Here is a 106,902-nt window from a genome sequence, read left to right as displayed (position 1 = left end):
TCGCCACAGCACATCGATGCGCTCACCAACCTACTTTCGGCGGCATTTGACCGCGCGGCGCTTGAGATCGCCTATGGCGGTGATCGGGAGACCTACACCGAAGCTATGCTTCACTTGGTCAGCAAAGTACTTGATGGCAGCTAGAAGAACAACTTGATCTCCGTGTGCGATGGAACGGCCGACGCCACGAATGCTTAACCGGATGCGATGCCACCCTGCTTCAACAACGGCCCTTTGCTGACCTTGGCCATTCAATACCGTCGCTGCGTTGCGGCCCGGCAGACCTGCCATCCGCTGCATTTGCAAAAGCTCGGATGCGGTGAACTGGTGGTTTGCGGGACAAAGCCGACATCTCCTTTGATCGCTGGCCGGCCTCCTGTTACGTAGGGTCTTATGGCAGATGTAGACCATAATGACAGATGTGTGGGATGTGGATCGGCGCTGAAACGTATCGATGGCCCTACTCACAAGTACATGATGTCTTCGCCCGCATGCTTCGCTCTCTTCAATAGACTTCTGGCCTGCGAGTACAGCGACAGTTCACTTCAGATGACACACCGGTTGACGGTTGACACATTTGCAGTTCAGCATCCTGGTCGAGGCCAACAGCGCAGGGAAATACAGTCCGTTGGTCTTCATCTGGCAAGGATTTACCTTCAGCTAAATCGCCTCAGGTCACCAGAGCAAGCCAACGACATCATGCTTGGCCTTGGGAAACACAAGGCAACTCTAGTCTATCTGGAACCTCCAACAGTGTTCTCGATGACCGTGGCAGAAGTCGCCGATTTCGCAGGCACACCACTTCACGCACGTAGGGTGACCGAATGGGCGGCGGCTGCCTGGAAAGACTGGTCCGCGCACCATGACTACATCACCCGTTGGACCGACAAATGGATGTCCGACTAGGGCTCGGAGCCGCCGTCGGAGCAATCGCAGCATCTTGTTGATGGCGCTTCGCAGAGTGGATGAAGTCGGCCCAAACCGGTCACTCAACCATGTATTGGATTGCTGCAGTCGCAGCCCGCTTTCCGGACATTCGCTGCAAGCCGGCAGTGAAAGGTGTCCCTTAGTTCAATAGTTGAGGCACCTGCGCGGCATTGCTCCATTGCCGGGGCGACTGGCCGTACATCCGTTTGAACTCACGGCTGAATTGAGAGGAGCTTTGATAACCCACGTCCCAGGCTGCTTCCGACACGGTCTTCCCTTCGGCGATCTTCATCGCGGCGTGGTTCAGCCGCATGGATTTCACGAACTGTATCGGGGACATGGTCGTCGCTTCCTTAAAGCGCCGATGGAAGACTGCCCGACTCATACCGACGTGGTCGGCCATGTCGTCGATGGTGACCTGTTCGTTCAGGTGGTTCGAGAGATAATCGATGGTGCGCGCGATTTCGTTGCCAACGCCAAAAGCCCGTCTTGCCGCGGCCCCGGCCTCACCCCTGAGCACTGCATAATATAATTCGCGCAGTCGCCCCTGTCCGAGCACCTCCAGATCAACTGGATTATCGAGCAACTCAAGGAGCCGTAACAAAGCCTGCGTGAAGCCCGTATCCCAAGCCGCCAATGCTAAAGCCGATGGCACGCCATCCCGCGATTGTCTGTTGCCACCGGCGGCGGTCTCAACCTCCATGGTCAGCTCGAGCATCTTCCGTGGCTCCAGCGCAATCACCACGCCAAGCAGAGGATCGTCCTTGGACGCCAAAGGCGTGCCTGCCTCCACCGGTAAAGTCATGGGGCACAGCAAGTATTTATCGCTGCCATAGACGTGGTGCTCACCGTCCAGAACAGCTTCCTTGGTGCCACTGAGAATAGCCACCACCGTGGGCTCGTACACAGCAGGCACGCAGGGCATGGCCTCGGTCACCCGGAATAGCTGGACGCCTTTCAACGCGGTATCGACGAGGCCTGCCTCTGGCAGACGGCGCTCGATAAGGTTTTTGATCTGGTCTTTGCTCATGCACTCTAGCTGGCAGAGGACTTTCATCTTTGCAATGGGGTTGAGACGATTGGGCAAGTAATCGAGAGGATATCGCCTGTTTTTGTGCCCAGCCAAGTTCTATCTGTGCCTTCAATCAACAACACCTCAAACCGCCAGTTTGGGCTGGCAGGAGACAGAACATGGCAGATACGACATTTGGACCCAAAGGCTGGACACCCGAGCGCCTCGGCGACCAGTCAGGCAAGACCTACATCATCACCGGTGCCAACGCCGGAGCAGGCTTTCAAGCCGCGCGCATCTTGCTGAAGAAGAACGCCAAGGTGGTGATGCTGAACCGCTCGGTCGAGAAATCCGAGGCGGCAATCGCGGACCTGAAACAGGAATTCGGCGGACAGGCCGACGTGAGCTTCATTCGCATGGACCTGTCCGTTTTGGATAGCGTGCGCGAAGCTGCCGAAGAAGTTTTGAAAACGGTGCCTCGGATCGACGCGCTGATCAACAACGCGGCCATCGCTCAGGTACCAACGCGCAAGCTGACTGTCGATGGGTTCGAAAGCCAGCTTGGCACCAACCACTACGGGCATTTTCTGCTCAATGGTCTGCTCTTTGACCGCATCGCCGAAAGCAAAGGCAGGATCGTGGTCGTCGCGAGCCTCGGCTACAACATGGGTCTCAAGACCATCAAGTTCGACGATATGAATTGGGATGATGGCTACGGCGCGAACACTGCCTATTCGCAAAGCAAGCTGGCGCAGATGATGTTTGCCTATGAATTGCAGGACCGGCTGGCTGCAGCAGGGCGCAAAGATGTCGAGGTTTACGTTTGTCATCCGGGCTCGTCGGCTACATCGCTGATCTCCACCAGCGGCAGCCGCACGATGCGTTTCATCTGGTGGCTGATGACCAAGACGCCGATTGTCCAGACTGCGGAACAAGGCTCATACCCCGAGGTCATGTGTGCAACCGAAGAGGCTCTGACTGAGCAACGCGCCCTCTACGGTCCGACGGGCCGCATGGAAGCGGTCGGCCCGGTCGGCAAGGGTACACTGAACGCCCACGCCCATGACAAAGCTGTCATGACAAGGCTTTGGAATGAGTCTGAAAAAGCTGTCGGATTCGAGTGGAAACTCTGATCCCATTGCCACGGTCACCGGCACCGGCAAGGCAAATGCACACCGGTTGAGCCTAGAGGATGCGGCAATGAAATTGCAGCGCGCAGTAAGGGTCGCTCTTCGAAGCGGCCCAAACCCGACATCCAACGCGCTGTCTCTATTCTGCAACCGCATCCCGCTTTCCGGACTTTCGCTGCGCTTGCAAGAACTCCGGATCGAAGTACCTGGTTACCAAGTCATCTCCAGAGCTTGGACGATCCCTCAATCTCGTACAGGCTTTGGCAGATCCGCCATTTCGGGTGGAAGATGGACAACAAGCCCAGCTTTCTTCCAGCCGTCGAATGCCTTTCGCACCAACGGTCCCGTGAAGTAGTTGAACACCATTTCCTTTGGGATATCGGCCTCAAAGTTGGGAAGGATTTGAAGGAGAGTCACCCGCGCATGCTCAGCGGCCTCGAGGTTTCCCAACTCTGCATGAAACCAGACCTGATGCGCGTGGTACCAAGGGAAACCCGGCATCGGGACTTTCTCGATCTCCAGAAGTGCTGCCTGCCAGAAGTCACCAAGCGCAAACCGCCAAGCGTGGGCGTAGTGATACCAGCCCGGGTGAATAGGGCTTAGGTCAATCGCCTTATCCAGAAGCGGTATTGCGCGGTCAAACTCACCTAGAAAAGCATGACAATGGCCGATCTCGGCCAGTATGTCGGCATGGCCCTGGTTGAGTTGAAGCGCGACCTTCGCAGTCTCCCGGAACCCGGGCAAATCTCCTGTGTGGAATTGACACAGCGCCAGCGCCATGCGGGCAAATCCGCTTTGCCGATCACATTCTACGCCCCGTCGTGCCGCATCTAACCCAAGTTGTACTGCATTCACATCGGAACGCTCGTTCAAGTGATAACGCTTTTCTTCTAGAAGAATGAGGGCGTAAGCTGCCCACCCATCTGAGGCTTCGGGGTCGGCTTCCAGCAGGACGGGCAAACGCTCTCGCAATTCAAAATGGAGCTTGGGGTCGTAGGTCTTGTAAAACTCGTAGAACTGCGCGACTGCGGCGTAAACATCCCAGGTTTGGGTCTGTCCGCTGGCAGCGCGCCGTCGGACGCGCGACCCGATATCGCCATGCTGGGAGGCGATGCGCCCGGCGGTCAGGAGACCAATCTCATTCTGGATATCGAAGATCTCTTGAAGATCGCCGGACCGGTCGAATTGTTCCATCAACGCGATCTCGCCTGTCGAAACCTCACTGACCTGCACCGTAACGCGCAAGCGTTCGGGTGAGCGGCGCAAACTGCCTTCTATTAGAAAATCTACGCCGTAGGTCTTCGCAATCTCGGCCTGGTCGATGCCATTTGTCTGAATGTGCAGAGCCGTCATGTGAGATAGGACCCGCAGGTTTCGGAAACGCGTGAGGTGCGACGTGATCTCTTCGCTGAAACCGTCTGCGATCCAGCTGTCGTCCGCCGAACTGAGGCTGCGGAAGGGCAGAACCAGAATGACCGGGGGTTTCCTTTGTGCGCCTGCGACGGTCGATCCGTGGTTAACAGGTACCGCCAAACGAAACCCGACGCCATGAACCGTTTCAATGATGCGTTGCTCTGATCCTGTATCGCCCACCGCGCGACGGGCTTCCTTCAGGGCCGTCGAAAGTGTTGCATCCGTGATGATCCGCCCCTCCCAGACATCGGTGATCAGATCGTCTTTTGTGACAACATCCCCATCGGCTGAAACCAGTGCTTTCAGGATGCCTGCCGACTGACGCGTCAGTCGCCGGGTCTCGTCCCCATGGACGGCGATCATTCGGTCGAAGTCGACCGTGATATCAGAAAGCAAAACGTGCATGGCCCAAAGCTACCTTTTTCCGGCTCTTGGTGAAAGCTCGGCAAAATCTCAGATTCTTCTCATACCATCCTCAAGCTCGGCGTCCCATTACCGCATAGGTCCTTGTCCAACAGAAAGGACAGACCATGAAATACCGCAACGCACTGCCGCAGCTGGCAGGAAAGAAAATGATCACAGATGGCGGGTTGGAGACGACCCTGATCTTCCACGACGGGATCGACCTGCCGCTCTTTGCCGCCTTCAAGGCGCTCGAAACCGATGCGGGGATCGCCGCGATGGACGCCTATATGGAGCGTTTCGCCCGGATCGCTGTCGAGGCCAAGCGCGGTTTCATCATGGATACGCCTACATGGCGGGCAAGCGCCCGGTGGGCGGCGGAACTCGGTCTGTCGCAGGATGCATTGCGCGCCGTCCATCGCGAGGCCATTTGCACATTGAACCGCTTGCGAGATCGTTTCGAAACCGGCGAAAGCCCCTTTGTCGTGAACGGAGTGATCGGCCCACAGGATGACGGCTATGCGCCGGCACGGGTTCTGACGGCAGAGGCGGCCGAGACCTATCACGCCGCACAGGTTGGTTGGTTCAATGAATTTGGCGCAGACATGGCGTCAGCGATCACAATGACCTACGCGGATGAGGCCATTGGCATTGCCAGCGCTGCCAAGACATTTGGGCTCCCGGTTGCAATTGCATTTACGGTCGAGACCGACGGGCGTCTGCCTTCAGGCGAAGCTCTTGGTGACGCGATCCGCGCGGTGGATGAAGCGACGGAAAACTATCCGGCTTATTTCATGATCAACTGCGCGCATCCGGATCATTTTGCCAATGTCCTGCAAGGCGATTGGACACAGCGTATCATGGGCCTGCGAGCCAATGCCTCGCGCATGAGCCATGCCGAGCTTGACGCCTCGGACACGCTTGATGATGGCGATCCCGTTGAAATCGGACACCTCTATGCGGGTCTCTCGGTCCTTCTGCCGAACCTGACCGTGATGGGCGGATGTTGCGGGACCGACCACCGCCATGTCGCGGCAATCTGCGAGGCAACCAAAACCTGAATCACCGAAATGCCGGGCGCTCCTGCGCCCGCAACCAGACAGCCGCCTGCAGGACCCCTGCATGCGTTCTGTGACTTTGACTGAACGAAGCTGAACACCTGAAAGGAAAAGACATGTTCAAATCAACACTCTCCACACTGGCCCTTGTGGCCTCCACCGGCTTTGCGATGGCCGACGGCGCGCCGATGTCCTTCGACGTCGCCGAAGACCTCACGCGCTTTGTTTTCGCGGCTGAACCGGTCTTCGACGACGGGATGCCCGCCTACGGCAATGCTTTCGTGACCCAGGGCTACATCTACGAAGATGGCACTCTCGATGATGGCGCTGAGGGCACCCTTGCCGATGGCAGTCCGGCCTTCCCCGACAAGGTTATCGGTCGCTGGACCTGTGACGGGTTCTTCGTCGGCGACGGTGCGCGCACCCTGACCGGTGCCTGGGTCATCTCGCGCCAGGTCTTTGAGTTCGACAGCGGCGAGATCCTGATCAACCAGGGTGCTGAACTGGCGGATGTCGATGTGGCCGGACCCCGCGCCATCGCCGGAGGAACCGGCGCATACGCCCATGTTGGCGCTGAGATGACGCAAACCTTGCTAGGGATGACCGATGGCTTCGGTGTGCGTCTTTCCATTGAAATCCCGGGAGAAGAGCACGCTTCAATCGCGCCGGAGGATCAAGCTGAAAGCTGGCATAGCAGCTACTTCGGGCACATCGACGAAACCGACCACACCGAATGGGACTCGGGTGTGCCGGTGGGGCCGATCGATCAGGTCGCCTTGCCTGCCTCCTGATGAAAATCGAGAAACCCCTGTCCGCCGCCAGGGCGGATGGGGGCAGATGAATAATGAGAGAGACCATGAAAGACCTTCTCGAATATGCACTTCGCCCGGCCAGACAAACGGATGGTGAAGACCTCGCCTGCCTCATCGACATCGCCGGTGAAGGCATCCCCTCTTGGCTTTGGGCAAAGAGCGCTAAAGGTGGCCAAACGCCGCTAGAAGTCGGCACGGCGCGTGCGCGACGTGAACAAGGTGGATTTTCCTACAAGAACGCCATTGTCGCGGAGCGCGAAGGCCATGTGCTGGGAATGGTATTGAGCTACCCGATCTCTTCGGCAGACGAAAGCGCCGCTGCCGATCCGCCAGCACCCATTGTTCCGTTCGTCGCGCTGGAGGCGAAATCTGTGGGCACTTGGTACGTGAACGCACTTGCTGTGCGCGCCGGGTCGCGGAGACTTGGGATTGGTGCGACTTTGATGGCTCATGCCGAGAAACAGGCCATCGATGCAGGCTTTGATACTGTCAGCATTCAGGTTTACGCGCAGAACACAGGCGCAGTCCGGCTCTATCAGCGGCTGGGGTATGAGGTTGCGGCAAGCGCACCGGTCCTGAGCCACCCCTGCCAACCCTACTACACAGGCGATGTCCTGCTGTTGCTCAAGCCTGTCGTGCCGAACTCACAGACTTGACCATCTTCAAAGAAAGACCAGACAATGCTCCACCGTCAATTCCTCCTGCCGTCTGCATTGCTAACGTTTGTGTGCGTTTCAACCATCGCAACATCAGGCGGAGATGCACCAAAACTGCCCGCGCCATTGTCTGATGGCAGCTTTCTCTACGGTAGCGCACCCAGCGATCAGCTTGTCGAACTCGGACGCAATCTCTTCTTCGATCCGATCCTGTCGGGCAACCGCAATATCTCTTGCGGGACCTGTCACGATCCAAGATTGGGATCAGGCGATGGTGTGGCACTTGGCATCGGCGAGGGTGGCACAGGGGCCGGCCTGGACCGCCGAACCGAAACTGCCGTGACGGGCCGCGTACCGCGCAACGCGCAACCGTTGTGGAACATCGGCGCTCGCGAGTACGTATCGCTGTTCCACGACGGCCGGGTGGAATGGATCGAAGACGGTATGCGCATCCGGAACCCTGCAGATGAGGAACTGCCGGAAGGCGTATCGGACGTTTTGGTCGCACAGGCTTTTTTTCCTGTAACTTCCCCCATCGAAATGGCTGGGCAGTTCGGCGAAAACCCGGTCGCAGACGCCGCCTTCACCGAAGATCGAGCGGAGGCCTGGCGTATCCTCGCGGCACGTGTCGCTGCGGTGCCAGGCTATCTGGACATGCTGCGCGCAGCCTTTCCTGACGTCGCAGGCGCAGATGACGTGGCCTATACCCACCTGGCCGAAGCCCTCGCGGCCTTTCAGACAATCGCTTTCCGGTCCGATGAAAGTCCTTTCGACGAGTTGCTGCGTACCGGTGACATTTCGATCCTGTCAAAGGATGCAAGAGCGGGATTATCGTTGTTCTATGGGAGTGCGAATTGCGCGTCGTGTCATAGCGGGCCTTTGCTGACCGACCACGCCTTCCATGCCATCGCGATGCCGCAGATCGGCCCCGGCAAAGGTCATGGCAGGGATTTCAGTTACATTGCCGAGACAGGTCTCGCTGGCCGAACCGAGGACGAGGGACGGTATCAGGTCAGCCGAGACGCTGATGACCTGTTCGCGTTCCGGACGCCATCCTTACGGAACGTTGCTCTCACCGGTCCGTGGGGCCACAGCGGGTCGTTTGCTGATCTGGAGGGGATGGTTCGCCATCATCTGGATCCGGTGAGAAGCTTGCAGAACTTTGATGCGTCCACCGTTGTTCTACCACCCTTGGACCAAGTCATGCGCCTTTCCGGCCGAGGTTCGGAATTCGGATACGCACCGCTGGACCCTGGCGAGCAAGCGGCGTTTGATCTCAGGGACACTTGGGTGATGCAATCACCTGTACTTAAAAAACGCATCGCGGTCGGGAACGGCCTTCGCACATTCAATCTGGCCGACGAGGAAATAAGACAACTCATCGCCTTTCTCGAATCCCTGACAGACCCCTCTGCCATCGACAGGTCCGATCTCATTCCCACGGCGGTTCCGTCGGGACTGGCGCCGCAACCGGCCAGATGATTTCGATCACATGGAAAGGAGCCACACGCCGCTCTGAACGCGTATGGATAAAAACAAATCGCTATTTGCGGCGCAGTCTTGATGGGAACGACAACAAACCGGACGGCTGTGGTATCAAACCGTGTCAACGTCGGGTTGTCGTTGTGGAGGGCCTAGCGGATCGGAGGATCAGTCATGGAAACACCAAACCTACCTGCCATCCGCGCGCTTCGTCCTGCTTGGAACAAGGGCCGCATCGTCGGACAAAAGCGACCATTGAAACCAAAGCACGTCTGGGCGATCCGGGTTCGACTTGAGCTTGCTGAAAGCCATCGGGATCTCGCGCTGTTCAACATGGCAATTGACAGCAAATTGCGTGGCTGTGACCTCGTTAAAATGAAAGTCGTCGACGTTATGGCGTCCGGCCAGATCAAAGAACGGGCGTCGGTGCTGCAAAGCAAGACGCAGAAACCTGTGCGGTTTGAGATATCAGAAGGCACACGAGCTTCGGTCGAAAAGTGGATGGAAGACGAACTGATGGTCGGGTCGGAATACCTTTGGCCAGGCCGCTTCCATGAACGCCTGCACATCTCGACCCGCTAACATGCGCGGATCGTCCGGGATTGGGTGACTTGGATCGGACTTGAGGCGAGTGCCTACGGTACTCACTCAATGCGGCGCACAAAGGCTACCCAGATCTACAAAAAGACGGGCGACCTCCGTGCGGTCCAGCTGCTGTTAGGGCACACGAAGATGGACAGCACAGTTAGGTATCTTGGCGTCGAACTTGAGGACGCCCTGGCTATTGCTGAAGCCATTGAAATCTTGCAACTCTGGGTCGCCTTCACAGACGGCCCAGAGCGGTCACTCAGCACCTTCTCCAAATGCTGCGGTTGCAGCCCGCATAGCGGACTTTGATCAACAAGTGTCGCGTCAAGCGCGAACATCTCCTGATCCTGGACGTGCTGGCCATAGATCTCCTGTCATTTGACAACACTAGAATGGAACCTCGGGCGCTCGCGCTGCATCACTTGAAACTTAATAAACCACTTGTTTAATTAACTTATTAGTATAATAATGCCCTATGACTAAAGATGACCGACTAGACGCCGCGTTTTCCGCCCTTGCGCATCCAGCGCGTCGGGCAATCCTGGCACACCTTTCGGAAGGAACAGCCAGCGTGAACGCTTTGGCGGAGCCGTTTGATATGACCTTGCCTGCAGTGTCGAAACACATTCGGGTGCTGGAACACGCCGGCCTGATTTCCCGAGAGAAGGACGCCCAGTTTCGGCTGTGCAAACTCGAAACGGCACCGATCCAAGAAATCGCAAGTTGGACCGAGAGGTATCGGTCGATTTGGGAGGCGCGCTTCGACACGTTGGACACTCTTCTGGCTGACATGAAGGAAAACGATACATGAGCGAAGAGAACAACTGGGTTCGGATCGAGAGGGTGTTTGATGCGCCGATCGATCTTGTGTGGAAATTGTGGACCGATCCGACCTTGTTCAAGCAATGGTACGGACCGAACGGGATGTCGGTCCCAACGGCCGAAATGGATGTGAGAGTCGGCGGAACTCGCAAGGTCAGTATGGCAATGCAATCGCCCGAACGCTCGATGGAGATGTGGTTCACCGGCGTCTACAAAGAGGTCAGCGCGCCAGATCGTCTCGTCTACACGGAAAGTATGTGTGATGCGGATGGCACCCTCATCTCACCACAGTCGATGGGAATGCCGGACACTGTTCCAGACATTACCGAGGTCATCGTCGAACTGAGCGAGGTCGACGGAAAAACGCGCATGGTGATGGTCCATGTGGGTGTCACCGAAGGCACTGCTGGCGCTGGAGGTTGGAACCAGGCCTTCGACAAGCTGGCTGCCTTCGCACAGTCGCTGGACGATGAGCGGTCATAACATGCGTGAACTTGCGGTGCTATCCTTCGTGACACTGGACGGGGTGATGCAGTCGCCAAGCATGCCCGAGGAAGACCCCTCGGGCGGCTTTATGCAAGGCGGTTGGGCAGCCCCCTATTGGGAAGGCGTGATGCCACATGTTGAACACGTCGCAATGTCGGAACCTTACGACATCCTTTTTGGGCGCAAGACCTATGACATCTTTGCTGGACACTGGCCAAACGCGCCGCGTTCTGATCTTGGCGATCGGTTGAATGCGGCGCGAAAGCATGTGGCCACATCGCAAACTCAATCGTTGGGCTGGGAAAACTCGCATGTGTTGAATGACGACGTGGCAAAAGCGGTGCAAGAGTTGAAGAACGAAGGCGGGCCACTTCTACAGGTCCATGGCAGCTCTGCGTTGATCCAAACACTGCAAGCGCATGATCTGATCGATGAATTTCGGATCTGGACGTTTCCGGTTGTCGTCGGCGAGGGGAAGCGGCTGTTTGAAGGCACCGCTTCGCCGTGCACCTACGCTTTGGCGCGTGCGGAAGCCCTTGAGAATGGTGTGACCCATAATTGCTTTAGGCGGGCGTGACAGACGGCCGCCCTGCCCCGCGAAAAATCAAACCTAGGGCCAGTGCGAACAGACCAAATTGCAAACACAGATAGAGTGTCTCCATCAAGATGAACGAGCCTGCTTGCGGCACGTTTTGCTTGGCCACCAGCGCCAGCACATGACTTGTCCAGAAAAATAGCCCCAGCAAGGCTGCGAATGTGACTGCCCGCCTTAGACCGCTGCGACCGAACCGAAACATAGGGTAAATGGCTGCCAACACGGCACCCTGGATACCCATCGACGCCAGACCGACAGCGATGTTCGGCTCGCCTTCGAAATATCCGAAGCTCATGTACCTGTCTTTGAACAGGACCAAATGCCAAATGATGGCCAGGGGAAAAACGATCAGAGGATAGGCAGCGGCAGCCAGGATCTGTTGCTTCAACATGTCGGGTCTCATGCCCCCTCGCCCCGCTTCCAAAGAGCCATTGGGCTGCCGCCGGGATCGCGGATGAAACTTGCATCCCCTGCTGGGCCTTTGACGTTTTCGGCAATGATACTGGCACCGCTTTCGCGCGCGCGACCTGTCGCGGCCTCCAGATCATCAACCTCAAAGTAAGGCACCCAGCCGGTGATCCCGTCCATCTCATTGCAAGTGGCGGCGAAGGGCATGTCGCCCCCTTGCTCGGTCAGAAATGTCATCGAGCCGATATCTTTGGGCTGCCATCCAAACATCGATTGCAGGAACACGGTCGTTTCTTGCGGCTTGTTCGTCATGTTGTCGTACCAAACGAAAGGTGCAGGCATTTTTCTCTCCACTTGCATTTTGCAAGTAATTTAATACTTCGGCCACTTGCATATTGCAAGTACATTTCGGTCGCCTATATCTGCACCATGAACTCGAACGAAAAACCTCAATGGAACGGATGCCCCACCCGCTATGCCGCTGGCATCGTCGGCGACAAGTGGTGCTTTCTTTTGCTGAGGGATGTCCTGCTGCACGGCAAGCGCACTTACCGCGAGTTCCTTGCCTCGCCCGAAGGCATCTCGACCAACATCCTTGCGAACCGACTATCCAAGCTTGAGACGCTGGGCATGCTGACCCGCGAAGCCGACCCTCGCAAAGCCAGCAGCGTTTGCTATTTTCCGACACAAAAATCCAAGGATTTTCTACTCGCCTTGGTGTCGATGATGGTTTGGGCGACGCAGTATGACGAGGTCACCGAAGCGCCCGCCTCATTCGCGGAAAGCTTTTCCAACGATCCTGCCGGAACGATCGCTTGGTACGAAGCAGAGATTGACCGCGTCGATCAGGCGTTACGATCCAGCTGACCGATTGACCCACCAGTCGTGCATCGATGTGAACACCGGGGCCAGCGCCAGTCCATCTGCGCTGGCAGAGTATTCAACCCGGGGCGGCACCTCGGCATAGACCTTTCTGGTGACCAGCCCGTCAGCTTCCAACGCGCGAAGCTGGTTGGTCAGCATCGTCTGAGTGATGCCGTCGATGGATTTGCGCAATTCGCCAAAACGCTTGGTGCCCTGAAAGATCAGAATCTGCAGAATAAGCAGCTTCCATTTGCCGCCGATCATCCCGATCACCCGTGGCGCGGGGCATGTGCTTTGGTCGGGAACAGCCGGTTGAACGGCATCAGCAAGGGCCTCGGACATCTTGTTTTCCTCAATAGTATCATTTTCGATAGTATAGCAAAAAATTCTGCCTACTTTTCAGATCATACCGTGGTGGCTATGTCTCTGCAAACACCCACCCACGGAGGAATGTGAGTATGTCCCTGGAAATCTGGACCGTAAGCGGTGCCCCCAGCCCCTGGCGTGCGACCCTTGGAATGGCCTTCAAGGGCCTCGATTATGACGTCCACCTGCTGTCCGCCGCACAAAAAGAGCACAAGTCAGACGCCTACCTTGCCATCAATCCACGCGGCACCGTACCGACCGTGAAAAACGGCGACACGACCCTAAGCCAATCCGTTGCGATCCTGGCTTGGCTGGATCGGGAATACCCGGCCAAACCCTTGTTTGGGGAAACACCGCTGGACGCAGCGATGATCTGGCAGCGCACCATGGAGATTTTCGACTATCTGCCAGATGCCACAAGCGATGTGCTGTCGCCCATCTTTTTCCAAGGCGCGGATCAAGCGACCGACGACCTGAAAATCGCCAGCGAAAGGCTTCGGTCCGAACTTGCGAACCTAGCCGACATCTTGGCCGAAACCCCATTTCTGTCCGGTGAACGCCCGGGGGCGGCTGACGCTGTGGCCTTTCCCCATGTGCGACTGATCCAACGGGCCATGGAGACGAAGCCAACGATCATGCAAGCGCTTGACTTGCCGGACCTGGCGACCGTGTCGCCTGATATCGCGGATTGGGTTGGGCGGATCGAAACCCTTCCAAATGTCGCCGCAACCTTTCCGCCCCATTGGGCCGACGTTGCTTAAGGACAACCAAGATGACCGCACCAAGCTATACAAAGTCCATAGACGTCAAGGCATCCGCCTCCACTGCATTCGACGCGGTAACCAGGGGTGTCGCACATTGGTGGACCCGACCCGATCAGCCGCTGAACAACATCGGGGACCGCGCTAAATTCACCTTCCCACCCGGCGTGTCCTATTGGACGTTCGAGTTGACCAGCACTGACCAACCAACACATGTCGAATGGACCTGCGTCGATGCCCTGCACATCCACGAGGGCCAACCCAAAGAGATTGAAACCGAGTGGCTCAACACCAAGGTGCTGTGGCAAATCACCGAACAAGAAGGTGGCTCTAGAATTGAGATGCGGCACCAAGGGCTCACCCCCGACTTGCTATGCTATGATGTTTGTGAGGCGGGCTGGGATATGTTTTTTCTGGGCAGCCTCAAACAATACCTCGACACAGGGCAAGGCAAGCCTCACCAAGGATAATCCGGGCGTGAATTGGAAAGGACTAAGTTTGGCCGCCTCAGACCGCCGCAGAAGCATGAAAGTCCAATTGAAGGCCGCTATTTTTCTGGGCCTTTATGCCGCCGGATGGCTTGCCATTGCGCTGTCGTCGCCGCTCGCAGCCGATGCAGTAGATGTCGAGCTCAATGTAACTGCCGGAGGCGGCGAGATTGAAAGCACGACGATTGTGATCAAACGCCTGTCTGATGGCCAGCTTTGGGTCGCAAATCCTGTCCGCGCCCAACAGCAATTTTCGCCAGCCTCCACGTCCAAGATCCCACACAGCTTGATTGCGCTGGAAAATGGATTGGCGACGCCCGAAACTGTGTTTCAGTGGGACAGTGTTCCACGAAGTAACCGCGCATGGAACCAGGACCATTCACTCGAATCCGCGTTCCAATACTCGGTGGTTTGGGTCTATCAGGAGATTGCCCGAGCCGGGGGACAGGCTGTGATGGCGCACGGGTTGAAGAGCTTCCAGTACGGAAATGCAGATGTCGGCACCATCGACCAGCTCACCACCTATTGGCTGGACGGAACACTTTCAATCTCGGCGCAGGAACAAGTTGCGTTCCTGTCGAAACTTGCCCTGGAACGGTTGCCACTGTCTAAAACCACCTATGCGGCGGCCAGGAGCATCATGGTAAGCGATTTCCATCCAGATTGGACCATGCGTTCCAAGACCGGTTGGTGGTACAGCAAAACGGATATGGACATCGGATGGTTCGTCGGCTGGCTGGAATGCGCGAGCGATAATTATGTCTTTGCTCTGAACATGGATATGCCAGACACAACATATCTCTCAAAGCGAAAGGCAGTCACGTACCGTGTTCTCCAAGACATCGGGGCCTTTGACTGCGAATGAAGCGGCCCATTCCCGACGCCCAGCGTAGTTGTCGATGCTGCGTTGCAGCTTCCCGGAAGCGGTCATTGATTTGGGTACGCGCCCAAAGACTTGGCTCACCCAGTTACAAACGCGCGCCCTCATCCAGAGCGCATTCGCTACCCCCGAAACTGATCTTTCAAGAATGCGTTTGCCGTGCGGAACACCTGTGGGCCAAGGCGTTCGGCACTGGCAAAATGCGCGCCATTGGCCAGCTCGACATAGCGTTTCACCGGCGCGGCGAGCGCGTCAAACAAGGCCAGTGCATCCGCCCGCGTCGATGTTGTATCTGCCCCGCCCCGGATCAACAGGGTCGGGCAGGTGATGCGCGACGGATCATAAAGTGGGCGTCCGTTAAACGCCTCCCACAGATCCAACAGCGTGCCATTGGGAGCCAGAAAGGCCGGGGGATCGCGATGCGTGGCTTGCGGGTCATCACTGAGACTGGATTGAACAAGGGCCTGAAACACGGCTTCGTCACGCCAGTCTTGCCCGGCGGGGATTTCCGCGTCCCATCGCGCGCGAGTTGAGGGTTCGCACACCGGCCGCGCGCCTTTGAAGGCTGGATTGAATTGGCTTGGGTGAGAGGGATCCGACAGGAAAGAGAGCCAGCCCGGGTTTGTTTCACCAAAGATCGGCGCATAAAGCACAAGCGCCGCGATCTGGGATTTCGACCCGCCAGAGGCAAACAGCGCGGTGGTGATCGACCCCCACGAACCACCGATCAGACCGATCTGGTCGCGGTAATGTCGCGCGCAAAGCCACGTGACAGCATCAGAGATGTCGTTGACCGCATCGGAGCCACGAGCATAAGGTTCTGCAGTCTCGGCCAGGTTTGAAGCAAAGGATTTTCCGTACCCGCGAATATCCAGGGCATAGGCAGCATACCCCGCCTCCGCCGTGGCCTTAAGCCAACTCGCCCCCGGATGCGGCACATCGTAGAGGCGGCTGGCATATGTGGCCCCATGCACGAACAAAACAGGCGGGCGGTCTTGGTCCTCCGCATGCGCGCGTAAGTGTAAGTGCAACTCCGGATCATCCGACGAGGGGATGAAGTACGAGGTCGCGGTATCGTACTGCCTCCAGGTCATTGCAAAAAGCCCGGGATCAGCGTGACAATGCCCGGCACGGCCCACAGGATAGCCATGCCTGTGACAAATATCCCGACAATGGGCCACGCCGCACCGAACACGTCTGCGGTCGTCAGCCGGTCATTGGCCCCCTTCAAGGCAAAGAGCGTATAGCCGAAAGGCGGTGTCAGGCTGCCGACCGTCAGGTTGACCATGAACAACGTCCAGAACCAGATCGGATCAAACCCCATCGCCGCGACAATGGGCTGATAGATCGGGATGGCCAGTAGCATGAAGGCGATCTGGTCGATGAACATGCACAAAACAAACGGGATCAGCATCATCATCAGAAACGTCATGTCCGGCCCAAGCCCCAGATCGGAGACCAGCGCGACCAGACCGCGCGTCGCTCCGGCGAATGACAAAAGCTGACTGAACAGTTTGGCCGAGGCGACAATGATCAGGATCACCACACTGATCGTCAGGGCCGAGGTCACGGTCTCGCGAAGCATCTGCATATCCAGACGCCCAAACAGCCCCGCGACGATCAACGCGCCGACCACTCCTGTTGCCGCCGACTCCGACGGTGTCGCGATCCCAAGGATGATCAGGCCCATCACCGCAAAGATCACCAGCAGAAAGGGCAACATGTCCAACATGGCACGCAAGGCCGAGCCTTCGGGTCGTGACTGCTCAGGTATGGCGCTGCCGCGTTCCGTGATAAACACATAAGCCAGCGTGAGACTGGCAAACAGCAGCCCCGGCAACAGCCCCGCCACCAACAGCCCCGCGATCGAAACATCCGCAAGCGATCCCACGATGATCGCAAGCAGGCTGGGCGGGATGATGGGCGCAAGACTGGCCCCCGCGAGAATGGTGCCTGCTGACCGCCGTGTGTCATATCCGCGATCCTGCATCAGCGGCATCACCGACCGGCCCAGCATGGCCGCCACCGCCACAGCCGACCCCGACAGCGCACCAAACACCGTAGAGAGCGCAATCGTGATCACATAAAGCCGCCCTCTGAGCCGTCCGATCAACCGGTCGACGCTGCGAAACAGGATATCGACCGTACCCGAGCGGAACAGAACCTCACCCATCAGCACAAACAGGGCAACGGTGACCAGCGTGGGCGACGTGGCGGTCTCGAATATGGAATTGGTGAACAACCCAAAGCCGCGCGGGCCAATCAGGACCATCACACCCACAAGGTTCAGCACCAGAAATCCGACGAAAATCTTGACGCCCGAAAACAGCAGGACCAGCAACAGCCCGATTGCCAGACACAAAAAGGCAAGCCAACTCATCCGCGCCGCCCCATCATGTGGCGCAGGAAATGCAGGGCCGCGCTGGCCAGACCCAACGCGATGAAGGCCGTGATCCACCACCGCGGAATCGGGTGGGCGGCATTGGTCATGAGGCCTTTTTCGAATTGGCGAAGGCTTTCGCCCGCAACGATCCACGCGGCCAGCCCTGTCGCCAGAGCGGCAACCAGCGCATTGATCCGGCCAAGGATGCATCGCGCATTTTCCGGCAAGGATTCAGGTACGATATCAATGGCCACATGGGCCGAACGGCGCGTCACATCAGGCAGCGCGCAAAAGATCAGGATGGCCAGCGCGTATTGAACCGCCTCTCCCGACCAGGTGGTGGGCGCATCAAACAGGTATCGCGCGACCACCTCGAACGCATAAAGCGCCACGGCCAGCAACAGCGCCGCCCCCGCCAGCCGAAACAGCCAGCGGGAGCTTTCATCATGCCATTGCCCCAATACCGTCATTCTGGATTAGTCCGACAGACCCGCATCGCGCGCAAGGGCGCGCAGCCCGGCCAACGTTTCGGGATCGCTCTTCTCCGCGATAGACCAGACACCACCGGACCACAGCTCTTCGAACTGGGCGGCTTCCGTATCCGAGAAGGTTGTCATTTTCATACCAAGTTCCAACAGGTCTTCTTTCTCTTGCGCGGCCAAAGTATCAAACCGTGCGATACTGTCGGTTTCCAAACGCACCGCGGCCCGTTCGATCCCGGCCTGTTCTTCCGCCGACAGGGTATTCCAGGCATCAAGGTTCATGAAGATCATCAGTCCGACCTGCCCAAAAACAGGATCGGCCATGTAATCTGCAACCTCGTACCAGTTGAAATCCCTGGCGCCTGTCAACCCCCATGCTGCTCCATCCACAACACCAGTTTGCAAAGCGGAATACACATCTCCCCCGCCCATAACGACGCCTGAGCCGCCCAAGGCTTCGATCATTGGGTGATAGGAGACCGTTCCACGAATTTTCCGGCCTTCAAAACCTGGCTCACCCGTGATCGGCTCTTTGAGGAAGTACCGAAAACCCTTTGATCCCGTAGCGGGCGCTGTGATCAACTTCATCCCCAGCGTTTGATAATGCTGATCGATATAGTCGATGATCCCCGCTTCGCGCCGTTTGGTCGGATTAGGGCCAATGGCATCAATAGCCAAGCCCACTGGTGTGGTGCCTGCGTGATAGGCTGGGTGCGTGAAAAGAGCGTCGAAGACACCCGCCTGGACCGGTTCAAGCTGTTCCAACGGCGGAACGGCGTCGGGCCCGGTCAGCGCAAAGCTGACCGCGCCGCCGGTTTCTTCTTCGACAAGTGCCATGAACGGTTTCACGATTTCTTCGGTGAACACAAAGCCTTCGGGAAACGCGCCGACCATGCGCAGTTCGTCCGCTGCGGCCGACCATGCCGACACGCCAAACGCAACAGCACCCGCAAATGCGGTTATCATTTTCATATCATCCTCCCTAATGGGCAATCAGTTGCCTGACTATATAAAGTCCCAAATGGAACCTTTTGTAAAGTTCCATTTTGAACCAACCTGTCGTAAGCAGGGGTCATGACCGAGCAAGACAAGCGTTTGACCGCAACAGCGGATATGGCCGATACGTTCGGGCCATTGTCGCTTGTGATGCTTGACGAAACCGACCTGCGCCACGCGTGGCGCATCAACTTTGTCGCCAACTTCTTTACGGGACCTGTTTATCGCCAACTGGGAGAGAAATACGGGATCACGCGGCCGGAATTCGTGATTCTCTATTGCTTGAAACACATGCCTGGACTCGTCGCTCAGGACATCTGCCGCGTGACGGGTCAGCCCAAGAACTCGATCAGTCGCGCGGTGTCGGACCTTCTGCAAAAAGGATATGTCCAGCGCGGAACCGATCCTGACGACAAGCGCGCCAAACCGCTGACCCTGACGGACCCAGGCTGGGCAATGCTGGAGCAAGTGAGCCCCATGGTCCAAGCCCGTCAGGACGCAATGCGCGCAGCACTTACCGATGATGAATTGGCGCAGTTCGACACTCTCATCCGAAAGATGGTCTTCGCGATGCCGGATTGGGTTACACCGGAGTAGGATTGTTACGAGCGGCCCAAACCAGACTCTCGTCGTAGCAACCGATGCTGCGGTGCGGCTTCCCGAAAGCGGACACTAGAAATTTCCAGCTTCCTGCTAGTCAATCAAAAGAGATCAGGTTTGCTCGTCCGCCGTTCCGATAGCTCTCGATAGAGCGCTGGAGGCGACACTCCGATCCAATCAGCGACACGCACCCACCCGCCTAATTCCGGCGGACCGTAAAGCTCAAGATAGGCATCAAGGCGATCTGCCACCTTCCGCAAACGCATGATCTCAATGCGGGTCCGGAGGTTCTGCAGCTCTCTCGCGGTACGTTCAAAGGCTTTGACCGAAAGTCGCTTTGATGTGGCAGAGTTCTCAAGGCTCGCCTTCAACTCGGTCTTTGAAATCAGAGAGACCTTTGTCGGCATTTCGGTGACAGCATCGCAATGATAGCGATCCGCAAAGAGGGATGCTTCGGCAACTAGTTCTGTTGCCTCGACCGTGTGCAGGGTCAAGAGCCCGCCGTCTTGCAGCGCACGCCGAAGGGAAATCTGCCCTTCACGGACCAAGAAGGCCCATTCAACTTCATCGTCCCGACGAAAAAGCGTTTCGCCTTCGTCCAGCGTGCGTTCTGGCGCGCCATCAAAACAGTTGAGCCAATGATCCGACATGATTTCTATCATGCCCTTGGAGGCGCAGATTGTGCAACACCTTCGGGCCAATCCCGGATCAATCAAGGACTTCACTCATGGAAACAAAACACGTCGCAATGTTGATGGTTCTCATCCCCACCGCAGTCTTTGCCCAAACACACGATGAAAACCATAGCACATCGCCGTCAGCTTACGCGGGTGAGGAAACACGCTTAATCAAGTCTCTTTCGGAGAAAGACTTAGAGGAAATCGCACGTGGCGGCGGATGGGGGCTTGCGCGTGCTGCCGAACTCAATGGTGTGCCGGGGCCGACGCATCTGCTTGAGCTTGCCGAAGAGATCGCTCTGACTGAGCAACAGCGTGACAATATCGAAGCGATCCGAGCGCAGATGCAAGCAGACGCCATAACTGCCGGGGAGCGGTTCGTCGTAGCTGAACTAGCGCTGGACGCAGCCTTTCAAAACGGTGCGCCTGGTACTGAGGCGCTTGAACGGCTGGTGGCCGAAGCAGGTCAAGCACGAGCAGTCCTCCGCCTCGTTCATCTGAATGCCCATCTGTTGACTTTGCCATTGCTGACCGATGCCCAAATCAGCCAGTACGCGGTGTTGCGCGGTTATTCAGATGATCCATGCGCCTCTGTACCAGACGGGCACGACCCGGACATGTGGCGCAGCCATAACGGATGCAATTAGGTTCGATTGCGGCGACACATCCTCGTGACTTGTCAAAGCCATATACCCCCAGTAGGTATTTGTTATGTTTCGTTTGGTTCTGTCGATCATTCTTGTTTTTGCATTCGCTGGTGCATCCACCGCATCTGTGATGCATGGCTTGAACCATGGATCGGATCACGCCGCCCACCACGCCGAAATGTCAGAAAGCGATCCAGTGGCTGATGCTGAGAAGGCACTCGCGGACTGCTGCGATGCCACCAGCGGAATGGGATCAACCCCCTGTTTTGGCGATCTTGCGGCCACGTCGGCGACTTCGCCGGATAATTCCGCAAACAGATCGGTTGTTGATGTTCTGTACGCCGATTTCGATTTTGCGAACCTAACGCTGGCTGTCCCTACTGGTCCTCCGAAAGTCTGAACGGCAACAGGCGCTTGCCCGCAATCTATTCAACTTTCAAATTAAAGGACCGACTGACATGATCACACGTCGTCACTTCACTACCCTATCCGCATCTGCTCTTGTGATGGCTGCTCTGCCTGCGCGTGCAGGTGCGCCGATGCGCGTTCTCGCCTCACCAGGTTGCGGATGCTGTCACGCCTGGGCTGACTTGGCACGCGCTCGCGGTTACACCGTCACCGTCGAGGAACTGACCGACCCAGAGGCGCAGAAGTCAGAGCGTGGCATTCCGCTTGAGCTCGCCTCCTGTCACACCATTGAAGCGGCTGGATATGTCTTCGAAGGGCATGTGCCGTTCGAAGCATTGGAAGCCGTCTTGAAGGATCGCCCGGACATCACTGGGCTTGCTGTTCCCGGCATGCCGATGGGCTCTCCTGGCATGGGAGATGATCCGTCCGCGCGTTTCGACGTCATTGCATTTGGTGGAGAGGCTGGCACCGGCATGGTGTACTACCGTGCTGGTACAGTTCAGCCGTTCGACACCTGATGGTAAGTAACAAGGCAGTTTTGCTCACCGGCGGGCTCGCGCTCGTCGGTTTTGCCGCCGCACTCGTTCTGGCCCAGCCCTCGGAAGCTGTCGGTCTTTTAACACCGGACGACGCCGAAGTGGCCGCCTTGGGCCAAAGCATCTACGCAGAGCAATGTGCCGCCTGCCATGGTGCGCGCCTGGAGGGACAACCGAACTGGCGGATGCGTGGCGAGGATGGTTTGCTACCTGCGCCGCCGCATGACGCCACTGGGCATACGTGGCACCACGATGATAAAACGCTCTTCACCTTGACCAAATATGGGCTTGCTGGACTGATGGAGAACGCGCCTCCATCCAGTATGCCCGTCTATGAAGGCGTGCTCAGCGATGACGAAATCATTGCGGTGCTGTCCTTCATCAAGTCGACTTGGCCTGACGACCTTCGTCAGTATCACGACGACATGAATGCCCAGTCCGAATAAAGGAAAATTCAGATGATCAAACAAACTCTTCTCAGCTTGGCCGTTATAGTTGCTCCCGCTCTTGCCTTTGCCCATTCGAAATCTGAGGCCACAACACCCGCCAACGGTGCGACAGTCACAGAGGTGCCGGAGCTTTCAATGCGGTTCGATGATCCGATGCGCATCATTTCAGTCACGCTAACCTCTCCAGATGGAGATGTCGAAATCGAACGCGAGACAGGTATGGACCCCGCGACAGAGTTCCGGGCTTTGCCATCGGAAGAGCTTCCGCCTGGAAACTATCGCTTCGACTGGCGCGGTATGGCGTCGGACGGCCACCCGATGCAGGGCAGCTTCTCCTTCACGGTCACTGAGTGACCGGACTGGCACCGATCGACGGTCTTGTCGTTTTGGCCATCTTGGCCAAGGCGATTGGCTATGGCGCGGCTTTGCTCGCTATGGGGGGCGTGCTATTTTCCGTCATCTTTGCCAAGCGCGCAGAGGTGTCTGTGCTTCGCCTTGCCCGTCAAATTGCATTAGTTGCGGCGCTTGTTGGGCTTGCTGTGCTAGCCGTCCGGTTCGGCATTCGTGCTGCCCGGATATCCGGGATGGGCTTAGAGGGCGCGTCCGATCCTGTGATGCTTGGCTTCGTTTGGGAAAGTCCACTAGGGACCGCCGCAATTTGGCGCGGGATGGGTGAACTTGCGATACTGGCAATTCTGGTCCCCCGAATTGGGCAATGGATCGCTCTGGCAGGGACCGTTGCCGTAGCGATATCCTATGCTCAGGTGGGCCACGCTCTTGGGGAGCCCCGAGTGTTTCTGACCGTCATGTTGGTGCTGCATCTTCTTGCCGCTGCTTTCTGGGTTGGTGCGCTTGTGCCATTGCGGCGGGCGGCGCTCACCCCTGCTGGTGCCGACATTCTGCACTACTTTGGCAATGTCGCCGCTTTCGGAGTGGCCCTCCTGATCTTTGCAGGCACAGCGCTCGCTTGGCTCCTTGCAGGCTCCGTCACTGCCTTGTTTGGAACAGCCTATGGTTTAGGACTTTTGCTAAAAGTCGCGATTGTTGCGATGCTCCTGGGCTTTGCAGCTTTCAATAAGTTGAGGTTGGTCCCGGCTTTGCGTGCTGAGATACCCGGTGCAGCACATGCCCTGAGGCGATCTATTTCAATGGAAATGCTGGCTGTAGTCCTGATCCTGTTGGCAACGGCGACACTCACAAGCGTCACGACGCCACCAGTCAATCTTTAGAGACTTAGCCGCGCGCTTTGTCGAGCAGTTCAAGGAGCTCAGTGAACTTCGCCCGCTGGTCTTCCCGATCACCTGAGGCAAGTGCATCCTCGATACAATGTGACGCGTGATCATCAATCACGAGCTTTTCGACGCCTTTCAGCGCGGCCCGTACTGCCGCGATCTGCGTCAGGACATCAACGCAATAGCGGTCTTCTTCCACCATCCGGGCGATCCCTCGGACCTGGCCTTCCAGGCGTTTAAGGCGTTTCAAGGTAGCTTCGCGGTTTTCGTGCATGACTCTCTTTTCGCATGTTGGCAGAGAAAAAGTCGAGTGAGTATGGCATCAAGCTCAAACTATTGAATATATACCCTAAGGGGGTATATAGGTTAATACAGAGCCCAAGCAAGCACAGCCCTCAAAACAAGCTTACCGAAAAAGAAAAGCCAATGCCCAAGGACACGCGCGACGTTGCCCACATTGATACAAACCCGGCCGAAGTGGCGTTGGGCAAAACGGCTGTGCTTTACCGGATGGCGCTGCCTGATCATCTGTGCCCATCCGGGCAAAAGGCGCGCTGGCTTCTCGAACGTCAGGGATATGATGTCGATGACAGACTTTTCCGAACACGCGCCGAAGTTGACGCCTTCAAAACTGAGTATGACGTCAAGACGACGCCCCAAGCATGGATCGAAGGCGAACGCGTTGGCGGCTACACCGACCTGCGCGAAAAACTGACCGGCTGGGACCCAAAGGCGACCACCTATCGACCAGTGCTCTATCTCTTTGCCGTCGCTGCTCTCACCGCTATTGCGCTATCCATTGGTTTCCTCGGCACCATCACGTGGCAGACACTCGGCTGGTTCATCTCAGTCTCAATGATCCTTCTCGGCATGCAGAAAATGCGGGATGTCGAGGGCTTCTCCACGATGTTCCTCAACTACGACCTTCTCGCGCGGAAATGGGTGCCTTACGCCTATATCTACCCGTTCGTCGAAACAGGCGCGGGAATTCTAATGACCGGCATGATCCTGACTTGGGTGTCAGCTCCCGCGGCACTTTTCGTTGCGGGCATTGGAGCCGTAAGCGTCTTTAAGGCTGTCTACATCGATAAACGTGAGCTCAAATGCGCCTGCGTCGGTGGAAATTCAAACGTCCCGCTTGGGTTTGTGAGCCTCACCGAAAACCTGATGATGGTCGGAATGGCGGTCGTGATGCTTTGGCTGATGGTTTGAACCAAAGCGGCTCATCTTTCTGACTGGTCATCTAGGCGCCAAGACGGGAATTGGTGTTCTATGTTATTCTTCCGTGTCAACAAAGGGTTGTCGTTTCGGGAGGGCATGGCGGATCGGAGGATCAGTCATGGAAACACCAAACCTACCAGCCATTCGCGCACTTCGCCCTGCATGGAACAAAGGTCGCATCGTCGGTCAGAAACGGCCTCTAAAACCCAAGCATGTCTGGGCGATCCGTGTCCGCCTTGAATTGGCAGAAAATCATCGCGACCTCGCTCTCTTCAACATGGCGATCGACAGCAAGTTGCGCGGTTGCGATTTGGTCAAGATGAAGGTCGTCGACGTCATGGCATCTGGCCAGGTCAAAGAACGTGCATCGGTGTTGCAAAGCAAGACGAAGAAACCTGTGCGCTTTGAAATTTCCGAAGGCACCCGGGCCTCGGTCGAGAAGTGGATGGAGGACGAGCTCATGGTCGGCTCCGAATATCTATGGCCTGGCCGCTTCCACGAGCGCCTGCATATCTCGACACGCCAGTATGCACGGATCGTCCGCGATTGGGTTATATCCATCGGTTTAGAAGCGAGCGCATCCGGCACGCATTCGATGAGGCGAACGAAGGTGACCCAGATCTACAAGAAGACCGGCAACCTGCGCGCCATTCAACTTTTGCTCGGCCACACGAAGATGGACAGCACGGTGCGATACCTAGGCGTCGAGCTTGAAGATGCGCTAGCCATTGCGGAGGCCATTGAAATCTGAGCCTACCGGGCCGTCTTCACTGGCGGCCCATTCCTGCCGTTAGCCGATAGGTCAAGATGCTGCAGCGCGGCCCGTCAGAGCCGCCATTCGCTGCAGCTGCGAACTATAGAACGAATGGAACTTACGGTCTGCCGGACCTTTCAGACCTTCAGGTTTGACCACCGAATGTCCGGTTCAGTCAGCTTCGCCAAAGTCGCATTCATAGTTTCAGCTCACTTCCCAACGCCACGGACACGTCCTGTGAAATAGAACAGCGTGAGGAAACCAATGCCGTAGATCACCGAAGTGGTTACAAGCAAAGAGGCGAGGTCCGAAACCTTCAAGACGTATAACAACAAGGGCGTTCCTATTAGGTTTCCCAAGTTTCCGCTCTGCGCCATGGCACCATAGCCAAGCGTCCGCGCATCGGTTGAGTGATTTAGCTCGGCCACGGCAGCAAAAGTTCCACTTTGTATGATGCCGAGAATGGCGAACAACGCAATTGCGAGGACTAGCGGGTTACTCCAAGCACCCACAGCTGTGATCAAACTCGCCAGTAGGAAACCCGCAAGAACCGCCGTCGTAGCTTTAAAGTATAGTAGGGCGACAGGTAGAATGAGAATGCCTGTCGCGATGCCGACAAGAGACATGGCAGTTGTAATTTGTGGCTTCAGGTCTTCGGACAATTGAGCAGGCAAAATCGTCAGCAAGGCGAGAAAAGTCAGCGTGTAAAATAGCCAGCCAATCCCGGACCAAACGACCCTCGCATTTTGAAAAGCCAACAAAGCTGATTTTCCATGCTGCCACGAGGAAGTGCTTGGCCCATCCGATACGCGATGGCCCCTTAGCAAAAGACCGACAAGCACCGCGATCAGCAATAGACAAGCACCGTGGAGTTGGAAAAGACCACTGACACCAACAAGATCTACAAAAGGGATGCCAAACCAACCAAAGACCGCAAATGATACGCCGAAGAAGGTGCCCCAAAGGGCCATGGTGGCACCGCGCCACCTTTCAGTGCTTATCTCGGCCATTAACGCTGGCGCGGTCACAACAATCCCTAAATGCGTTACACCTTCCACAAACCGAGACAGCGCCATGAGTGCGAATGAAGGATAGGTGGATTGCCAGAGGGATAAACCGCCCGCTGCGATCAAAGACAAAATTAGCACATGCCGCAAGCCAAACCGGTTCGCCAGGCTGGCCGCAACACCGCCAAGAAGTGCACCAACAACGCTCACGAGCGTGAGCAGCCATGCGACCTGATCAGTCTGCCGTGGATAGATAATCTGAAACTCAGACAGGATGACCGAGACTTTAGCAAACTGACCGCCGGCCAAAAGACCTGCACCCCAGAGGGTGAAAATCAGCAAAATCTTTATACGGTTACCAGCCATTCATAGATGGTATCTACGCAGTGTTCATTGACCCACGCATAAATTATGCGGCGCGATCTCTTCCGCTGACAAGCCGGGCAGGTGTTCCATCCGCTAGATAGACGCGTTCCCACAAAATCTGCCCCGCATTGATCCGAATGTGGCTATCATCCGCTTGGGACGTCACGAACAGTTTGGGCTCCGGCAACAAAGCAGACCACCAATCAGAAGAATCGAGTTCCTCTTCCGCCTTTTGGATTTCTTCAGTTGCAAACTGCCACAGAGAAATGCCGAGCATATCTCTTTGCCCGACTTTCCAGTCTCGGGCCCGACTGGCGGAGTAAGCCAGGCAAACGTGCGTGGCTTCATCGACCAAGTGCACGCATTCGGGGGAAGTTTCCACCAACCGGCGGAGCGCTGCATCATCAGAACGATAGGGCATCAGAGCTTGGAAGACCTTTGCTTGTACATCGACCTCAGGCGTTTGACAGCCACTTTCCCATCTCGATACGGTCGCCTGATCCACGCCAAGCAAGTCAGCCAGTCCCTGCTGCTTCAAACGCACCGCAGTGCGCACGCGTCTTAATCGTGCGCCAAACACCGGCAAAGGTGTCGATCTCTTCATCATGTTCAACTCGCCATATGTCAGCCTTATTGCGATTTTACGTTCTCAGCTATGCACTTCAAAGTCGAGTTTCCGAGGAAATCTTCAAGGTCAAATATTACTACGATCCTGTCGAAAGTCTGGCCATCAAACCAATCCCACCAATTTTGCAAAAGGATCTTCGTTTGGGTCGCGATGCCAAGTGTATTCGCATCCAAAGGCAGTCTTTTTTGCTTCTTCCTCACCGTAGAGATTTGCCAAGGCCCCGAGCGCCATGTCTATGCCAGCCGATACACCTGAAGACGTAAAGAACTTGCCATCCTCAACCCATCTTGCCTGCTTCACCCAATTGACCTTTGGGGCGAGGTGTACCGTAGACGTGAAGTCCAACTTGTTTGTTGTCGCCCTTCTTGCATCCAGCACACCCGCCATGCCAAGGATTATGGTGCCCGTGCAAACAGCCATGACCCGTTCGGCGTTATCTGAGACATCGCGAATCCACTGAAGGGTTTCAGACGTGGTGCACTCTTCCAATGCGCTGTCGCCGCCGGGGATAAAGAGCAAGTCGTAATCGGTGCGCTCGTCCATTGTAATGTCCGGCACGACCCTTTGACCATGTCGACTAGGAACCGGTTCAGACGTCGCGGCAACGGTCGTCACTTCAATTTCATAGGTCGGATCGCCAAGCATTTCGATCGGACCAAAGTAGTCCAAGGTTTGAAAACCCGGAAAAACAAGCGCGGCAAGAGTTCTCATCTGAAGTCTCCTAATAGTTCATGCGCTCTGGATAGCGGGCTGCTCTCATGGCATAAATGACAATGGGCCCTCTTTTCACGCCAACGTGCCTAAGCCAGACCGCCGCAAACCCAATGTTGTGTTTCTGGTCTATGACGGCATTGTTCTGCTTGATCTTGTCGGACCCCTGCATGTGTTTTCGCGTGCCTGCGCTGACGGAACAGTTGAACTTGCCTATAAAACCCACATTGCGTCGGTCAGTGGTGGTCCCGTTCAAACCAACACCATTGTTCAGGTCGATAGCGTGCCTTTGGAAGAGTTGTGCGATGTTTCAAAAGGCCTAGAGATTGATACTTTGGTGATTGTTGGTGGTGATGGGGCAAATGTAGCTGAGACCAACAAGAAATTGGTGGAGCATGTCGCGACACTCTCAGCCAGAGCAAAGCGGATTTGTTCTGTTTGCTGCGGTGCCTTTGTGCTCGCCGCTGCTGGATTGTTGGATGGTCGGCGGGCGGTGACACATTGGGAAGACTGCGCATTGCTGGCCAGAAGATTCCCGAATGTTAGGGTCGAAGTGGACCCAATTTACATCAAGGAAGGCTCAATCTGGACGTCAGCCGGTATTACAGCGGGCACCGACATGGCACTGGCCGTAGTGCGAGAGGATTTGGGCCCGGACCCCGCATTACACTTGGCTCGGTCGTTGGTGACCCCGATGATTAGATCGGCAGGACAGTCCCAGTTCAGCTCCGATCTTGCTCGCCAAACTCAAGACTCGGCAGGCGAATTTTCTAAACTACATATCTGGCTACGAGAAAACCTCGCGAAGCGTATCAGTGTCAGCAGTATGGCCGCAAAATGCTCCATGAGTGCGCGCAATTTCTCTCGACGCTATGCAGCGAAAGTCGGCCTGACGCCAGCCAGTTCGTTGGAAAAAATGAGGGTGGACGCTGCGAGAAATCTGCTTCTTGAGACGGATCACAGCATCAAAATCGTAGCAAGAGAATGTGGCTTTGGAGATCAAGAAAGGATGCGAAGAGCCTTCCACAGACATCTTCGCACATCACCGTCCACCTATCAGTCGTCATTCCGCGAGAGCTGACATTCAAGCCTTCCGCAGCATCAGGTAAAGTGGGCTCATTGCTGTCACAGGAGCGCTTGCAACATCCTGTGATATATTTCTTCGGTCAACGTCGGGTTGTCGTTTTGGGAGGGAATGGCGGATCGGAGGATCAGTCATGGAAACACTAAACCTACCCGCCATTCGTGCGCTTCGCCCTGCTTGCAACAAGGGCCGGATAGTCGGTCAGACACGACGTTTCAAGCCAAAGCATGTCTGGGCTACCCAACTGCGGAGTTATGGCGGATAGAATGATGCGGAGGAGGTCCGTGAGAACCCTTTTCTGAAAGATCAAGTGTGAGGTATGCGCCACTATCAGCTGCGCCTGTCGGTTATGCGGGACCAGCCTGATCATGCTATGTTAAGCTAACACATGTCCGATAAATACCATAGCTGCCTCGTCAGCCGTCTGTCTCGCTTTGTGTCCCTCACAGACCACGAATGCGCCTTCATTGCTGACTTGGAAAAGGAGGAACTTGCATATCGAAAAGGCCGTCCGGTGGTAAGCGTGGGTGATGCGACCGAGGGCATTGTGGTCCTAAAGTCAGGTTGGGCCGTGGTTAAAGCAGACAGTTCGGATGGGCGTAGTCAGATCCTGCGAGTGTATCTGCCCGGGGAAGTGATCGGTCTGGCCGAGATCGGATCTGCGCATGCCAACCACCGGGTCGTCATGCAAACGGACGGCATGATCTGCCCATTTCCGCGCAAGGGTCTGGCCCCGCTTTTTATCGATTATCCGCGTTTGGGCGCGTTACTAACCTCAATCGGTAGCCTTGATCAGATCGCATTGCGTCACCACGCCAGTAGCCTTGGATCGATGGATGCGACGGGAAAGCTCAAATTCTGGCTGCTGCAACTGCGCGCGCGTCTTGAGGTCGCCAATGTGGGACTGGGCAACCGGTTTCGTGTGCCATTCAGTCAAGTCGAGATTGGGCAGGCAGTCGGGCTGACCTCAATCTATGTCAACAAGCTGCTACGAGGATTTGTCGAGAATGGCGATATTGAGATCGACCGGCCCTATGTTCGGTTGCTCAAGCGCGACAGCTGGGAAAAAGACTGCGAATTTGTGAACCCCTTCGTCGACATGGACACGTCTTGGTTCCCGCCAGCCATTGGCCAAGAAGTGACCGGCGCGACCGACTTGGTCGAACCGGTCTGATATCACGCCACGGCCTCTGCATTGATCCCGCCGGTCGCAATCTGCGTCATCGTACGATCGCCCTCGTAAGATACATCCAAGCACTTTTTCAATACCGTTACATCGCTGTCCAGCTCAAGCCGGTCTGCAAAAGCGGCCAAACATCCATAGCCCGCAATCGCGTAGTGGACGAGGCGCTGATACTGGGTAATGATCATCGCATCTTTTGTCGCGTCGTCGCCGAATGTCTCTTCGAGCACGTGGGCGCGGGCTTCTTTCACCAGACCTTCCATGCCTTTGCAGTGCTCTCCGACAGCGCTTTCCTCGTGACTTTTGGCAATGGCCTCTAGCGCGTCGATACCACTTTGAATTCCGTCGGCACCTGCGTCCAAGGTTTCGGTCAGTTCCTCGTCAGACGCCGCCTTTGCCATCTCCTTCGTCACCTCCAACGCCTGTCGATTGGCGCTGTGGATATCCTTGAGTTGTTCAAGGTAGAGGTCTTCGAGGGTATCGATGCTCATGATTTATCCTTTCAAGATAGGCCATCACGCTAGCTGAACGTGATATGCACAACAGCCACTTTCGGTGCTTCACTCCGTATGATTGGCCAAAGCCTAAACCAGATTAGTAAGTCCGGCGCACGGAGCCGCCATATTCACGGCTACCTTATGTGAAGAAGGGGTCGCCATCGCAGCTCCACTCAAACAAAGGACTGAATCCATGCGAAACATAATCTATCTCGTCGGACTGGTTGTCATCGTTCTGGCCATCGTCAGCTTTGTACTCTGAAGCTCAAAAGGAGTGTGAATATGACCACCAATACCCCAAAAACCACCAAGGAAACCGTCGCCGCCACGGCTAAGCGCACAGCATCCGACCTTGCTGATCGCACCCGTGATGCGGCAGGTTCAGCCGCACAAGACGCAGCGCATGCGGCCAAAACACACGCCGACGCAGCCAAGTCATCGGTCGCGAACGAGATGTCTGGAGTGGCGTCCGCATTGCGTACCGCCGCTGAAGAAATGCGCAACGGCTCTCCTCAGGAACGTACGTTCGGCCAGATTGCGGAAGGTCTGGCGGACGCCTCCGACGCTGTGCGCAACAAGGATCTCAGCACGATGGTTCAGGACGTGACCGTGTTTGCGCGCAATAATCCTCTCGTGTTTTTGGGCGGTGCCGCGTTGATCGGCTTTGCCGCGACACGATTTGCCAAGGCTTCTGGCACGTCGAGCGCCCACACGGCGCAAGCGCCCTACACGTCCACGAATGGAGATTTCTCATGAGCAAGGATGACAAAAGCGCAGGCGGCATTCTGTCGGATGCCATGCAAAACGTGAGTGCGCTGGTCCGCAATGAAGTCGACTTGGCCCGCGCCGAAATCAGCGAGAACGTAACGCGCGCGGGTGTAGCTCTTGGCTTGATCGGCGCCTCTGCGATTGTTGCACTGGTCGCACTCAATGTACTGGTCGCAGCAATCGTGGCAGCGTTGACCGAAGCAGGTCTTGACGCTGGCTGGGCAGCGTTGATCGTCGGCGCCCTGTTGGGTGTGCTGGCCTATGTGTTGCTCAACAAAGGCACAAACGACCTCAAACTCTCAAGCCTCGCACCAACGCGAACCGTGAAAAACGTGCGTCGCGATGCAGCAGCTGTAAAGGACGCCTACGATGACAAATGATACCCGCTCACCTGATGAAATTGAACGCGAGATCGAAGAGCAACGTTCTGATCTGTCCTCAAACCTTGAGGACTTGCAGAACAAGTTCTCTATAGACACCATTGTGCGCCAAATTGGCGACCAATTTCGCGAACATGGCGGCGACATGGGCCGCTCCATCTCTGATCAGGTCAAGGCGAACCCGATCCCGTTGGCTTTGACGGGCATTGGCTTGGCATGGTTGATGTTCGGCAATGGCACTCAGAAGCAGCCAGCGCAGGCGCGAATTTCGGATCGTCTTGACGATGATCGCTACAGCGATGTTGAGACCGACTTTCGCCGCACGCGCGAACGGCAGGGGCGTCCCGATATCGCTCCAACCACCTATCCAGCCGCTCGCAACGATGGCCCCTCTTGGTCACGCGATGATACGGACAATGGTCTATCGCTGACCGATCGGGCGTCTTCCGGTGCCGCAGTAATCAAGGACGGTGCTTCATCCGCCGCAGCGTCGGTTTCAGACGCCGCCCGCAATGCCGGATCATCCGCTGCGGATGCAGCGGCGACTGCCGGTTCGAAAATCTCGGGTGCAGCGGCCTCTGCAAAGTCATCTGTGAAGAGGGCTGCACAAACAGCCCGCGATGGTACGAGTGCAGCGGCCAGCCGCATCGCCGAAGGCACCGAAAACCTGACGGAAGAAGGCCGCAGGCGCGTCATCGCTGCACGGCAAAAGGCCATCGACCTGCGCCGTCAGACAGCACGGTCCGCGCAGGACGGTGCGGATGCAGCGGCTGACTTCTATGACCGTCAGCCGCTGGTCGTGGGCGCGTTGGCCCTGGCCGTCGGTGCCGCTCTTGGCGGTGCCTTGCCGCGCACAAAGGCCGAAGACAACCTGATGGGATCACAAAGCGACGATCTGATCGATCGGGCTGAGCGGATTTTCGAGGAAGAAAAGGACAAGGCCATGTCTGTTGCTAAATCCGTCAAGGAAGAGATGACCGATATAGCGTCCGAGGCCAAAGCCGACCTCGATCGCGGTACACCCGGCGATCAGACCGCAGCGCAGGCGATTGGCCATAAGGCCAAATCTGTTGCGGGCCGCGTGACCGACAGAGCCAAGTCGGCTGCCAAGGAAGAAAAGCTGGGAAAACCCAAGACATGATTCGTAGCGAAAGGGGCCACACGGCCCCTTTCTTTTCGACCTTGTGATGTCCCTTAAGAAAGCTGTGCCATGTCCCGCGGTCGAAATGCTGAGACACCTGTAGACATTCCAGCGACTGGCTGGAAGGACGTCGCGTTTCGTCTCAAAGACGAGATTGCTGCCGACCGCGTCGGGCTGATTGCCGCGGGAGTGGCCTTTTACGGGCTATTGGCCCTGTTTCCAGCAATTACAGCGCTGATAGCGATTAGCGGCTTGCTTGTTGAGCCGAACGATATCGTCGATCAACTGAGCAGCCTGTCAGGCGTCATGCCTGAAGAAGTGATCTCGATTATCACAAATCAGGCCACCGCTGTAGCGGGCTCTCGCGAAGGCGGGTTGGGTCTGGCGGCCGCTTTCGGCATTTTGGTGGCGCTCTATTCGGCGTCCAAAGGCATGGCGAGCCTGATCCAGGGAATTAATGTTGCTTATGACGAAGAAGAAGAACGCGGCTTTATCAAACTCAAGCTTGTCACCTTCGGCCTGACTATTTTTCTTGTGGTCGGCGTTTTGATTGCACTTCTTTCCACGCTTGGCTTGCCTGCGCTTCTGGCGTTTATCGATCGTGGCCCAATGATCGAAATCATTCTTACCGGCGGCTTGTGGCTGGGGCTGGTTGCTTTGACAATTTTCGGGCTGTCTGTTTTGTACCGCTACGCGCCGTCGCGCGACGCTGCTGAATGGAAGTGGGCATCAGTGGGTGCCATTGTCGGTTGTTTGATGTGGGTCGTGGCCTCGGCTGGTTTCGCATTCTACGTCAACAACTTTGGTTCCTATAACGAAAGCTTCGGCACCCTTGCAGGCGTCATTGTTTTGCTGATGTGGTTTTGGATTTCCGGGTTCATTATTTTATTGGGTGCAGAATTGAACGCAGAGTTGGAGGCACAGACACGAGTTGATACTACCGTAGGGCGCGACCTGCCAATGGGCGCACGGGATGCGAAAAAGGCGGACGTACTGGGCGAGGCCGCCGCTAAATGAATGACGAGAAATACAGATGTTGAATGCGTTATTGTGGGTCTTGGCCCTTTCAGTCCTGGTTGTGACCGCATTGCCTTTGACCAACAGTGTGACGTGGTGGGTGCGCATGTGGGACTTTCCGCGTGTCCATATCGCAATCGTGGCACTTGTGGTTTTGATCGGGTGCCTGCCGTTTACAGTATCGTTCAAGCTACCAATGATTGTTTTGATGGCCGCAGCCATGTGCTACCAATCCGTGCAGGTTTTTCCCTACACACCGCTCGCCAAAACCGAGGTTGAGCTGGTCGAGGTACCCGCATCGGTCCGGCCGGTTTCGATGATGTCTGTAAACGTCTTGATGGAAAACACGCGTTATGCTGATCTGGCTCGCATCATTGACCGAGAAGACCCCGATATCCTGCTATTGATGGAAACAGATCAGGTTTGGCATGACGCTCTTGGTAACGTTCTTGACCGCTATGCAACGGTGAAAATGCACATCGCCGATGACCACTATGGTCTGATCTTTGCCACACGGCTTGATCCGGTCAGCGTTGACCTGCTGTGGCCCGATGCGGACGATACACCAGCACTGAAAGCGGTGCTGCGCGCGCGCGATGGTACAGAGTTCAACTTTATCGGCCTGCATCCTCGGCCCCCGGTACCGGGCAACGACACAGCGGTCCGTGACAAACAGATCAAGAATGCCGCACTGATGACATCCTCGTCGGAACGACCCACAATATGCATGGGCGACTTCAATGACGTGGCATGGTCATGGACCACGAAACGGTTTAAGCGCTATGGCGGCTTTGTCGAACCGCGCGTTGGACGCGGCATGTATGCCAGCTTTCATGCAGACTATCCGTTCATGCGCCTTCCTATTGACCAGATATTTTTGACGAAGGACGTCAATCTAGCATCGTTCGACCGGCTTGAGAGCTTTGGCTCCGACCACTTCCCCATGGCCGTCACCGTCTACTTCGACAATGACGGGAGCACAGATCATGAAAGCTGACACCAAATCTTCGGATACGACCGACGTTGTGTTGACGCAGGCCCCCTCGAAACGACTGGAGATAGCGGCAATCGGTATTTTTTGTCTGTTGCTCCTTCAGACAATGGTGTGGGCAAGCGATTTTCTGATCCCCGTAACAGCAGCATTTCTGGGCTATTTCGTTTTGAACAGACCCCGCCGCTGGCTGGCAAAAATCGGGTTTGCGCCTGTCATTTCAGCAACATTGTTTACATCGATCCTGACGGCGTTGATCGTGCTCTTATTGGTGCAACTCAGTGAGCCCGCCGCGCAGTTCATCGAAGACCTTCCTTCGCTGATGGAACAAATCAAGCAAAAACTGTCGACGTCTGGCGGGACACTTGAAGCCATCAACGACGCAACCGTCGCCGCAGAAGAAATCATCGCAGATCAAGACGCCGAAACGGTCGCAGTTGAGGTCGTCTCGAACACTGGGGTTGCGGCAACTATATTCAGCATGGCTCCGGGCTTTTTGAGCCGTATCCTCTTCGCACTGATCCTGCTTTTTTTCCTCGTGGCCTCCGGTGACATGTTCTTGACCAAGACCGTGCAGAGCTTTGACCGTTTCAGCGACAAGCGTCGCGCCGTCGAAGTCCTTCATGCCATTGAGGACCGTTTGGGGTACTATCTGGGTGGCATTACCATCATCAACGCGGGCCTCGGGGCGGCCGTCGCGGTCGCGATGACACTTTGGGGTCTGCCCGGTGCGGTCTTGCTCGGGTTTATGGCGTTCGGGTTGAACTTTGTGCCCTTCTTAGGCGGGCTTGCTGGCGCGACCATCGCGGCCGCCATTGCATTCGTCAGCCTTGACGGCACTTGGGCGGCGGCAGGGGTATTTGGCACATACATCTTCTTGACCTCTATCGAAGGGCAGTTCGTCACGCCGGTCGTCATTTCTCGCAGGATGAGGTTGAACACCACAGTCGTGTTTCTGTCTGTCGCGTTCTTTGCGTGGATATGGTCGGTGATGGGAATGGTCGTCGCCCTGCCGATCCTGATCGTCCTCAAGATCGCCTGCGACGAGACTGAATCATTGGAGACACTGGCCCGTTTCTTAGGGGATGTGGACGATGATCGAAATCTGGACAAGACCGATATCCAGCAAAAATAGACAGGCGAAACCATCTTCCGCCTGTCTGTCTCTGTTTTAGGTTCGGCCACGCACCATGCGTACTGCATAGATGAGCAAGCATGCGCCCGCTGCCGCGACAATCAACTGCCCGATCCAACCGCCCAGCGTGGTGCCGATGATCGCAAACAATAACCAGTTCAGAACCACTGCGCCGAGAATACCAAGCACGATATTCATCAACAGGCTCTGATCCGTCTTCATGATCTTCTCTGCAATCCAGCCCGCTAGCGCGCCGATGATCAGCGAACCGATCCAACCTATACCAGTCATTCCTGTCTTCCTTTTTTACCCTCTAGGGTCGTTGAAGTGAGATGGGCGAAGCATCGAATCCAAAGTGACATTGGCTTTCGGCACCCCGCCCGCAAGCGCCGTGATCAAAAAAACAACCACAACGCTGTCGTTCACTGGCTGGTGAAAAAGGCCCAGAAGGACTTTTTCCTGGCCAGCTTAGTCGAGGCCAAGCTCTTCCGCCAGACGCACACCCGGATCGAGAACGCGTACTTCACGCTCGTTATACTCCGGCATATTCTCAAGCTGCGACTGGGTGAATTCAGGAAGGATCAGTTCATCGCGGCGCATAATCAGCTTTTCAACCGGAATCGCCACTTCGTTCTCGCCCATGCCGAGAAAGCCGCCGACACCGATGATCGCAACGAGGGTCTGACCACGGATACCAATAAAATCGACCTCTCCCACGTCTTCACCTGTTTCTGTGGCGACGCTGCGACCGATCAGATCTTCTGCGTTTTGGTTGAAGATTGGCAGGATCTTGACAGATTCCTGGTAGCGCGCCCGATCTTCGTTGGTCATGTTGCCGGCGGCATCAGCCCTGAAGTCTTCCATGACGACACGCGCCTGCATCTGTTCGATCTCGACGTCCGCTTCACCACCGCCAACGACGTTGACTTCTGCCTCTTCACTTGTAACGGAAACATCGGCGCTTTCACCTTGCTGCACATTCACTTGTGCTTCCTCCTGCGTCACGTTGACATCAGCAGCCTCCGAGCCTGTGATGTTGACCTGTGCGTCACCCTGCTGGAATTCGATGCGCGGCTGGGCCTCCTGAATGGTGATTTTCGGTTCAGGACGGACAAAGCGCACAACGGGGGCGGGTTGGTTCAGATCGATTATCGGTTCACCGGTCTCAACATCGACAACGGGCTTTGGCACCATGACCGTGACGACAGGTTCAGGAATGAACACGGTGATCTGCGGCTGTGCCTGCTCTACTGTGATGATGGGGGCCTGTTGACGAACCCGCACGGTGGGCTCCGGCACAACGACAGTGATTTCCGGCTGTGGTTGAGTGACAGTCACCACGGGCTGGCCCTGGGTCACTTCGACATTGGGGTCAGGTACGATCACGTTTACAGTTGCGTCCTCTTGCTGTACAACGACCTGGCCGCCTTGAGTGTCTACAATGGACTCGGCCGTATCGGTAGTATTGGTCTGAGCGATCGTGCCGCCAGCAAAAGCAGCGCTGAAAGCTACGGTGCCGAGCAGTGTTTTCATGATCGAATTCATAGTTTCTTCCCTATAAAGACGGAACAGAACCCAGCACCCCATCAGGGTACAGATGGTCCATGTTGCCCGTCCATTGATTACCCAATGGGGAGTCAACGACACGTTTTGCAACGGCTATGCATCTCCACCGGACGCTTGAATCAGCAATGCCGCCAATCCTTGAAGCTGTAAGCAGCCTAGCAGGCCGCCTTGTAAGATGCCGGGTCGTGGCACTAATCTCTGATAAGTTTGGAGGCTTTTTCGGGGTTCCAGACGCTCTTGGGTCATGGGCTAGTCTGGTCCGCTTTTCCGGCGGTAAGGCCAATACAGCATCCTTGACCGCTACCAGCGCGGCTTCCAGCGTGTCAGAGACGCCGTGAATGTGGGGATCGGTCCATGTCATCCATGACCACCTGTGGGGGGTCGTGCGTTGATCGAGAATGACCCGCATACCGCCCTGATACCGGATCAACCAGTCATCGCCGCTGCGGGCGAGGTAGTGGGGAGTGAACACCCCAGTTTTCTGCCGGAAGTTCATTTTCTGTTCCAAGGCAAAACTGTGACGCCGCTGCACAAAAAGACAGGCTATAAAAACGCAATCTCGTCACATTCCAACGCCAAAAAACAGGTAATTCGGTTTTGGCTGTGAGTGGCGCGACTGAATATGTTAGTGAGTGATTGGCGGTGGTTCTTATTGCAGGACCGCCGCCATGTTATTCTGGGCCATCAACCATGACTAACTGATCATCCGGCAAGGGCCGTTGCAGGGTCAGGGCGTCTTCCACCGGAGCCGTCATCCACAGGTCAATTTCGTCTTTGGTGATTAAGATGACCGGCATGGCCTTGGGATGGATCGCGGCGACCATAGAATTGGATTCGGTGGTCAAGAACGCGAACAGGTCATCCGTGGTTTTGCCATCTTTCACCTTCCGCACGGATGTCCATTGCGTCCAGATGCCAGCGAAGACGGCCAGTGGCTGGGTGGTGTTCAGGGCGAACCATTTTGGACCCTTGTGAACTCCGAAAAGGCCGAGAAAGGAACCATACAGCGATTGCAAGGCCCCAGCCAGCGCCGCCAGTGCGGTGACTTGGTGTTGCGCACATTGGCAACGCCCTTGTCATAGTTCTTCCCCTTCGACGTGAACTGTGGCGATGGCATCCCCCAACGCATGTTTGTCAGGACGCGCCGCTGATCCGAATTGATGACCACGGGGGCAATCTTGTCGGGATAGATGCCGAGAAGACAGGGAAGGTTGCCGGTGCGGTCATCTCAGATCTTGATCAGATCAATGATGGCAGCTTGGGAACTCGTCATCGAATATAGGTTACACATGGGCACTCACAAACCGGAAGAACTGGATCAAGCGTACATGGCGCGACAACTGGACTCAATCGCGGGCATAGAGGGACAAAAATATGGGTGGTCCGAATGGCAGTCGAACGTTTCTTAAGTACTACTACTACCGTTTAAAATCAGCGTTTTACATGAACCAATCGACGCACTGTCCCTCTGCCACTGTCCACCTCAAATTCACGCTGCGACCGATAACGGGTACCCTCAAAGGCCGCGCATGAACAGACCCGTTGCCGCAGTTGGGTCAGAGGCTTGGTATGGCAAGCGCATGCCTAGATACCTGCATTTTCCAAAGAGAGTTGGACTAACCCGCCCGACAAGGTCAGCTCACGACTTAAATAGCGAGACGGGGGGGGTCGCTTCGCTAACAAAGCTGACATTTTGAGGCTTTTGTTGTAACGTTTGAAGCGGAGGAACAGCGATGTCAGAGCGAATGCTTGGTGGATGCAAATGTGGGCTGGTTCGCTATGAAGGCATCCGTTTAGACGCCCCAATGTTTCGTTGCCACTGTCGTGATTGCCAACAACTCACCGGCTCGGGGCATTCAGAGATGATGCCTCTCGCACGCGAGGACTTTGCGATAACTGATACCTGCAAAACATACGAAATGTCGGGTGGATCAGGGCAGTCAACCTTCAGTGGTTTCTGTCCGAATTGCGGATCACAGATTACGCGGAACAGCCAAAGGATGAGTGACCGAATCTATGTACACGCGTCTTCACTGGACGATCCCGGCAAGTATGAACCAGAAAAATCAATTTATCCGAACTCTGCGCAGGTGTGGGATGAGGCAGCAATCATCAAAGGATAATTATGGACTCACTGCAGACCTCAGAGGCATTTGGTCGTCTGTTTTTGTTCACAAGAACCTAGTCGATGACTGCAAAGCAGGAAGACACGGTCGTCGGAATTTCCATCCACAATGACAGCTATGAGAAACGCCATACTTGAAGTACGCTCGAGATCTACAAACCCAGGGTGTGTATTGTGCTGGAGTTCGATGAACAGATTGAGACCGTAGAACGCCTCCGAGAACTCCTGCCCACCGAGGGTTTTACCAATACATTCCTCAAAGTGACCAATCGACTGAACGACGTTGCACGAAAGTTCATTACCCTTGCACCGTTCATCATCGTGGCGACCAAGACGTCAGAGGGATTGATCGACATATCGCCGAAAGGAGATCCGGCTGGTTTCGTAGAGGTCTACGATGACAAAACCCTGATCATCCCGGATCGGCTTGGTAATCACCGGGTCGACGGCTTTCAGAACCTTCTAGAAGACCCCAATATAGCCCTTTTGTTCATAGTGCCCGGCCATGGCGATACTCTACGAATTGCGGGAACGGCCCGTATCGTCCGGGACACCAAAATCAGCAAGCGCCATGCCATCAATGGGAGAGAGCCCCTGCTCGCTCTCGTGGTCAATGTTGAGGAAGCCTTCATGCATTGTTCGAAATCATTCATTCGCTCGCACCTTTGGCATCCAGATCACTGGCCAGAGCGCAAATCTGCCCCGACCCTGGCAGAGTGGGTCATCGCAACGGTCGATAGAGAACAAACACTTGATGAGGTGCAGGACGATCATACGGCTGATGAGGGCACGCGTTTGTATTGATCCGCAAGGCCGACATTTCTGCCATTCTCGCCTCTAAATGCACATCGGTTGGATTTCAGACGCAACTGTAAGAAAGCTAGGACGCTGCTGCAATTCGTTGAGGTTGCACAAATGTCGGCTTCCACCATTGCGAAATCATTTGCTAGAATTCCTTGTCTGGAACATAGTGTGAACACAACAGCGCTGCGAAAGGTCGAACCATGCAAGACGTATCTCTATATCTCCCCGGCATTCTGCTCGCCTATTCGGCCTTTCTTCTCGCCATCGCCAGTCCCGGGCCGAACATCCTTGCCGTCATTGGCACTTCGATGAGTGTCAATCGCGCGTCAGGCATGGCGCTAGCCTTGGGGGTCGCGACTGGCTCATTTACCTGGGCACTGCTCACGGTGTTTGGCCTGTCGGCCATCTTGGCGACGTATGCCTCGGCGCTGCTTTTGATCAAGATTTTTGGTGGGCTTTACCTGCTTTGGCTGGCCTACAAGTCCTTCAAATCCGCCACTTCCAGCCACGATATCGAGGCGAAGGAACTGGCCGGGGGACGTCGCACGCCGTTCGGCTACCTTCAGCGGGGCTACATCATCCAGATGACCAACCCGAAAGCGGCATTGGCCTGGATCGCGATCATTTCGCTGGGTTTGCAGGAAGGTGCGCCGCTCTGGGTCGGGGCCGTAATCGTGTTAGGCACTTTCGCGCTATCGATGGTCATCCACCTCCTCTACGCGATTGCATTCTCTACGCCTGCTATGGTTCGGATTTACGGTAAGGCGCGCCGGGGTATCCAAGTAGTCTTGGGCACATTCTTCGCGCTCGCCGGTTTGCGTCTACTGACCAGCAGGAACTGAAGGCATGACGCAATATCCCGACCCTGCCGCTGCCAACCTTAATGACGGCTTCGTGGTTGCTATCAATATAGTTGCGAAAGAAGGCGAAGCGGACGCTGTCGCCGACATTCTTGAGCGCCTGATTGCGCCGACGATGGCTGAGGAAGGCGTTAAGTTCTTTATGCCCTACCGGTCACCGACAGATCCAAACGCATTTTTTGTCTACGAGTTATACAGAGGCGCTGACGGGTGGGATGCACACAACGAGTCAGCGCATTTCCAAAGCGCCGTTGAAGAGTTGCTGCCGAAAGTCGAGCTGCGAGAGCGCGTTCCTTTTGTCCCCTACGCCTGTTGAGGCATTCTTTCAAACCCGACATTCATCCCGTTGCAGCACTTCGGAGGCAATAGGCTCGGATCCTGCCGTTCTCCGCCAAGCATCATCTCTAGAACTATCTGCCCATTCCCGGCCCATAAGAGACATTCGGCATGCTGTTGCCATGCTGCGGTTGCAACCCGCTTTCCGGTCATTCGCTGCAGGCGCAAAATTCAACGCTGGTCGAACTTACAGATCGCGGGACTTTGCCGCCGTTCAGGATATCATCTCGAATGTCCGCTGTTGGCAAAATACGATTGACTGTACTGATCCCCTTCGCCTTTATGGCATGGCGTTTTGTTCAAAAAGCAGGGTTTTGGCGACTTGCCGCCCGCCAGCGAGATCAGTTGAGGAGCGCAGTAAATGACATTTGAGACTTGGCTTGCTTTCTTAGTGGCATCGACCGTGTTTCTGATCTTTCCAATTGGTCCGACCATCCTTCTCGTGATTACCCTCGGTCTTTCAAACGGACCGCGTGTTGCACCGGTCGCCGCATCTGGTGTTGCGTTGGGGGACTTCACGGCGATGACGGTCTCCCTCGCTGGTCTAGGCGCAGTGATGATGGCATCCGCTGAAGTTTTCACTTTGTTCAAGTGGGTTGGCGCGGCTTATCTCGTCTGGCTTGGCATTCGAACGATTCAGTCAGCGGGCAGCAGCATCGGGCAGTCGAAGACGGACGGTTCGCGAATGAGTTCGTACCGAATATTCCGCCAGTGTTTTGCCGTGACTGCATTAAACCCAAAGCCCATTGCGTTTTTCATCGCGTTTGTGCCTCAGTTCATCAACACCTCTGTACCTCTCTTGCCTCAGTTCGTTGCAGCGATTGCAACGTTCACCTGCCTCGCTTGGCTGAATGCGTTTTTCTATGGGAGGCTGGCTAGCCGTATGCGGGGCGTGATCCGCAGGCCTTCCATCATTGCTTGGTTCAAGCGCGTCAGCGGCAGCATTCTGATCGGCATGGGATTGGCTACACTTACATTGCGCCGGTCTTCAATCTAACCAAGCCCAGTGATATCTGCGCGCTGTCGTTGCCGGACGGCTTGAAAGTGGATGTCACGCACGAAGTCTGATGTTCGAGACCGACGTGCCGATAGACTTCGCACCGGCCGCAATAAACACAACTCCGATGGCGCGCGTGATGAGACGACTGTGGCGTGCGAAGATGCGTCTTGTTAAAGGAAGCCCTGTCCAGAACACCACACCAAGCGTCGCGACGCAGAACCCAAGAAACGCTGCGAGGACGAGCGGAACAGCATTCTGAAAGGTCATCGCGTCTTCAAATCGAGCGAAAACAGCCGTGAACATCGCCAGCGCAAATGGATAGGCTTTGGGATTTGTGAACCCGAAAATGAGCCCTGATTTCCATGGCACGTCGACAATAGTGCCGTTGTTCGAACCATGACTACGGAGCGCCTTTATCCCCAACCAAATGAGATAAGCGCCACACGTGAGTCCCAAAACATCGAAAAGCAAAGGGCCAGCTTGCGAGACGCCGATGATGGCTGAAATTGCAAGGATCGTCCAAGCCAGATCACCAAGAAGGTGACATGTTAGGAACGTTGCGCAAGCCATGCGTCCGGGGCCTGCTGAGAGGCTGAGTGCCGCCAGCGTCGCCGGTCCGGGGATAAACACATACAGCAATCCAGCAACAAAAGTCGTCGCGAACAGTTCCAACATAGTCTGACCGCCCCTTTTGCCTAGCAACCAAAGCTGACCTTCGCTTCAACGCAGAAAATTTGCAACATGGGCTCGTTGCCGACCTCAGAGGCAGCGCAGCAATCATGTGATATGGTACCTCGTCAACGTCGGGTTGTCGTTGTGGAGGGCATGGCGGATCGGAGGATCAGTCATGGAAACACCAAACCTACCAGCCATTCGTGCACTGCGCCCTGCATGGAACAAGGGCCGGATCGTTGGTCAGAAACGGCCTTTGAAGCCCAAACACGTTTGGGCAATCCGAGTTCGGCTTGAACTGGCCGAGAACCATCGAGACCTCGCGCTGTTCAACATGGCGATCGATAGCAAACTGCGCGGCTGCGATCTGGTGAAGATGGAGGTCGTTGATGTCATGGCTTCAGGTCAGATCAAGGAACGGGCGTCGGTACTGCAAAGTAAGACGCAGAAACCTGTGCGATTTGAGATATCCGAAGGCACACGCGCCTCGGTCGAAAAGTGGATGGAAGATGAGCTCATGGTCGGCTCGGAGTACCTTTGGCCGGGTCGGTTACATGAACGCCTGCACATCTCCACACGCCAGTATGCACGGATCGTCCGCGATTGGGTCACGTCGATCGGTCTAGAAGCGAGCGCATATGGCACGCATTCGATGAGGCGAACAAAGGTGACCCAGATCTATAAATACCGGCAACTTGCGGGCGGTTCAGCTTCTGCTTGGTCACACCAAGATGGACAGCACAGTTCGGTACCTGGGCGTCGAACTTGAGGACGCTCTAGCAATCGCCGAGGCCATTGAAATCTAGCAACCTTAGGGTCGTTGTCGCGGGCGGCCCTTGGCATCCATCTGCGCAACCAGCAGATTCCGTGTCGTGTTTTTGAAAGCAGACATTCAAATCTGTCGGACGCGCAATCTTGGTCGCGAATGGGGACGTAGACAGCGGCTTCGCCGCTTCCTCGTTGCGAAAGGTGAATCTCACCGCTTGTTTTCTACCGGTCATTTGTTCCAGATTAATGCGCGATCATCACATGTCGCACAGCGGTATAATCTTCCAAAGCATACATCGACATGTCTTTGCCGTAACCTGATTGCTTCAGGCCGCCGTGCGGCATTTCGTTGACCAGCATGAAGTGCGTGTTCACCCAAGTGCAGCCGTATTGCAGTGCTGCAGAGGCTTCCATCGCCTTACCGATATCACTGGTCCAAACGGACGACGCAAGGCCGTAGGGGCTGTCATTTGCCCAATCGATGACCGGATCATCGTCGGTAAACCGCGTGACGGACACAACTGGGCCAAACACCTCGCGTTGCACAATCTCGTCGGCTTGCTGCGCACCGGCAATCACTGTCGGGCTATAGTAGAAGCCCGACCCGTCGACTGCGGTGCCGCCGGTTGCAATTTCAATGTGTGATTGCTCAGACGCGCGTTCCACAAAGCTGGCCACGCGGTCGCGTTGGCGTAGCGAAATAAGGGGAGGGATCTCGTTCACGGTATCATCGGCGTTGTTGTAGACGATGCTGGCAGCGGCAGAACTCAGGTCCGCGACGAAGTTGTCGTAGATGCTCGCATGCGCATAAACGCGGCAGGCGGCAGTGCAGTCTTGCCCCGCGTTGTAGTAACCGAAGGCTTTCAGTCCATCGACTGTCCGCGCAAGGTCCGCATCGCCGTATACAATGACCGGTGCCTTTCCGCCAAGTTCCAGATGCGTGCGTTTGACGGTTTTGGAGGCCGCAACCAGAACCTTCTTGCCGGTCGCCACATCGCCAGTGATCGAGATCATGTCGACGTCTGAATGGTTCACTAGTGTATTTCCAACGGAACTGCCTTGCCCCGTGATAACATTCACTACGCCTTCGGGCAGAATGTCTGACAGGATCTTGCCAAAGGCCAGGGCCGTAAGCGGTGTTTGCTCGGATGGTTTCAGCACGACTGTGTTTCCACCTGCAAGTGCTGGCGCGAGTTTCCAAGCCATCATCATGATGGGATAGTTCCAAGGTGCGATCGAGGCCACGACACCAATCGGATCCCGCCGGATCATGGAAGTATGCCCTTCCATATAGGCCCCCGCGACCGGCCCGTGCATGTTCCGCACGGCCCCTGCGAAATAGCGAAAGCAATCGGCAACTGCGGGAATTTCCTCACCGCGCACCTCGTTGATCGGTTTGCCACAATTCAGCGCCTCCAAGGCAGCGAGGTTGTCGAGATCTGCCTCAACCGCATCCGCGATTCTGAGCAAGAGCGTTGCGCGTTCTGCCGGTGTGGTCTTGGCCCAGCCCGGGAACGCAGCGCGGGCCGCGGCAACAGCGCGGTCGATCTGATCTGCGTTTGCCTCGGGCATTTTGACGATCACCTCGCCGGTGCGCGGATTGAATACGGTTTCCTCAGTCTCGGTCCCCGCCTCGAAGGCGCTGCCGATCAGCATTTTAGTTTCCATAAGAGATCTCCCTTTTCATTTGCCTTGGCCCGCGACCGTTTCGGTCCCACGGGTCAAATAGTAAGCGCCGAGGATCGGCAGGAACGTGACAAGCACGACCACCATGGCCACCACGTTAGTGACAGGGCGTTGGCGTGGGCGCACCAGTTCTTCCAGCATCCAGATTGGCAGGGTTTGTTGCTGTCCCGCAGTGAATGTTGTGACGATGACCTCGTCAAAACTAAGCGCGAAGGCGAGCATGCCGCCTGCCAGAATTGCAGTTGCCATGTTTGGCAGAATGACAAAGCGCAGGGTTTGCCAATACGTCGCGCCCAAATCCATGGAAGCCTCGATCAGACTGCTGGAAGTTCGGCGAAAGCGTGCGACGGCGTTGTTGTAGACCACCACGATGCAGAATGTTGCGTGACCAAGGATGATGGTCCAGGTGCTGAATGGAATGTCTGCGATGTTGAAGGCTGATCGCAGCGAGATACCGGTAATGATCCCCGGCAGCGCGATGGGCAGGATCACCAGCAATGAAATGGTTTCGCGGCCAAAGAACTTTGACCGCGCCACGGCTGCTGCGCAGAGCGTCCCAAGAACGATAGCAATGAGTGTCGAGATGCTGGCGACCTTCAACGACAGGCCAAGTGCCTGCCAGACGTCCGGACGGTTCCAGGTCACCTCGAACCACTGCAGCGTCAGGCCGGGTGGCGGCCATTGATAGCTTTTGTCCTCGGTCGTGAAGGCATAGACAAAGATGAGCAAGATCGGCAGGTGCAAAAACAAAAGCCCTCCGATGGCCGCGATCTTCAACCCAAGAGAGGCTTTAGAGTGCATCGAAAGCCCCCGCACGTTTGGCCAAGGTCAGATAAATGCCCATGACAACGATGGGCACCACGGCAAATGCGGCGGCCAGTGGAATGTTCCCGGCGGTGCCTTGAAACTGATACACAGCCTGTCCGATCATGCGCGCCGAGGTGCCGACGATCTGTGGAATGATGTAATCACCCATTGTGAGGCTAAAGGTGAAGATCGACCCTGCAATGATCCCCGGTAAAGCCAGCGGCAGGATCACATGGCGTAGTGTCTGGCCGGGCTTTGCACCCAAGTCCCCCGAAGCCTCGAGCATTGACGGTGGCACCCGTTCAAGAGAAGCTTGGATTGGTAAGATCATGAAAGGCAACCAGACATACAGGAAGACGAGGAAGGTTCCGGTCCAGCTGACCGACAAGGAATTCCCACCAATTCCGGGAATAGAAAGATAGGCCTCAAGTACCCACGAAAGGTGCAGTGTTTCGAAGAGCCAGTTTAGGATGCCCTCTTTTGCAAGGATGAGCTTCCAGGAGTAGACCTTGACCAGATAGCTGGACCACAGCGGCAACATCACACCCAGATAAAAAACCGCTTTCCATTTGCCGCGTGCGTAACGCGCCGCATAATAGGCAATGGGAAAGGCAACGATCGCCGCCCCGATCGTGACAGCGGAGGCCATGGCGATCGTGCGCACAAGAATGTCAAAGTTTGAGGCGCGAAGAAGCTCGCCATAAGTCTTCAAGGTGAATTCGTAGTTGATGAGGCCCGAGAATTCATCAATCGAGAAGAAACTCTGCACCAGAAGCGCAAAGAGTGACCCGATGTACACGATCCCCAGCCAGAGCAACGGGGGCGTGATCAGCAACAAAAGCAGCAAATTCGGGCGGCGCCAGAGCGCATCCGACAGGGGTGAACGCACAGCCTTAGCCATGCGCGCCATCCATCATATGCAGCGCACCCGGTGCCCAACCCATTTGAACCACTTCGCCAATGGCGGGAACAACGCCTCCTTTCGGGATAAGCACTTTGATGATTTGCCGATTGCAACGCACCTCGATCCGTGTTGCTGATCCAAGGAATGCCTGCGCTTCAACCACGCCGCCAAGCGGACCCGACCCAAGTGTAATCGCTTCGGGGCGCAAGCTGGCCGCGGCGTGTGTTCCGATAACAGCATTAACGATGTCAGCTGGAAGCACGTTGGACGCGCCAACGAAATCCGCCACGAAGGGGGCCTGCGGCCTGTCATAGACATCTTCTGGGCTGCCGACCTGCTGGATCTGCCCTTCATTGAACACTGCAACGCGGTCGGCCATCGACAAGGCTTCGCCCTGATCATGAGTGACGAAAACGAACGCAATGCCAAGGCGTCGTTGCAAGGACTTCAGTTCGCTTTGCATCTGCTCACGCAGCTTGAGATCCAGGGCACCAAGTGGCTCGTCCAACAGCAGCACTTTGGGCTTCATGACCAAGGCCCGCGCCAAAGCAACACGCTGTCGCTGCCCGCCGGAAAGCTCAGACGGTTTGCGATCACCGAAGCCGTCGAGCGCCACCAGTTCCAACCCCTCATCGGCAGCGGCCCGGCGGGCTGATTTGCCATCACCGCGCACCATCAGCCCGTAGGCTATGTTATCGCGGACGTTCAAATGCGGGAACAATGCATAGTCTTGAAACACCGTGTTCACTGGCCGGCGATAGGGCGGGACCTGCGTAGCGTCTTCGCCGAAAATCGCAATTGAACCGGCGGTTGGTTGTTCAAAACCGGCAATCAGGCGCAGGCATGTCGTCTTGCCTGACCCTGATGGGCCAAGCAGAGCAAAGAACTCGCCTTCCGCAATCTCAAGGTTGACCCCATCCACCGCGCGCACGATTCCGAAATGGCGCGAAACCCCGGAAAATTTGATTGCTACTGTCATATCTCGCCTGAAATCCTGCACGGTGGACGCGCCACGGTGCAGGAAAAGTTCAGTTAACGCCCACCAATCACGCCGATGTAGTCAGAGACCCACCGGTAGTAGGGCACACATTCGCCCTGGCTTTCGCATTGGGTGACGGGTGTGGTCCAGAAACGCACCTGATCGAAGTTATCGAAACCGTTAACCGTGCAACCTTCGGCAGTTTGCATTCCGCGCCCATCAGTACAGGCCGCTGGCACCGCTGGGTTGGCTCCAAACCAGACCGAAAGGTCAGACATCAGGTTCGATGAGAGCGTATGCTCCATCCACATGTAGGCGCAGTTCGGGTTTGCACTGTCGATGTGCATCATCGTCGTATCGGCCCAGCCTGTCACACCTTCCTCCGGGAAGACACTCGACACCGGTGCACCGTCGCCTTGCAATAGGTTGCGCTGGAACGGCCAGGACCCCGAGGCGGCCATGCCTTCGTTCTTAAAGTCGTCGATCTGGATGAAGGCATCATGCCAATAGCGGCTGACCAGCGTGCGCTGTGTGCGCAGCAAATCAAGGGCTGCGTCATACTGATCTTGGTTCAGCTCATACGGGCTTTCGATCCCCAGTTCAGGCTGGTGCGTCATAAGATAAAGCGCCGCATCCGCGATGTGGATCGGTCCGTCATAGGCTTGCACCCGGCCCACGTTGGACACCCCATCGGGAAGCCTCATTTCTTCAAAGACGACGTTCCAGGACTCTGGCGGCGTGTCCCCGAAGACTTCGGTGTTGTACATCAGGATGTTCGGCCCCCACATATACGGTGTTCCATAGTGGGTGCCGTCCACGAAGTGCCACGGCGCCTCTTTGAGGCGGTCATCAATTGTGTCCCAGCTTGGGATCAGGCTCGTGTTAATGGGCTGGACACGGTTGCCTGCGACCATCCGCAGCGATGCATCGCCAGAGGCCGTAACAAGGTCAAAACCGCCTTCGTTCATCAACGCGACCATTTCATCTGACGTATTGGCCGTCTTGACGTTCACCATACAGCCGGTGGCCTCTTCAAATCCGGTGACCCAGTCAAAAGTATCGACGGTCTCACCACGCTCGATGTAGCCCGGCCAAGCAACGATGTTCACCTGGCCTTCGCTCTCACCAAGTTCGGTCACCATGTCGGCGGCCAAGGGCTGCGCGATGACCGAAGCCACGACAACCGCCGATACAGTTGAGTTCAAAATACGTCTCACGATGCATACTCCCCATTTCTTTGATATACTTTCTTTGGGGAACAATGTCGGACCTATCGAATTCAGGCAAATTCAAATTTCCGAGGTATATTATCGGTTTTTCCGAATTAACGAAGGCGTGGCGCGTGAAAGCTTTGTGCCACTGACAGGAACATGCGCGTCGCGTCTGAAACGCTCGCTCCGCGCCGCCACACCAGACCAACCTGAATCACCGGCAACTGAGCCGAAACATCGCGGCTGTCGATCCGATCACCCTCCAAAGACCAAGGTCGATAGACCAAGTCTGGCAGAAACGAAATGCCAGCCCCGCTTGCCACCAAGGACCGCACGGCTTCGACGGATCGCGTGCGAAATGCCACGCGCGGCTTGGTTGGAAAACTAGACAACAGCCGGGCCGCTTCGTCCTGTATTTCTTCCACGTTCAAGACAATCTGAGGCTCTGACGAAAGATCATCCAGCGAAATGCTTTCAAGCGAACTCAAAGGATGCCCGAGCGGTAGCCACAACCTGTACGGCGACACCGCCAAGAGTTCCGAATGAAGTGCTGCCGGGTTGCGAAGCCGGTCAACCAGCATAATAGCGACATCCAGTTCGCCACCTACCAAAAGATGTTCTAGGTACTCGGGGGTATCTTCGATTGCACTGACTTCGATTTCCGGCTGGGCTCTGCGAAATCGCGACAACAGGTCAGAGAGCACATAGCCTGAGGTCAGCGACGACACGCCGATGTTTATGTTTCCCGACAGGTTGCTTTGCTTCCCTCCGAGGCTCAATTCTGCATTTGATATCTCGGCTAATATCGCCTTGGCGTGGCGCATAAATACATGCCCCTGATGAGTCATCTCAACGCCGCGCCTTCGCCGCTCAAAAAGCTTCAGACCCAGATGCCCTTCGAGATCCTTCACAGCTTCCGTCAGCGTGCTTTGGGAAATTGCCAGCTCTGTAGCGGCTCGACTGAACGAGCCATGTTCAGCAACACCAACAAAATATTTCGCCTGCTTGAGTGTAAAAGGCATGTCTCTTCCTATCGGAGCCGAAGATGTAAATGGCCATTTTCAACGATGCAACAAGGTTGGCAATCGGCTTTGTACCGACTGTGCTCAGTTGAGGCGGCCAATTGCACCACTGCCCTCAATGTCCGGTTTGACCGACTTAAGGGCAAGTTTCGCATACGCAGCGAAAGTCCGGAATCCGCCGGCCCTGCGTGAATCATGGGTACCAGGACGCGGTAGGATCGGGTCCGCTTTGGGGCCGTGCGGTCATCGTTGCCTCGCAAAATACGTCTCAAGTCGAGCATTGCTAATGTCGCTATCATAGCAGATTGGGCTATATCCACCGGGCCGTGACCACGCGCTCCTTGCGCCACAACGCCGCCCCCCACGATCGACATTGTAAGGGCACGGGCAAGAGCCAGGATACGCTGCTATACTCTGGCGGATGATCTCCCGCCGAGCCGTTTGAATCTCACGACTAGTTGGCGTTGCGATGCTCCGTACGGGTGCTCGGGTCGTTGGAACGTCAACAGATGGCCGTGAGCTTGACAGGTAAGTCGAGGAAATCCAGCCGCGTCCGAGCGATGACACGATTTGTGTCCAGCCGTCGGATGCAGACACAAATCGTACACGCGCCGCTTCATTTAGTTGCCCCATAACCCTGTGGTCTGTTCCGGGCCCAATGCGCTGATTCACACGGCTTCCCGTCACGTACAAATATGATGACACATTTGTTGATGTGATGCTTTCCCGTGGCGATGTGATTGTCGAACTTGACCCTGAAGTCCCGCCCGTTTCTGTCGGGTCGGACTGTCCAACCGTATAGAGGAAAAAGGCGACCAGTCCGATCCAAATCCAGTGTTTCATAGCGTTCTCGCAAATGATCAAAGCTGTGCTCAGAGGCGCATGATCGTGCTACTGCCGATCAAGCTTGATGAAGTAATGAAATAAATCTTCTAAAAAGGTACTGGCCTAGGGCGTGTGCAGTCAATGCGGCTTCAGAATAGACCCCGTTGAAAGCGCATTTCGCTGGCCTCGCATGGACGCAATGCTAACAATTGCGCCAACCATCCCGACAACAGGTTTGTCCATTGACTGAACGGCTCAGTCGAGAATCCAACGTCTGCTTCGGGCTGATTGTGTTGAAAAACTCCGATTTTGGCGAAAACTGCTCAAAAGTTGGCCCATAGAAAGCCCCTTGGAAAATCCGGCGAGGGGGTCGGCAAAAACGCTGACTTAGCAATGAGAGAGGCTATGATGGCTCACGATGACCGTTCGGTGTGGAATTGGGCGATGCAATGGATCTTGGCAGAAAAATGTGGCGGTCGAATTTTGGAGTTTTTCAACACAATCGGCTGGCACCAGTCATCCGACCAAAACCGTCAGATGTCGGCAGCGAGCCCGAAACAGCCATTCCTATTCAGTGCGGTGTCCGCTCTGTGTCAGTACCGGTTTTCTCCAAAACCCCGTCATCGACAACCCGAAAGCTTAGGACAGAATCCAATGCGTTCATTCGATTGGTTGGCGTCCGTACATCAACGACGATCAAGACCACTTGCATCATACTTCCACATGCTCATGGTCGGTCATCCCCCGCCGCTCCGCCAAGGCTTGGCGCACGATCTGGAAGGCCGATGATAGGAACAATCCGGCCATGATGGTTGCCACGATCAGGTCAGGCCAGCCCGTCGCCGTGCCCCACACACCAAGTGCTGCAAACATCACTGCCACGTTCCCAATCGCGTCATTGCGCGAACATAGCCAAACCGACCGGACATTGGCATCACCGTCCTTGTAACGAACCAACAGCAATACGCTTGCCACATTGGTGAGCAGCGCAAGAAAGCCGACGATACCCATGATCTCTGCGGTGGGGACGCCAACATAGAATACGCGATAGACCGTCGATCCGAACACCCAAAGACCCATCAGAAGAAGGCTGACGCCTTTGAACAATGCCGCGTTCGTTCGCGCGCGGAGCGATGCCCCGATGACTGCAAGTGAAATTCCGTAGGTCAGCGCATCGCCCGCAAAGTCGAGGGCGTCGGCTTGCAACGCTTGAGACTTGGCCAGATGGCCCGCTGTCATCTCGACAAAGAACATCGTCGCGTTGAGCGCAATGACGATCCACAGCCGCCTTTTGTAATCATCTGAAACGCCGTCAAACTTGGCATCATGTCCGCAGCAACCTGCCATGGGAATCCTCTTTCATCTTTGGTTGCGCATAGTGTAATGTCTCTAGTGACTAGAGGTTCAAGAGGTTTCTTTATGTTTTCCATCGGCGAGCTTGCAAAGCGCACAAAGGTCAAGGTTCCGACAATCCGGTATTACGAGGAAATGGGGTTATTGGCCGAGGCAGAACGCACGTCCGGTAACCAACGGCGATACGACAAAGTTGGGTTAGAGCGGCTGAGTTTCATCCGCCATGCGCGTGACCTTGGGTTTTCGATTGAAGCGATTTCGTCGTTGATCGAACTGCAAGATCATCCAGACCGATCGTGCGAGGCTGCGACGGACATTGCAACGTCTCAACTTGAAGAAGTGCGCGCGAAGATCAAACGTTTAAGAACACTTGAAAAGGAACTCAGCCGGATATCGAAAGGCTGCGACGGTGGTGGCCTAACGGAGGACTGCTATGTGCTGGCGTCATTGGCCGATCACAACTTGTGCGACCGAGAACACTAGAAACCCTAATTGCGGACATTACACTCACTAAAATGAACGGCAGCAAAGTCCCACTGACGGGCCAATCCAGCCCGGAGATCGAATGGCCGGTTCGGGCTGGCACCAGTCAACTGACCAAATCAGTCAGATGTCGGTAGAGAGCCCATTTTGTTGAATGCTGCAAATTGCACCGACGTCTGTTATCAGTTCAGGATGGAAGCTCCGCGGAAACCAATTTCGTTCATAGCAACTGACAGCCCAGACGAGGCGACGATTTTCTATGCCGATGTTTTGGGCCTTGAGCTGCGTGAAGCATCTCCCTTCGCACTGGTCTTTAGCGATGGCGATCAAACCCTTCGGGTACAAATCGTCGCTGCGCTTGAACCCACGTCGCACACCGTTCACGGTTGGCAGGTTGCAAATATCTCGGATGAGATAGAGGCATTGGTTTCGAAAGGCGCGACTTTTCAACGCTTCGGTCAACTTCCTCAAGATGAACTTGGCATCTGGACCACACGAGATGGTCACAAAATCGCATGGTTCACCGACCCGAGCGGAAACATCCTTTCATTAACTCAGCTCGGAAAAACATAGCCCACATAGAGCGGACTTTGAACAAAACCAAATGAATGGCAGAAAAGTCCCGCTCCGCAGGCTTTCGAAGGTCGCGAACCAACGTCAGGTTTGGGCTGACACCGGTCAACTGACCAAAACCGCCAGATGTCAGGAACGAGCCTAATGTGATATTCAGGCGCGGCGCAAAAATAGGTAGCCGCGACGAGACACTTCCGTGGTCCAATCGGCCAAATGGCTCGAATGGACCGCCGCAAATTCTTGAATATTGGAGGCTTCGTCAGCGATCAGTACCCAGCCGTTCTGGCGTACATGATCAAGCATTGTCTTCAATACCGTCAGCCGTGTCGGAAGTGGCAGCATGTGCAATGTTCGGTCAATCAAAATGATGTCGAATTCGCTTTTGGGCTCGAAGGTCGCTAGATCAGCTACAATACCTTCAATCGGCAAATTCTCATTCGTAGCTACCGCTTTGAGATCGCGGATACCATTTGGGGAGATATCCACCCCGACAACATGGTGGCCCTTTCGTGCGATGAAAATTGCATCGCGACCTTGTCCGCATCCGACATCCAAAACACGTAGGTCGTGCCGATCTAGTCGGTCAAAGAAATCCACGAAAATCGAGGCTGGTTGGCCCAAGGCGTCGTGGGTCTCACCATAGAGTCTGTCGTAATCGTAAACCATGAGATCAACGTTAGTAGATTGCCCGTCGAATACCTAAGCGACTTTTCCCTGAACGGCGGCTTCGTCCGCGCGACTGGCCAATCCTGCCCAGAGATCGAATGGCCGGTTCGGGCTGGCACCAGTCATCCGACCAAAACCGTCAGTTGTCGGCAGCAAGCCCATACTTCTACAATTCTGTGGCACAGCGAACGTCAGCTTAAGGTGCGCGGGCAGCAGTCACGATCTGTTTCATGTGGCGCATGTCGGTCCCACAACACCCCCCAAAACCTGAATATGTGGAAACCTTCGTCTGATATCGGAAAGCTGAACACCTAGCTCGGTCGGATTGCCGTCGTCCAGTTCTTCGGCTTCGTCCAGCTCGGCATGGCTACAGCGAGAGGCATTGGCAATGAAACCTCTTACACGCTGCATCCACGGTGCGTCTTCGAGGACTCCGGAAAAACGCTCAGGATGGGCGCAGTTGATCATGAAGTAGGCTGCATAGCTGTCAGTCGCAGCATCGACCTCCTTTATTGCTTCCTCTAGCGCATCTCCGGTTGGCAACCGCCCGTCGGTTTCCACTGTGAAAGAAATGATCACCGGTAGCCCAAACCGGCGGGCCGCCCTAACCATCCCGATCGCTTCAGATGGATACGCCAAAGTGTATCCGCTGATCACATCAACTTCTGTTTCTGCCAATGCCGATATTTGCTCTAAATGATAGCGTTCTGCCCCATCCGAGTTCATTTGCGCTTCCGGGGCATAGGCATCTTCGCGCGGCCCAATATTTGCACTGATGACCGTTGGGGAGTGGCCGCTTTCCGAACGAACTGCCGCCATCATGGCGACTGCATCTTGATTGAGCTTTTTGAGGTCGCTGGAAGCGTATCCCAGCGCAGCCCCGCGATCTCGGTTTGCAACCCATGTCGGGCTTTCTAGAATGACGCCGGTACCCGCTTCTTTGCCTAGTGCGATTAGGTCTTTCAGATACCCTCTGAGAATTTCTCGACCCTCTGTGGTTTTCAAAAGCGGGTATGAGGCAAATCCCGGCAGGTCTATTCCGTGATTGAATATCAAGTCGGTTTCCATACCGACATAGGCCAAGAACATGTCGGCATTGCTGGGAGGAAAAGGGTCTCGATAAATTGACAACGTGGTGGACCTATCGCCTGAATTGCCCTCAGACCATAACAACCAGTTCATGACGTGTCACTGATGCAGCCTCAAAGATGCAGCCATTGGCGCAACCGCAGCGAAGGCTCACTTCGTCTCCAGACTGTGATTTCGAGCAACTCCAAGTTTTGCACTTGTAGCGAATGCCCGCAATGCGGGCTGCGACTGCAGCATCTGAAGACCACGCTCAATGTCCGGAATGGGCCGTCCACGTTGTACTGACGGAACGTGAAAATCAAATTCTTCGATGAAGCCGACAACAGCCCAAGATAATCACCGTCATCTTGAACTCCCGAAGCTTTTATGGTGAATGGATGTTTACTAATCAATGCGTGCTATCTAGTTGTCTTAGAACGATATTATAACATGATGGACGTGTTATGAATTTGTGTAACTGCGCCTTCGACTAGTAAAAGAACGATCGTTGTCAAAACGGCCAGTGGAAAAAATGTATTGTGGTTTCCGCGAAGCCGCTCCTAATTTACAGACTTAAAGAGGATGAGGCCTTCCCAGAATGCATCACCCCTCAACGCGGTTTTCTAGGCTGAGACAGCCGACGTTGCCGTTCATTGCCAACGCAGCGAGTTGTCATTTCGAACACCTATTGAACGGCAGCCTCAGGTGGAAGATGTCGAAAAGATAGCCATCGTCACACCTATGATCGATGCGCAGTTTCGCGCGCGTGAATTCCCAGAATGACCAAAACCGGCCACAGCATATAGGCCTCGATTTCTATATTTTCCCCAAAGGACAAGAGCGTCAGCGTCATCATGATGCCCATCGGCAACCGACCGCGTGGGCCTTTGGCTGCGTCAATGATCGCGATCAGGGTTTGCCAGACGAACGGAACCAGCAGGGCCAGCATGCCGACGACACCTTTAACAAACAACAATCCCCACCACGTGTGATGGCTGCCAATCGGCATGTATTCCACCAAATGCGGCCCCGGCTGCACCCGTCCGTGCCCAAACCAGAAAGCTTCGTTGATCCAACGCTCACCCGCAATGCGCTGCAGTGTTTCCCGCACGCGGGTGCTGTCGGCCCGTGCGCCTTTGAATGCTGCAATCACCTCCCCCGCCGCTGACGCTAAGGCCGCTCCAACGATGGCCAGTGATGCGGTCAGCCCCGCCACCATTTGCCAGGCCCATCCGCGCAGGATCAGTGGCATCATCCGCGGACCAATCGTGCAAGCAACCAATCCAACCAGCCCCATGCGCGACTTGGACGCGACGATCATCAATATGCCCGCAGCGATGCCGATCGTTTTCCATTTGATCGCCTTCTCTTCCAGCGCAAACAGGATCATGACGACACCTAGTAACGCTGCAAATGGCGACCAAGGTGCGTAAAACTGCCAGCGCGGTGTCCAGCTGGACGGATCGTATGTGAAGAAATAGACGCTGAAATATTCGGGCCCCGGCCCGCCGATGGCTTTGAATGGTGAGGTGAAGATTTTTTCGGGCAGCCCAATATGCGGCGCGGCCAGCAAAATGGGCGCCAATATCAATGTGCCCAACCCGATCACGCATTGCCCCCGGATCAGAACCTCTCTGCGGATGGGAAGCACGGCGCCGGCCAATGGAAACAGCGCCATCAAGGCCCAGCCTTTGGCCCAGCCAATCGTTGATTTGATGGTTTGCACGATGCCCAATGACCAATCGAGATGACCGACCCACAGGGCAACAAGCATCACGAACATGCCGATGATCCACGCCCAGATGACAGGCGGGATACGCCCTGTGGCCCGGAGATCCGGGCGCATCGCGGGTCCAAGAAACAGCGCCAAGACCGCCAGCCCACCCAGGACCCACGCCAGAACCGGGCCGACCACATACAGCGCGCCAATGGCGTAGAACGGCCAAGTGTAGACAAGGGTTTTGTAGACCAATCGCTCGACCGGGTTCATGATCATCAGGCCACTCCGGTCGTTTTCTTGATCAGCGTTGTGATGATGGCGGACCGGGTCCAGCCAAGCAGTAAACCGATAATCATCATGAAGGTTGCAGCCCCACCCGCCGCAATGGCGAGTTTGCGGTTCGGAGATGAGGGTGCGTCAGGCAATGACGGATTTTCAAGCACCTGAACCAGCGGGTATGACGCGTAGACATCAGACTTTGTCGTCTGTGTTCGGGCAATTGCCGATGCAAAAACTGCCTCTGCCACGGAGAAATCCCGCTGCAAATCCTGAAGAAGTGCGGCGGCTGAGGCCATCTCATCCAGTCGCGCGGATTGCGCGGTGTTTTGCGCAACCATGGCGTCAAACTGTTCCTTCGCGCCCATGTATTTTGCATGCATGCCAACCAATTCGGCCAACAGCGCTGCGCGTTCGCCGTTGGGTGCGACATCCAATCCTGCCAATTGCGCGGCAGAAAGCCCTGTCAAACCGACGGCACGCGCTGTTGCCGCGCCATCTGCCTGTGCCTTGGCACGCCCGGCGTCTTGGACCTTTGGATGGCTTGTACCATATTGCGACAATGCATCAGCAAGGTCAGCCGCATGATCTGCCGCCTGATCGATCAGCTGTCGGTATTCATTGTCCGCAAACAGTTTCAACGTGACTGCGGCCAAGGACACATCGATGCCCAAGCTAACCGCTAACGCATTCAAGGCCGCTTCTTGTTCAAAGACGATGGCCTGCTGATTGCGAAGTTCAGCCTCTAGTATCGTGTGTTGGGCCAACAACGCGTCATATTGCGCGACAGACAAAAGCCCGGTCGAAGCCTGTAGGTCTTCGATGTCAATACGCGTCGACGCCACTGAATCGCGGTAGTCTTGAATGGCGCCCAGACTGCTATCTTCTCGGGTTTGTTGTTCGTCAGCACGTAGCGCATCTAATTCGGCAAAGAAGGCCGCCAGAATAGCATCGCCGCGCGCTTGCGCCTCTGCCGGTGATCCGCCTGTCGTCTCAAAATGGATCAGGCTGGTTTGATCCACCAGATTGACCCGGGGCCTGCCAAGATCAGCCCGCGACAAATCAAGACTGTCCGCTGCCGCATCAACAATGCGGTCGGCATCCAGCAGGCGTTTATATGTCTCTGTCGGGCTGACAGCGTTACTGGCAAAAGCCGAGTTTGCGTAGGAAGAGGCTTGGCCGATCCCATTTAGGTTCATCGATGCCGATGCCCCCGACCCCGGCAAGATCAAGGACGTCGTCGATTTATAGGTAAGCGGAGCGGCCTTAAGGTAGCCGGTGATCGGCCCCCAAATGGCTGCCCCGCCAAGAAGCGCAAACGCGATGTAGCGGGGCAACCGCCCCAAATCCGCCAGTTTGCCGCCAATGATTGCGCGCTTTAATCGTCCCTTAACTGTAGGGGCGTCCAGGTTCGTGAGTGGTGGATGTATCGCTGTTGTCATCGGGCATCTCCTTGCCTGAAAACACTAGCGGTATGGGCTGCCGATTGCGCGGACGCGAAAGCCTTGTTTGGCAGGACAATGGGGCACGCCCCCTACCCGTTCGGATAGTTCAGAACAGGCCAGCCTCGCGGGCAGTCAAAGCCGCTTGCGTGCGGTTGGTTGCATCGACTTTGCGAAACAGGGTCTTCATATGCAGCTTCACGGTTGGTTCAGTAATATCCAGATCGCGGGCGATTTCCTTGTTGGATTTGCCTTCAGTCAGACCTTTGAGCACCTCAAGCTCTCTGGCGGATAGTTTGTCTGCCAGCGGGTTGCTTGGGGTCTCTTCGACCGCTGTCATGAAATCAACAGGCGCGTATTGTTCGCCCATGGCCATGAAACGGACGGCGTTGATCATGGACTTGGCCGACAAGGTCTTGGGCACAAATCCGGCTGCCCCCGCCTCTAACGCTTGTTCGGCGATTTCACGTTTCGCCTCGCCAGAGATCAGGGCCACCCGCTGGCCACCCTCCATTTCCAGCGTCCGGATCAATCCGCTGAGCCCGTTCATGCCGGGCATGTTGTAGTCCAGCAAGATCAGATCATAGGGCTCATCGGATGTAATGCGTGTATGGGCCGCGTCCAATGTGCCGACAGCGGCTGTTTCGATGCCGTTTTCGCTCTGCAAGTACAGAACCAGCATGTCTCTGAGCAGGTCGTGATCGTCAGCAATGAGTACGCGCACAGATTATTCCTTTTTGACGCACGCGCCCCCGCGTGCTGCGATCATACACCTCTTAGGTGTGTTGCGTCACCCACGAATTCGGTGATGCATCCTATCCGGATGGATAGTTTTCCGTCGAATTTGACAAAAATTTAGCTCATCAGCGCCAATCCTCTCTCCTCTGACCCACGCACCTGTCCCGTCGCTTCGTTGAGCGGTCGCAGCCTTTCCCACAACCTTAGGTCAACAGAAATCAAACCTAAGGACGACCCAGATGCAACACAGCAAAATCGACTTTCTTAAAGCCACGCCACTGGAAGCACGCAGCGGCACAAAGACCACCTATTTACCCGCGCTGGGTTTGACTTTGGTCGACGCCGATAAGCAGACAGCCATCAATGCATTGCTGGCACCGGGATACCGCACAGCGTTCTTCATGAACGCCCATTGCTGCAATGTGATGGCGCAGGACCAAAAGTACGCGGGCGCGGTGCGTCGGGCAGATGTTCTGCTGCCCGATGGGATTGGGGTTAAACTGGCAGGCAAAATGACCGGTCACGAACTGGCGGCCAACCTAAATGGCACGGACCTCATTCCGCTATTGTTGACGCAAGCGGCGGACATGGGCAAATCCGTGTATCTATTCGGCGGCACACCCGGCACCGCTGAAGCTGCAGCAAACAAACTGACGACGGACATTCCTCACTTGCGTATCGCAGGCACAAGAGACGGCTTTGTCGGCGCACTTGATCCCAATTTGGTGGTTGCCGATATTAACGCAAGCCGCGCGGACATCGTCATCGTTGCGATGGGTGTGCCCATGCAGGAAATGTGGATTGACCGCTACGCGCACCGGCTTGATGCGCCCTTATGTTTAGGTGTCGGTGCCGCACTTGATTTTCTTGCGGGCAACGTAACACGCGCGCCCAAAGTCGTGCGCAAGGCAAAGATGGAATGGGTGTGGCGTTTGGCGATGGAGCCAAAGCGCCTGGCCAAACGTTACCTGATCGGCAACGCCACATTCCTGGCCCGTGCAGCAACAAAAGCGCTGCAACAAACCCCGAGGCGGCACATCAAAACCCGGGTGATGGATGTCAGCATTGCAGCGCTTGCCTTGGTTGCCCTCGCACCCGTCTTTGCGGCAACCGCCATCGCTGTCAAAGCCGAAACAAAAGGCCCTGCCCTTTTCCGTCAGACCCGCATTGGCAAGAATGGTGAAAAATTCTCGATGTTGAAGTTTCGATCCATGCATCAGGATGCCGAAGCGCGGCAGGCCGAGATATTGAACGCTTCGGACCGCGAAGGTGTGTGTTTCAAGTCGCGCACGGATCCACGGATCACGAAGGTGGGCCGGTTTATCCGCCGCGCCTCTATCGATGAGCTTCCGCAGTTGATCAACGTGCTGCGCGGTGACATGTCGATTGTTGGCCCAAGACCCGCCCTGCCCCGTGAAGTCGCCCGATATCCGATGCGCGCATTCGGCAGGCTGGCAGTAAAACCCGGCATCACAGGTCTCTGGCAGGTCTCTGGCCGCGCGAACATCGGCTTCGACAAAATGGTCGAGATGGATCTGGCTTATGTCAGCGCCCGCACCATGCTGCTTGATATCATCCTGATCCTCATGACCTTCCGCGCCGTCATGTCCGGCCGTGGCGCCTATTGATCCGATACACCTGAAAGGACTTTCCAATGACCCGGATTCGCAAAGCAGTCTTCCCCGTCGCCGGCATGGGCACCCGTTTTCTTCCGGCCACAAAATCCATCCCAAAAGAGATGCTGCCACTGGTTGACCGGCCTCTGATCCAATATGCAATTGATGAGGCGCGCCAGGCTGGCATCGAGGAATTCATCTTTGTCACAGCCGCAGGCAAAGGCGCGTTAGAGGACTATTTCGACACGGCTGCGGCCTTGGAACAGCGGCTCGAAAAGAATGGCAAAACCAAAGCGCTGGCAGCGTTAGAGCCAACCCAGATGCCCGAAGGCGCGCTGACATTCATCCGCCAAAGCCAACCCAAGGGTTTGGGGCATGCCGTCAAACTTGCAGCGCGTGCCGTCGGCGATGAACCCTTTGCGGTGCTTTTGCCTGACGACGTCATCCGCGCGCCACGCGGTGCGTTGGCTCAGATGGTCGACGCACACGCATCTACCGGCGGGCACATGGTGGCCACGATGAACGTACCACGCAATGACACATCGTCCTACGGTGTTTTGGATGTCGAAACGGAGAATGCCAAATTCGCCAAGGCCCGTGGGTTGGTTGAAAAGCCCCGCCCCGATATCGCACCGTCAACACTGGCGGTCGTGGGACGATATATCTTGGAGCCATCAATCTTTGATCGACTGGCAGATCAGGGGCCCGGCGCAGGTGGGGAAATTCAATTGACCGACGCCATCAACGCGGATGTGCAAAATGCAGACGTGACAGGCTACCGCTTTGACGGCAAACGTTTCGATTGCGGCTCAGTCCAGGGGTTTGTGCAAGCCACCACAACTTTTGCGCTCGATCGTCCTGAATTACGTGCCGAATATGACCAGTTCCTCAGGGGGCGTCAGGAACACCTGTCTCAGGTTGCCTGATGCCTAGCCACCTATCCGAACGGATAGGTGGCTATCCGTCTGCCTTCGTGAGTCTGAAACGGCTTTGTGCCAGAATATAATCAACACCACTTATTGGAGCTAACCCATGACATCGTTTTCCAAGAACTTCGCCGCTGCGATGGCGATTGTATCTGCATCGACGGGCAATGCTCAAACGCTGGATATGCCCAAAGACACCGTTGTTCTGACCGTCAGCGGGGCTATCGCGGCTGCAAATATTGATGACACGGCCCAGTTTGATATCGCGATGCTGACCCAAATTGATGCCACCATGATCGAAACGACAACCATCTGGACCGAAGGCGAACAAACCTTTGAAGGTGTCTCACTTGATGTCTTGATGGATCAGCTTGGCGTCAACGAAGGCACAATTTTGGCCACCGCAATCAATGACTACACCGTCGAAATTCCGGTGTCCGATGCCGTTCCCGGCGGGCCCATCATTGCGTATCACATGAATGGGAACGCCATGTCTGTGCGCGACAAGGGCCCTTTGTGGGTTGTCTATCCCTACGATAGCGGCACAGACTTTCAATCAGAAGTAATCTACTCTCGCAGCATTTGGCAGCTCGACCGGTTGGAAATCGTCGAGTAACAATCGTCTCAGGATCGAAGGGATCACTTTTGACAGAGACTGAAACGCCCCCCAAATGGATCCGCCGAGGGCAAGTTGCCGTGGTGGGTCTTCTCGTTCTGGCCGCCATCGCGGTTTTGGGGTTTTCTGTTGCTGAAGATCTGGAGGAGCTTGAAACCGCACGCTCTGACAACCTGCAGTGGCATCTGGCGCAAACCGAGGTTGAATTCCTGGCCTTCGCCACCAGTCTGAGCATGGCCAACTCGGGCCGACTGGAGGATCTCACAGAGGTCCGCCAACGATTTGATGTGTTCTATAGCCGTATTGCGACCATCGAATCTGCCGCAAACTACAAGCCTTTGATGGAGGTTTCTGAATTTGAGAACGCACTGACCAAGGTGCGTGCCTTTCTTGATGAAACCGTGCCTTATGTGGATGCGGATGATGCCGGTTTTCAGGCCGCGCTGCCCGACATTGCGGCACAGATCGAAATGGCCAGATCGGATGTACGTCAGGTCGCCACCTCCGCGCTGCATTTCTTCACGATCAGAGCAGACGAGCGCAGGGCCGACTTTGCACAAACGTTGATAAAGCTTGCAGCAGCGGTCGCTCTACTTATCGCGGCTCTTGGCACAACGATATTCTACCTGCGCCGTCTGAACATCCAGCGGACACTGCGTCAACGTGAGGTCGAAGAAACAGCAGCGCGTATGGATACCGTGATCCAGACCTCGCTTGATGGCGTCATTGTAGCGAATGAAGAAGGGCACATACTGGCCTTCAACGCGGCAGCAGAAACGATATTTGGCCACATGGCCGAAGACGTGTTGGGCAAATCGCTGGGCCCGTTGATCGTACCTGAGCACATGCTTGATGCCCACGAAGCTGGTATGGAACGCATGCGTCAAGGCGGTGAAAAGCGTGTTGTTGGCAAAGGACGTGTAAAGCTAGAAGCCAAGCACAGCGACGGGTCGATCTTTCCTGTCGAACTTGCCATTCAAACCGCTGAAACCAACCAAGGCACTATTTTCGTGGCCTTTTTGCGGGATATTTCCGCCAGTGTGGCCGCCGAAAGAGAACTGATTTCAGCACGCGATCAGGCCCTTGCCGCGGACCGGCTCAAGACTGAATTTCTTGCCACTATGAGCCATGAAATCAGGACCCCACTGAATGGTCTGTTGGGGAACCTAACGCTTCTTCAGGATACGCATCTTAACGCCAATCAACTCCGCTACATCCGCAATATGGATACGTCAGGGGCTTTGCTGCTGAAACATGTCACCGACGTGCTTGATTTGTCGCGATACGACGTGGGTCGATTGGATTTACGGTCAGAGCCGGTCAATTTGGCAGACCTGATCCAATCCATCGTCGACAGCCAAAGTGGGCTGGCGACAAGCAATAACACATCGATTGAATGGCGCTGGATTGGGGAAGCTTCCAATTGGGTGAAATCCGATCCCGATGCACTGCAACACATGTTGATAAATCTGGTCGGCAATGCGGTGAAATTCACCCACGACGGAAATGTTTCAATCACCGTTGAAGCGCGCAAGATTCAGGACACATCTGCGGATGTGCTGTTTCAGGTCCACGATACTGGCGTTGGGATGGATGACGATCTGCGTGAAAAGATATTTGACGATTTTGTCACCGGCACAGTGGCCTACGACCGGGATGTGGGCGGCACCGGACTGGGATTAGGGATCGTGCGCCGCTCGGTCGACGCCTTAGGCGGTATGATACATGTTGAAAGCGCGCCGGGCAAAGGCAGCCGTTTTGAGGTCAATGTGCCTTTGACGCTAACATGCCGACCAAATCAAGATCCAGTTCTGAAACAAGCGACCGAACCTTTGGGTGGTCTGCATATCCTGGTTGTTGAAGACAACGAAATCAATCGTGCGGTGGTCCGCGAAATGCTGCGTGCCGATGGACATATGATCGAAGAGGTATCAAACGGGAAAGAAGCCGTGGAACTGGCGGCCGAGGCACACTTTGATCTGATCCTCATGGATATCAGCATGCCCATCATGGACGGTCAGACAGCGACACGCGCGATTCGACAGGGGAATGGCGCCTGCGCAACGACACCCATCATCGCATTGACCGCAAATGCGATGGCGTCGGAACAAGCAGCCTTTTTAGAGGACGGGATGAACAGTGTTTTGATCAAACCACTGTCGCGCACCGCACTACGCAAAGAGATCAACGAAATTGCCGCGAAATCGATTCTGGCCGAAGCGCTTGAAGAACACCCAAACCCCGGCAATGAAATGCGAGCGGTGCTGGGGGATGACGCCTATAACGTGATGCGCTCTCGGTTCATTGCTGAGGTCGACGATTTACATGGCTGGCTCGGTGCAACCTCCCTGCCCCCATTGTCTGAAGTTGTACAACGTTGTCACAAGACCGCAGGCAGCGCGGGCATGTTCGGCGCAGAAGAGTATTGCGCTGTTCTGATCGCTATCGAAGATTCCGCCAAGGAATTCGATCAGCAGGCGGTGATGACAACCATATCGACATTAGACGAAGTCTGGCAGCGATCTCAGCGTACCTTCTAGCTTTTTTCTCGAAGCAGGGCTGCAGCGCCGATGACCCCGATCACCCGACCAATCTCGGTCACGTTCGTCACCGCGCTGTCGTAGCAAGCAAGTGCATCACCGGGCAACAGATAGGGATCAAAATCGTCCCGATCCGCCCTGCGTAACAAGTCTTCAATGTCGCGTTCGATCACAACCGATACACCCGTCACCGGATTGCGTGAAAACAAAACCGATGACCGGTCCGCACTTGTCCCGCGGGCACCACCGACGCAATTACTGTCAATCACGGCCTGCATATAGCGGGTGCCATAGGGTACTTCGCGGACGGTTTGTCCAATTGCAGACGCCGCATTATTCGTGGCTGGCTGCGTCAGGTTCGACAAAAACATGCTGACGCCCGGTGGGCTTATTGGACTGGGCCGCATCAGGTCTTCTTGAAAACACTGGCGACTGGGCACGTCTATCTCGTCCCCGGTCAGCAACATAATGTCCACAACATTCTGTCCCCGGAAAACGCCGCGCATATCCAGCCTATAAACCGTTGCCCCCCGACGCACAGTGACCGCCGAAATATCCGCGTCCGGACGCACACCGCCAGCGGCGCGCAAAGCAGCCGATAGGTTGCGGCCTTCGCTGGAAGCACCCAGCGCGTCCTGCCTGCGGCCATCAACCTGATCCCCGGTCACGCCACCGATTTCTACGGAATGGGGTTCGAAAACGGCGCCTGACACGCCCACCGTCACTGAGGCAAAATCAGCAACCCTTACAGATATGCGCGGAAGTTCGTCATAAAATGCGTCACTAAGAAGTTGGCTGGCAATATCATCTTCGATCTGATCCGTTGTCCGCCCCTGCGCAGGAATGGGGCGCAGAAACGGTAATTTCAGCGTCCCGTCACGGGATATGACGTAGTCGCCATTGAACGTCTCATCGTCGCCGACACGAATATCGACAAGATCATTGCGCGTGAGCCGCTCCCCCCTCAGCGCGGCTGCCGAAAAACCTGATCCTTTGCCCCCATTCTGCTGTGCTTCAACGCCGCCGCGTAAAGGCAGACATTTGCTTTCATTGATGCGCGCAGATCTTAGAAACTCTGCGTCGCTGCGGGCGACATCAATGTCCCGGTATTGCGCCTGATACCCGTCACCAACCGCCACAGATTCAAGGTTGTCAGGCACATCATAAGTTGCGCAGCAACTCAGAAATGCCGTGGCTAGGCCAGGAAGGATTGTACGCACTGGCATAGGGCACTCCGCTCACAAAATTACTGTCCCTTTGTTAGGCCAAGATGACCGAGCGGTCCATGATGCAATCAGGGCGTGATCCTATCCAAACGGATATCGGGGTGACCCGTTGCCCCGTTGGACTGGCCTTACAGGACGAAGACGGGGGTGGTTTTGCGTTGGTATGACGGGGCAACGCACTCGAAAGCTGACGCTATGCCCTGGACCACGAAAACCCTTGCCCAAAACTTGTTCGCCTACGGCGCATCCGAAGTCGCGGCCAAGGCGTCACGTCTGTTGGTCGTGGTTGCTGTAGCCCGCACGTTAGAGTTGACCGAGATCGGCCTTGCTGCTGCGGCCTTCGCCGCCGGTGATGTGCTAAAGTCCGTGACCGAAAACGGCGTTGGTCAACGGATCATCGCGGCACATGACGATAAACTGGACGCGACATGCGCCACCGCCCACCGCATCTTTTGGGTTTGGTGTGTCGGGCTATTCATCGCGCAGGTTGGCATCGGGGCCGCGATCTACGCCACCGCTGGCAGTGCGATGCTGTTTGCGCTGATCGCAATCCTGGCCGCAGAATATCTGTTCATGCCCGCAGGATTGGTACAAGCCGCCCTTGCGATGCGGGCCGGTCAGCTGCGGGCCACGGCAGGGATCGCTGGTGCACAGGTCGTCGGTGCCAACATCATGTCGGTCATCCTGGTCTTCTTTTGGCCAAGCGCCATCGCATTGGTACTGCCCCGCTTGCTGGCCGCGCCGATCTGGTTGATCGCCATGCGGCGGCTGCACCCTTGGCAGCGGAACACCCAAGCGGGTTTTGCGCCACTGCCCCCATTCATCCAATTCGGTTGGGCTGTTCTGGGCGTCGAAATCGTCAAGGCGCTACGCCTTCAGGCCGATAAGATCATCATCGGGGCGATGATGGGGGCGGAAGCACTTGGCCTTTACTTCATGGCGTTCAATGCGGGCCTAAGCCTGTCCAACGCCTTCTCGACAGCCTTCTCGACAGTACTGTTCCCCCATCTTAGCCAAGCGCGGGACAAGGCTATAGCCCTGCGCCAAAGCATCCTGTTAGGGATTGGCCTAATCACCCCGGCGGTCCTGATCCAAGCGGCACTGGCCCCGGTTTACGTGCCCGTCCTGTTCGGCCCCGGTTGGGACGAAGTGGCCGGCATCGTGTCCGTGCTCTGCCTGGTCGCAATCCCAACAACGCTATGGTCAGCCATCGCAGGCTGGTTGCGCAGCGAAGGACGCCCGCAAGCAGAACTGGTCGGCACAATCGGCATCACCCTTGGCCTCGCATGCAGCACCATCATGCTTGTCCCTTACGGCCTTTTGGCAGTGGCCACTGGATATGCCGTCGCCTGTTTCACGTTGATGTCCATCGCCTCCCTTCCCGTCATTCTGGCCAACCTTGGCCCCACCAAAGAAAGCGTCTGAATATGCCCGTCTTTTCCATTGTGATGCCCTGCTTTGACGCGGCGAACACCATCCTCGACACGATCGACAGCATCCAGAAACAGACACTTCAGGACTGGGAAATGATCTGTGTCGATGACGGCTCAACTGACCTGACCACACAGCTGATTGCGGACGCCGGACAGCGGGACAAACGGATCAAACTGGTCCGCAACCCCGGCAAAGGGCCAAGTGCAGCCCGTAATTTTGGGGCCAGCCATATTGCTGCGGGCACTTATATCGCCTTCTGCGACGCCGACGATATCTGGGCTACAGACAAGCTAGCTGGTGTCGCGCACCAGTTTGATATCACGCCGCATGATGCCGTCTTCGGTCAAATCGGGTTCTTTGTCGATGACCCCGCGCAGGCCCACGTTCTTTCAACGGTGCCCACAGAGCCCCTGACGATTGATATGCTCTTGGGCGAGAACCCCGTTTGCACCATGTCGAACCTGAGCATTCGTAAGGATAGCTTTCTGGAATATGGTGGGTTTGACCCCAAGGTTGTACATAACGAAGATCTTGAATGGCTGATCCGTCTTGTGGGTCAAGGGGCGACTCTCGGCGGAATGCAAGCCCTGCAAACCTGGTATCGAAGCAATCCCAATGGGTTATCTGCCGATCTTGCAGCGATGCAGGCTGGACGCCAGCATGCCATTCGGACCGCCAAGACATTCGGCGTCACCCCGTCGCCCAAAGCCGAAGCCGTGTATCAACGCTATCTTGCGCGACGGGCCTTGCGCCTTGGGCAAGATAAGGTGTGGGCCGCAAAGACCGCGCTTCGAGGGTTACGGCAAAGCCCATCGGGCTTCCTCAACCCGCCCCGGCGCGGTGCGCTCACGCTGGTCGGCGCACTCTCCAATCTTGTTTTGCCACGCTGCTTCGCACGCGCACTTTTCTCTCAGTAAAGGAATACCCAATGACCCTCGCTTCTATAGTTGTGCCCGCTTTCAACGTCAGCGCCACATTGGCCGAAACCCTGACCGCCCTGCGCGCGCAGACCTATGAAAACTACGAAATCATCGTTGTCGATGATGGCTCGTCAGATGACACCATAAGGATCGCGAAAAGCTTCGGGGGTGACCCACGCCTGCGCATTATCCAACAACCTAACCGGGGTCTCGCCGGGGCACGCAACAGCGGCATTGCAGCTGCAAAGGGCGACTATATCGGGTTCTGCGACGCGGATGATTTGTGGGAGCCGACGAAATTGGCAGCTCATGTCGCGCATCTGAATGAATGCATAGATGTCGGCGTTAGTTACGCCGGATCGCGCTTAATGCATGATGACGGTCGCCCGATGTCACAAGCGCAACGCCCCCTTCTGCATGGAGTATCAGCAGCCCATATCCTGAAACGAAACCCCATCGGAAACGGTTCTGCCCCCGTTATCAGGCGTGCGGTTTTTGACGACATTGCCTATCGACCAAAGCACGAAACAGAACGCGACTGGTATTTTGATGAAACCTTTCGGCAATCCGAAGATATCGAATGCTGGCTGCGAATGGCATTGACGACGGACTGGACGTTCGAAGGGGTGGAAGGTTTGCTGACACGCTACCGGATCAACCGGGGTGGCCTTTCTGCAGGGACAGACAAACAACTGGCGGCGTGGGAACGTATGATCGAAAAGTTGACGCCACTGACGCCCGAGTTCTTCGCCGAAAACGCGAACCTCGCAAGGGCTTACCAGCATCGCTACCTGTGCCGCCGGGCCATCAGCGATTTCGACATTTCAAAAGCAAAATACTGGGCTGACGCATGGCTGAAAACATCAAAGCGGACGTTTTTGGAAGAACCACGGAAGTCCATCGAAACCTATGCCGCATTGCAGATCATGCGGATGATCGGCGCGGGTACATTACGCGGCTTGGCCGCAATGCGCACGGGACATGCGGCATGAGAAATACTCAACACCCAAAGGTCGTGCACCTGATTGATGACACGACCGCAGGCGGCGTCATGCGGGTTCTGGACCACCTGACCCGATCAACCGAGCTGGCCCAGGACGCCAACCACAAGGTGCATACGGTTAAAAGAGGGCGCATATCCCTGCGCCGTCTCAAAGCGGATGTCATCGTATCACATCTATCGATTAGCTGGCGGACTCTGCCCGCTCTGATGGCGCTTCGGGCAAGGCATTCATCCACGAAACTCTTTCATGTCGAACATAGCTATACCGACGGGTTTGTGCGGCACAATGTCACCAACAAGCGGCGGTTCTCCACACTGCTGCGAACGGCGTTTCGTCTGTTTGACCAAGTCATTGCCGTCAGTGAAGGACAAGGCAAATGGCTGAAAGAAGAAGGTTATCTCGATCCGTCAAAGATGACTGTCATTCGATCCTACGTCGACTTGGAGCCATTTACGGCACTCCCATCAGCAACGAGCCCTGTCAGACATTTCGGTGCGATTGGACGGCTGAATAAACAAAAGGGGTTTGATGTGCTCATCTTGGCTTTCCAAAAGGTCGAAGGGGACGACCTGCGCTTGTCAATCTTTGGCCAAGGGCCAGAAGAATCCAACCTGCGCGCCCTCGCCAAGAATGACCCACGTATCATCTTCGAAGGCTTTGCGGAAAGCCCGACAGCACCCTATCAAGCAGTAGACGCCGTCCTGATGCCGTCACGCTGGGAAGCTTACGGTTTGGTCGCCATCGAAGCACTTGCCGCTGGACGCGCGCTGATTTGCAGTGGCGTTGATGGATTACAGGATCACACGGAATTCGGCGCCCAGATGGTTGCAGTTAACGATGTCGAAGGCTGGACGGCAAAAATCGGTGAATTTGCTGGACAGATGATACGCCCAAAGCCCATCTGCATTGGCTCGATACGTGCATTGGACAACCGGTGGGGTTGGAAAAACGCACTTTCATGAAATGCCACTAGTTTATTGCTACCCCATTTCGTACGCGGGTTAGCGATCGCGCTTGTTGTCAATCTTATCTTACCTGCTACAGGAAGAACTGAGGGGGCTACATTCTTCGAAATAGGCAAATCCAATGATAGCGCATATATCATCGTTTCTGATGAAGTTGGACCGTACCTTATGTTTTCCTGTGGTCTGGGTTTTCGTGCAGAAGACTATGCCGACAGCGACCGTGAAGAAAACCGCCTGACTGAACCTCCGTTTTCAACGTACCTGCGCACGGAGAGGTTCTTTGCGCTCAATCAAGTCAACGACGCGATACTGCGTTTTAACTTTCGAGTCGGACGCAATACCTATGAAGCGTTCGCCAACCGTCTAGGCGCTCCATACACATTCTGGACGGAGGTCAGTCTTCCGTTCGAGGGAAGAGATCATTGTGCAGCTTAGATAAAGGCCTGCCAAGAAAAACGAACATCTGACGGGCAGATTGTGTCAGCGTTTGCCAGAACTTGTCGTTTCTGTACCCGGCGGAAACGACCGTTTGTGACCGGGCACCTTCATCCAAAGCCGTCGTTGGGGCAGCTGCGGCGAAAGTCGGCAAAGTCCGCGATTTGATCGTAGAAGCTGGCTGCAGCGAAAGCTATAGGAAGAAAAGTTCGAACCTTAAATGGGCTTTGTTTTGAGCCCTAAATTGCCGATTCTACGTTCCCGTCCCTTACTCCCCAAAAACCAGAGTTCGAACCAGAATGTAGCCTTACTTACAAGGCTACTATCGAGTTATCCACAGGGTCCGTCCCTTAATGCGGGCTTATCCGAGTCACTCTTCGACAAAACATCAGCAAGAGTGGTACTGCAGCTACTATTCTGGAACCAAGATCTGTCGCCTAGGCATCTTGTTTTTTAGACACAGCGGCGCTGCTAGTTGTGAGTGGCGTTGGTGTGCTTTTCTCCTTCTCTAATATCCGCCTGCCGGATTTGCGAAGGAAAGAGGTATGATGTAGACAGAGGCCCTGTACCAAAAAGCACAGGGCCTCTCCCCCACATACGATGCCCTGGAAGCGCCTTTGCTTGACCCGGGCATCAAGAGCAATGGAACGCACCCGATTGGGCCAGAGCTTTAACAAACGCAAGTGTTCCGACTGCTTGTTTTGCCGTCCATTGGTAACCATTCGATTAAGCTGACATGATGTTAGGCGAGATTGGAGCAGTTTTTCCCCGGGCGGACGCCATCCATTCCCGGGCAATCGAGCGCCAACTGCCTTTGACCCTCGCGGATTAGTACCGCAATAACGATGATCTGGCCAATTACTCTACGCCAGATATCGCCGCAGCATGATCGAAATCGGAAGGTGCATACTAGGCTTCATCAACGATGCTGGATTTCTCAAGTCGCGGCAGCACCAGCCCAGCTCCATTTGCCTGGCCCAGATCACGAGGGTAGGCCAGAAACCAATTAGGCATTTCTTAAGAATGGATTGGTACGGAAGAGTTGGTGATGATCTTCACCCACTAAACTTATCAAAGAACTGAAACTGAAACTGAATTTTTCCCTGCGCCAAGACACTTCGTTGTCTTGGTACAGCAGTGATTCCTAACACCGCGCCGGATGGCATCGAGAACTCTTAGCTGACCCCACATGAGACGATACACCTGACATTAACCAGAAAGTGCTAGCAACCTGGAAACTCAGACATAGCCTCGTGGAGAAAGCCTGACGCATGCATAAAAAGGAACCAAACCCCGGCCTCACTTGGATTCGGGCGCCGAAACGGGCGTTCTTTGTCACGCTACCACTCTTGTGCTCTTGTGGAGGGGGCACCGGCAGCACGACAGCGCTGACTGCTTTACAAGAGATGCAAGCGTCTACCAATCAACTTGTCTCGGAATTCTCTCCCATTGAATATACAGAATTCAGCGCAATACCCACAAGCGGGGTTGTCGCTTATCAAGGTTTCGTCGCTGGTCAGCTTTCCAACACAACAGACGACGTAACCGATTCACTCAATGGTACCCTCTTAGTTTTTGTCGACTTTGAGGCAACAGAGATGGTGACTGGATCCGCCAACAACTTTCTTGATGACGCTGGACATGCTTTGCTCGGCGAGATCACCTTATCCGGCGGAACTGTCAATCGCGCTGGTGACCCAAATGTTGATGCCACGTTTTCCTTTGATGGAACTGGTGATTTGACGGATGCGAACAGTCAAACAATTTCGCTCACGACAGTCTTTACGGGCGATTTTCTCGGTGACACGTATCAAGGGGTTGGTGGAGATGTGCAAGGGCAGGCAATCGTCGACGGAACGCCACAATCGTTTGGCGGTCTCTTCATCGTTTCGCAATGACCCGCTAATTCAGACTGTGCCGCCCGGCGCTCAGATAAAGGAACATCTCGTTGTCTGGATCCTCTGTTGTCTCCAAACATGTTTCTTCGGTAAATGCATCTGCTTCGAGTTCGAGATCTGCTAGTGCCGCAACCAGACACTGATCCAAGGACTCCTGGCTAATTCTGAGCTCGTTTTTCTGGCAGTAAATGCGCAGATCATTGATGACTTCGATTATCCAACTGTGTTTCTCTCTTGTCAGAGCGCATCTCGTCATCTTGTCACCTCGTTACATACTGGCTTGGGCTTGATTCACGTTGAACAGAGAATTGTTCGACACGAATTCGCACTTCAAATAAGACTCATGTGCCAAGAAGGTAAATTTTTGGTTTAAAAGGGCGTTGCAGAGCCAGCGAGAGATGCGCCGCGCGGGACCTGCTGTGGCGGGCGTGCGGATCACGGCATGCAAGGATGAGCCATGGTCATTTTTGGATTGTGGCCCCGATGTCAGAAGCCGACATGACATCCACCCGATACAAGCTAAGTTTTTGCTGCGCTGGAAAACATGCTTTCTTTCATGCTCTGCCAGCACTTCTGCGGAAATTGCTGTATCAAGCGACCGCAGGCGGCAACAGCTTCAGTGCAAGAAAACACTAAAGAGACGACCAGATATCCCATTGTCTCTTCATCGCATCCGATCCAGCGCGTGCTTGGTCAGAACGACAGATAGTCGATTGCACCGAACTCCAGACTGCCAAGAACCTGCTTCGCATCGGTGATACCGTGGACCGTCAATTCATTCTCAGAGCCAAAGTCGATCACAAGCGAATTTTCATGGATCCTCATGTTCTGCGTGACCCAGGCACTTGGGTCGTCCCCATCAGTCAAAAGAGAAGTATCGATCAATATTGTGTCTACACCCTGCTGGAAATCCTGGATTTCATCTCTGCCTTCAACAAAAACAAAAGTGTCAAAGCCACTCCCGCCCCATAGCTCATCATCACCCTGGTCGCCCGAAAGGACATCATTGCCAGCATTTCCTTTGAGAATGTCGTTGCCGTCACCCCCGAAGAGAAAATCGCCATTGTTTCCACCAGCCGCGTCAAAACGGTCAGGCAGGACGCCATTGCCGAAAAAACCTCCTCGACCAGCGCCACCATCGATTCTGTCATCGCCCGCCATACCGAAAATGATATCTGAACCACTGCCGCCAAGGATATCGTCCGAAGTTATCTCTCCTCTGACCATATTCGGCAGCTGATCTGCGTTCAGTTGTGCTTCAAACATGTCCTCTATCATCGCAAGCGTTTGATAATCAGCGCTTTGCTTCTTTTCCAAGGTCAGCATGGCAATCTCAAACTTCTGATCAAAGCTAAGCTGGACCGTTCCATCCATCACAACCAGATCATCCTCTGTCAAACGAGAGGCACCGTTGGAGCTTCCGTTGGCCAGATCCATATTGACCACTTCAACCGTTTGAAGGTCGCCAAAGAGCCCAAGGTCGACACTGAGGTCGACTTGACCACTGTGAATATCCTCGACATAGAAGAATATGTTATATTCACTTTCGTTTTCGTACGTAAAACTCCGATAGCCCTCTGCGTCGCCTCCTCCAATTCCGAGGAAATCACTGGATTGGACATTTTCGCTTAACAGTTTGAGGATGGCAGCTTGTGGCGCGTCGAATTCAGACAAGCGATCTGATACCGTCGTTGTCAAGATATGATCCTTGTAACGGAATGCTCCAACGACACCCCAAACCGCGGCTCTATCAACACCCGATGCCAACATATGAGCATATAGTTCGAGAGTGTTGGCTGCCGCCGACAGCTCGTACGGCATCGAATTGCCATTTTCACTATTCGTTGTGAATGCTGATACATAAGTATCTACATTTTCCTCACTGATGCCCACCTCGGCAAATGCCTCCAACCAGCGTTCAATGATCTGGCCTCTTTTGAATAATGGTGCATTTGGATTGTCGAGCAAGTCGGCATTGAAACCCAGGATATGCTGCCGTAGAGCATCGATGCCGCTAATTGTATCGCCCAATATGCCGATCATCATTTCGTCGATCGCTGTTTGTCGCTGCTGCGTCGTCATACTGGGGGATGGTACGAATCCGATGTCCTCCAAACCATCAATCATTGGACCAGACCCCTCAAAAAAAGGATCGAAATACTCTGATTGCAACAGTTTCGTAAACTCGTACTCGCCGCGCCCGATCTGCAGACCAATGTCGTACGATATTCCGCTTCCGTCCAACTGGAGCTCAATCTGTTCAATCATCGCCTTTGCGATCACCGCATACTCAATCGGATTGGAATATGCCTCATTTCCAATACTGAAGGTGATTTTGTCAGGATAAACACCATCATTGTATTCGCTATTCTTCAGTCTTGTTAGGAAAACCGAAACATCCGACACCGCTGCGCTGATCGCTTTCGCTCTTACCTCAGCGTCTGATAAATCGGAGTTTTGAAAGTAGCGCTTTACGGGGATAACGAGGTCGACTGACGCATCTCTTTCGACTGCGGCCTGAAGCACTTGGCTGAAAGTGGCGACATCATCCCGCAGAAGATAGTTGTTGTCGTCATATTCAAGTGCTAGCGGACTGATCAATTCCTTATGTGTCAAGTCAAACGCAAAATGACTGCGGTCTCCGCCAAGTGTTTTAAGTGATATCTCTCCGCCATCCACCCTGATGCGACCGTCTTTGACCCATCCGGTTTCGGATACGGTGCCGCCGGGAAAGCGGATGTTGGTCAAGCCAAGCTTGTCGATATGCTCTTCGTAATAGTGCCAGCCGAATTGGTTGACGGCGATTGCACTGAACATGTTAGCATTCATCGTTCCCAGAACTTCATGCGTAGTCGTTGAGATGATCGACTTTGTTGTCACGTTTGTCATTTTGGACCCCTACCGTTTTTGCTACCTCCTTGTTGAAACGATGGTTTGATTGGCATCAGGCAGGTTTGTGACGTAATCGGGACTATTGGCTAAAGTAGGCGTGTAATTTTAGCAAAATTTTTGAACTCTTGACTGTAATCTGAAGTTTTCGCTCCATGGTACGACTCCACAAATCATCGGTCTTGAGCCGTGCTGACGGGTGAAATGCTGAAGAAACAGTTCAAATCTGGCTTGGTTATCGGATCGCTAACGCGGACTCGCTAAAGAAGGCAATCCGCGCCAGCACCATTAGATTTTCAGAACTGACATCCTCAAGCGGTTTGCGGTATGTCCCTAAAAATGTCCGAGTTGGCCAAGTAGAGTTCCATCTCGGTGTGATCCATCCCAGCGGCCTTCAGAAGCTTGACATGCTTTTCTGGAGAGTAATCCCACATCCCGATTGATACGGATTCGCCCTTGTAATCGCCGCTTGCCACAATCGTTGGAGAAACCTGACTGTTCCGGTATAGCCGCTTCATCTGATGATCAAAGACGGCTATGAGATGCGACAAGTTGAATTCCTTCATCAGACTTGCACCCGCAGCCAAAAGCTTAAAGGACGTCCTTGAATCGGCGCCGGGCGCCAGGCAGAAGCGTGTACACTCCCAAATCCGCGGATCTTTGATTTTTGGACCGTCATGCAACGCACCAAAGTGCTCATTCAGCATAGTGCGACCGATCGTTGGAAGAAAACGCATGGAGCCAAGATGTTGCCCGTCATCGCCAACGACCAGTACATATAGAGGGTTCATTCTATCATAAACATCCCGCTCCATGCCAAGATTGTCGATTTGTACCGTCCAGCCCAAGCGATGATAAAACTGTGCTGCCCTGTGCCTGAACATTGATCTAGCCAGATCGGGTTCAAGAAAAAGGTTGTGTCCAGATATGAGTCGTATCATTTCTTGCTCCTGTGCATGGAGCGTTTAGTATGATTTTTATGGCTTAACGAAAGATGATGACACCGCTCGGTGGGTGTCAGCTCATGCAACAGCACAACCGAGAACCACTTGACGAGGCCATCGTATCACCGTTTTGAGCCATGGTGACTTTCGGGCGTAAGAAGTGTCACTCCCGGAGTAACGGCAATTGAAATCACTTGCGAGCGATAGACCTCGTCAATCGTATGATGCACATCCCTTGAAAAACCATCAAAGGGGGGATGACCTTCCTCTACAGGAAACAACTTGCCAGTACTCAAGCTGGGGCTCTTGACCTGTTGACTGCTGTGCTGACGTAGGATTTCCTCGACCGCCGGCGACGACAGGCTCGGGTGAACCACACGCTTTATCGGCCGCACAATAATCTGCCGCTCATCGCCGATCAAATGAGCGCATATGGACGAAAAAACAGAACAATAGTCTTCGTATCGCCAAACGACCAACATGTCGACGCCGGGAAGAGCACGTATCCGTTTCACCAGATTTAACCAGTCCACACTTTCTAACGGATTTAACTCTTGAAAACGCGCGACCGGCATGACCCTTCCGGACATCAGCAGCTGACAATATGCAGAGTTCAGGAACGTTACCGGATTCCGAATGCCCAGAAAGATGTCAACCTTCTTTTCAAGCCTCGCAATCAAGTCGGATATCCGGCCATCAGCGTAGGGATACCGCTGTTTGATCGGAAACCGCCGGGGGCTATTGAGCACACCAATGAAATTCTCTTCGCTAAGGATCAGTCTGCGAGAACCTTTGCGCATAACATGAAGCTGATCTTTTGGTGATTTTTGTTTGCGAATGGGGTCAATCGCAGCATTCAAACCAAAAAGAGAAGGAATCGTGCGCCCAGGTCTTCGGAAGTAACCGGGACCATAGTATTCGACACCTGCCTCACTCAACTGGCCCGACGATCTTCTTAAAGAGGCCTGAAGATGTGTTGTGGCAGTCTTATGCGCGCCGATGTGGAAAGCAATGGTAAAATCGGTTTCCTTCATTACGCCCGCCAATCCTTCAGTCGTGGAGCAACTTTGGTACTGACGGCGACGTCAGAATGGTCCCCCCGATATGACACATCGTAGTCCGCCAATCGAAAAAAGTCAGCAGGCGACAAGTGTATCCACCAAGGTTTGTTCATTCCTTCCAGATGTTTCACTTCGATCGCATTTAGAGATAAATCGAGTCGGTCTTATCCCATGGAGCGTTCCTCATGATCGCAGATTGCGTATCTGCATCGCCGCTGGCTTGTCCACCACGGCTGATGAAAGCTTAATTGTCGCTTCTGCTGGCGAAACAACCCGCGGATTCTACAGCGAGATCGAAAATTGGGTCACATCTCGAAACTGACGTTAGCAGTTTCCATAAATGCTCAGAAACCTGTCGGATTCAAGAATTCGCACGACAAAGGGCCGCTTCCGCAGATCAATGCGGGCTCATGAACCAAACGCTATAGCGTGACGCTTGAGCATGGACGCTCACTACCTCCTGGCCCGTCGCCTCATGGTGAGCCTCTAAGCATCAACGGATCGAGCAACACAGTCCAGAACTCCAAGCTTGTCAAGAAGTCGCCTGGTTGATTCCTTGCCATCTCCAAAACTAGTGGTTCAAGACAGCTGTCTTCCGTTGTCAGCAAAACACAGCCGTCTTGAACATTTGCTGAATGGTGGGACTAATTCAACGTCCGGAGGTTGCAGGCAAACGTCTTAACAATTTCTTAATGGACATGCGGTCAAGCCAGCGTCATTCGGTTGCCGACGATCGCTCCAAGGCTTGAGGTGCCACGTCAAACACAGTTAAAGCGGACCAGCGGATGCTCAAACCAACACTGATCGCCATCACCCAGCGTATTTCGCAGTAACGCACAGGAGGCAACAATCCGCCGATGCGCATTCGATTAACCATACGTTAACCATATGAGCCAATCATTTAATGAACAACAACCGGAGGGCTAAGGACGTGTACGAAGCCACTGAAGAACAGCGACTAATGATCAGGTATTATGAAGCACGCCGTCTGGGATTTGTTCATACGGCCGCTGCCATTAAAACTCTGATAGGGCATGATATTTTCCGTCGCAATGTCGATATCGTGGAAACGAGAACCGAGCGTGAGGTGCCTATCTCGCATCTTGAGTGAGAAACATCGGTTCACAAAACATCACAGCCCTAATTCCGTTGGGGGGTTGGGCCGGTCATTTTCTAATGCGGCGACGGCGATGAAAAGCGCATTGCTCGAGGAATGCTTTCCTTCTCTTGCAAAAGCGTACGCCTGTCTCTCCAGCTTCAAGATCAATTCGTCAAAGTTGGAATCATCGTTTCCGCAAAGATACCTTTCGGAAACTATATATGCATGAGACTTGACCTCTTGTAATGTACTTTGCAACAGACTTGCTCCTCTTCACTGAACCTCAGGCGCAAAATAGATCGCCGTAGTTCTAAATTATGGTTAACCCCAACTTGAAATCTCTCGTATTGGCTAACTTTGACGATTCTATTGCCAATTCTGTTCCAAAATATGGTGAGTTCGTGTTTGAATGTGTCACAACAGATCCAGCAACCCGTCAACACTTAGGTTTTACCTCCCGACAGCCGTTTTGAGACTGTTCTCATCCGGATGCCCCATAACTCCAAGGCCGCAAGTTCACATTGCGCCAAGTGGCCGCACTTTGTGACCTCCACGAGCTCGGTTGGTCACTTCAAGCCGAGTCGACGTCGCAGCCTTTCAAGCGCATCCTGGGACTGCGCCTGCGTCAAGAAGCGAAGAAGTACATGAATGTCGTTGTTCATTTGATCGTTACTCGGCATGTAGCTCTGTCCTTTAATGGCCATATTTGGAAACCCGCGAGCACATATCTTCAGATCAAAATGGTTAAGAGGCTCTTAACACCGGCGCAATCAGCAAGCACATGACCGCGTTCATAAGATATCAGGACACTGTAGAAGCCAAAAGCGTCAGTGACGAACAGCTATTTCAGCGTCATCAAGGCCTTTGATCTAACCACATCTCCGCGGATTACTGTGAGCTAAGTTACGTCGAAACCTGTCAAAGGATTGAGGATTGACTCACTGCAGTCAGCGAGCTCGTCAATTTTTGCTTTCTGTTAGGGTAAAGATGTCACGCTATCTAGCGTCAACGACAAAGGATGCGCTGTATGACGAACTTCTACCCAATCTCCGTTGGATCAACGCAAAACACTCCCCGCCTGGGCATTGGGGTGATGGACTATGAGGAAAACACCCTGGAGTTGGATGACGTCGCCAGCCATTTTCTAGGGCTACCGAACGGGGTCCCAATCACAAGATGCAAGCTTCGCGACGTGTTGCACCCCGACGATGCCAAAAAACTGACGGAATGGTCAGCAGCAACCTCATCCGCAGGGCAACCGCAGACGATTGCGACGAATCTCAGGGTCCAACAAAGGCATGGTGGATATCGCCTGATCCACCTTCGGGAAGCTACTGATCTGCCGATCTACCCCTATATGGCCGAGCGTCAACTGGGCATATTCGCAATTACTGACTTGGCTGAGAATGCAGAAGACCATCAGACGCTCCAGTTGATCCTGAATGAACAAAATCATCGCATCAGTAACTTCCTGACGGTCATTGGTGTGATTGCCAAAAGGCTCTGTCAAACGCGTCAGGACCAGGAGTTTTGTGCTAGGTTCTTGGAAAAAATCAAAAGTCTCTCACTCAGCGCAGAGAGGTTGTCACAACGTCATACATCAATGATGTCCTTGAGAGATCTCATCGACGCTCAACTCACCGCATTCAAATGCAATGACAGATATGACATCGCGATCTCAGGGCCGGCCATTTTTGTCCGCGATGGCGCGATAAGACCGCTGTCGATGGCATTTTATGAGTTGGCATCAAACGCCGCGAAGTATGGCGGGCTCTCTAATTCTTCAGGATCCATCGAAGTCAGTTGGGAGTGGATTGGTTGCTCTGCTGATCAGTTGGCCATTTGTTGGCACGAAACCTCAGGAGCACCAATACCAGCGCCGAAAAAGGAAGGGTTCGGTTTCCACATTCTCAAGAAGTCACTGCCGCTTAGTCTGGGAGGTGAAGTAGACATCAGCTTCCAAGAGGAGGCGCTCACCTTTCAGTTTTATTGTCCATCGCATCACATGGGTCTCGACGATCCACAGCCTGTAAATCGAGGATAGTACACAACTCTATCGGGCTTTGCTTGCGTCACGATGCAACTCCTTTGGAGAAATGAGGCTACTGCGATGCTTGGCAAGCTGAGGAAGTTGACGGCTGGCAAGGGCACGATGGGCCTTAATGAATGATGCTAGCGTGAGTGAAGTCAAAAGGCTGGAGACCTTACCTTTTTTCGTTAGAGAGCTCACTACCGGGATAGGATAACGGATCCTATCCTTTCGTAAATCTTGTGATTTGGCCCATAGTTACTCACACGCCAGAGATAAGCATTTCTGTTAAGACCGAGGGGCAAGGTCTAACCTGTCTCTTTGGACAGGAATCACAGATTCCTGCATTGGCTAAAACTGTAAGTTTGTTAGTTAACGCTTCGAATGGCCGCATGCAGCGATTCAATACGAGTAAGGACATAGACCCTCCGCACGATCTTCGGCCAGGAAATGGGCCGTCATTCGTTTGAGATAACGAATGCGTAGAACGTGTCGGGTACTTTGGATGGTAAGAATGAACAGAGTCGTGGAAATACTAGCCTCAAGCTTGACCAATGACGAGGCCTGCAATTTGCGAGCAATGGCCATTAGGCCCAATGAGATAAGTGCTTGCGGAGTACAATCGCTCATCGATCTGAGACTGGTCGAACGTAGCGCACCAGACGGCTTGCCTTGTGTGGCCCCACTTGGCGTTCAAGTGCTCGCAAATGTATTTTCGAGGTAGATTACGAAGGCGCTAAGTGTTCCCAGTATCGCTTGCGCCCTCAAATTGCCAATTATGTTTAGTCGTCGAGGAAGACGAAGCGACAATCTCGCCCGCTGTCATGGGTGACAATCCGTGCTGCGCAGTAACTCGGAATGGCCCATAACACCGCCCTAATCATTGACACTCGCTCTGTGCAGCTCCCCACATAGCGCCTCAATTTGCGGTCGGCCTGCTCTCACAGTGGAAGAAAAGGACGTTGATAGAGAAGCCGCTTCAAGTCTTTGCGGCGACATACCCCATAGCAGCGGGTCGTGCTCCCGATCAACGGCTGGCTGGTGACCAATGCCTTAATGAACTCCGCCCCCGATGCTGAGCTGTGCCCGCCATTGAATTGCGTCACGGCGCAAGGGACGACAGCCACCATAGCCCACACGCGAGCCTCAATCGATTCACCTCTCGGGCGTATTATCAATGAACAGGAGGGTACAAATGCCGAACCGGGCAACCTATCTACATGGCGGACGTTATTTGGAGTAGTTCAAAACCTCAGATGAATTGGATTGACGCGAAGTCATCCGATTTTCAGTGAATGCCAAGTCGACTTATTAACCATTCGTTAACCATTCTTAAGAAGTCTTGACACAAGGCGTTGCGAAATAGCAGTCGATTTGTTTTGCCAAAGCAATCGTGAGTCAGTAATCGCCCTGGCTGGATCACCGATCGAACTCCCTGCAGGCGAGGGTTTATCGACGTCGTATATGCCTGCCGGAGTACTCACCAAGTGCAGATACTGCTGATTGAAGACGATCCGACGATGTCCAAGAGCATTGAACAGATTCTGGCTCGAGCGAACGCGCAAGTCTGTTCGGCAGACACGGGACAAACCGGAATCAAACTCGCAAGATCAAAAGAGTATAACTTGATCATGTTGGACCTACACCTGCCAGATATGTCTGGCCGCGAGGTTCTCAAGAATTTACGGAGTAATTCTGTCGAAACCCCCATTCTCGTCCTCTCGGGTGATGACACGAGGGAGAGCAAGCTGGCAAGTTTCGGCCTCGGCGCAGATGATTATTTGACCAAACCATTCCACCGTGAAGAGCTAATAGCGCGCATTTTCGCGATCATGCGGCGGGTCCGCAACAAGATGCAACCAACGATCAGAATCGACCAAGTTGTCGTCAACCTTGATACTGAGATTGTGAAGGTCGATGGTACACCCTTGAAGATGACGCACAAGGAGTATCAGGTCCTCGAACTCCTGTGTCTACGCCGGGGCAGGACCGTTACAAAGGAAATGTTCTTGAACCATCTTTATGCCGGAATAGACGAACCGAATGTCAAGGCAATTAACGTTTTCGTCTGTAAGTTGCGTCGGAGACTGTCGGACGCAACAAATGGAACAAACTACATCAAGACGATTTGGGGGCAGGGTTATATGTTGCGTGGGATAGACCACTAGCGACTGTATCTTCAGTCAATGCTATGAGACCATTTGTGGCGTAATTTGACGAGAGTTTTTACGATTGTTACGAGCCTTCTGGCGACGGTTGGCTGCGCGCCGCAAACACTGAAGGAATGGGTCAAGAAGGTCGAGATTGATGCAGGCCAGCGAGGCGGCATCACGACCGAACAGGCCTAGAAGATGAAGGCGCCTGAACGCGAGGTTCGCGAGCTGAAGCAGGCCAATGAGGTCCTTCGCAAGGCGTCCGCATATTTTGCCCAGGCGGAGCTTGACCTCCCACTGAAACGATGAACCAGTTCATAGAAGATCACTGTGCTGATTATGGGGTCGAGACAATCGCCGCCCAACATCTTTCATACCGACCTGCGCCATCCAATACCATCCGCACAGCGCGTTCGCGCACTTGTGGTGAAAACTTGTTCGTTATCTTTGTCATGATGCTCCATCCTTCTCACGAGTTGGAGCCTCCGGAAAACCCTGCGCGGTTCACATCGCTATAGTAACTGCCGTCTCCCTGCATCTTCTACTTCTTGATACCAGTTGCCATGCGAGCAATCAGCCACGACCTGATTACGACCGCGTCTCTTTGCGTCGTATAACAACTCATCGGCTCGCTTCAGGACCGCTGAACCATCCAACGTAGTGGATGATGCGCGCGCCAAGCCAATGCTGGCCGTTACAGATACTTGTCGGCTACCTAATGGTATGATGGTTGCCTGAATGCTTTTCAGCAGTCGATCACAGGCCAGTTTGGCATCTGACAGGTCAGTCTCCGGTAGTACAACTGCAAACTCCTCTCCGCCTAGACGGCCCAGGTAGTCAACTGTGCGAAACTCATTGATCATTGTAGCGGAGACTGCACGAAGAACCTTGTCGCCAGCATCGTGACCATAGCAGTCGTTGACCTGCTTGAAGTGATCAATGTCGATCATGCCGACGCTAACGGGGTGTTTGTATCGTCGAGATCGCGCGAACTCGGTTTCCAAGGTCTTGAGAAATGGTCTGCGGTTCGGGAGTTCAGTCAAGAAGTCCGTGTTCGCTTCAATTTGGAGCAACTCATAAGCTGTTGTGAGTTCACGAATACTTAGCATGTTAACGAGTTTTCCATGGTCCAGTACCGGCATATGCCGTATCGCATTCGCATGCATCAGACGCAGGACCGCGGTAATCTCATCATTCGGCCCGCAAGTGATGACTGAACGCGTCATTACTTCAGCAACAGGAGCTTCGACCGCAGCCGCGTCGTATTTCGCGACGACCTGTATCAAATCGCGCTCAGAAACGATGCCTTTCAACTGACCCTTCAAGTCAGTGACGACCAAGGCACCAATCCGGTGCTTCAAGAGTTTCTGCGCTGCCGTGCGCAATGGAGCGTCAGGACGGATACATTCCGGGTGCTTCGACTCTTTCTCAACGAGTAATCTCTCTATTTGCATGGTGTAGGTCTCTTTTGGCAGCAATATCTGCAGCCTACAAATGAGTTATGAAAACATCCTGAATAAGAGGGCAGCCGAGGGGTTCGCACACCTTCACATGGTATGGCCGCCCTTGGGTCAGCTTCTGTGACAGCTTGATCAGGCCGACCGGGCCAGATCGAACTCACCCTCCGATGACGCGGGCGAATAGACACTCGTTCGGCGCTGGCTGTGGCGGAATCGGGCGACGAGGCTCTGCATTTCATCGGCCTTCTGCTGCAAGACCTGGGAAGAATTTGCGCTTTCGTCCACCATGGCGGCGGTCTCCTGCGTCAACTTGTCGAGCATCAGAATGCCGCTGTTGATTTCAGACAGGTCAGTGACCTGCTCTTCCGCACCATTTGCAATGTCGCGGTTATGCTCCGAAACCTCGCTCACGCTGTCCAGAACCTGTTCAATCGCCGTGCCCATATCGGCGACCAGCTTGACACCATGGGTGATGTTCTTGTTGGAGTTGACAATAAGATCGCGGATTTGCGCAGCACTTTCCGAGGATCTTTGCGCAAGTGCGAGCACCTCAGATGCCACCACGGCAAAACCGCGCCCCGCCTCGCCGGCACGTGCGGCTTCGACCCCCGCATTCAGCGCCAGGAGGTTGGTTTGGAACGCGATATCATCCATCAACTGAACGATTTGCCCGATCTGGTCCGAAGAATCCTCAATTGTCTTCATCGTAACAACGGCATGGGATCGCACATCCTCTCCGTGCTTGGCCTGATCCCGTGCGGTGTCAATCGCCCGCACAATACCCCGCGCGCCGCTAGCGGTGGAATTTACACTCGCGCTAATCTCATTCATCGCCGCTGCGGTTGTTGAAGTGTCGCGGCCTGGTTTTCCGTGCGGCGCGACAGGTTACCCGCCACAAGCGCGTAAGTCCTGGCTTCAGGGTTACCGGCAAAACCTCTCCGGACCCATGTGTCTGTGGTGTGGGCTGCGCTGACATAACATGGAGAAGTTAGGCAATTGGAGGCGCACCGGGAAAAATCTGCCTAATAAACGCAAATTGTTGTACAAACGTTGTACGAAAGCTTTTTTCTTACTTAAGGCATTGTTTTATCTATAATAACGAATCTCATCGCCCGCTCCAATTCGACAACAAAAAGGCCGACCCCTGTGGTCGGCCTTTTGTTTTGGGCGATGTGATCGCTGGCATTTCCTCTGATCGCCAAATGCAAAACGCCGCCCGGCGTCTCTGCGGGGCGACGCTTGTTTGCAAAGCATTGTCAGATTTATCGCCTACTGCAGTTCCAACGCCGCGTGATCGGTCTCTTGCGGCAAATCATGGGCGGGTGCCGGCAGATCCGAGAAATAGCGGACCGGTTTGTACTCCTGCATCTCTGCAGGGAACGGCATGTCACCGAATACCGCAGCAGTCTGCGCGAATGCAGGCAGTTCCATGAATGGCATGTCGTCAAACACGACACGCGACTTATAAACCGGCATTTCCGCCGGGAACGGCATGTCGTTCACAAATGATGGTGTAGGTTGCTGGGTCTGCATGCTTTCGGCAGATGCCATCGATCCAAATGCACAAATTGCCGCAACAACGGTCATGTTAATCAATTTCGCCACTGTAGTCTCCTTACCAGATAATGCGGTTGGACCGGCCTTGGGCGACCGGGCCAACACTCGTTAACAGGGCGAATTTGACGAAAACTTTGGAAGAAATTGAGGCATGGCATCGGTCAAATCATGACTGATGCAGCATCCGGAACAAAACGGTTTGCCCCATGGCAATTGTTCCCGGGCTCGGCGGATTTTCGCCGGTCACCCATGGCTTCTGGACCTATCAGACTGCTGATCTGGCCTCAGTAATACTACTGAAGCGTGCAATATGGACGACAGATTTAGCGTCTGGCGTGCCCAAGGTCGCGAAATGTGGCAGGTCTGCCTTGTCTGCCATGGCTGGATCGAGAATCTCTTCCTCTTCCGGCAGTTCTTCGGCGAGGGCGGGATGACTTTGCGCGACATCGCTGTAAAGCGGAATGTCAGGGCCGCCAATGGCAGCTGCATCATCGGTGATCAGAACAATCTCATCGACCAGGTCATCTTCCCAATCGGCCAGTTCATCCTCGATATCCGGGTCGGGACCCAGTGTCGCCTCCGCCAGGTCGGCAGCTGTCAACCGACCGACCCGTGCCTCTGCCTGGGCAAAATCCTCGATTGACGACAGGGCCAGTTGCGCCAGAATCCCGGGCGCGACCGATATGCCTGCCAGCGCATAAAGCGACGGGATCAGTTCATACAGCTCATCGGTGTCTTCGCCCGGCCGGTCCGTCATCAGGATCGCACTGATATAGGGATGCCGCCGTTCGGCAGACAGCGCCAGCGCATGGGTTAACCGCCCGCCGACCCGTTCATCCATCACCAGCAGATCAACCGGTTCAATCCGTAACAGCGCCTGTGCGATATGCCTGCTTTCTACGCAAGCCACCTGAAACCCCTTGTCCAACAGCGCTTTGGCACAGCCGGCGGCAGCTTCGGCATCATCCCGCATGATCAGCGCTTTCATCGGATTCTCCTGATTTGTGGCAGCGTTGGCGGTGACCATAGGCAACCAACCCTTAAATATTTCTGAAAAACCGTCACAAATCTTGGCCCTTGCCCCGGATGCCCCTATAGAGCGACCGACGACAAGAGGAACGCAAATATGCGGACAGCAACGATCACACGCAAAACGGCCGAAACTGACATCACGGTCACCATCGATCTGGACGGCACCGGTGCCTATGACAACCAGACCGGCGTTGGCTTTTTCGACCACATGCTGGACCAGTTGTCGCGCCACGCGCTGATCGACATGACCATCCGCGCCAAGGGCGATCTGCATATCGACGATCACCACACGGTCGAGGATGTGGGGATCGCGCTGGGTCAGGCGCTAACCCAGGCCCTAGGCGACAAACGCGGTATCCGCCGCTACGGGTCGTGCCATCTGGCGATGGATGACGCGCAGATCCGCTGCGCGCTTGATCTGTCCGCGCGGCCTTATCTGATCTGCAATCTCGACCTGCCCTTCGGCAAGATCGGGACCTTCGACACCGAACTGGTGCGCGAATTCTTCCAGGCGCTTAGCACCCATGGCGGCATCACGCTGCATATCGACAAACTGCACGGCTTCAACGCCCACCACATCGCCGAGGCCGCGTTCAAATCCGTCGCCCGCGCCCTGCGCGAAGCGGTGGAGGTTGATCCGCGCAAGGCCGACGCGATCCCGTCGACCAAGGGCAGCCTATGACAACCGCGCTGATCGATTACGACAGCGGCAATCTGCATTCGGCGCAAAAGGCGTTCGAACGGATGGCGCGCGAGGTCGATGCCGGTGACATCGTCGTCACCGCCGACCCCGATGTGGTCGCCCGCGCCGACCGGCTCGTGCTGCCCGGCGACGGGGCGTTTCCCCATTGCCGGGCCGAACTTTTCGCGCGCACCGGTCTGGCCGACGCAATCATCGACGCGGTGACAAACCGGGCGCGGCCCTTCTTTGGCATCTGTGTGGGCATGCAGATGCTGGCGACCACCGGGCACGAATACCAAGAAACCCCTGGTTTCGGCTGGATCACCGGCGATATCCGCCGGATCAAACCTGCCGATCCGGCGCTCAAGGTGCCCCATATGGGTTGGAACGACCTGGTGATCGACCACCCCCATCCGGTGCTGGACGGGACCAACACCGGCGATCACGCCTATTTCGTGCATTCCTACGCGATGGACGTGGCCAACCCCGCCGAACGGCTGGCCCATGTGGATTACGCGGGCGACATCACGGCCATCGTGGGGCGCGACACCATCATCGGCACGCAATTCCACCCCGAAAAAAGCCAGGCGGCGGGCCTGCGGATGATCGGCAATTTCTTGCGGTGGGCGCCCTGACTACCAGCCCTTTGTTATTGCATAACAAATCCTGATTTTCGACGGTCTGCATCGCGTCGGACTTGCGTCGGCAAAACGTCGGACCCCATCGGACAGGTGCGATAGGTTTTGTTAAGCTCTATCCTGCGCACAGAATGATAAACAAAAGGCGACCCCGCCGGTCGCAAAAACAAAGAGCAGGATATCCCAATGATCACACGCCGCCACATGATCCTTTGCAGCGCCGCCGCCCTTGCCGGGTGCAGCCGCCGGTCTGAACCCGAAGTGCGCCGGGCCGACATCCCGCTTTACCCCAACGAAACGCCCGAGCTGCGGCGGCTGATCAACAAATACGCCGCCGTGCATGATATCCCCGTCACCCTGCTGCACCGGGTGATCATCCGTGAAAGCACCCACAACCCCGCCGCCCGCAACGGGCCCTACTATGGTCTGATGCAGATCCTGCCCGAAACGGCCCGCACCATGGGCTATCGCGGATCACCCGAAGGGTTGCTGGATGCGGAAACCAACCTGATCTACGCAGGCCGCTATCTGCGCGGCGCCTGGCTGATCTCAGACGGAGACGAGGCGACAGCGGTCAACTGGTACGCGCGCGGGTACTACTACGAAGCAAAACGGCGCGGCATGCTGGTGGAAACCGGCCTGCGACCGGCCGGGTGAGAGCTGCCTGAACATCGGACGAATATGGTCTTAACGGCGTCGACTGACAGTGGCTGCACGACAACGCGGTATGTGTCAGCTGTGAGCCCAGTACGACGGATGCTGCGAGTTGAACGAAGGTCCGAACTTGAGCATCGGAGGAATGACACCGATGCAGAAACTAAAAGCAGCTTAGGAAGTTTGATCCCATGGTTTGATGGTGCGATCCTTTCTTCTTTTGTTTCTGTGGGACTTTCAGCCCTTCGCGTCGCCAGATACGCTCAACCCGCTTGTGGTTCACATGCCAGCCCGCGTTGTTCAGCAAGCCGGTCACCATCCGATATCCGTAGCGCCCGTACTGATCGGCCAGCTCGATGATGTCATCGGTCAGACGCTGCTCATCGGCCCGGCCCTGTGGCACTTTGCGTTGCGTGGACCGGTGCTGGCCGAGCGCGCGGCAAGCGCGGCGTTCTGATACACCGAGTTCCTGCCGTACATGATCGATGCACTTGCGACGACGCGAAAGGCTTAGAAGTTTCCCTTCGCTGCTTCGCTCAAAATGAGTTTGTCCAAAGTCAGATCAGACACCGCACGCCGAAGCCGCTGGTTTTCCTTCTCGAGTTCCTTCAGCCGAGCGAGTTGTGACCGCTGCATACCCCCATAGAGCTTACGCCACCGATAGAATGTCTGCTGCGTCACGCCGATCTGGCGCACGGCCTCCGCGATCGTCGCGCCTTGTCCTTGCAGAACTTCAACCTGCCGAAGCTTCGATACTATCTCTTCGGGTTTCTCTCGTTTTCCAGCCATCGCTGATCCTCCAATTTGCGGGACAATCTATCCCAGTTGGTGGACCACTTTCAGGGGGCTACTCCAGCGGGAGCTTCGACAACACTAGACCGCAATGCAAGGGTCAATACTTCGGTAAAGGGGTCTTCTGAGTCAAAGCATTTTCCGAAAGCAGACCTTCTCAAGTCGTCTCGCAAGGGCTACTTTGTCCCGCAAAGAAGTCATTGCGTCACGACTGCCCCAAGACTGGGCCAAGTTCGCTCCGGGTGCGTCATTTATTGGCTTCAGTGGATCCACGCCAATCATTCACAACATTCCACGACAGTTACCGCCCCTCTGCGCGGGCATAGGTGTCGGTAAGATAGGCGATGATCTGGCCAAGCTCCCCGTCATCGGCAGTCAGGCCGTTCCCGACCATGCGTGTCACCAATACACGTACGTCATCGGCGCTGTTGAATGTGGATTGTTCCACCAGCGTGGGCGCGTGGCATTGCGCGCATTTCGCCTCGAACACCTGCCTGGCCGCGTCCGGGTCGTAATCAGGGGCCCTTGTCGCAGACAGGCGCAGTGCCTCTTGACTGGCGCGCGCCTCGACCGTCAGGGCGCGCTGTTCGGTCGCGACCTCGCGCAGGGTCGGAGAAATAGCGATCAGATAGGCGGTCACGCTCCACTGCTCACTTTCGCTGATCGGGTTGAGCGTGGTCGACCGGGTCGCCATCCGCGCGACGGTGCTGCGCCAGGCCTCTGGCGTGCGCGGGCGGACAAGGATCGTGCGCAGATCATGGCATTGCGTGCATTTGCGGGTCAGCACATCGCGCCCTTCGGCCAGCCCCGCCGAGGAGGCCAGCACACGCAGGCCCGCCGCATCGTCAAACCCGATCTGGGGCAGGAACTGAACCACCCGGTCAATCCGGTCTTGCGCGAAGTTCTGGCCGTCCTGTGCAGTGGCCCGCAAATAAGCCTCGCGCGCGGCATAGGGCAAGGCCAGACCGGTCAGCAATAATGTGCAGATCAGCAGCGATGTCCCCAGAAGCGGGGCGAGGGTAGATTCCATATGTTTGAAGAACCGGACCACCATGATCTTGACGATCAGGATCGCCCCCACCGCAAGCCCGAGCGTCAGGTGCAGCACCGTCCGGGCGGGCAATTCGATCTGGTAGGACCACAGGCGCGGCACCATATCCCACATCAGGATGATGTAGATCGCAACAAAGACATAACCGAACAGCCGGTGCAGGGTCATCAGGGATCGCGGGGCCGCGCTTTGGTGTTTTTCCTTGTCGAAGGGAAATTTCCACAAATAGAACATCAAGAAAGTCAGGAACAATGCGAGCAGCAAAAATGCGCCCCCGAAGATGGCATTGATGGACGCGCCCATGGGATCTCCTGTTCATGGCTATTGGGGGGCAAGCGTCCTTGCAACGCCCCTGCCCCGTCAAGGCGGCAATCGTTTGAAAAAGCGTGGTAATTTGTGGTTTGGGTGCTGTTTTACCGGTGGCACCCGGTGCAGGTCTGTCCCCAACCTGCACCAAGCACCCTGCAAGCGCCGTTGCATGTGACAGGCTTGGTCACATGGTGAGTGGTGGCGTGGCGGCGTTGCCCACGACTGCCCTGAGGAGGCGTTCGGTGAGCCCAATGTGGCAAACCCTTGGCAGCAATATGAGGCACGCGAAGGTTAACAATCTGTTACAGATGATCTAATGCCTTAATTCAGAATGTAATTTTGGGTTACCGCTATCACTGACGCACCGCCATGGCGTCGGCCAATTCCTCGTAAGCCGTAATGAATTCTGCCGCCAGGGGCGATTCCCGGCACAATCTCGGTACCGTGACCCGGGCGAAATGATCCGCCGAAATCCCCGGCCAGTTGGCATCCTGCCGTTCGATCACCGCCACGGCGGCCTCGGTGCGGCCCAGCCGCTGCAGCAACATCGCGTGGCGCATAAAGGTATAGGGAAATTCAAAAATCAGTGCCGACCGCCGCTCGATATTCAGCGCGATCTCGTAGTCGCCGCGATGGGCGTGCAGCCATGCAATCCAGCTGAGCGTCAGCCAACGAATGGGATTGTCGCCGGCCAGACGGTCATCAAATTCAATGGCCTGCTGCAGCACGTTGCCGGGCGGCACCCGGCAGGTATAGGGGATGACCAGTTCCAGAAAACGGGCCAGATCGTGACCGGGGTCCAGTTCCAGCACCCGCTGCATCAGCAGATGCGACTCTGCGATATTGCCCGAATGCCATTTCGATTGCGCCACGGCGAACACGACCTCTGGATCAAGTGCAGCCAGTTCCAACGCCCGGCGTGCATGCATTTCGGCTGCAGCGCGCTGTTCGGGTGTATCCGCAGGCCCGTAAACATTAGCCAGAAACGCCAGCTTGTCGGCCAGAACCGCATGGGCGGCCCCAAAATCCGGGTCCTTTTCCAGCGCAAGGCGGGCCAGTGCGATCCGCTCCTGCTCCCAAGCGATGGAATTCATGGCCCGCCCGGGCACCCAGGTGGCCATGATGAACAATTGTTCTGGTGTCAGTGTCTGCGGATCGCGTCCTTCGAGTGCTGCGCGCGACGCCCCGAACGCGCGTTGTCGCACTTCATTGCCCAGCACCGCCATCACCCGGTCTTCGAATTCCGGGCCGTCTTCGAACACGTGCGACCGCGCCCAGACCACCCGGTTGGTGGCGGCATTGATCAGTTCCGTATCGACCCGGTAATGCGAGGCATCCACTGCGCGTACCAGTCCGCGCAGTTCAAAATCCGGTGCCAGCCCTGTATCCGACGGATCATCCGGTGACAGGATCGTCAGCGATTGGTTGCGCACCAATCCGCCGCGCAAGGCCGCACCAATCCGTGCAGCGGCATCTGCATCCCCCTCGATTGGCCGGAGTTCGATCTTGACGTGGTTGTCTGTCGGTATCTCATCGCGCGGTCCGTGCAGATAGAGCCACACCCCCATCACCAACCCCCAGGACACCAGCGCCACAAGCGCCACGACCCGGCCGCCCCTGCGCTTGACCCGGCGTGGGGCATCGGTCGACGTGTCGCGCAGGATCAATTCCGGGCGGTAGGTTCCAACGGGGATATCGACAACCAATTGCGTATCAGCGAATTTGCTATCCTCGAACGTGGCAAGGGCGCTGCGCAATCGCCCGATTTCTACCCGGACGATACTGTCGATCGACGGGTCGAAATCGTCTGGTTTGTCGAAAACATCCAGACCGATGGAATAGGCCTTGAGGTTTTCGCCTTCCCCGTTCGCCTCTGCCGTGACCAAGTATTCCAGCAGGCGCATCCGGCGCTTGCTGCGGCCCAGAACGCGGGAGTCGGCCACACGCTCAAGATATGCGGCCACAGTATCTTCTGGCATACCGGATGTCATCGCTGCGCCACGCCGCAACCCCCACGTTTTTCAGGTATACCAACAGGTTACATGACCAATTCGGATCGATCAACCAAGAGTTGCCCTTACGTCAACTTTGCTTTGCGAAAGGTTGCGTTGAACGCGATTGAAACCCGTTCTTCGTCGGTTTCATTGGGATAGACCCAGTGAACCAGATAGGACGGGAACATCACGATCTCGCCGACATGGGGTCTGATCCGGCGCTTGGGGCGGAACGCCTTGGCCCGCAGGATGCGCCAGTTGGGTAGGTCCGACCGGGGATCGAGAAACTCGATCATGCCCGATGTGCCCTCTTCTACCGCTGGTTGCGAGACGTAGTAGACCCCGGACCAATGCGCGCCCGGATGGGTATGCGGCGCGTTGAACCCGCCAGGCGGGTTCATGTTCATCCAGCCTGATATCTTGAGCCGCAATGTGGCCGGATCCACTTTGGCTGATACACGGCGTGTCGCTTCGTAAACGGATGCCTCGGCAGCGGCATAAAGGGTGCGGACACAATCGGCGTCCCAGTCAAAGATATTGCCTGCCGAATGCCAGCCGCCCCGGTTTGACTTGTTCACGCCTTCGCTCGCCTCGCGCTGGCGCGCGCCTTCTTCCAGCAAGGCGGCATCAAGGGCCGCGTGATCAGTCACCTGAAACCGCAGCAGCGGTGTGCCGAACAATGTTTCTTTGCTTGTGTCGTCAAAGCGCATGGCAGCCTCTTACAAATCCCGATGAAAATCCGTGACCAGCGATGATACCACCGCCTGCAGCGCCTCGTGCGGGGTTGCCCCGCGGGCGAGCGCCGCGTCATGTGTCGCACGCTGGCGGTCCGCACTGGTGCCCTCGGTGACGATGGCCCGCGCGGCTTCAACCTCGGCCACGCAATCCAGCGCCTCGGCATCCTCGGCGATCAGGTCGAGGATTTCGTCGACCACCTGTTCAAAGGAAATCAGCGCCTTGCGGCCAAAATCGATCTGCCCTTCGGACACGCCATAGCGTTGCGCGCGCCAGCGGTTTTCGCTGATCATGAAATTGTCGATCACGCGCCAGCCGTCGCCGTCCTTGATTTTGCGCCAGATCATCCGTGTCAGGCACTGCGTCAAGGCGGCCAGGGTCAGCGTGACCTCCATGCGCGGGACCACATCGCAAATGCGCGACTCAATTGTCGGGAACTTGGAGGATGGACGCAAATCCCACCAGATTTTCGAACTGTCCTCGATCAGGCCCAGCGACACCAGGGTGTCCACCGATGACGAAAACGCCGCCCAGTCGGTCATCTCGGGCGGCAGGCCGGTACGCGGCAGATTATCGAACACGGTCAGGCGATAGGAATTCATACCAGTGTCGTCGCCTTGCCAGAACGGCGATGACGTGGACAAGGCATGCAGATGCGGCAGGAAGTATTTCAGCTGGTTGACCAGTTTGATGCGCATATCCTCGTCCGGAATGCCCACATGCACATGCATCCCGCAGATCAGCATGCGCCGGGCCACACCGGCCAGATCACGGCGCAGTTGGTCATAGCGTTCCTTAGGCGTGTGGTGCTGGTCCTTCCAGTCGGCAAAGGGATGGCAGGACGCGGCAATCGGGGCGAGCCCGAATGCGTTCGCGTGATGGGCGACGGTTTTGCGCAGATGACGCAAATCCTCGCGGGCTTCGGCGATGGTGGCACAGACGCCCGTGCCGATCTCGATCTGGCATTCCAGGAATTCGGGGCTGACCTTGCCTTCCAGATCCGCCTTGCAGGCGGCCATCAGATCGTCGGGGGCGGCAGCCAGGGCCAGCGTTTCCTGATCGACCAAAAGGTACTCTTCTTCGATACCGATGGTGAACGGGGGATCATCCTGTGCCATATCGCGCCTTTTGGTTGGGTACTGGCAGGAAACCAGCATTCGGGCCACCGCGCAAGACAGGGGTTACGATCCCTGCCCCACCACAAGCCGCTGACCGCGCACCAGAAACCGCCCCTCGACGGTGAACCACACAGGATCACCAGACAGCGGATTTGCATTCTCGGCCGCCGGGCGCTGCACGTGAAGATGCAGATGAGGTTCGGCCGAATTACCCGAATTGCCGACACGGCCCAGCATCTGCCCCACGCTGACCTGATCGCCGGTGGCGACAGCCACGCTGCCCGTTGTCATATGCGCCAAAAGCACCACCAACCCATCACATTCCAGCAGCACATGGTTGCCCGCCATCACCGTCCGGTCCATCTCAGGGACCGGATTGTCGGGGCGACCGTCCAACGCTTGCGCCACCTCCCCTGTGCAGGGTGACACCACCGGCGTACCGGTGATCAGATACCTGTCAGCCGCAACCGGCGCGATCCCGTCCGTCCGCAATCCCCACCGGTCAATGGCGATGATGTCCACGCCATAGCTTTGGCCGCGACTGTCGGCAAAACGGGGGGCCAGCGTCATCAGGTGATTGTTGATTGCAGGCGCCGTGCCGCCCGACATGACAATATAGCGGCCGGGGCCTAGTGGCATGGCAAGATCAATCGCAACGTCGGGCATGACCCGGCCGACCACTGGCGGGATGATCACCCAAGTGATCCCCGACAGGGCCATGACCGCCATCGCCGCTTCGGTTACGCGCCAGATCATCCGGCGGGAATGGGTGCGCGGCCATCGCCAAATCACGAGCAGGGCGTGCAGCCCTGCCAGCGCCCAAGGGGTCCACCATGGCGGAAACAGCCAAAGCCCCACCAAAGCCAGATAAACCAGCACAAGCCCGATTGCGCAGCCGCGCAGCAGCAATCCGACCCGACTGGCAGAAGGTATCAGCACATTCAGCACGATCAGACCCAGCGGCAGGACAAGCTGCAGCAAAACCAACGGGGCAATAAGATCGTTCATTCGGACCTCCCTTGCCGGGGCAACGCCATAATCTGACCCGACCGAGCGTGTCGGTCATTGCGCCAGATCAATCCTTTGGGCGTCCTGCGCCAATTTTACCCATGCCGGACCCTGCATCCTTTATTGCCCCTTTACGTTCAACCGACTAGAACCGGCCCAAACCGGGTGCCGCCCGTGAATCGGTACGCGGACACGAGTAGCCAACACGAGGAGAGCCAAAATGGCAGATGCAGCCATCCACGGCGACGCACACGAAGACGACCGGGGGTTCTTTACCCGGTGGTTTATGTCCACAAACCACAAAGATATCGGTATCTTGTACCTTTGGACGGCAGGTGTGCTGGGATTCATCTCGGTCGCCTTTACCGTCTATATGCGGCTCGAACTCATGGAACCGGGCGTGCAATACATGTGCACCGAAGGGTTCATGGCCGATCCGTGTACGCCAAACGGCCATCTGTGGAACGTGCTGATCACCTATCATGGTGTGCTGATGATGTTCTTCGTGGTCATTCCGGCGCTGTTCGGGGGCTTTGGTAACTACTTCATGCCGCTGCAGATTGGTGCGCCTGATATGGCATTTCCGCGTCTGAACAACCTGTCCTACTGGATGTTCGTGGCCGGGGCATCGCTAGGTGTGGCCTCCATGCTGTCACCGGGCGGCAATGGTCAGCTTGGGTCCGGTGTGGGCTGGGTGCTTTATCCGCCGCTTTCCACCTCTGAAGGCGGAATGTCGATGGACCTTGCGATCTTTGCTGTGCACCTGTCAGGTGCCTCCTCGATCTTGGGTGCGATCAACATGATCACGACCTTCCTGAACATGCGGGCCCCCGGCATGACACTGCACAAGGTGCCGCTCTTTGCCTGGTCGATCTTTGTGACCGCATGGCTGATCCTTCTGGCCCTGCCTGTACTGGCCGGTGCCATCACCATGCTGCTGACAGACCGGAACTTTGGCACGACCTTCTTCCAGCCCGAAGGTGGGGGTGACCCGATCCTTTATCAGCATATCCTGTGGTTCTTTGGTCACCCGGAAGTCTACATCATCATTATCCCGGGATTTGGCATCATTAGCCACGTGATCGCCACGTTCAGCCGCAAACCAATCTTTGGCTACCTGCCGATGGTCTATGCGATGGTGGCGATCGGTGTTCTGGGCTTCGTCGTCTGGGCGCACCACATGTACACGGTGGGGATGTCGCTGACACAGCAGTCCTATTTCATGCTGGCAACGATGGTCATCGCGGTGCCCACAGGGGTCAAGATCTTCTCGTGGATCGCGACCATGTGGGGCGGGTCCGTGGAATTCAAAACACCCATGCTCTGGGCGTTCGGCTTCCTGTTCCTGTTCACCGTGGGCGGTGTGACCGGCATCGTGCTGTCGCAGGCTGGCGTTGACCGGGTCTATCACGACACCTATTATGTGGTCGCACACTTCCACTATGTGATGTCGCTGGGTGCGGTCTTTGCCATCTTCGCGGGGATCTATTTCTACCTGCCCAAGATGTCAGGCAAGATGTACCCCGAATGGGCCGGTAAGCTGCATTTCTGGGCAATGTTCATCGGCGCCAACCTGACCTTCTTCCCCCAGCACTTCCTGGGCCGTCAGGGCATGCCGCGCCGCTACATCGACTACCCCGAGGCGTTCGCCTACTGGAACTACATCTCAAGCTGGGGGGCGTTCCTGTCCTTCGCCTCGTTCCTGTTCTTCATCGGGGTGCTGTTCTACACGCTGCTGAAAGGCAAGGTCGTGACCGAAAACAACCCGTGGAACGAATATGCCGACACGCTGGAATGGACACTGCCATCGCCACCGCCAGAGCATACGTTCGAAACCCTGCCCAAGCAGGAAGACTGGGACAAAAGCCCGGCACACTAACCCCAAAGAAAGGCCCCCTTGCGGGGCCTTTTTTATGTGGACGACTGTCTGATGAGGCTGGCTAAACGGCAAATGCAAAACCGATCTTGCAATGGCCGGTTTGAGTCCAAAATGACAGATGCTGCGTCTTATATGAACGACTGCTCACGATAAGCGACTAACAACGGGCCGCATGGATCGCAGCGACTCTATCCCAACAAACCGGTTAGAGCTATTTGCTTCAAATTTTTGACAGAACATGATAACGTATTCTGATATTTGATAGCATTGGATGGTCACTATTATGGAGAACTTTCCATTTCAACGAGTTAAAACCTATCCGTCTTTCGTCGTGAAATTTACCGTCGGCGCGCTTGTTGCTGTATTGCTGACATCATGCACAGAGATGGCCGGCCCGGCAGAGTCAGCGGGTGTCGAGATCGCTACCCGTAACACAGTCTTCGGCAGAACAGTCTCCGGTGCTGGTTGCGGTGTTGGAGTATCACGAGCGGTTGCTCTACCGGAATTCGTTGATATGCCGGATGCCTACGCCGGCAATATTAATGACCAGACCACGGATGATATGAAGTCCTGGGCAGAAAGAATTATGCAACTGTCTTCACGTGCTCGTGTTTCTGAGAATGACGCGTTGCTTTTAAAAACTGAACTACTTCGCGCCGCCGGATCAAATGCGATGCAATGGCCGTCTAACTGGAGCCAAGGAGAAGACCGACCCCCGAGTGTAATCTATCATACGATGGAAACGCTGTACCCAGCTGTCATAGGGTATGCCCAAAACAAAGATATTTTTTCACTACAAGAGCAAGAAATCTTTGAAAACTGGTCTGGCGAAATCGTTAGCCGGGTAGGTCGAACCGAAAAAATCCGTCAATGGCAACTTGACAACAAGAAGTATCAGTATGGCGCCTTGCTGGCTGCTCAGTCCTTGGTCACCAGTGACAGGCGCGGGTTCTCGCAATCCCGAAGAATCTACGAGACAGCGATGAGGGGCATGCGGAGTGACGGGTCGTTACCCGGCGACACTGGGCGTGGTGGAAATGCGCTGCATTACTCCAACTTGGCACTAGCAAATCTGGTGGCGATTGCTGAGCTGAACTTTGCAACCGGCACCGATTTGTATGGTTCGCCCGATGACCCCCGCAGCATTCATCACGCCATCAAATTCTTAGCTCAAGCTACTTCAAATCCCTCTTTGGTTGCTGGATATGCTGACACCCCGGGCTGGGAAGATGGATCTTTCATTGGATACTCACCGACAAGGCAAGACCGTCGCTGGGCTGATCGTTCAAGTTCCGGTTGGGGATATTACTATCTTGCGCGCTACCAAAACACAGACGCTGGCAGGCAATTGCTTGCTGCTTCACCGTTTCTTCGCCTTGGACGTTCGGGCGTGCACCAACAATCCGGAGGTAATGCAAGGTGTAATGTTGGCTAGGACCATCCGCCTTTGAAGCGGGCACAATTACCGGTGGTTCAGTTGCTGGCCGAGGAATTTTCGCTCAGGATGGAAATACAAAGGGGATCGGAAAACATGAGCCAGCGAAACAAAATGGTTGTGAGCGGTGCTCAGGCATTAGTTGTAGTTTTGCTCACAATTTCAATCTTGGGCTGCGAATCTACATTGCCAACAAATTCTTCATCTCAGCAAATTAACTACTCTACTCCAAAATACAGAAACGCCAACTTCGAATGGCGACTTGATGGTGCTGCAGATCCCGGGTCAATCGTTCGGTTAGCTAGCGACTTCGAATTCAGACCGAGCGTCAACAAGAGTGAAACCAGTGTTTTTGCTCAGAGGTCAGAAATATCGAGTTCTACTTTTTCCGCTACTAATCCTGTGACCTACCGCTTTGAAGCTGATGTGTCCATGACAACGCAGATATCTAAAGATGTGGTCATCTTCCAACTTTACGCTTCAACGCCCGGGTGCGCCCCACCGATGTCCTTGCGCTGGCGCAGCGACAACACCCTCTCGTTTGACGGCGATTTTGCGAGAAGATCGGGGAGTGATGGTTGCGTCGAGAATGTTGATTTGAAGTCCGCGATGTACACTGGGCCGAGGCTTTCGCGAACTGGAAACGAATTCAGACTGGCCGTGGAAGCCTCCTTTGATGGAAATGGGGATTTCGTCACCGAGGTATACATTGACGAAACTCTTGTCATGACTGGAAGCTATGTAACGCCGGAAGGCGATACATTTGACCGGCGAACCAGTTTCTACATGAAACATGGTGCAAATTCGCCCGAATTTTGGCCTTTTGTTATGCTGTCAAAGAATCCAACCGTGCTGCGTCGGACACGCTGATCCGTCTCCGGGAATCAAAAGCAGACGTCTAGAACGCTCTGGCAGATGACGGCAAAGTCCGCCAAGCAGACATGGACAGAAAGAAGCAATCTTGAACCAGCTTCTGGTTTGAGCCCAAAAGTGCTGAGGGCGTCGCCCGATCTGGAGGGCGTTCGCAAGGTGTCTAATTGGCGGGACATGCTTACCTGGTTGAACGCCGAGCTGTTTGTGACGCTGCAAAATCGCACTCATGGGGGAGGTCGGGCGATGTCCGGTGGTGCCCACCGGCTGAAGCATCCGAAATGCAGGTGCGGGACGTTCAGGCGTCGGTTTGGTCCGCACCGCTGACCCACACGATTTCGCACAGCACGGACCGCACCCTTTCAGCTTTTCAGGCGGTTGCGCACATCTTTTGATGTCTCCAAACAGAAATGCGACGTGATGCTGCTGACCTGCGGCAATTGTCCCAGCTTATGCGCGTGAAAATCCTTGTATTCCGCCAGATCACCAACCTCGACCCGCAGCAGATATTCGACATTCCCCGCGATGTTGTGGCATTCCAGAACCTGTGGCGCACGGTCCATCGCATTTTCAAAGGCGCGGGCGTCCTTATGAAGCTGTTGCGCCAGACCGACGGTCACAAACACCGTAATCCGGGGTGCAATCGCCGATCGATTGATGATTGCACGGTACCCCGCAATCACCCCTGTCCGCTCCAATTCCTGCACACGGCGCAGACAGGCCGACGGCGACAGGCCAACCTTCTCAGCCAACGCGATATTGGTGAGTCGGCCCTCGCTTTCGAGAACCAACAATATTTTTTCACTCGCAGGGTCAATATCGGACATTTATTGTGAAGCTTTACTCTATTGCACTGAACGAGCAACATCTTTGCCGCCATTTCCGACCATAATCACCAAAACTAGCTTGGCAATAGGAAGGGATACGCAATGCAGGCGCTTGAACACTACGACATCTCGGAAGATCGCGGCTTTCTTTGCCAGTTCAACGCCGATGAGGTCACGCTGACCGGCGACCTTGCCGCCGTACGCAAGGTCGCCCGATCCCTGCCCCAGCTTCTGCCCACGGGGCGGATCCGCGCCCTCTTGCGCGCGCGCCTGCCGCAGCCCGACATGCCCCACATCATCGCAACCGCGACCACCGAGGAACTGCGTCTGGCGATGGTCCACTATTCCTTCATGGTGCAGGCCTATGTCTGGGGCGAAGCGACACCACCCGAAGTCCTGCCGCGCTGCCTCTCTGTCCCGATAGCCGCCCTCGCAGACCATTTGGGCCAGTTGCCACTGCTGCCTTACAGCGCCTATGTGCTCGACAATTGGGCCGAAGTCGAACGCGGTAAGGGTATCATGCTCGACAATATCCAGATGCTGCAGCACTTTCTGGCCGGACAGGACGAGGCATGGTTCGTCCTGATCCATGTGGCAATCGAAGCCCGCGCAGGCGGTGCCCTCAGCCGGATGCCCGCTGTGGTCGATGCGGTCAATACTCATGATACCGCGGCGGTTCACAGATTGCTAACCGAAATGGCCGCAGTTTGGGCCGCCATCAACGCGATCTTCGACCGGATGCCCGAACGCTGCGATCCGTACATCTATTTTGCGCGGGTCCGGCCCTATATCCACGGCTGGAAAGACAACCCTGCCCTGCCCCACGGGATCATCTACGAAGATGTCCCGCAATACGGCACCAAGGGGCAGGCGTTTCGCGGCCAGACCGGCTCGCAATCCTCCATTGTCCCCGCCATGGATGCGCTTTTGGGCGTCGGACATGCGCATGACCCGATGAAGGCCTATCTGGACGAACTTCACGTCTACCGTCCGCCCGCGCATCGCCGTTTCATCGAAGACCTGCGCCGCGAAAGCACCTTGCGCGGGTTTATTGAGACCAGCGAGATGCCCGACCTGGTCATGGCCTACAATTCCAACATTCAGGCTGTCGCCGATTTTCGGTCGCGCCATCTGGAATACGCGGCCTCCTACATCAACAAACAGAACAGCGCGGCAACCGGCAACGATGTTGAGGTCGGCACCGGCGGCACGCCATTCATGCGCTATCTGAAAAAGCACCGGGACGAGACACGGCAGCGGCTCTTGCCGGTGACTGCCAAGCAGATCGCCTGATACATCAAGGCTCTGCGGCCTCTGTTCGCTTCCGGGGATGCCCGATAATCAGCCGGGCCCCTTTGGAATAGGTCAGGTATGACCAGAACCAGCTGAGCGCCACAACAACAGGTTGCCGCACGCCAATCAGGAAATAGATATGGGCGATGCCCCATAACCACCAGGCGATGAAGCCAGACAGCTTGATCCGGCCGAAATCAATCACCGCCGCGTGGCGACCAATGGTCGCGAGGTTGCCAGCGTGGCGGTAGCTGAAAACCCGAGGGGTTGTTTTTCCAGCCACCCGATCCGCGATCAGCCGGGCCACAAACGCCCCTTCCTGCTTGGCAGCCGGTGCGATACCGGGCACGTCCTGCCCGTCTTTCCATCCCACCCTGGCCGCATCGCCAATCACGAACACGTCCTCATGGCCGGGCACTGACAGGTCTGGTGCCACAGCGACCCGCCCGCCGCGGTCCGTCTCAACGTCAAGCCACCTGTCCAGATGCCTGACCGCCACCCCTGCCCCCCAGACCACGGTCGCGGCAGGCAAGAACCCTTTGTCCGATGTCACCCCGTCTGCGGTGATGTCCTTGACCTGTGTGTCAGTCCAGACCTCGACCCGCAGCCTTTCCAGCGCGGCACGCGCTTTGGCTGACAGATCGGGCGGAAATGGGGCGAGGACACGATCAGCGGCCTCGATCAGGATCACCCGCGCATCGGTTGATTTGATCCGGCGAAAATCACGGGCCAACGTGAAATGGGCCAGTTCGGCGATGGCACCCGCCATCTCGACCCCGGTGGGGCCACCACCCACGACAACAAATGTCAACTCGCGTGCCCGCGCGTCGGGATCGTCGGCCAGTTCGGCCCGTTCAAACGCCATCAGAACCCGCCTGCGGATGTCCGTCGCGTCAACAAGGCGTTTCAGGCCGGGCGCGTGCGCCGCCCAATCGTCGTTGCCGAAATAGGAATGATCGGCACCGGTCGCGACAATCAGATAGTCATAATCAATGACGTTGTCGGCGCTGGTCACCTGTTTGGCGGCGACATCGACGTCCCTGACCTCTGACAAGGTCACAGACACATTGGCCTGGCGCGAAAAAATCGCCCGGATCGGCCAGGCGATATCTGCGGGCGACAGATCGGCCGTTGCAACCTGATAAAGCAGCGGCTGAAACAGGTGATAGTTGCGCCTGTCCACAATCTCAATATCGACGGGCGCGCGTTTAAGGGCCTTTGCCGCGGCCAGACCGCCAAAGCCTGCACCGATGATCACCACTTTGGGACGTGTCGCCATATCTGTCATTGGCCCGACCTTCTCACATATCTTCACGCCTCTAGATCATCACGAAATGCTGCAGGTGCAAGGCCCCGCGACAGCTCTACGCATTTGCCCGGCCACGCGAATGGGATATGTAGTACCCATGCCCTACGAATGGTCATCAGAACCGCCGCATCACGATCCGGATTGGCAGCTCAGCCTCTGGCCATACCGGTCATTGCTGCGCAAGGATTTCGTGCTGTTCATGGGGGCGACCGCAACCCTTGTGTCGCTACCGCTGATTACTCTTCTGGGCACGGTCATCTTGTGGGGCCTGTTGCCGTTCTTCCTACTGATGCTTTGGGGGCTCTGGACGGCACTCAACATCAGCTACAAGCGTGGGGAAGTTCTGGAAGAACTGACCGTGGATGAAACCACCGCACACCTGACGCGGCACAACCCCAAAGGCGATACCCAGGAATGGGAGGCGAACCGGTATTGGGTCACCGTGCATCTGCACCCCAAGGGCGGGCCGGTCGAAAACTACATCACCCTGCGCGGGGGCGACCGCGAGGTCGAGATCGGGGCGTTTCTGGATGCCGGTGAACGGCTGGCGCTTTATGATGACCTCAAGTGCGCGCTGCGCGGCTAGGCGCAGCAGCGCCGCGTCGTAAGATGGGTCTTGACCCATCCCCCCTGCCATTAACCTTTTCAGAGACTTAACGCGCCGCCCGATGGGGTCCGACGTTTTGCCGACGCAAGTCCGACGCAACGCCGACCGGCCAAATCAGGGGCATAGCACCGTTAACCCAACCGTCCCTTGACCATCGGACCGGCCTTTCCGAAATCCATCTGGCCGGTATATTTGCCCTTCAACACGCCCATCACCTTGCCCATATCGCGGATGCTGGTGGCACCCACTTCGGCGATTGCATCATCGACCGCCTTTTCGGCCTCTTCCTCGGTCAGTTGTTTGGGCAGAAATTCCTCTATCACCTTGATTTCAGACAATTCCTTTTCTGCCAATTCCAGCCGCCCGCCCTCTTCATAGGCGCGCGCGCTTTCCTGACGCTGCTTGACCATCCGTCCCATGATGGCCAGCACATCGGCATTGGATACGCCACCGGCCTCATCAGCCGAGCCGCGCAGTGCAATATCTTTGTCCTTGATGGCTGCATTGATCAGCCGCAATGTCGACAGGCGATCCGCCTCTTTCGACTTCATCGCATCCTTCAGGGCCGCAGTGACCCGGTCGCGCATGTCCATGAAAACTCCCGTTCATGACCCTTTGTAGAAGGGCAGACCTTACTGCGCCCGCCCCAGCATGACAAGCGCTCCGGTCGCCACGTCATCCCTTGTTTGCAAGGGCCCGATCTGGCCTTGACCGCGCCTGCCCGCGCCCGTAAACCCGGCCCAATTTGACCGACGGAGGGTGATCGTGATGACACAGAAACCAACGGCCTGTCTGGCCCTTGCGGATGGCACGATTTTCTATGGTGTCGGGTTCGGGGCAACCGGCGAAACAGTGGCCGAGCTTTGCTTTAACACTGCCATGACCGGCTATCAGGAAATCATGACTGATCCGTCCTATGCAGGTCAGGTCGTCACCTTCACCTTCCCTCATATCGGCAATACCGGCGTGAACCCCGAAGATGACGAAACGGCAGACCCTGTCGCCTGCGGTATGGTCGTCAAATGGGACCCGACCACACCGTCTAACTGGCGCTCCACCGAAGAACTGACAACCTGGCTCGCCCGGCGCAACCGCATCGGCATGGGTGGGGTTGATACGCGGCGACTGACCCGCGCGATCCGGCAGCAGGGTGCGCCCCATGTAGCCCTGTCACACGATCCCGACGGCAATTTCGATATAGCAGCGCTCGTCGCAAAAGCCCGCGCATTTCAAGGGCTTGAGGGGCTTGATCTGGCCAAGGATGTCACCTGCGCACAGTCTTATCAATGGAACGAAATGCGGTGGGCCTGGCCCGAAGGTTACAAGCCCCAGACCGCCCCCAAGCACAAGGTCGTCGCGATTGATTACGGCGCGAAACGCAACATCCTGCGCTGTCTGGCAAGTGCCGGATGTGACGTGACCGTCCTGCCCGCCACCGCCACAGCAGAGGATGTGCTGGCACTGAACCCCGATGGGGTTTTTCTGTCCAACGGACCGGGCGATCCTGCAGCAACAGGGAAATATGCCGTCCCGATGATCAAAGGCGTGCTGGACACCGATATCCCCGTTT

At 55.6% G+C, this 106,902-nt stretch carries 108 protein-coding genes, 3 pseudogenes and 1 other annotated feature (1 of these 112 only partly in view); of the genes and pseudogenes, 61 read left to right on the top strand and 50 right to left on the bottom strand.

Translation table 11 applies throughout. From position 1 onward, the window contains the following. Window positions 1-393: 393 nt before the first annotated feature. On the top strand, window positions 394-906 hold the full coding sequence (locus tag ACFWW4_RS16375; protein ID WP_411891844.1) for a DUF5946 family protein: 513 nt from the start codon (window positions 394-396) through the stop codon (window positions 904-906). Between the two features lie 160 nt (window positions 907-1,066). Here the strand turns inward: ACFWW4_RS16375 and ACFWW4_RS16370 are convergent, their stop codons facing one another. Continuing rightward, the gene (locus ACFWW4_RS16370; protein WP_299771822.1) at window positions 1,067-1,957 is read right to left on the bottom strand and encodes an AraC family transcriptional regulator; all 891 of its coding nucleotides are present in this window, start codon (window positions 1,955-1,957) and stop codon (window positions 1,067-1,069) included. A gap of 161 nt (window positions 1,958-2,118) precedes the next feature. Here ACFWW4_RS16370 and ACFWW4_RS16365 point away from each other — a divergent pair, with 161 nt between their 5' ends. After that, window positions 2,119-3,072, top strand: coding sequence for an SDR family oxidoreductase (locus tag ACFWW4_RS16365; RefSeq protein ID WP_411891843.1), 954 nt, complete (start codon window positions 2,119-2,121; stop codon window positions 3,070-3,072). 240 nt (window positions 3,073-3,312) lie between these two features. On the opposite strand, the gene ACFWW4_RS16360 is transcribed toward ACFWW4_RS16365, so the two are convergent. Then, complete coding sequence (locus ACFWW4_RS16360) at window positions 3,313-4,845, bottom strand: winged helix-turn-helix domain-containing tetratricopeptide repeat protein (protein ID WP_411891852.1); 1,533 nt, start codon at window positions 4,843-4,845, stop codon at window positions 3,313-3,315. 167 nt (window positions 4,846-5,012) lie between these two features. Here ACFWW4_RS16360 and ACFWW4_RS16355 point away from each other — a divergent pair, with 167 nt between their 5' ends. The 8 genes and pseudogenes from ACFWW4_RS16355 (at window position 5,013) to ACFWW4_RS16320 (ending at window position 11,365) form a co-directional block, all read left to right on the top strand. Next, entirely contained in the window at window positions 5,013-5,945 is a 933-nt protein-coding gene (locus tag ACFWW4_RS16355) for a homocysteine S-methyltransferase family protein (protein WP_411891842.1), read from the top strand. A 113-nt stretch (window positions 5,946-6,058) separates the two neighbouring features. Further along, window positions 6,059-6,733 (top strand): hypothetical protein, encoded by a 675-nt coding sequence (locus tag ACFWW4_RS16350; protein ID WP_411891841.1) that lies wholly within the window; start codon window positions 6,059-6,061, stop codon window positions 6,731-6,733. Window positions 6,734-6,798: 65 nt separating this feature from the next. Continuing rightward, entirely contained in the window at window positions 6,799-7,410 is a 612-nt protein-coding gene (locus tag ACFWW4_RS16345) for a GNAT family N-acetyltransferase (RefSeq protein ID WP_411891840.1), read from the top strand. A 24-nt stretch (window positions 7,411-7,434) separates the two neighbouring features. Continuing rightward, on the top strand, window positions 7,435-8,892 hold the full coding sequence (locus ACFWW4_RS16340) for a cytochrome-c peroxidase (RefSeq protein WP_411891839.1): 1,458 nt from the start codon (window positions 7,435-7,437) through the stop codon (window positions 8,890-8,892). Window positions 8,893-9,066: 174 nt separating this feature from the next. Then, window positions 9,067-9,696 (top strand): annotated as a pseudogene (locus tag ACFWW4_RS16335) (tyrosine-type recombinase/integrase); the annotation flags it as partial. 259 nt (window positions 9,697-9,955) lie between these two features. Beyond that, window positions 9,956-10,291, top strand: coding sequence for an ArsR/SmtB family transcription factor (locus ACFWW4_RS16330; protein WP_411891838.1), 336 nt, complete (start codon window positions 9,956-9,958; stop codon window positions 10,289-10,291). Further along, window positions 10,288-10,785, top strand: a complete 498-nt coding sequence (locus tag ACFWW4_RS16325; RefSeq protein WP_411891837.1) for an SRPBCC family protein — start codon at window positions 10,288-10,290, stop codon at window positions 10,783-10,785. The genes ACFWW4_RS16330 and ACFWW4_RS16325 overlap by 4 nt, the downstream gene beginning before the upstream one ends. Window position 10,786: 1 nt before the next feature. Next, on the top strand, window positions 10,787-11,365 hold the full coding sequence (locus tag ACFWW4_RS16320) for a dihydrofolate reductase family protein (RefSeq protein ID WP_411891836.1): 579 nt from the start codon (window positions 10,787-10,789) through the stop codon (window positions 11,363-11,365). Here ACFWW4_RS16320 and ACFWW4_RS16315 read toward each other — a convergent pair. Beyond that, window positions 11,352-11,771 (bottom strand): hypothetical protein, encoded by a 420-nt coding sequence (locus tag ACFWW4_RS16315; protein WP_411891835.1) that lies wholly within the window; start codon window positions 11,769-11,771, stop codon window positions 11,352-11,354. The genes ACFWW4_RS16320 and ACFWW4_RS16315 overlap by 14 nt on opposite strands. 11 nt (window positions 11,772-11,782) lie before the next feature. Continuing rightward, window positions 11,783-12,133, bottom strand: a complete 351-nt coding sequence (locus ACFWW4_RS16310; RefSeq protein WP_411891834.1) for a VOC family protein — start codon at window positions 12,131-12,133, stop codon at window positions 11,783-11,785. 87 nt (window positions 12,134-12,220) lie between these two features. Between ACFWW4_RS16310 and ACFWW4_RS16305 the strand changes: the two genes are divergently transcribed. Further along, on the top strand, window positions 12,221-12,658 hold the full coding sequence (locus ACFWW4_RS16305) for a winged helix-turn-helix transcriptional regulator (RefSeq protein ID WP_411891833.1): 438 nt from the start codon (window positions 12,221-12,223) through the stop codon (window positions 12,656-12,658). Here ACFWW4_RS16305 and ACFWW4_RS16300 read toward each other — a convergent pair. Then, a complete protein-coding gene (locus ACFWW4_RS16300; RefSeq protein WP_170797354.1) occupies window positions 12,644-12,997 on the bottom strand; it encodes a winged helix-turn-helix transcriptional regulator in 354 nt (117 codons plus the stop codon). The two genes, ACFWW4_RS16305 and ACFWW4_RS16300, sit on opposite strands and share 15 nt — an antisense overlap. A 116-nt stretch (window positions 12,998-13,113) precedes the next feature. On the opposite strand from ACFWW4_RS16300, the gene ACFWW4_RS16295 reads away from it, so the two are divergent. Genes ACFWW4_RS16295 through ACFWW4_RS16285 form a run of 3 tightly spaced genes read left to right on the top strand, consistent with a single transcriptional unit; the run spans window position 13,114 to window position 15,135 of the window. Beyond that, window positions 13,114-13,782: a glutathione S-transferase family protein gene (locus ACFWW4_RS16295; RefSeq protein ID WP_411891832.1), complete on the top strand. Its 669-nt coding sequence runs from the start codon at window positions 13,114-13,116 to the stop codon at window positions 13,780-13,782. Window positions 13,783-13,793: 11 nt separating this feature from the next. After that, window positions 13,794-14,252, top strand: a complete 459-nt coding sequence (locus ACFWW4_RS16290; protein ID WP_170797358.1) for an SRPBCC family protein — start codon at window positions 13,794-13,796, stop codon at window positions 14,250-14,252. A gap of 7 nt (window positions 14,253-14,259) precedes the next feature. After that, window positions 14,260-15,135 (top strand): penicillin-binding transpeptidase domain-containing protein, encoded by an 876-nt coding sequence (locus ACFWW4_RS16285; protein ID WP_411891831.1) that lies wholly within the window; start codon window positions 14,260-14,262, stop codon window positions 15,133-15,135. A 137-nt stretch (window positions 15,136-15,272) separates the two neighbouring features. Here ACFWW4_RS16285 and ACFWW4_RS16280 read toward each other — a convergent pair whose 3' ends face one another. Genes ACFWW4_RS16280 through dctP form a run of 4 tightly spaced genes read right to left on the bottom strand, consistent with a single transcriptional unit; the run spans window position 15,273 to window position 18,987 of the window. Next, window positions 15,273-16,244: an alpha/beta hydrolase gene (locus ACFWW4_RS16280; protein ID WP_411891830.1), complete on the bottom strand. Its 972-nt coding sequence runs from the start codon at window positions 16,242-16,244 to the stop codon at window positions 15,273-15,275. Then, a complete protein-coding gene (locus tag ACFWW4_RS16275; RefSeq protein WP_411891829.1) occupies window positions 16,241-17,530 on the bottom strand; it encodes a TRAP transporter large permease in 1,290 nt (429 codons plus the stop codon). The genes ACFWW4_RS16280 and ACFWW4_RS16275 overlap by 4 nt, the downstream gene beginning before the upstream one ends. After that, window positions 17,527-18,003, bottom strand: coding sequence for a TRAP transporter small permease (locus tag ACFWW4_RS16270; RefSeq protein WP_411891828.1), 477 nt, complete (start codon window positions 18,001-18,003; stop codon window positions 17,527-17,529). The genes ACFWW4_RS16275 and ACFWW4_RS16270 overlap by 4 nt, the downstream gene beginning before the upstream one ends. A gap of 6 nt (window positions 18,004-18,009) precedes the next feature. Continuing rightward, the gene (gene dctP / locus ACFWW4_RS16265) at window positions 18,010-18,987 is read right to left on the bottom strand and encodes a TRAP transporter substrate-binding protein DctP (RefSeq protein WP_411891827.1); all 978 of its coding nucleotides are present in this window, start codon (window positions 18,985-18,987) and stop codon (window positions 18,010-18,012) included. A gap of 102 nt (window positions 18,988-19,089) precedes the next feature. On the opposite strand from dctP, the gene ACFWW4_RS16260 reads away from it, so the two are divergent. Beyond that, entirely contained in the window at window positions 19,090-19,608 is a 519-nt protein-coding gene (locus tag ACFWW4_RS16260) for a MarR family winged helix-turn-helix transcriptional regulator (protein ID WP_411891826.1), read from the top strand. 104 nt (window positions 19,609-19,712) lie between these two features. On the opposite strand, the gene ACFWW4_RS16255 is transcribed toward ACFWW4_RS16260, so the two are convergent. Next, a complete protein-coding gene (locus ACFWW4_RS16255) occupies window positions 19,713-20,261 on the bottom strand; it encodes a Crp/Fnr family transcriptional regulator (RefSeq protein WP_411891825.1) in 549 nt (182 codons plus the stop codon). 77 nt (window positions 20,262-20,338) lie between these two features. Between ACFWW4_RS16255 and ACFWW4_RS16250 the strand changes: the two genes are divergently transcribed. The 6 genes from ACFWW4_RS16250 to ACFWW4_RS16225 all read left to right on the top strand — a co-directional run bounded on the left by ACFWW4_RS16250 (window position 20,339) and on the right by ACFWW4_RS16225 (window position 23,557). Next, a complete protein-coding gene (locus ACFWW4_RS16250; protein WP_411891824.1) occupies window positions 20,339-20,935 on the top strand; it encodes a Spy/CpxP family protein refolding chaperone in 597 nt (198 codons plus the stop codon). Window positions 20,936-20,999: 64 nt separating this feature from the next. After that, window positions 21,000-21,335, top strand: coding sequence for a hypothetical protein (locus ACFWW4_RS16245; protein ID WP_298299709.1), 336 nt, complete (start codon window positions 21,000-21,002; stop codon window positions 21,333-21,335). 190 nt (window positions 21,336-21,525) lie between these two features. Next, window positions 21,526-21,861, top strand: a complete 336-nt coding sequence (locus ACFWW4_RS16240) for a DUF411 domain-containing protein (RefSeq protein WP_411891823.1) — start codon at window positions 21,526-21,528, stop codon at window positions 21,859-21,861. A gap of 20 nt (window positions 21,862-21,881) precedes the next feature. Beyond that, a complete protein-coding gene (locus tag ACFWW4_RS16235) occupies window positions 21,882-22,325 on the top strand; it encodes a c-type cytochrome (RefSeq protein ID WP_411891822.1) in 444 nt (147 codons plus the stop codon). Between the two features lie 12 nt (window positions 22,326-22,337). After that, window positions 22,338-22,682 (top strand): copper resistance protein CopC, encoded by a 345-nt coding sequence (locus ACFWW4_RS16230; RefSeq protein WP_298299719.1) that lies wholly within the window; start codon window positions 22,338-22,340, stop codon window positions 22,680-22,682. After that, window positions 22,679-23,557, top strand: a complete 879-nt coding sequence (locus ACFWW4_RS16225) for a CopD family protein (protein ID WP_411891821.1) — start codon at window positions 22,679-22,681, stop codon at window positions 23,555-23,557. The genes ACFWW4_RS16230 and ACFWW4_RS16225 overlap by 4 nt, the downstream gene beginning before the upstream one ends. A gap of 4 nt (window positions 23,558-23,561) precedes the next feature. Here ACFWW4_RS16225 and ACFWW4_RS16220 read toward each other — a convergent pair whose 3' ends face one another. Beyond that, window positions 23,562-23,834 (bottom strand): metal-sensitive transcriptional regulator, encoded by a 273-nt coding sequence (locus ACFWW4_RS16220; RefSeq protein WP_220750648.1) that lies wholly within the window; start codon window positions 23,832-23,834, stop codon window positions 23,562-23,564. Window positions 23,835-23,986: 152 nt separating this feature from the next. Here ACFWW4_RS16220 and ACFWW4_RS16215 point away from each other — a divergent pair, with 152 nt between their 5' ends. Both ACFWW4_RS16215 and ACFWW4_RS16210 read left to right on the top strand, forming a co-directional pair. After that, the gene (locus tag ACFWW4_RS16215; RefSeq protein WP_411891851.1) at window positions 23,987-24,772 is read left to right on the top strand and encodes a MauE/DoxX family redox-associated membrane protein; all 786 of its coding nucleotides are present in this window, start codon (window positions 23,987-23,989) and stop codon (window positions 24,770-24,772) included. 127 nt (window positions 24,773-24,899) lie between these two features. Then, complete coding sequence (locus tag ACFWW4_RS16210) at window positions 24,900-25,532, top strand: tyrosine-type recombinase/integrase (RefSeq protein ID WP_411891820.1); 633 nt, start codon at window positions 24,900-24,902, stop codon at window positions 25,530-25,532. 212 nt (window positions 25,533-25,744) lie between these two features. Here ACFWW4_RS16210 and ACFWW4_RS16205 read toward each other — a convergent pair whose 3' ends face one another. From ACFWW4_RS16205 to ACFWW4_RS16195, 3 genes are all read right to left on the bottom strand, one after another. Then, window positions 25,745-26,908 (bottom strand): MFS transporter, encoded by a 1,164-nt coding sequence (locus ACFWW4_RS16205; protein WP_411891819.1) that lies wholly within the window; start codon window positions 26,906-26,908, stop codon window positions 25,745-25,747. Window positions 26,909-26,951: 43 nt separating this feature from the next. Continuing rightward, window positions 26,952-27,515, bottom strand: coding sequence for a helix-turn-helix domain-containing protein (locus ACFWW4_RS16200; protein ID WP_411891818.1), 564 nt, complete (start codon window positions 27,513-27,515; stop codon window positions 26,952-26,954). A 123-nt stretch (window positions 27,516-27,638) separates the two neighbouring features. Beyond that, on the bottom strand, window positions 27,639-28,247 hold the full coding sequence (locus tag ACFWW4_RS16195) for a DJ-1/PfpI family protein (protein ID WP_411891817.1): 609 nt from the start codon (window positions 28,245-28,247) through the stop codon (window positions 27,639-27,641). Between the two features lie 85 nt (window positions 28,248-28,332). On the opposite strand from ACFWW4_RS16195, the gene ACFWW4_RS16190 reads away from it, so the two are divergent. Beyond that, window positions 28,333-29,328: a GlxA family transcriptional regulator gene (locus tag ACFWW4_RS16190; protein ID WP_411891816.1), complete on the top strand. Its 996-nt coding sequence runs from the start codon at window positions 28,333-28,335 to the stop codon at window positions 29,326-29,328. Between the two features lie 391 nt (window positions 29,329-29,719). Further along, window positions 29,720-30,505, top strand: a complete 786-nt coding sequence (locus ACFWW4_RS16185) for a Crp/Fnr family transcriptional regulator (RefSeq protein ID WP_411891815.1) — start codon at window positions 29,720-29,722, stop codon at window positions 30,503-30,505. Window positions 30,506-30,507: 2 nt separating this feature from the next. On the opposite strand, the gene ACFWW4_RS16180 is transcribed toward ACFWW4_RS16185, so the two are convergent. Then, entirely contained in the window at window positions 30,508-31,005 is a 498-nt protein-coding gene (locus ACFWW4_RS16180; protein WP_411891814.1) for a DUF892 family protein, read from the bottom strand. Between the two features lie 288 nt (window positions 31,006-31,293). Between ACFWW4_RS16180 and ACFWW4_RS16175 the strand changes: the two genes are divergently transcribed. From ACFWW4_RS16175 to ACFWW4_RS16150, 6 genes are all read left to right on the top strand, one after another. Next, window positions 31,294-31,767 carry a hypothetical protein gene (locus ACFWW4_RS16175; protein WP_411891813.1) on the top strand — a complete coding sequence of 158 codons (474 nt, stop codon included), beginning with the start codon at window positions 31,294-31,296 and terminating at the stop codon, window positions 31,765-31,767. Further along, window positions 31,764-32,159 (top strand): phage holin family protein, encoded by a 396-nt coding sequence (locus ACFWW4_RS16170; RefSeq protein WP_411891812.1) that lies wholly within the window; start codon window positions 31,764-31,766, stop codon window positions 32,157-32,159. The genes ACFWW4_RS16175 and ACFWW4_RS16170 overlap by 4 nt, the downstream gene beginning before the upstream one ends. Then, window positions 32,149-33,300 (top strand): DUF3618 domain-containing protein, encoded by a 1,152-nt coding sequence (locus ACFWW4_RS16165; protein ID WP_411891811.1) that lies wholly within the window; start codon window positions 32,149-32,151, stop codon window positions 33,298-33,300. Before ACFWW4_RS16170 ends, ACFWW4_RS16165 begins: the two co-directional genes overlap by 11 nt. 69 nt (window positions 33,301-33,369) lie before the next feature. Then, window positions 33,370-34,317, top strand: coding sequence for a YihY/virulence factor BrkB family protein (locus ACFWW4_RS16160; protein ID WP_411891810.1), 948 nt, complete (start codon window positions 33,370-33,372; stop codon window positions 34,315-34,317). Between the two features lie 106 nt (window positions 34,318-34,423). After that, complete coding sequence (locus ACFWW4_RS16155) at window positions 34,424-35,314, top strand: endonuclease/exonuclease/phosphatase family protein (protein WP_411891809.1); 891 nt, start codon at window positions 34,424-34,426, stop codon at window positions 35,312-35,314. After that, a complete protein-coding gene (locus tag ACFWW4_RS16150; protein WP_411891808.1) occupies window positions 35,304-36,443 on the top strand; it encodes an AI-2E family transporter in 1,140 nt (379 codons plus the stop codon). Before ACFWW4_RS16155 ends, ACFWW4_RS16150 begins: the two co-directional genes overlap by 11 nt. A gap of 36 nt (window positions 36,444-36,479) precedes the next feature. Here the strand turns inward: ACFWW4_RS16150 and ACFWW4_RS16145 are convergent, their stop codons facing one another. Together ACFWW4_RS16145 and ACFWW4_RS16140 are read right to left on the bottom strand one after the other, a co-directional pair. Further along, a complete protein-coding gene (locus ACFWW4_RS16145; RefSeq protein ID WP_411891807.1) occupies window positions 36,480-36,734 on the bottom strand; it encodes a GlsB/YeaQ/YmgE family stress response membrane protein in 255 nt (84 codons plus the stop codon). 177 nt (window positions 36,735-36,911) lie between these two features. Continuing rightward, window positions 36,912-37,976 (bottom strand): PRC-barrel domain-containing protein, encoded by a 1,065-nt coding sequence (locus ACFWW4_RS16140; RefSeq protein WP_411891806.1) that lies wholly within the window; start codon window positions 37,974-37,976, stop codon window positions 36,912-36,914. Window positions 37,977-38,397: 421 nt separating this feature from the next. Between ACFWW4_RS16140 and ACFWW4_RS16135 the strand changes: the two genes are divergently transcribed. Next, window positions 38,398-38,616, top strand: coding sequence for a hypothetical protein (locus ACFWW4_RS16135; protein ID WP_411891805.1), 219 nt, complete (start codon window positions 38,398-38,400; stop codon window positions 38,614-38,616). A 64-nt stretch (window positions 38,617-38,680) separates the two neighbouring features. Here the strand turns inward: ACFWW4_RS16135 and ACFWW4_RS16130 are convergent, their stop codons facing one another. Then, complete coding sequence (locus ACFWW4_RS16130) at window positions 38,681-39,025, bottom strand: SOS response-associated peptidase family protein (protein ID WP_411891804.1); 345 nt, start codon at window positions 39,023-39,025, stop codon at window positions 38,681-38,683. Continuing rightward, the gene (locus ACFWW4_RS16125) at window positions 38,956-39,177 is read right to left on the bottom strand and encodes a hypothetical protein (protein WP_411891803.1); all 222 of its coding nucleotides are present in this window, start codon (window positions 39,175-39,177) and stop codon (window positions 38,956-38,958) included. Before ACFWW4_RS16125 ends, ACFWW4_RS16130 begins: the two co-directional genes overlap by 70 nt. 565 nt (window positions 39,178-39,742) lie before the next feature. Between ACFWW4_RS16125 and ACFWW4_RS16120 the strand changes: the two genes are divergently transcribed. The 5 genes from ACFWW4_RS16120 (at window position 39,743) to ACFWW4_RS16100 (ending at window position 43,131) form a co-directional block, all read left to right on the top strand. After that, the gene (locus tag ACFWW4_RS16120) at window positions 39,743-40,132 is read left to right on the top strand and encodes a GFA family protein (RefSeq protein ID WP_411891802.1); all 390 of its coding nucleotides are present in this window, start codon (window positions 39,743-39,745) and stop codon (window positions 40,130-40,132) included. A 176-nt stretch (window positions 40,133-40,308) separates the two neighbouring features. After that, window positions 40,309-40,938 carry an MSMEG_1061 family FMN-dependent PPOX-type flavoprotein gene (locus ACFWW4_RS16115; RefSeq protein WP_411891801.1) on the top strand — a complete coding sequence of 210 codons (630 nt, stop codon included), beginning with the start codon at window positions 40,309-40,311 and terminating at the stop codon, window positions 40,936-40,938. Between the two features lie 200 nt (window positions 40,939-41,138). Next, window positions 41,139-41,780: a LysE family translocator gene (locus tag ACFWW4_RS16110; protein WP_411891800.1), complete on the top strand. Its 642-nt coding sequence runs from the start codon at window positions 41,139-41,141 to the stop codon at window positions 41,778-41,780. A gap of 4 nt (window positions 41,781-41,784) precedes the next feature. Continuing rightward, window positions 41,785-42,114 carry a putative quinol monooxygenase gene (locus ACFWW4_RS16105; protein WP_411891799.1) on the top strand — a complete coding sequence of 110 codons (330 nt, stop codon included), beginning with the start codon at window positions 41,785-41,787 and terminating at the stop codon, window positions 42,112-42,114. Between the two features lie 381 nt (window positions 42,115-42,495). Then, window positions 42,496-43,131 (top strand): LysE family translocator, encoded by a 636-nt coding sequence (locus tag ACFWW4_RS16100; protein WP_411891798.1) that lies wholly within the window; start codon window positions 42,496-42,498, stop codon window positions 43,129-43,131. A 54-nt stretch (window positions 43,132-43,185) separates the two neighbouring features. Here the strand turns inward: ACFWW4_RS16100 and ACFWW4_RS16095 are convergent, their stop codons facing one another. Further along, on the bottom strand, window positions 43,186-43,809 hold the full coding sequence (locus ACFWW4_RS16095) for a LysE family translocator (RefSeq protein ID WP_411891797.1): 624 nt from the start codon (window positions 43,807-43,809) through the stop codon (window positions 43,186-43,188). A gap of 172 nt (window positions 43,810-43,981) precedes the next feature. Between ACFWW4_RS16095 and ACFWW4_RS16090 the strand changes: the two are divergent. Beyond that, window positions 43,982-44,612: pseudogene (locus ACFWW4_RS16090) on the top strand (tyrosine-type recombinase/integrase). Window positions 44,613-44,817: 205 nt separating this feature from the next. On the opposite strand, the gene ACFWW4_RS16085 reads toward ACFWW4_RS16090, so the two are convergent. The 8 genes from ACFWW4_RS16085 to ACFWW4_RS16050 all read right to left on the bottom strand — a co-directional run bounded on the left by ACFWW4_RS16085 (window position 44,818) and on the right by ACFWW4_RS16050 (window position 53,355). After that, on the bottom strand, window positions 44,818-46,242 hold the full coding sequence (locus tag ACFWW4_RS16085; protein WP_411891796.1) for a gamma-aminobutyraldehyde dehydrogenase: 1,425 nt from the start codon (window positions 46,240-46,242) through the stop codon (window positions 44,818-44,820). Window positions 46,243-46,257: 15 nt separating this feature from the next. Further along, a complete protein-coding gene (locus ACFWW4_RS16080) occupies window positions 46,258-47,061 on the bottom strand; it encodes an ABC transporter permease (protein ID WP_411891795.1) in 804 nt (267 codons plus the stop codon). After that, the gene (locus ACFWW4_RS16075) at window positions 47,051-47,902 is read right to left on the bottom strand and encodes an ABC transporter permease (RefSeq protein WP_411891794.1); all 852 of its coding nucleotides are present in this window, start codon (window positions 47,900-47,902) and stop codon (window positions 47,051-47,053) included. Before ACFWW4_RS16075 ends, ACFWW4_RS16080 begins: the two co-directional genes overlap by 11 nt. A gap of 58 nt (window positions 47,903-47,960) precedes the next feature. Continuing rightward, on the bottom strand, window positions 47,961-48,950 hold the full coding sequence (locus tag ACFWW4_RS16070; protein WP_411891793.1) for an ABC transporter ATP-binding protein: 990 nt from the start codon (window positions 48,948-48,950) through the stop codon (window positions 47,961-47,963). A 53-nt stretch (window positions 48,951-49,003) separates the two neighbouring features. After that, window positions 49,004-50,167 (bottom strand): ABC transporter substrate-binding protein, encoded by a 1,164-nt coding sequence (locus ACFWW4_RS16065; protein WP_411891792.1) that lies wholly within the window; start codon window positions 50,165-50,167, stop codon window positions 49,004-49,006. Between the two features lie 107 nt (window positions 50,168-50,274). Then, the gene (locus ACFWW4_RS16060; RefSeq protein ID WP_411891791.1) at window positions 50,275-51,183 is read right to left on the bottom strand and encodes a LysR family transcriptional regulator; all 909 of its coding nucleotides are present in this window, start codon (window positions 51,181-51,183) and stop codon (window positions 50,275-50,277) included. Window positions 51,184-51,426: 243 nt separating this feature from the next. Continuing rightward, entirely contained in the window at window positions 51,427-52,026 is a 600-nt protein-coding gene (locus tag ACFWW4_RS16055; RefSeq protein ID WP_411891790.1) for an SH3 domain-containing protein, read from the bottom strand. Window positions 52,027-52,719: 693 nt separating this feature from the next. Then, complete coding sequence (locus ACFWW4_RS16050; RefSeq protein WP_411891789.1) at window positions 52,720-53,355, bottom strand: cation transporter; 636 nt, start codon at window positions 53,353-53,355, stop codon at window positions 52,720-52,722. A gap of 72 nt (window positions 53,356-53,427) precedes the next feature. Between ACFWW4_RS16050 and ACFWW4_RS16045 the strand changes: the two genes are divergently transcribed. Together ACFWW4_RS16045 and ACFWW4_RS16040 are read left to right on the top strand one after the other, a co-directional pair. After that, window positions 53,428-53,844, top strand: a complete 417-nt coding sequence (locus ACFWW4_RS16045; protein ID WP_411891788.1) for a MerR family transcriptional regulator — start codon at window positions 53,428-53,430, stop codon at window positions 53,842-53,844. A 147-nt stretch (window positions 53,845-53,991) separates the two neighbouring features. Further along, complete coding sequence (locus ACFWW4_RS16040; RefSeq protein ID WP_411891787.1) at window positions 53,992-54,417, top strand: VOC family protein; 426 nt, start codon at window positions 53,992-53,994, stop codon at window positions 54,415-54,417. Between the two features lie 153 nt (window positions 54,418-54,570). On the opposite strand, the gene ACFWW4_RS16035 is transcribed toward ACFWW4_RS16040, so the two are convergent. From ACFWW4_RS16035 to ACFWW4_RS16015, 5 genes are all read right to left on the bottom strand, one after another. Beyond that, window positions 54,571-55,083 (bottom strand): class I SAM-dependent methyltransferase, encoded by a 513-nt coding sequence (locus tag ACFWW4_RS16035; protein ID WP_411891786.1) that lies wholly within the window; start codon window positions 55,081-55,083, stop codon window positions 54,571-54,573. Window positions 55,084-55,311: 228 nt separating this feature from the next. Then, window positions 55,312-56,265: a homocysteine S-methyltransferase family protein gene (locus ACFWW4_RS16030; protein WP_411891785.1), complete on the bottom strand. Its 954-nt coding sequence runs from the start codon at window positions 56,263-56,265 to the stop codon at window positions 55,312-55,314. A 625-nt stretch (window positions 56,266-56,890) separates the two neighbouring features. Beyond that, complete coding sequence (locus ACFWW4_RS16025; RefSeq protein ID WP_411891784.1) at window positions 56,891-58,147, bottom strand: O-antigen ligase domain-containing protein; 1,257 nt, start codon at window positions 58,145-58,147, stop codon at window positions 56,891-56,893. After that, a complete protein-coding gene (locus ACFWW4_RS16020; RefSeq protein WP_411891783.1) occupies window positions 58,147-59,589 on the bottom strand; it encodes a hypothetical protein in 1,443 nt (480 codons plus the stop codon). The genes ACFWW4_RS16025 and ACFWW4_RS16020 overlap by 1 nt, the downstream gene beginning before the upstream one ends. Before the next feature lie 109 nt (window positions 59,590-59,698). Next, window positions 59,699-60,313 carry a response regulator gene (locus ACFWW4_RS16015; protein WP_411891782.1) on the bottom strand — a complete coding sequence of 205 codons (615 nt, stop codon included), beginning with the start codon at window positions 60,311-60,313 and terminating at the stop codon, window positions 59,699-59,701. Between the two features lie 253 nt (window positions 60,314-60,566). Here ACFWW4_RS16015 and ACFWW4_RS16010 point away from each other — a divergent pair, with 253 nt between their 5' ends. From ACFWW4_RS16010 to ACFWW4_RS15995, 4 genes are all read left to right on the top strand, one after another. Further along, a complete protein-coding gene (locus tag ACFWW4_RS16010; RefSeq protein WP_411891781.1) occupies window positions 60,567-61,955 on the top strand; it encodes a WecB/TagA/CpsF family glycosyltransferase in 1,389 nt (462 codons plus the stop codon). A 26-nt stretch (window positions 61,956-61,981) separates the two neighbouring features. Continuing rightward, window positions 61,982-62,869, top strand: coding sequence for a UTP--glucose-1-phosphate uridylyltransferase GalU (galU, locus tag ACFWW4_RS16005; RefSeq protein ID WP_411891780.1), 888 nt, complete (start codon window positions 61,982-61,984; stop codon window positions 62,867-62,869). Window positions 62,870-62,975: 106 nt separating this feature from the next. Next, a complete protein-coding gene (locus tag ACFWW4_RS16000) occupies window positions 62,976-63,485 on the top strand; it encodes a molybdopterin-dependent oxidoreductase (RefSeq protein ID WP_411891779.1) in 510 nt (169 codons plus the stop codon). A gap of 29 nt (window positions 63,486-63,514) precedes the next feature. Continuing rightward, window positions 63,515-66,025, top strand: a complete 2,511-nt coding sequence (locus tag ACFWW4_RS15995; protein ID WP_411891778.1) for an ATP-binding protein — start codon at window positions 63,515-63,517, stop codon at window positions 66,023-66,025. Here the strand turns inward: ACFWW4_RS15995 and ACFWW4_RS15990 are convergent. Beyond that, window positions 66,022-67,251 (bottom strand): polysaccharide biosynthesis/export family protein, encoded by a 1,230-nt coding sequence (locus ACFWW4_RS15990; protein ID WP_411891777.1) that lies wholly within the window; start codon window positions 67,249-67,251, stop codon window positions 66,022-66,024. The genes ACFWW4_RS15995 and ACFWW4_RS15990 overlap by 4 nt on opposite strands. A gap of 195 nt (window positions 67,252-67,446) precedes the next feature. Between ACFWW4_RS15990 and ACFWW4_RS15985 the strand changes: the two genes are divergently transcribed. From ACFWW4_RS15985 to ACFWW4_RS15965, 5 genes are all read left to right on the top strand, one after another. Next, window positions 67,447-68,676: an oligosaccharide flippase family protein gene (locus tag ACFWW4_RS15985; protein WP_411891776.1), complete on the top strand. Its 1,230-nt coding sequence runs from the start codon at window positions 67,447-67,449 to the stop codon at window positions 68,674-68,676. 2 nt (window positions 68,677-68,678) lie between these two features. Continuing rightward, on the top strand, window positions 68,679-69,602 hold the full coding sequence (locus tag ACFWW4_RS15980; protein ID WP_411891775.1) for a glycosyltransferase family 2 protein: 924 nt from the start codon (window positions 68,679-68,681) through the stop codon (window positions 69,600-69,602). A gap of 11 nt (window positions 69,603-69,613) precedes the next feature. Beyond that, window positions 69,614-70,597 (top strand): glycosyltransferase family 2 protein, encoded by a 984-nt coding sequence (locus ACFWW4_RS15975; RefSeq protein WP_411891774.1) that lies wholly within the window; start codon window positions 69,614-69,616, stop codon window positions 70,595-70,597. Next, window positions 70,594-71,571 carry a glycosyltransferase family 4 protein gene (locus ACFWW4_RS15970; protein WP_411891850.1) on the top strand — a complete coding sequence of 326 codons (978 nt, stop codon included), beginning with the start codon at window positions 70,594-70,596 and terminating at the stop codon, window positions 71,569-71,571. Before ACFWW4_RS15975 ends, ACFWW4_RS15970 begins: the two co-directional genes overlap by 4 nt. A gap of 1,709 nt (window positions 71,572-73,280) precedes the next feature. Beyond that, window positions 73,281-73,907 carry a hypothetical protein gene (locus tag ACFWW4_RS15965; protein WP_411891773.1) on the top strand — a complete coding sequence of 209 codons (627 nt, stop codon included), beginning with the start codon at window positions 73,281-73,283 and terminating at the stop codon, window positions 73,905-73,907. Window positions 73,908-74,600: 693 nt separating this feature from the next. Here ACFWW4_RS15965 and ACFWW4_RS15960 read toward each other — a convergent pair. The 3 genes from ACFWW4_RS15960 to ACFWW4_RS15950 all read right to left on the bottom strand — a co-directional run bounded on the left by ACFWW4_RS15960 (window position 74,601) and on the right by ACFWW4_RS15950 (window position 78,774). After that, window positions 74,601-76,796, bottom strand: a complete 2,196-nt coding sequence (locus ACFWW4_RS15960; protein ID WP_411891772.1) for a hypothetical protein — start codon at window positions 76,794-76,796, stop codon at window positions 74,601-74,603. A gap of 311 nt (window positions 76,797-77,107) precedes the next feature. Further along, window positions 77,108-77,737 carry an acyl-homoserine-lactone synthase gene (locus ACFWW4_RS15955; RefSeq protein ID WP_411891771.1) on the bottom strand — a complete coding sequence of 210 codons (630 nt, stop codon included), beginning with the start codon at window positions 77,735-77,737 and terminating at the stop codon, window positions 77,108-77,110. A gap of 125 nt (window positions 77,738-77,862) precedes the next feature. Continuing rightward, a complete protein-coding gene (locus ACFWW4_RS15950; RefSeq protein ID WP_411891770.1) occupies window positions 77,863-78,774 on the bottom strand; it encodes a hypothetical protein in 912 nt (303 codons plus the stop codon). Between the two features lie 2,153 nt (window positions 78,775-80,927). On the opposite strand from ACFWW4_RS15950, the gene ACFWW4_RS15945 reads away from it, so the two are divergent. From ACFWW4_RS15945 to ACFWW4_RS15935, 3 genes are all read left to right on the top strand, one after another. Further along, window positions 80,928-81,944, top strand: a complete 1,017-nt coding sequence (locus tag ACFWW4_RS15945) for an HWE histidine kinase domain-containing protein (protein WP_411891769.1) — start codon at window positions 80,928-80,930, stop codon at window positions 81,942-81,944. Between the two features lie 1,472 nt (window positions 81,945-83,416). Continuing rightward, window positions 83,417-84,097: a response regulator transcription factor gene (locus ACFWW4_RS15940; RefSeq protein WP_411891768.1), complete on the top strand. Its 681-nt coding sequence runs from the start codon at window positions 83,417-83,419 to the stop codon at window positions 84,095-84,097. A 45-nt stretch (window positions 84,098-84,142) separates the two neighbouring features. Further along, window positions 84,143-84,277, top strand: coding sequence for a hypothetical protein (locus tag ACFWW4_RS15935; RefSeq protein WP_411891767.1), 135 nt, complete (start codon window positions 84,143-84,145; stop codon window positions 84,275-84,277). 68 nt (window positions 84,278-84,345) lie between these two features. Further along, window positions 84,346-84,471 (top strand) — a sequence feature (AL1L pseudoknot). A 123-nt stretch (window positions 84,472-84,594) separates the two neighbouring features. On the opposite strand, the gene ACFWW4_RS15930 is transcribed toward ACFWW4_RS15935, so the two are convergent. The 4 genes from ACFWW4_RS15930 to ACFWW4_RS15915 form a co-directional block, all read right to left on the bottom strand. Next, window positions 84,595-85,560, bottom strand: coding sequence for a diguanylate cyclase (locus ACFWW4_RS15930; protein ID WP_411891766.1), 966 nt, complete (start codon window positions 85,558-85,560; stop codon window positions 84,595-84,597). Between the two features lie 114 nt (window positions 85,561-85,674). Next, on the bottom strand, window positions 85,675-86,373 hold the full coding sequence (locus ACFWW4_RS15925; RefSeq protein WP_411891765.1) for a methyl-accepting chemotaxis protein: 699 nt from the start codon (window positions 86,371-86,373) through the stop codon (window positions 85,675-85,677). 438 nt (window positions 86,374-86,811) lie between these two features. Next, window positions 86,812-87,147 carry a hypothetical protein gene (locus ACFWW4_RS15920; protein ID WP_411891764.1) on the bottom strand — a complete coding sequence of 112 codons (336 nt, stop codon included), beginning with the start codon at window positions 87,145-87,147 and terminating at the stop codon, window positions 86,812-86,814. Window positions 87,148-87,364: 217 nt separating this feature from the next. Beyond that, complete coding sequence (locus tag ACFWW4_RS15915; protein ID WP_411891763.1) at window positions 87,365-88,087, bottom strand: imidazoleglycerol-phosphate dehydratase; 723 nt, start codon at window positions 88,085-88,087, stop codon at window positions 87,365-87,367. Between the two features lie 138 nt (window positions 88,088-88,225). Between ACFWW4_RS15915 and hisB the strand changes: the two genes are divergently transcribed. The 3 genes from hisB to ACFWW4_RS15900 all read left to right on the top strand — a co-directional run bounded on the left by hisB (window position 88,226) and on the right by ACFWW4_RS15900 (window position 90,108). Continuing rightward, window positions 88,226-88,813, top strand: a complete 588-nt coding sequence (hisB, locus tag ACFWW4_RS15910) for an imidazoleglycerol-phosphate dehydratase HisB (protein WP_411891762.1) — start codon at window positions 88,226-88,228, stop codon at window positions 88,811-88,813. Continuing rightward, window positions 88,810-89,448 carry an imidazole glycerol phosphate synthase subunit HisH gene (gene hisH, locus ACFWW4_RS15905; protein ID WP_411891761.1) on the top strand — a complete coding sequence of 213 codons (639 nt, stop codon included), beginning with the start codon at window positions 88,810-88,812 and terminating at the stop codon, window positions 89,446-89,448. The genes hisB and hisH overlap by 4 nt, the downstream gene beginning before the upstream one ends. Before the next feature lie 189 nt (window positions 89,449-89,637). Next, window positions 89,638-90,108 (top strand): transglycosylase SLT domain-containing protein, encoded by a 471-nt coding sequence (locus ACFWW4_RS15900; RefSeq protein WP_411891760.1) that lies wholly within the window; start codon window positions 89,638-89,640, stop codon window positions 90,106-90,108. 205 nt (window positions 90,109-90,313) lie between these two features. Here the strand turns inward: ACFWW4_RS15900 and ACFWW4_RS15895 are convergent. From ACFWW4_RS15895 to ACFWW4_RS15870, 6 genes and pseudogenes are all read right to left on the bottom strand, one after another. Continuing rightward, window positions 90,314-90,894, bottom strand: a pseudogene (locus ACFWW4_RS15895) (IS3 family transposase); the annotation flags it as partial. Between the two features lie 304 nt (window positions 90,895-91,198). After that, window positions 91,199-92,251, bottom strand: coding sequence for a hypothetical protein (locus ACFWW4_RS15890; RefSeq protein WP_411891759.1), 1,053 nt, complete (start codon window positions 92,249-92,251; stop codon window positions 91,199-91,201). Window positions 92,252-92,610: 359 nt separating this feature from the next. Then, a complete protein-coding gene (locus tag ACFWW4_RS15885; protein WP_411891758.1) occupies window positions 92,611-94,236 on the bottom strand; it encodes a hypothetical protein in 1,626 nt (541 codons plus the stop codon). A gap of 98 nt (window positions 94,237-94,334) precedes the next feature. Continuing rightward, window positions 94,335-94,961, bottom strand: a complete 627-nt coding sequence (locus ACFWW4_RS15880) for a TIGR02466 family protein (RefSeq protein WP_411891757.1) — start codon at window positions 94,959-94,961, stop codon at window positions 94,335-94,337. A gap of 9 nt (window positions 94,962-94,970) precedes the next feature. Continuing rightward, window positions 94,971-96,104 (bottom strand): carboxylate-amine ligase, encoded by a 1,134-nt coding sequence (locus ACFWW4_RS15875; protein WP_411891756.1) that lies wholly within the window; start codon window positions 96,102-96,104, stop codon window positions 94,971-94,973. A 63-nt stretch (window positions 96,105-96,167) separates the two neighbouring features. Continuing rightward, window positions 96,168-97,112, bottom strand: a complete 945-nt coding sequence (locus ACFWW4_RS15870) for a M23 family metallopeptidase (protein ID WP_411891755.1) — start codon at window positions 97,110-97,112, stop codon at window positions 96,168-96,170. 220 nt (window positions 97,113-97,332) lie between these two features. Between ACFWW4_RS15870 and ctaD the strand changes: the two genes are divergently transcribed. The 3 genes from ctaD to ACFWW4_RS15855 all read left to right on the top strand — a co-directional run bounded on the left by ctaD (window position 97,333) and on the right by ACFWW4_RS15855 (window position 101,296). Next, window positions 97,333-98,991: a cytochrome c oxidase subunit I gene (ctaD, locus tag ACFWW4_RS15865; protein WP_411891754.1), complete on the top strand. Its 1,659-nt coding sequence runs from the start codon at window positions 97,333-97,335 to the stop codon at window positions 98,989-98,991. Between the two features lie 271 nt (window positions 98,992-99,262). Continuing rightward, entirely contained in the window at window positions 99,263-100,426 is a 1,164-nt protein-coding gene (locus ACFWW4_RS15860) for an alginate lyase family protein (RefSeq protein ID WP_411891753.1), read from the top strand. Window positions 100,427-100,438: 12 nt separating this feature from the next. Then, a complete protein-coding gene (locus tag ACFWW4_RS15855) occupies window positions 100,439-101,296 on the top strand; it encodes a hypothetical protein (RefSeq protein ID WP_411891752.1) in 858 nt (285 codons plus the stop codon). Between the two features lie 362 nt (window positions 101,297-101,658). On the opposite strand, the gene ACFWW4_RS15850 is transcribed toward ACFWW4_RS15855, so the two are convergent. Next, a complete protein-coding gene (locus ACFWW4_RS15850) occupies window positions 101,659-102,123 on the bottom strand; it encodes an Lrp/AsnC family transcriptional regulator (RefSeq protein WP_411891751.1) in 465 nt (154 codons plus the stop codon). A gap of 102 nt (window positions 102,124-102,225) precedes the next feature. On the opposite strand from ACFWW4_RS15850, the gene ACFWW4_RS15845 reads away from it, so the two are divergent. Next, window positions 102,226-103,416, top strand: coding sequence for a hypothetical protein (locus ACFWW4_RS15845; RefSeq protein WP_411891750.1), 1,191 nt, complete (start codon window positions 102,226-102,228; stop codon window positions 103,414-103,416). A gap of 4 nt (window positions 103,417-103,420) precedes the next feature. Here ACFWW4_RS15845 and ACFWW4_RS15840 read toward each other — a convergent pair whose 3' ends face one another. Then, on the bottom strand, window positions 103,421-104,704 hold the full coding sequence (locus ACFWW4_RS15840) for an NAD(P)/FAD-dependent oxidoreductase (RefSeq protein ID WP_411891749.1): 1,284 nt from the start codon (window positions 104,702-104,704) through the stop codon (window positions 103,421-103,423). 118 nt (window positions 104,705-104,822) lie between these two features. Here ACFWW4_RS15840 and ACFWW4_RS15835 point away from each other — a divergent pair, with 118 nt between their 5' ends. Then, entirely contained in the window at window positions 104,823-105,311 is a 489-nt protein-coding gene (locus ACFWW4_RS15835; protein ID WP_411891849.1) for a DUF2244 domain-containing protein, read from the top strand. A 152-nt stretch (window positions 105,312-105,463) separates the two neighbouring features. Here the strand turns inward: ACFWW4_RS15835 and ACFWW4_RS15830 are convergent, their stop codons facing one another. Next, window positions 105,464-105,925, bottom strand: coding sequence for a GatB/YqeY domain-containing protein (locus ACFWW4_RS15830; protein ID WP_411891748.1), 462 nt, complete (start codon window positions 105,923-105,925; stop codon window positions 105,464-105,466). 175 nt (window positions 105,926-106,100) lie between these two features. On the opposite strand from ACFWW4_RS15830, the gene carA reads away from it, so the two are divergent. After that, window positions 106,101-106,902, top strand: partial view of a glutamine-hydrolyzing carbamoyl-phosphate synthase small subunit gene (gene carA / locus ACFWW4_RS15825; RefSeq protein WP_411891747.1) — the 5' portion only. It continues 353 nt past the right edge of the window; only the first 802 of its 1,155 coding nucleotides appear in the window; its start codon is at window positions 106,101-106,103; its stop codon lies beyond the right edge, outside the window.

The organism is Yoonia sp. SDW83-1 (assembly GCF_046762885.1).
Lineage (GTDB): Bacteria > Pseudomonadota > Alphaproteobacteria > Rhodobacterales > Rhodobacteraceae > Yoonia.
Note: the sequence above shows the minus strand (reverse complement) of the source record. Positions and strands in the feature narration are given on the sequence as shown.

What these genes read in the sequence shown, in the direction of transcription:
- ACFWW4_RS16345 (WP_411891840.1), top strand. Translation starts at nt 6,799, where the DNA reads ATGAAAGACCTTCTCGAATATGCACTTCGCCCGGCCAGACAAACGGAT.
- ACFWW4_RS15840 (WP_411891749.1), bottom strand. Translation starts at nt 104,704, where the DNA reads ATGACAGATATGGCGACACGTCCCAAAGTGGTGATCATCGGTGCAGGC.
- ACFWW4_RS15845 (WP_411891750.1), top strand. Translation starts at nt 102,226, where the DNA reads ATGCAGGCGCTTGAACACTACGACATCTCGGAAGATCGCGGCTTTCTT.
- ACFWW4_RS16310 (WP_411891834.1), bottom strand. Translation starts at nt 12,133, where the DNA reads ATGCCTGCACCTTTCGTTTGGTACGACAACATGACGAACAAGCCGCAA.
- ACFWW4_RS15875 (WP_411891756.1), bottom strand. Translation starts at nt 96,104, where the DNA reads ATGGCACAGGATGATCCCCCGTTCACCATCGGTATCGAAGAAGAGTAC.
- ACFWW4_RS16210 (WP_411891820.1), top strand. Translation starts at nt 24,900, where the DNA reads ATGGAAACACCAAACCTACCAGCCATTCGCGCACTTCGCCCTGCATGG.
- ACFWW4_RS16270 (WP_411891828.1), bottom strand. Translation starts at nt 18,003, where the DNA reads ATGACGGTATTGGGGCAATGGCATGATGAAAGCTCCCGCTGGCTGTTT.
- ACFWW4_RS16095 (WP_411891797.1), bottom strand. Translation starts at nt 43,809, where the DNA reads ATGTTGGAACTGTTCGCGACGACTTTTGTTGCTGGATTGCTGTATGTG.
- ACFWW4_RS16305 (WP_411891833.1), top strand. Translation starts at nt 12,221, where the DNA reads ATGAACTCGAACGAAAAACCTCAATGGAACGGATGCCCCACCCGCTAT.
- ACFWW4_RS16230 (WP_298299719.1), top strand. Translation starts at nt 22,338, where the DNA reads ATGATCAAACAAACTCTTCTCAGCTTGGCCGTTATAGTTGCTCCCGCT.
- ACFWW4_RS16250 (WP_411891824.1), top strand. Translation starts at nt 20,339, where the DNA reads ATGGAAACAAAACACGTCGCAATGTTGATGGTTCTCATCCCCACCGCA.
- ACFWW4_RS16300 (WP_170797354.1), bottom strand. Translation starts at nt 12,997, where the DNA reads ATGTCCGAGGCCCTTGCTGATGCCGTTCAACCGGCTGTTCCCGACCAA.
- ACFWW4_RS16185 (WP_411891815.1), top strand. Translation starts at nt 29,720, where the DNA reads ATGTCCGATAAATACCATAGCTGCCTCGTCAGCCGTCTGTCTCGCTTT.
- ACFWW4_RS15885 (WP_411891758.1), bottom strand. Translation starts at nt 94,236, where the DNA reads ATGCCAGAAGATACTGTGGCCGCATATCTTGAGCGTGTGGCCGACTCC.
- ACFWW4_RS16325 (WP_411891837.1), top strand. Translation starts at nt 10,288, where the DNA reads ATGAGCGAAGAGAACAACTGGGTTCGGATCGAGAGGGTGTTTGATGCG.
- ACFWW4_RS16220 (WP_220750648.1), bottom strand. Translation starts at nt 23,834, where the DNA reads ATGCACGAAAACCGCGAAGCTACCTTGAAACGCCTTAAACGCCTGGAA.
- ACFWW4_RS15915 (WP_411891763.1), bottom strand. Translation starts at nt 88,087, where the DNA reads ATGAAAGCGCTGATCATGCGGGATGATGCCGAAGCTGCCGCCGGCTGT.
- ACFWW4_RS16010 (WP_411891781.1), top strand. Translation starts at nt 60,567, where the DNA reads ATGCAACACAGCAAAATCGACTTTCTTAAAGCCACGCCACTGGAAGCA.
- galU (WP_411891780.1), top strand. Translation starts at nt 61,982, where the DNA reads ATGACCCGGATTCGCAAAGCAGTCTTCCCCGTCGCCGGCATGGGCACC.
- ACFWW4_RS16320 (WP_411891836.1), top strand. Translation starts at nt 10,787, where the DNA reads ATGCGTGAACTTGCGGTGCTATCCTTCGTGACACTGGACGGGGTGATG.
- ACFWW4_RS16030 (WP_411891785.1), bottom strand. Translation starts at nt 56,265, where the DNA reads ATGAACTGGTTGTTATGGTCTGAGGGCAATTCAGGCGATAGGTCCACC.
- ACFWW4_RS16050 (WP_411891789.1), bottom strand. Translation starts at nt 53,355, where the DNA reads ATGGCAGGTTGCTGCGGACATGATGCCAAGTTTGACGGCGTTTCAGAT.
- ACFWW4_RS15925 (WP_411891765.1), bottom strand. Translation starts at nt 86,373, where the DNA reads ATGAATGAGATTAGCGCGAGTGTAAATTCCACCGCTAGCGGCGCGCGG.
- ACFWW4_RS15850 (WP_411891751.1), bottom strand. Translation starts at nt 102,123, where the DNA reads ATGTCCGATATTGACCCTGCGAGTGAAAAAATATTGTTGGTTCTCGAA.
- hisB (WP_411891762.1), top strand. Translation starts at nt 88,226, where the DNA reads ATGCGGACAGCAACGATCACACGCAAAACGGCCGAAACTGACATCACG.
- ACFWW4_RS15970 (WP_411891850.1), top strand. Translation starts at nt 70,594, where the DNA reads ATGAGAAATACTCAACACCCAAAGGTCGTGCACCTGATTGATGACACG.
- ACFWW4_RS15955 (WP_411891771.1), bottom strand. Translation starts at nt 77,737, where the DNA reads ATGATACGACTCATATCTGGACACAACCTTTTTCTTGAACCCGATCTG.
- ACFWW4_RS16080 (WP_411891795.1), bottom strand. Translation starts at nt 47,061, where the DNA reads ATGCACTCTAAAGCCTCTCTTGGGTTGAAGATCGCGGCCATCGGAGGG.
- ACFWW4_RS16175 (WP_411891813.1), top strand. Translation starts at nt 31,294, where the DNA reads ATGACCACCAATACCCCAAAAACCACCAAGGAAACCGTCGCCGCCACG.
- hisH (WP_411891761.1), top strand. Translation starts at nt 88,810, where the DNA reads ATGACAACCGCGCTGATCGATTACGACAGCGGCAATCTGCATTCGGCG.
- ACFWW4_RS16160 (WP_411891810.1), top strand. Translation starts at nt 33,370, where the DNA reads ATGTCCCGCGGTCGAAATGCTGAGACACCTGTAGACATTCCAGCGACT.
- ACFWW4_RS16200 (WP_411891818.1), bottom strand. Translation starts at nt 27,515, where the DNA reads ATGATGAAGAGATCGACACCTTTGCCGGTGTTTGGCGCACGATTAAGA.
- ACFWW4_RS16045 (WP_411891788.1), top strand. Translation starts at nt 53,428, where the DNA reads ATGTTTTCCATCGGCGAGCTTGCAAAGCGCACAAAGGTCAAGGTTCCG.
- ACFWW4_RS15890 (WP_411891759.1), bottom strand. Translation starts at nt 92,251, where the DNA reads ATGGGCGCGTCCATCAATGCCATCTTCGGGGGCGCATTTTTGCTGCTC.
- ACFWW4_RS15985 (WP_411891776.1), top strand. Translation starts at nt 67,447, where the DNA reads ATGCCCTGGACCACGAAAACCCTTGCCCAAAACTTGTTCGCCTACGGC.
- ACFWW4_RS16110 (WP_411891800.1), top strand. Translation starts at nt 41,139, where the DNA reads ATGCAAGACGTATCTCTATATCTCCCCGGCATTCTGCTCGCCTATTCG.
- ACFWW4_RS15980 (WP_411891775.1), top strand. Translation starts at nt 68,679, where the DNA reads ATGCCCGTCTTTTCCATTGTGATGCCCTGCTTTGACGCGGCGAACACC.
- ACFWW4_RS16350 (WP_411891841.1), top strand. Translation starts at nt 6,059, where the DNA reads ATGTTCAAATCAACACTCTCCACACTGGCCCTTGTGGCCTCCACCGGC.
- ACFWW4_RS16245 (WP_298299709.1), top strand. Translation starts at nt 21,000, where the DNA reads ATGTTTCGTTTGGTTCTGTCGATCATTCTTGTTTTTGCATTCGCTGGT.
- ACFWW4_RS16255 (WP_411891825.1), bottom strand. Translation starts at nt 20,261, where the DNA reads ATGTCGGATCATTGGCTCAACTGTTTTGATGGCGCGCCAGAACGCACG.
- ACFWW4_RS16140 (WP_411891806.1), bottom strand. Translation starts at nt 37,976, where the DNA reads ATGAAAACACTGCTCGGCACCGTAGCTTTCAGCGCTGCTTTTGCTGGC.
- ACFWW4_RS16355 (WP_411891842.1), top strand. Translation starts at nt 5,013, where the DNA reads ATGAAATACCGCAACGCACTGCCGCAGCTGGCAGGAAAGAAAATGATC.
- ACFWW4_RS16360 (WP_411891852.1), bottom strand. Translation starts at nt 4,845, where the DNA reads ATGATCGCCGTCCATGGGGACGAGACCCGGCGACTGACGCGTCAGTCG.
- ACFWW4_RS15960 (WP_411891772.1), bottom strand. Translation starts at nt 76,796, where the DNA reads ATGACAAACGTGACAACAAAGTCGATCATCTCAACGACTACGCATGAA.
- ACFWW4_RS16145 (WP_411891807.1), bottom strand. Translation starts at nt 36,734, where the DNA reads ATGACTGGTATAGGTTGGATCGGTTCGCTGATCATCGGCGCGCTAGCG.
- ACFWW4_RS15975 (WP_411891774.1), top strand. Translation starts at nt 69,614, where the DNA reads ATGACCCTCGCTTCTATAGTTGTGCCCGCTTTCAACGTCAGCGCCACA.
- ACFWW4_RS16195 (WP_411891817.1), bottom strand. Translation starts at nt 28,247, where the DNA reads ATGAGAACTCTTGCCGCGCTTGTTTTTCCGGGTTTTCAAACCTTGGAC.
- ACFWW4_RS15830 (WP_411891748.1), bottom strand. Translation starts at nt 105,925, where the DNA reads ATGGACATGCGCGACCGGGTCACTGCGGCCCTGAAGGATGCGATGAAG.
- ACFWW4_RS15965 (WP_411891773.1), top strand. Translation starts at nt 73,281, where the DNA reads ATGCATAAAAAGGAACCAAACCCCGGCCTCACTTGGATTCGGGCGCCG.
- ACFWW4_RS16100 (WP_411891798.1), top strand. Translation starts at nt 42,496, where the DNA reads ATGACATTTGAGACTTGGCTTGCTTTCTTAGTGGCATCGACCGTGTTT.
- ACFWW4_RS16260 (WP_411891826.1), top strand. Translation starts at nt 19,090, where the DNA reads ATGACCGAGCAAGACAAGCGTTTGACCGCAACAGCGGATATGGCCGAT.
- dctP (WP_411891827.1), bottom strand. Translation starts at nt 18,987, where the DNA reads ATGAAAATGATAACCGCATTTGCGGGTGCTGTTGCGTTTGGCGTGTCG.
- ctaD (WP_411891754.1), top strand. Translation starts at nt 97,333, where the DNA reads ATGGCAGATGCAGCCATCCACGGCGACGCACACGAAGACGACCGGGGG.
- ACFWW4_RS15870 (WP_411891755.1), bottom strand. Translation starts at nt 97,112, where the DNA reads ATGAACGATCTTATTGCCCCGTTGGTTTTGCTGCAGCTTGTCCTGCCG.
- ACFWW4_RS16155 (WP_411891809.1), top strand. Translation starts at nt 34,424, where the DNA reads ATGTGGGACTTTCCGCGTGTCCATATCGCAATCGTGGCACTTGTGGTT.
- ACFWW4_RS16365 (WP_411891843.1), top strand. Translation starts at nt 2,119, where the DNA reads ATGGCAGATACGACATTTGGACCCAAAGGCTGGACACCCGAGCGCCTC.
- ACFWW4_RS16205 (WP_411891819.1), bottom strand. Translation starts at nt 26,908, where the DNA reads ATGGCTGGTAACCGTATAAAGATTTTGCTGATTTTCACCCTCTGGGGT.
- ACFWW4_RS16290 (WP_170797358.1), top strand. Translation starts at nt 13,794, where the DNA reads ATGACCGCACCAAGCTATACAAAGTCCATAGACGTCAAGGCATCCGCC.
- ACFWW4_RS16215 (WP_411891851.1), top strand. Translation starts at nt 23,987, where the DNA reads ATGCCCAAGGACACGCGCGACGTTGCCCACATTGATACAAACCCGGCC.
- ACFWW4_RS15950 (WP_411891770.1), bottom strand. Translation starts at nt 78,774, where the DNA reads ATGAAGGAAACCGATTTTACCATTGCTTTCCACATCGGCGCGCATAAG.
- ACFWW4_RS16295 (WP_411891832.1), top strand. Translation starts at nt 13,114, where the DNA reads ATGTCCCTGGAAATCTGGACCGTAAGCGGTGCCCCCAGCCCCTGGCGT.
- ACFWW4_RS15945 (WP_411891769.1), top strand. Translation starts at nt 80,928, where the DNA reads ATGACGAACTTCTACCCAATCTCCGTTGGATCAACGCAAAACACTCCC.
- ACFWW4_RS16060 (WP_411891791.1), bottom strand. Translation starts at nt 51,183, where the DNA reads ATGCCTTTTACACTCAAGCAGGCGAAATATTTTGTTGGTGTTGCTGAA.
- ACFWW4_RS16120 (WP_411891802.1), top strand. Translation starts at nt 39,743, where the DNA reads ATGTCAGAGCGAATGCTTGGTGGATGCAAATGTGGGCTGGTTCGCTAT.
- ACFWW4_RS16280 (WP_411891830.1), bottom strand. Translation starts at nt 16,244, where the DNA reads ATGACCTGGAGGCAGTACGATACCGCGACCTCGTACTTCATCCCCTCG.
- ACFWW4_RS16375 (WP_411891844.1), top strand. Translation starts at nt 394, where the DNA reads ATGGCAGATGTAGACCATAATGACAGATGTGTGGGATGTGGATCGGCG.
- ACFWW4_RS16170 (WP_411891812.1), top strand. Translation starts at nt 31,764, where the DNA reads ATGAGCAAGGATGACAAAAGCGCAGGCGGCATTCTGTCGGATGCCATG.
- ACFWW4_RS15900 (WP_411891760.1), top strand. Translation starts at nt 89,638, where the DNA reads ATGATCACACGCCGCCACATGATCCTTTGCAGCGCCGCCGCCCTTGCC.
- ACFWW4_RS16105 (WP_411891799.1), top strand. Translation starts at nt 41,785, where the DNA reads ATGACGCAATATCCCGACCCTGCCGCTGCCAACCTTAATGACGGCTTC.
- ACFWW4_RS16020 (WP_411891783.1), bottom strand. Translation starts at nt 59,589, where the DNA reads ATGACAACAGCGATACATCCACCACTCACGAACCTGGACGCCCCTACA.
- ACFWW4_RS16330 (WP_411891838.1), top strand. Translation starts at nt 9,956, where the DNA reads ATGACTAAAGATGACCGACTAGACGCCGCGTTTTCCGCCCTTGCGCAT.
- ACFWW4_RS16370 (WP_299771822.1), bottom strand. Translation starts at nt 1,957, where the DNA reads ATGAGCAAAGACCAGATCAAAAACCTTATCGAGCGCCGTCTGCCAGAG.
- ACFWW4_RS15860 (WP_411891753.1), top strand. Translation starts at nt 99,263, where the DNA reads ATGGTCACTATTATGGAGAACTTTCCATTTCAACGAGTTAAAACCTAT.
- ACFWW4_RS16340 (WP_411891839.1), top strand. Translation starts at nt 7,435, where the DNA reads ATGCTCCACCGTCAATTCCTCCTGCCGTCTGCATTGCTAACGTTTGTG.
- ACFWW4_RS16055 (WP_411891790.1), bottom strand. Translation starts at nt 52,026, where the DNA reads ATGAAACACTGGATTTGGATCGGACTGGTCGCCTTTTTCCTCTATACG.
- ACFWW4_RS15835 (WP_411891849.1), top strand. Translation starts at nt 104,823, where the DNA reads ATGCCCTACGAATGGTCATCAGAACCGCCGCATCACGATCCGGATTGG.
- ACFWW4_RS16150 (WP_411891808.1), top strand. Translation starts at nt 35,304, where the DNA reads ATGAAAGCTGACACCAAATCTTCGGATACGACCGACGTTGTGTTGACG.
- ACFWW4_RS15990 (WP_411891777.1), bottom strand. Translation starts at nt 67,251, where the DNA reads ATGCCAGTGCGTACAATCCTTCCTGGCCTAGCCACGGCATTTCTGAGT.
- ACFWW4_RS16070 (WP_411891793.1), bottom strand. Translation starts at nt 48,950, where the DNA reads ATGACAGTAGCAATCAAATTTTCCGGGGTTTCGCGCCATTTCGGAATC.
- ACFWW4_RS16180 (WP_411891814.1), bottom strand. Translation starts at nt 31,005, where the DNA reads ATGAGCATCGATACCCTCGAAGACCTCTACCTTGAACAACTCAAGGAT.
- ACFWW4_RS16085 (WP_411891796.1), bottom strand. Translation starts at nt 46,242, where the DNA reads ATGGAAACTAAAATGCTGATCGGCAGCGCCTTCGAGGCGGGGACCGAG.
- ACFWW4_RS16165 (WP_411891811.1), top strand. Translation starts at nt 32,149, where the DNA reads ATGACAAATGATACCCGCTCACCTGATGAAATTGAACGCGAGATCGAA.
- ACFWW4_RS16025 (WP_411891784.1), bottom strand. Translation starts at nt 58,147, where the DNA reads ATGATCATGAACCCGGTCGAGCGATTGGTCTACAAAACCCTTGTCTAC.
- ACFWW4_RS15880 (WP_411891757.1), bottom strand. Translation starts at nt 94,961, where the DNA reads ATGCGCTTTGACGACACAAGCAAAGAAACATTGTTCGGCACACCGCTG.
- ACFWW4_RS16035 (WP_411891786.1), bottom strand. Translation starts at nt 55,083, where the DNA reads ATGGTTTACGATTACGACAGACTCTATGGTGAGACCCACGACGCCTTG.
- ACFWW4_RS16275 (WP_411891829.1), bottom strand. Translation starts at nt 17,530, where the DNA reads ATGAGTTGGCTTGCCTTTTTGTGTCTGGCAATCGGGCTGTTGCTGGTC.
- ACFWW4_RS16000 (WP_411891779.1), top strand. Translation starts at nt 62,976, where the DNA reads ATGACATCGTTTTCCAAGAACTTCGCCGCTGCGATGGCGATTGTATCT.